The organism is Paraburkholderia sediminicola, assembly GCF_902859805.1.
Classification (GTDB): Bacteria; Pseudomonadota; Gammaproteobacteria; order Burkholderiales; family Burkholderiaceae; genus Paraburkholderia; species Paraburkholderia sediminicola.
The window spans coordinates 1-115,106 of sequence record NZ_CADIKC010000012.1; the positions used below are offsets into that span (position 1 = coordinate 1).

Annotated in this window: 106 protein-coding genes and 1 riboswitch (1 of these 107 running past the window's edge); of the genes, 48 read left to right on the plus strand and 58 right to left on the minus strand. The window is 62.5% G+C overall.

All coding sequences use genetic code 11. The features are described from left to right. Positions 1-502 precede the first annotated feature (502 nt). A complete protein-coding gene (locus tag R8871_RS31245) occupies positions 503-1,771 on the minus strand; it encodes an SGNH/GDSL hydrolase family protein (RefSeq protein WP_175053919.1) in 1,269 nt (422 codons plus the stop codon). Positions 1,772-2,096: 325 nt separating this feature from the next. Beyond that, positions 2,097-3,719 (minus strand): NAD(P)/FAD-dependent oxidoreductase, encoded by a 1,623-nt coding sequence (locus R8871_RS31250; RefSeq protein WP_175053920.1) that lies wholly within the window; start codon positions 3,717-3,719, stop codon positions 2,097-2,099. Between the two features lie 216 nt (positions 3,720-3,935). Here R8871_RS31250 and paaA point away from each other — a divergent pair, with 216 nt between their 5' ends. The 8 genes from paaA (at position 3,936) to R8871_RS31290 (ending at position 10,351) form a co-directional block, all read left to right on the plus strand. Next, complete coding sequence (gene paaA, locus R8871_RS31255) at positions 3,936-4,934, plus strand: 1,2-phenylacetyl-CoA epoxidase subunit PaaA (protein WP_154567288.1); 999 nt, start codon at positions 3,936-3,938, stop codon at positions 4,932-4,934. 143 nt (positions 4,935-5,077) lie between these two features. After that, positions 5,078-5,362 (plus strand): 1,2-phenylacetyl-CoA epoxidase subunit PaaB, encoded by a 285-nt coding sequence (paaB, locus tag R8871_RS31260; protein WP_007179854.1) that lies wholly within the window; start codon positions 5,078-5,080, stop codon positions 5,360-5,362. An 8-nt stretch (positions 5,363-5,370) separates the two neighbouring features. Further along, complete coding sequence (gene paaC, locus R8871_RS31265) at positions 5,371-6,174, plus strand: 1,2-phenylacetyl-CoA epoxidase subunit PaaC (RefSeq protein WP_175053921.1); 804 nt, start codon at positions 5,371-5,373, stop codon at positions 6,172-6,174. A gap of 43 nt (positions 6,175-6,217) precedes the next feature. Next, complete coding sequence (gene paaD / locus R8871_RS31270; protein WP_175053922.1) at positions 6,218-6,760, plus strand: 1,2-phenylacetyl-CoA epoxidase subunit PaaD; 543 nt, start codon at positions 6,218-6,220, stop codon at positions 6,758-6,760. 1 nt (position 6,761) lies between these two features. After that, positions 6,762-7,850, plus strand: a complete 1,089-nt coding sequence (gene paaE / locus R8871_RS31275; RefSeq protein WP_175053923.1) for a 1,2-phenylacetyl-CoA epoxidase subunit PaaE — start codon at positions 6,762-6,764, stop codon at positions 7,848-7,850. Between the two features lie 154 nt (positions 7,851-8,004). Then, positions 8,005-8,817 carry a DUF1835 domain-containing protein gene (locus tag R8871_RS31280; RefSeq protein ID WP_175053924.1) on the plus strand — a complete coding sequence of 271 codons (813 nt, stop codon included), beginning with the start codon at positions 8,005-8,007 and terminating at the stop codon, positions 8,815-8,817. 14 nt (positions 8,818-8,831) lie between these two features. After that, positions 8,832-9,440 (plus strand): TetR/AcrR family transcriptional regulator, encoded by a 609-nt coding sequence (locus R8871_RS31285; RefSeq protein WP_175053925.1) that lies wholly within the window; start codon positions 8,832-8,834, stop codon positions 9,438-9,440. Positions 9,441-9,682: 242 nt separating this feature from the next. After that, the gene (locus R8871_RS31290) at positions 9,683-10,351 is read left to right on the plus strand and encodes a GNAT family N-acetyltransferase (protein WP_175053926.1); all 669 of its coding nucleotides are present in this window, start codon (positions 9,683-9,685) and stop codon (positions 10,349-10,351) included. 71 nt (positions 10,352-10,422) lie between these two features. Here the strand turns inward: R8871_RS31290 and R8871_RS31295 are convergent, their stop codons facing one another. Beyond that, on the minus strand, positions 10,423-10,920 hold the full coding sequence (locus tag R8871_RS31295) for an Lrp/AsnC family transcriptional regulator (RefSeq protein WP_054043236.1): 498 nt from the start codon (positions 10,918-10,920) through the stop codon (positions 10,423-10,425). A 158-nt stretch (positions 10,921-11,078) separates the two neighbouring features. Here R8871_RS31295 and hppD point away from each other — a divergent pair, with 158 nt between their 5' ends. After that, positions 11,079-12,176 (plus strand): 4-hydroxyphenylpyruvate dioxygenase, encoded by a 1,098-nt coding sequence (hppD, locus tag R8871_RS31300; protein WP_175053927.1) that lies wholly within the window; start codon positions 11,079-11,081, stop codon positions 12,174-12,176. 145 nt (positions 12,177-12,321) lie between these two features. On the opposite strand, the gene R8871_RS31305 is transcribed toward hppD, so the two are convergent. Continuing rightward, positions 12,322-12,528 (minus strand): hypothetical protein, encoded by a 207-nt coding sequence (locus R8871_RS31305; protein ID WP_093641101.1) that lies wholly within the window; start codon positions 12,526-12,528, stop codon positions 12,322-12,324. Positions 12,529-12,875: 347 nt separating this feature from the next. Between R8871_RS31305 and R8871_RS31310 the strand changes: the two genes are divergently transcribed. Beyond that, positions 12,876-16,475 (plus strand): indolepyruvate ferredoxin oxidoreductase family protein, encoded by a 3,600-nt coding sequence (locus R8871_RS31310; RefSeq protein ID WP_175053928.1) that lies wholly within the window; start codon positions 12,876-12,878, stop codon positions 16,473-16,475. A gap of 649 nt (positions 16,476-17,124) precedes the next feature. Here R8871_RS31310 and R8871_RS31315 read toward each other — a convergent pair. Both R8871_RS31315 and R8871_RS31320 read right to left on the minus strand, forming a co-directional pair. Beyond that, positions 17,125-19,395, minus strand: coding sequence for an NADP-dependent malic enzyme (locus R8871_RS31315; RefSeq protein WP_175053929.1), 2,271 nt, complete (start codon positions 19,393-19,395; stop codon positions 17,125-17,127). Between the two features lie 335 nt (positions 19,396-19,730). Then, the gene (locus R8871_RS31320) at positions 19,731-20,963 is read right to left on the minus strand and encodes an MFS transporter (RefSeq protein ID WP_175053930.1); all 1,233 of its coding nucleotides are present in this window, start codon (positions 20,961-20,963) and stop codon (positions 19,731-19,733) included. 402 nt (positions 20,964-21,365) lie between these two features. On the opposite strand from R8871_RS31320, the gene R8871_RS31325 reads away from it, so the two are divergent. Then, complete coding sequence (locus R8871_RS31325) at positions 21,366-22,052, plus strand: orotate phosphoribosyltransferase (protein WP_074281967.1); 687 nt, start codon at positions 21,366-21,368, stop codon at positions 22,050-22,052. Between the two features lie 112 nt (positions 22,053-22,164). On the opposite strand, the gene R8871_RS31330 is transcribed toward R8871_RS31325, so the two are convergent. Then, positions 22,165-22,854, minus strand: a complete 690-nt coding sequence (locus R8871_RS31330) for a response regulator (protein WP_175053931.1) — start codon at positions 22,852-22,854, stop codon at positions 22,165-22,167. 264 nt (positions 22,855-23,118) lie between these two features. Between R8871_RS31330 and R8871_RS31335 the strand changes: the two genes are divergently transcribed. The 6 genes from R8871_RS31335 (at position 23,119) to R8871_RS31360 (ending at position 30,087) form a co-directional block, all read left to right on the plus strand. Next, complete coding sequence (locus R8871_RS31335) at positions 23,119-23,721, plus strand: YbhB/YbcL family Raf kinase inhibitor-like protein (protein WP_175053932.1); 603 nt, start codon at positions 23,119-23,121, stop codon at positions 23,719-23,721. A gap of 277 nt (positions 23,722-23,998) precedes the next feature. After that, positions 23,999-24,571: a flavodoxin family protein gene (locus tag R8871_RS31340; protein WP_175053933.1), complete on the plus strand. Its 573-nt coding sequence runs from the start codon at positions 23,999-24,001 to the stop codon at positions 24,569-24,571. Between the two features lie 301 nt (positions 24,572-24,872). Beyond that, entirely contained in the window at positions 24,873-25,820 is a 948-nt protein-coding gene (gene argC, locus R8871_RS31345) for an N-acetyl-gamma-glutamyl-phosphate reductase (protein ID WP_175053934.1), read from the plus strand. 491 nt (positions 25,821-26,311) lie between these two features. After that, on the plus strand, positions 26,312-27,739 hold the full coding sequence (locus R8871_RS31350) for a DUF2957 domain-containing protein (RefSeq protein WP_175053935.1): 1,428 nt from the start codon (positions 26,312-26,314) through the stop codon (positions 27,737-27,739). 100 nt (positions 27,740-27,839) lie between these two features. Beyond that, complete coding sequence (locus R8871_RS31355) at positions 27,840-29,090, plus strand: DUF2957 domain-containing protein (protein WP_175053936.1); 1,251 nt, start codon at positions 27,840-27,842, stop codon at positions 29,088-29,090. Positions 29,091-29,262: 172 nt separating this feature from the next. Next, on the plus strand, positions 29,263-30,087 hold the full coding sequence (locus R8871_RS31360; RefSeq protein ID WP_175053937.1) for an OmpW/AlkL family protein: 825 nt from the start codon (positions 29,263-29,265) through the stop codon (positions 30,085-30,087). Between the two features lie 288 nt (positions 30,088-30,375). On the opposite strand, the gene R8871_RS31365 is transcribed toward R8871_RS31360, so the two are convergent. Both R8871_RS31365 and R8871_RS31370 read right to left on the minus strand, forming a co-directional pair. Next, positions 30,376-31,011, minus strand: a complete 636-nt coding sequence (locus R8871_RS31365; protein ID WP_175053938.1) for a LysE family translocator — start codon at positions 31,009-31,011, stop codon at positions 30,376-30,378. Between the two features lie 158 nt (positions 31,012-31,169). Continuing rightward, entirely contained in the window at positions 31,170-32,039 is an 870-nt protein-coding gene (locus R8871_RS31370; protein ID WP_175053939.1) for an NAD(P)-dependent oxidoreductase, read from the minus strand. Positions 32,040-32,133: 94 nt separating this feature from the next. Here R8871_RS31370 and R8871_RS31375 point away from each other — a divergent pair, with 94 nt between their 5' ends. Both R8871_RS31375 and R8871_RS31380 read left to right on the plus strand, forming a co-directional pair. Continuing rightward, positions 32,134-32,904, plus strand: a complete 771-nt coding sequence (locus tag R8871_RS31375) for a Mut7-C RNAse domain-containing protein (protein ID WP_175053940.1) — start codon at positions 32,134-32,136, stop codon at positions 32,902-32,904. Positions 32,905-33,028: 124 nt separating this feature from the next. After that, on the plus strand, positions 33,029-33,307 hold the full coding sequence (locus R8871_RS31380; RefSeq protein ID WP_091798267.1) for a hypothetical protein: 279 nt from the start codon (positions 33,029-33,031) through the stop codon (positions 33,305-33,307). A gap of 154 nt (positions 33,308-33,461) precedes the next feature. Here the strand turns inward: R8871_RS31380 and R8871_RS31385 are convergent, their stop codons facing one another. The 4 genes from R8871_RS31385 to R8871_RS31400 all read right to left on the minus strand — a co-directional run bounded on the left by R8871_RS31385 (position 33,462) and on the right by R8871_RS31400 (position 36,740). Continuing rightward, complete coding sequence (locus tag R8871_RS31385; RefSeq protein ID WP_054040885.1) at positions 33,462-33,674, minus strand: hypothetical protein; 213 nt, start codon at positions 33,672-33,674, stop codon at positions 33,462-33,464. Between the two features lie 226 nt (positions 33,675-33,900). Next, the gene (locus tag R8871_RS31390; RefSeq protein ID WP_175053941.1) at positions 33,901-34,653 is read right to left on the minus strand and encodes an IclR family transcriptional regulator domain-containing protein; all 753 of its coding nucleotides are present in this window, start codon (positions 34,651-34,653) and stop codon (positions 33,901-33,903) included. A 107-nt stretch (positions 34,654-34,760) separates the two neighbouring features. Next, the gene (locus tag R8871_RS31395; RefSeq protein ID WP_175053942.1) at positions 34,761-35,939 is read right to left on the minus strand and encodes an SDR family oxidoreductase; all 1,179 of its coding nucleotides are present in this window, start codon (positions 35,937-35,939) and stop codon (positions 34,761-34,763) included. Between the two features lie 84 nt (positions 35,940-36,023). Next, complete coding sequence (locus R8871_RS31400) at positions 36,024-36,740, minus strand: MipA/OmpV family protein (RefSeq protein ID WP_175054074.1); 717 nt, start codon at positions 36,738-36,740, stop codon at positions 36,024-36,026. A 256-nt stretch (positions 36,741-36,996) separates the two neighbouring features. On the opposite strand from R8871_RS31400, the gene R8871_RS31405 reads away from it, so the two are divergent. Beyond that, entirely contained in the window at positions 36,997-37,932 is a 936-nt protein-coding gene (locus R8871_RS31405; protein WP_175053943.1) for a DMT family transporter, read from the plus strand. A 36-nt stretch (positions 37,933-37,968) separates the two neighbouring features. On the opposite strand, the gene R8871_RS31410 is transcribed toward R8871_RS31405, so the two are convergent. From R8871_RS31410 to R8871_RS31440, 7 genes are all read right to left on the minus strand, one after another. Beyond that, on the minus strand, positions 37,969-38,220 hold the full coding sequence (locus R8871_RS31410) for a hypothetical protein (protein ID WP_175053944.1): 252 nt from the start codon (positions 38,218-38,220) through the stop codon (positions 37,969-37,971). Continuing rightward, positions 38,217-38,567, minus strand: coding sequence for a hypothetical protein (locus tag R8871_RS38560; protein ID WP_246287894.1), 351 nt, complete (start codon positions 38,565-38,567; stop codon positions 38,217-38,219). Before R8871_RS38560 ends, R8871_RS31410 begins: the two co-directional genes overlap by 4 nt. Positions 38,568-38,984: 417 nt before the next feature. After that, the gene (locus tag R8871_RS31420) at positions 38,985-39,671 is read right to left on the minus strand and encodes a DUF2242 domain-containing protein (RefSeq protein ID WP_175053945.1); all 687 of its coding nucleotides are present in this window, start codon (positions 39,669-39,671) and stop codon (positions 38,985-38,987) included. A gap of 174 nt (positions 39,672-39,845) precedes the next feature. Next, positions 39,846-40,472 carry a lytic transglycosylase domain-containing protein gene (locus R8871_RS31425; RefSeq protein WP_175053946.1) on the minus strand — a complete coding sequence of 209 codons (627 nt, stop codon included), beginning with the start codon at positions 40,470-40,472 and terminating at the stop codon, positions 39,846-39,848. A gap of 114 nt (positions 40,473-40,586) precedes the next feature. After that, a complete protein-coding gene (locus R8871_RS31430) occupies positions 40,587-41,882 on the minus strand; it encodes a cytochrome-c peroxidase (RefSeq protein ID WP_175053947.1) in 1,296 nt (431 codons plus the stop codon). An 8-nt stretch (positions 41,883-41,890) separates the two neighbouring features. Continuing rightward, on the minus strand, positions 41,891-43,120 hold the full coding sequence (locus R8871_RS31435; RefSeq protein ID WP_175053948.1) for an alkaline phosphatase family protein: 1,230 nt from the start codon (positions 43,118-43,120) through the stop codon (positions 41,891-41,893). Positions 43,121-43,269: 149 nt separating this feature from the next. After that, complete coding sequence (locus R8871_RS31440) at positions 43,270-44,253, minus strand: helix-turn-helix transcriptional regulator (protein WP_246287896.1); 984 nt, start codon at positions 44,251-44,253, stop codon at positions 43,270-43,272. A gap of 100 nt (positions 44,254-44,353) precedes the next feature. On the opposite strand from R8871_RS31440, the gene R8871_RS31445 reads away from it, so the two are divergent. From R8871_RS31445 to R8871_RS31455, 3 genes are all read left to right on the plus strand, one after another. Beyond that, positions 44,354-45,001, plus strand: a complete 648-nt coding sequence (locus tag R8871_RS31445; RefSeq protein WP_175053949.1) for a glutathione S-transferase family protein — start codon at positions 44,354-44,356, stop codon at positions 44,999-45,001. Positions 45,002-45,206: 205 nt separating this feature from the next. Next, positions 45,207-45,467 carry a DUF6723 family protein gene (locus tag R8871_RS31450; protein ID WP_175053950.1) on the plus strand — a complete coding sequence of 87 codons (261 nt, stop codon included), beginning with the start codon at positions 45,207-45,209 and terminating at the stop codon, positions 45,465-45,467. A gap of 137 nt (positions 45,468-45,604) precedes the next feature. Beyond that, positions 45,605-46,156, plus strand: a complete 552-nt coding sequence (locus tag R8871_RS31455) for a copper-binding protein (protein WP_246287897.1) — start codon at positions 45,605-45,607, stop codon at positions 46,154-46,156. Positions 46,157-46,246: 90 nt separating this feature from the next. Here R8871_RS31455 and glmS read toward each other — a convergent pair whose 3' ends face one another. The 5 genes from glmS to R8871_RS31480 form a co-directional block, all read right to left on the minus strand. Beyond that, entirely contained in the window at positions 46,247-48,064 is a 1,818-nt protein-coding gene (gene glmS, locus R8871_RS31460; protein WP_175053952.1) for a glutamine--fructose-6-phosphate transaminase (isomerizing), read from the minus strand. Between the two features lie 60 nt (positions 48,065-48,124). Beyond that, entirely contained in the window at positions 48,125-49,486 is a 1,362-nt protein-coding gene (gene glmU / locus R8871_RS31465; RefSeq protein WP_175053953.1) for a bifunctional UDP-N-acetylglucosamine diphosphorylase/glucosamine-1-phosphate N-acetyltransferase GlmU, read from the minus strand. A gap of 152 nt (positions 49,487-49,638) precedes the next feature. Further along, entirely contained in the window at positions 49,639-50,637 is a 999-nt protein-coding gene (ttcA, locus tag R8871_RS31470; protein ID WP_175053954.1) for a tRNA 2-thiocytidine(32) synthetase TtcA, read from the minus strand. 3 nt (positions 50,638-50,640) lie between these two features. Further along, positions 50,641-51,036, minus strand: coding sequence for a dihydroneopterin aldolase (locus R8871_RS31475; protein ID WP_093641011.1), 396 nt, complete (start codon positions 51,034-51,036; stop codon positions 50,641-50,643). 46 nt (positions 51,037-51,082) lie between these two features. Beyond that, on the minus strand, positions 51,083-51,901 hold the full coding sequence (locus tag R8871_RS31480) for an SDR family oxidoreductase (protein ID WP_175053955.1): 819 nt from the start codon (positions 51,899-51,901) through the stop codon (positions 51,083-51,085). Positions 51,902-51,914: 13 nt separating this feature from the next. Between R8871_RS31480 and R8871_RS31485 the strand changes: the two genes are divergently transcribed. Then, positions 51,915-53,105, plus strand: coding sequence for a class I SAM-dependent methyltransferase (locus R8871_RS31485; protein WP_175053956.1), 1,191 nt, complete (start codon positions 51,915-51,917; stop codon positions 53,103-53,105). 22 nt (positions 53,106-53,127) lie between these two features. Then, positions 53,128-53,322: a DUF2905 domain-containing protein gene (locus R8871_RS31490; RefSeq protein ID WP_175053957.1), complete on the plus strand. Its 195-nt coding sequence runs from the start codon at positions 53,128-53,130 to the stop codon at positions 53,320-53,322. A gap of 910 nt (positions 53,323-54,232) precedes the next feature. Here R8871_RS31490 and R8871_RS31495 read toward each other — a convergent pair. The 4 genes from R8871_RS31495 to R8871_RS31510 form a co-directional block, all read right to left on the minus strand. Further along, on the minus strand, positions 54,233-55,465 hold the full coding sequence (locus R8871_RS31495) for a multifunctional CCA addition/repair protein (RefSeq protein ID WP_175053958.1): 1,233 nt from the start codon (positions 55,463-55,465) through the stop codon (positions 54,233-54,235). Then, a complete protein-coding gene (locus R8871_RS31500; protein ID WP_175053959.1) occupies positions 55,462-56,115 on the minus strand; it encodes a glutathione S-transferase family protein in 654 nt (217 codons plus the stop codon). The genes R8871_RS31495 and R8871_RS31500 overlap by 4 nt, the downstream gene beginning before the upstream one ends. Before the next feature lie 45 nt (positions 56,116-56,160). Further along, complete coding sequence (locus tag R8871_RS31505; RefSeq protein ID WP_175053960.1) at positions 56,161-57,114, minus strand: complex I NDUFA9 subunit family protein; 954 nt, start codon at positions 57,112-57,114, stop codon at positions 56,161-56,163. Positions 57,115-57,199: 85 nt separating this feature from the next. Beyond that, a complete protein-coding gene (locus R8871_RS31510) occupies positions 57,200-59,167 on the minus strand; it encodes a lytic transglycosylase domain-containing protein (protein WP_175053961.1) in 1,968 nt (655 codons plus the stop codon). A 77-nt stretch (positions 59,168-59,244) separates the two neighbouring features. On the opposite strand from R8871_RS31510, the gene R8871_RS31515 reads away from it, so the two are divergent. Further along, entirely contained in the window at positions 59,245-59,787 is a 543-nt protein-coding gene (locus tag R8871_RS31515) for a 5-formyltetrahydrofolate cyclo-ligase (protein WP_246287899.1), read from the plus strand. Between the two features lie 58 nt (positions 59,788-59,845). On the opposite strand, the gene R8871_RS31520 is transcribed toward R8871_RS31515, so the two are convergent. Beyond that, the gene (locus R8871_RS31520) at positions 59,846-60,358 is read right to left on the minus strand and encodes a winged helix DNA-binding protein (RefSeq protein ID WP_054040851.1); all 513 of its coding nucleotides are present in this window, start codon (positions 60,356-60,358) and stop codon (positions 59,846-59,848) included. A gap of 207 nt (positions 60,359-60,565) precedes the next feature. On the opposite strand from R8871_RS31520, the gene pxpB reads away from it, so the two are divergent. The 6 genes from pxpB (at position 60,566) to R8871_RS31550 (ending at position 67,083) form a co-directional block, all read left to right on the plus strand. Continuing rightward, positions 60,566-61,219, plus strand: coding sequence for a 5-oxoprolinase subunit PxpB (gene pxpB / locus R8871_RS31525; RefSeq protein ID WP_175053962.1), 654 nt, complete (start codon positions 60,566-60,568; stop codon positions 61,217-61,219). Next, a complete protein-coding gene (locus R8871_RS31530; RefSeq protein WP_175053963.1) occupies positions 61,216-62,268 on the plus strand; it encodes a 5-oxoprolinase subunit C family protein in 1,053 nt (350 codons plus the stop codon). Before pxpB ends, R8871_RS31530 begins: the two co-directional genes overlap by 4 nt. 19 nt (positions 62,269-62,287) lie before the next feature. Further along, on the plus strand, positions 62,288-63,040 hold the full coding sequence (gene pxpA, locus R8871_RS31535) for a 5-oxoprolinase subunit PxpA (RefSeq protein ID WP_175053964.1): 753 nt from the start codon (positions 62,288-62,290) through the stop codon (positions 63,038-63,040). 316 nt (positions 63,041-63,356) lie between these two features. Further along, positions 63,357-64,106, plus strand: a complete 750-nt coding sequence (locus R8871_RS31540; protein WP_175053965.1) for a DUF969 domain-containing protein — start codon at positions 63,357-63,359, stop codon at positions 64,104-64,106. Further along, positions 64,103-65,059, plus strand: a complete 957-nt coding sequence (locus tag R8871_RS31545; RefSeq protein ID WP_175053966.1) for a DUF979 domain-containing protein — start codon at positions 64,103-64,105, stop codon at positions 65,057-65,059. Before R8871_RS31540 ends, R8871_RS31545 begins: the two co-directional genes overlap by 4 nt. A gap of 218 nt (positions 65,060-65,277) precedes the next feature. After that, positions 65,278-67,083 carry a tetratricopeptide repeat protein gene (locus R8871_RS31550; RefSeq protein WP_175053967.1) on the plus strand — a complete coding sequence of 602 codons (1,806 nt, stop codon included), beginning with the start codon at positions 65,278-65,280 and terminating at the stop codon, positions 67,081-67,083. A 110-nt stretch (positions 67,084-67,193) separates the two neighbouring features. Here the strand turns inward: R8871_RS31550 and R8871_RS31555 are convergent, their stop codons facing one another. The 13 genes from R8871_RS31555 to R8871_RS31615 form a co-directional block, all read right to left on the minus strand. Beyond that, complete coding sequence (locus tag R8871_RS31555; protein ID WP_093640970.1) at positions 67,194-67,451, minus strand: BrnA antitoxin family protein; 258 nt, start codon at positions 67,449-67,451, stop codon at positions 67,194-67,196. A 51-nt stretch (positions 67,452-67,502) separates the two neighbouring features. Further along, positions 67,503-67,781 (minus strand): BrnT family toxin, encoded by a 279-nt coding sequence (locus R8871_RS31560; RefSeq protein WP_175053968.1) that lies wholly within the window; start codon positions 67,779-67,781, stop codon positions 67,503-67,505. Positions 67,782-67,983: 202 nt separating this feature from the next. Further along, a complete protein-coding gene (locus R8871_RS31565) occupies positions 67,984-69,135 on the minus strand; it encodes a TraB/GumN family protein (RefSeq protein WP_175053969.1) in 1,152 nt (383 codons plus the stop codon). Further along, positions 69,128-70,147 carry a peptide ABC transporter ATP-binding protein gene (locus tag R8871_RS31570; RefSeq protein ID WP_093640961.1) on the minus strand — a complete coding sequence of 340 codons (1,020 nt, stop codon included), beginning with the start codon at positions 70,145-70,147 and terminating at the stop codon, positions 69,128-69,130. Before R8871_RS31570 ends, R8871_RS31565 begins: the two co-directional genes overlap by 8 nt. Next, complete coding sequence (locus tag R8871_RS31575) at positions 70,144-71,148, minus strand: ABC transporter ATP-binding protein (RefSeq protein ID WP_175053970.1); 1,005 nt, start codon at positions 71,146-71,148, stop codon at positions 70,144-70,146. The genes R8871_RS31570 and R8871_RS31575 overlap by 4 nt, the downstream gene beginning before the upstream one ends. A 1-nt stretch (position 71,149) precedes the next feature. Further along, positions 71,150-72,067 (minus strand): ABC transporter permease subunit, encoded by a 918-nt coding sequence (locus R8871_RS31580; RefSeq protein WP_175053971.1) that lies wholly within the window; start codon positions 72,065-72,067, stop codon positions 71,150-71,152. Between the two features lie 87 nt (positions 72,068-72,154). Further along, positions 72,155-73,165 (minus strand): ABC transporter permease subunit, encoded by a 1,011-nt coding sequence (locus tag R8871_RS31585; RefSeq protein ID WP_175053972.1) that lies wholly within the window; start codon positions 73,163-73,165, stop codon positions 72,155-72,157. 140 nt (positions 73,166-73,305) lie between these two features. Next, positions 73,306-74,934, minus strand: a complete 1,629-nt coding sequence (locus R8871_RS31590) for an ABC transporter substrate-binding protein (RefSeq protein WP_175053973.1) — start codon at positions 74,932-74,934, stop codon at positions 73,306-73,308. Positions 74,935-75,138: 204 nt separating this feature from the next. Further along, positions 75,139-76,782 (minus strand): ABC transporter substrate-binding protein, encoded by a 1,644-nt coding sequence (locus R8871_RS31595; protein WP_175053974.1) that lies wholly within the window; start codon positions 76,780-76,782, stop codon positions 75,139-75,141. Between the two features lie 259 nt (positions 76,783-77,041). Beyond that, positions 77,042-77,872, minus strand: coding sequence for a methylenetetrahydrofolate reductase [NAD(P)H] (gene metF, locus R8871_RS31600; protein WP_175053975.1), 831 nt, complete (start codon positions 77,870-77,872; stop codon positions 77,042-77,044). Between the two features lie 11 nt (positions 77,873-77,883). Next, on the minus strand, positions 77,884-78,237 hold the full coding sequence (locus tag R8871_RS31605) for a phage holin family protein (protein ID WP_054040830.1): 354 nt from the start codon (positions 78,235-78,237) through the stop codon (positions 77,884-77,886). 140 nt (positions 78,238-78,377) lie between these two features. After that, positions 78,378-79,793, minus strand: coding sequence for an adenosylhomocysteinase (gene ahcY, locus R8871_RS31610; protein WP_093640940.1), 1,416 nt, complete (start codon positions 79,791-79,793; stop codon positions 78,378-78,380). Between the two features lie 33 nt (positions 79,794-79,826). Next, positions 79,827-79,961: riboswitch (S-adenosyl-L-homocysteine riboswitch) on the minus strand. A gap of 86 nt (positions 79,962-80,047) precedes the next feature. Beyond that, positions 80,048-80,845 (minus strand): glycosyltransferase family 2 protein, encoded by a 798-nt coding sequence (locus R8871_RS31615; protein ID WP_175053976.1) that lies wholly within the window; start codon positions 80,843-80,845, stop codon positions 80,048-80,050. A 222-nt stretch (positions 80,846-81,067) separates the two neighbouring features. Between R8871_RS31615 and R8871_RS31620 the strand changes: the two genes are divergently transcribed. After that, positions 81,068-82,045 carry a LysR family transcriptional regulator gene (locus tag R8871_RS31620; RefSeq protein ID WP_175053977.1) on the plus strand — a complete coding sequence of 326 codons (978 nt, stop codon included), beginning with the start codon at positions 81,068-81,070 and terminating at the stop codon, positions 82,043-82,045. Between the two features lie 168 nt (positions 82,046-82,213). On the opposite strand, the gene R8871_RS31625 is transcribed toward R8871_RS31620, so the two are convergent. Beyond that, positions 82,214-83,968 carry an OmpA family protein gene (locus tag R8871_RS31625; protein ID WP_175053978.1) on the minus strand — a complete coding sequence of 585 codons (1,755 nt, stop codon included), beginning with the start codon at positions 83,966-83,968 and terminating at the stop codon, positions 82,214-82,216. Between the two features lie 172 nt (positions 83,969-84,140). Continuing rightward, positions 84,141-85,790: a GMC family oxidoreductase gene (locus R8871_RS31630; RefSeq protein WP_175053979.1), complete on the minus strand. Its 1,650-nt coding sequence runs from the start codon at positions 85,788-85,790 to the stop codon at positions 84,141-84,143. A 309-nt stretch (positions 85,791-86,099) separates the two neighbouring features. On the opposite strand from R8871_RS31630, the gene R8871_RS31635 reads away from it, so the two are divergent. Together R8871_RS31635 and R8871_RS31640 are read left to right on the plus strand one after the other, a co-directional pair. Further along, positions 86,100-87,785, plus strand: a complete 1,686-nt coding sequence (locus R8871_RS31635; RefSeq protein WP_175053980.1) for an isovaleryl-CoA dehydrogenase — start codon at positions 86,100-86,102, stop codon at positions 87,783-87,785. 161 nt (positions 87,786-87,946) lie between these two features. Then, complete coding sequence (locus R8871_RS31640) at positions 87,947-89,365, plus strand: coniferyl aldehyde dehydrogenase (RefSeq protein WP_175053981.1); 1,419 nt, start codon at positions 87,947-87,949, stop codon at positions 89,363-89,365. A gap of 175 nt (positions 89,366-89,540) precedes the next feature. Here R8871_RS31640 and R8871_RS31645 read toward each other — a convergent pair whose 3' ends face one another. The 5 genes from R8871_RS31645 to fliE form a co-directional block, all read right to left on the minus strand. Further along, on the minus strand, positions 89,541-89,906 hold the full coding sequence (locus R8871_RS31645) for an EscU/YscU/HrcU family type III secretion system export apparatus switch protein (protein WP_175053982.1): 366 nt from the start codon (positions 89,904-89,906) through the stop codon (positions 89,541-89,543). Further along, entirely contained in the window at positions 89,906-91,345 is a 1,440-nt protein-coding gene (gene fliK / locus R8871_RS31650) for a flagellar hook-length control protein FliK (protein ID WP_175053983.1), read from the minus strand. Before fliK ends, R8871_RS31645 begins: the two co-directional genes overlap by 1 nt. 81 nt (positions 91,346-91,426) lie before the next feature. Further along, on the minus strand, positions 91,427-91,753 hold the full coding sequence (locus R8871_RS31655; RefSeq protein WP_093640916.1) for a flagellar protein FliT: 327 nt from the start codon (positions 91,751-91,753) through the stop codon (positions 91,427-91,429). Further along, entirely contained in the window at positions 91,750-92,184 is a 435-nt protein-coding gene (gene fliS / locus R8871_RS31660) for a flagellar export chaperone FliS (protein ID WP_093640913.1), read from the minus strand. Before fliS ends, R8871_RS31655 begins: the two co-directional genes overlap by 4 nt. Positions 92,185-92,479: 295 nt before the next feature. After that, the gene (gene fliE / locus R8871_RS31665; RefSeq protein ID WP_175053984.1) at positions 92,480-92,815 is read right to left on the minus strand and encodes a flagellar hook-basal body complex protein FliE; all 336 of its coding nucleotides are present in this window, start codon (positions 92,813-92,815) and stop codon (positions 92,480-92,482) included. Between the two features lie 235 nt (positions 92,816-93,050). Here fliE and fliF point away from each other — a divergent pair, with 235 nt between their 5' ends. From fliF to fliR, 13 genes are all read left to right on the plus strand, one after another. After that, positions 93,051-94,850, plus strand: a complete 1,800-nt coding sequence (fliF, locus tag R8871_RS31670) for a flagellar basal-body MS-ring/collar protein FliF (RefSeq protein ID WP_175053985.1) — start codon at positions 93,051-93,053, stop codon at positions 94,848-94,850. Beyond that, positions 94,840-95,835, plus strand: a complete 996-nt coding sequence (gene fliG, locus R8871_RS31675; RefSeq protein ID WP_054040817.1) for a flagellar motor switch protein FliG — start codon at positions 94,840-94,842, stop codon at positions 95,833-95,835. The genes fliF and fliG overlap by 11 nt, the downstream gene beginning before the upstream one ends. After that, the gene (gene fliH / locus R8871_RS31680; protein WP_175053986.1) at positions 95,822-96,505 is read left to right on the plus strand and encodes a flagellar assembly protein FliH; all 684 of its coding nucleotides are present in this window, start codon (positions 95,822-95,824) and stop codon (positions 96,503-96,505) included. The genes fliG and fliH overlap by 14 nt, the downstream gene beginning before the upstream one ends. Beyond that, entirely contained in the window at positions 96,499-98,187 is a 1,689-nt protein-coding gene (gene fliI, locus R8871_RS31685) for a flagellar protein export ATPase FliI (protein WP_175053987.1), read from the plus strand. The genes fliH and fliI overlap by 7 nt, the downstream gene beginning before the upstream one ends. A 2-nt stretch (positions 98,188-98,189) precedes the next feature. Continuing rightward, positions 98,190-98,639, plus strand: coding sequence for a flagellar export protein FliJ (gene fliJ, locus R8871_RS31690; RefSeq protein ID WP_154559838.1), 450 nt, complete (start codon positions 98,190-98,192; stop codon positions 98,637-98,639). 60 nt (positions 98,640-98,699) lie between these two features. Further along, positions 98,700-100,238 (plus strand): flagellar hook-length control protein FliK, encoded by a 1,539-nt coding sequence (locus R8871_RS31695; RefSeq protein WP_175053988.1) that lies wholly within the window; start codon positions 98,700-98,702, stop codon positions 100,236-100,238. 1,121 nt (positions 100,239-101,359) lie between these two features. Beyond that, a complete protein-coding gene (gene fliL, locus R8871_RS31700) occupies positions 101,360-101,866 on the plus strand; it encodes a flagellar basal body-associated protein FliL (RefSeq protein ID WP_175053989.1) in 507 nt (168 codons plus the stop codon). A 65-nt stretch (positions 101,867-101,931) separates the two neighbouring features. Further along, positions 101,932-102,930 carry a flagellar motor switch protein FliM gene (fliM, locus tag R8871_RS31705; protein WP_175053990.1) on the plus strand — a complete coding sequence of 333 codons (999 nt, stop codon included), beginning with the start codon at positions 101,932-101,934 and terminating at the stop codon, positions 102,928-102,930. After that, complete coding sequence (fliN, locus tag R8871_RS31710) at positions 102,923-103,387, plus strand: flagellar motor switch protein FliN (protein ID WP_097390673.1); 465 nt, start codon at positions 102,923-102,925, stop codon at positions 103,385-103,387. The genes fliM and fliN overlap by 8 nt, the downstream gene beginning before the upstream one ends. After that, positions 103,384-104,028 carry a flagellar biosynthetic protein FliO gene (gene fliO / locus R8871_RS31715; RefSeq protein ID WP_175053991.1) on the plus strand — a complete coding sequence of 215 codons (645 nt, stop codon included), beginning with the start codon at positions 103,384-103,386 and terminating at the stop codon, positions 104,026-104,028. Before fliN ends, fliO begins: the two co-directional genes overlap by 4 nt. After that, positions 104,028-104,870: a flagellar type III secretion system pore protein FliP gene (gene fliP, locus R8871_RS31720; protein WP_175053992.1), complete on the plus strand. Its 843-nt coding sequence runs from the start codon at positions 104,028-104,030 to the stop codon at positions 104,868-104,870. The genes fliO and fliP overlap by 1 nt, the downstream gene beginning before the upstream one ends. 38 nt (positions 104,871-104,908) lie before the next feature. Then, positions 104,909-105,178: a flagellar biosynthesis protein FliQ gene (gene fliQ / locus R8871_RS31725; protein WP_175053993.1), complete on the plus strand. Its 270-nt coding sequence runs from the start codon at positions 104,909-104,911 to the stop codon at positions 105,176-105,178. Between the two features lie 46 nt (positions 105,179-105,224). Beyond that, positions 105,225-106,007 (plus strand): flagellar biosynthetic protein FliR, encoded by a 783-nt coding sequence (fliR, locus tag R8871_RS31730; RefSeq protein ID WP_175053994.1) that lies wholly within the window; start codon positions 105,225-105,227, stop codon positions 106,005-106,007. An 81-nt stretch (positions 106,008-106,088) separates the two neighbouring features. On the opposite strand, the gene flgL is transcribed toward fliR, so the two are convergent. The 8 genes from flgL to flgF form a co-directional block, all read right to left on the minus strand. Beyond that, the gene (gene flgL, locus R8871_RS31735) at positions 106,089-107,309 is read right to left on the minus strand and encodes a flagellar hook-associated protein FlgL (protein WP_175053995.1); all 1,221 of its coding nucleotides are present in this window, start codon (positions 107,307-107,309) and stop codon (positions 106,089-106,091) included. A gap of 10 nt (positions 107,310-107,319) precedes the next feature. After that, the gene (gene flgK, locus R8871_RS31740) at positions 107,320-109,302 is read right to left on the minus strand and encodes a flagellar hook-associated protein FlgK (RefSeq protein ID WP_175053996.1); all 1,983 of its coding nucleotides are present in this window, start codon (positions 109,300-109,302) and stop codon (positions 107,320-107,322) included. A gap of 156 nt (positions 109,303-109,458) precedes the next feature. Then, entirely contained in the window at positions 109,459-110,232 is a 774-nt protein-coding gene (locus R8871_RS31745; RefSeq protein ID WP_175053997.1) for a flagellar brake protein, read from the minus strand. Positions 110,233-110,642: 410 nt separating this feature from the next. After that, positions 110,643-111,641: a flagellar assembly peptidoglycan hydrolase FlgJ gene (gene flgJ, locus R8871_RS31750; protein WP_175053998.1), complete on the minus strand. Its 999-nt coding sequence runs from the start codon at positions 111,639-111,641 to the stop codon at positions 110,643-110,645. A gap of 12 nt (positions 111,642-111,653) precedes the next feature. Continuing rightward, the gene (locus tag R8871_RS31755; protein WP_246287901.1) at positions 111,654-112,850 is read right to left on the minus strand and encodes a flagellar basal body P-ring protein FlgI; all 1,197 of its coding nucleotides are present in this window, start codon (positions 112,848-112,850) and stop codon (positions 111,654-111,656) included. Positions 112,851-112,852: 2 nt separating this feature from the next. After that, a complete protein-coding gene (flgH, locus tag R8871_RS31760; protein ID WP_175053999.1) occupies positions 112,853-113,551 on the minus strand; it encodes a flagellar basal body L-ring protein FlgH in 699 nt (232 codons plus the stop codon). Positions 113,552-113,592: 41 nt separating this feature from the next. Next, the gene (flgG, locus tag R8871_RS31765) at positions 113,593-114,381 is read right to left on the minus strand and encodes a flagellar basal-body rod protein FlgG (RefSeq protein ID WP_175054000.1); all 789 of its coding nucleotides are present in this window, start codon (positions 114,379-114,381) and stop codon (positions 113,593-113,595) included. A gap of 59 nt (positions 114,382-114,440) precedes the next feature. Further along, positions 114,441-115,106: the 3' portion of a flagellar basal-body rod protein FlgF gene (flgF, locus tag R8871_RS31770; RefSeq protein WP_175054001.1), read on the minus strand. 93 nt of this gene lie beyond the right edge of the window; 666 of the gene's 759 nt are visible here — the last part of the coding sequence; the start codon falls outside the window, past its right edge; its stop codon occupies positions 114,441-114,443.

A 115,106-nucleotide genomic window follows, 5' to 3' on the forward strand; every position in this document is an offset into this window, starting at 1 on the left:
CAGGATCAAACTCTTCAGTTCAAACCTGTTACTGTTTTTCGGGCTCTTTCGAACCCGGTCGCTCACTCAACGTACTGACGAATGATCATCCTGCCGGCGTGAATCCACCCCGACAGGAAAACCTTCCTTTAATACTAGTGTGAGACTTGATACTTTCGCTTCCGGCAGACCCCGAAGAGTCCACCAGCGCGTCGCGCATCAAGCGCCCACACTTATCGGCTGTTAATTTTTAAAGATCGCTTACGCATTCACTACCGAACCCGCGCCTCACTTCAACCACCCGGCACCGCTTCGTTCTGCGTCGCTGCATCAGCAGCAGAGAAACGAGATTATGAAGGCTCTTTTTCGTTTCGTCAACAACATTTTTTCGCTTTCGCTTAAAACCTTGTTGACGCTACAGCCGCTGGTTTCCGCCGCGGCCCTCGTTCGCAAACGAGGAGGCGAACTATAGGCGAACATCAGTCATGTGACAAGGCTTTGACGAAAATCTTTTTTTGGCGACTCACTTCCGGGTCGAATTCACTACAGCCGCCACCGGAACCGCGTCGGCCATTGCGGTGTACCCTGCGTCGCTGGGATGGATATGGTCACCACTGTCAAAGGCGCGCTGCAAGCGACTCGGTTGCGCCGGGTCGCGTAGCGCAGCGTCAAAATCGACAACACCGTCGAAAGCGTGGCTGCTTCGAATCCACTGATTGACCGCCAGCCGGATACTCTCCCGCGGCGCCGGCAGCGATGCCGGCGTCAACGTTGCGCCGAACACCTTGACGCCACGGCGCCGTGCATCCGCAATCACTCGCTGGTAGCCGGCGATCAGATCGGCGGCTGTCACCGAGGTATGCGGAAAGTCGCAGTCGAGGCCGCTACGCGCCGGCATCTCCGCGAAGTTGATGTCGTTGATTCCGATCAGCAGAATCGCCGTCTTCACGCCCGGGCGCTCCAGCACGTCCCGGTCGAAACGCCGGACAAGCGCGTCGCCGTAGCACGGCGAGTCGCTCAACAAGCGATTGCCGCTGATGCCAAGATTAACGATCGCCGTCGAGTGGTCGCCAGTGCTGGCAAACCGGCGAGCCAGCGCGTCCGGCCAGCGCCGGTTCTGATTCAGGCTCGAACGCATACCGTCGGTGATCGAATCACCGATCGCGGCGACAGCGGCCGACGACGGCGCATCCACCGACAAACCCGTCACCCACACGTATTGCGTGAAACGGCCACGAAACGAGTCAGCGGAAGTATCGGCAGTGTGATTACCCGGTGCAGAAACGTAATTCAGCTGATTCGAGACCCGGTGCCATGCCACGATCCGCTGCTCTGGCCCCATGAACGCACTGATCGCGTAAGGTGCGCCCTCGGCGATGTCGATCACAACAGGATCGCTGTCCAACTCGGCGCCCGGCGGTACGCTCACCGAGCTCTTGCCACCGAACGTCACCCGCGCGTTCCCATTGCCCAGCGCCGCCGCGCCGCCGGCCGAGCGCGCAATGCGCAGCTCGTCGATGACGAGCGCCGTCTTGCCGTATTCGTTGCTGAGATGGACTCGTGCGGTTTTTCCGGACAACGTCGGATAGACGATCTGGCGCGCCGTTCGCCCAGCGACCTCCGGGGCGTGATACAGGGGCGGCAAATCCGACCGTTGGGGAATGGGTTGCAACGCCGTAGCCCATGCGGTAACCCAGTGCGTCGGGGCGTCGGCGGCAAAAACAGTCGGGGAAACGGCGAATTGGCAAAGCAGCGCCGCGCTACATGCGGCAGCCAGAGTGCGAAAGGTCATTCGGGTGGTCAAGTTCGAGGCGAAACGTGCATTGTGCCCGATCGCCATCGCTGTCGCGGCTGACCGCGCAAACTCCTATCGGGCGATCACCCGCGGCTGGTCGCGGGGCTACGTCGTCGAACATACCGCGAGCGGCGGCATGGGTCTCGGCGAACTGCGAGCAACCGTACGTATTCGGCCCGCTCGGCCCAAGAGCTCCCTCACTGGGACTTCAAAAGCGATGTCGGCGAAGCAGTTATTCGCATGACGATGCACAGCGCGCGCTTCGCCCACATGAACCCATCTGCGCAACAGCCATTCAGTGCTTGCGCAGACCTACCGCCCATCAAGCCGCCGGCACTCCAACCATCTTCAACGCAAGCGCTTCGGCCACTTCGATCCCGTCGATGGCCGCCGAGTAGATCCCGCCGGCATAACCTGCGCCCTCACCGGCCGGATACAAGCCCTCGACATTCATGCTCTGATAGTCATCCCTGCGCCGCACGCGAATCGGCGACGACGTTCTCGTCTCAACACCCGTCAACACCGCGTCATGCATGGCAAAACCAGCAATCTTCTTATCCATTTGCGGCAGCGCTTCGCGGATCGCTTCGATCACGTAATCCGGCAGCGCGGTGCTGAGATCCGTGGGATGCACGCCCGGTTTGTAGGACGGCACCACCGAACCCAGCGACGTGGACGGCCGCCCGGCTATAAAGTCGCCGACCAACTGGCCCGGCGCCATATAGTTGCCGCCACCCAACTCGAACGCCCGCTCTTCCCATTTGCGCTGAAACGCAATGCCGGCTAACGGGCCGCCTGGGTAATCGTCCGGCGTGATACCGACGACAATCCCGGCATTGGCATTGCGCTCGGCCCGTGAATACTGGCTCATGCCGTTGGTCACCACGCGGCCCGGCTCGGAAGTCGCAGCGACCACGGTGCCGCCAGGACACATGCAGAAGCTATAAACGGCGCGCCCGTTGCTGCAGTGATGCACGACCTTATAGTCGGCGGCGCCCAGTTGCTTGTGGCCCGCGAACTTGCCGAAACGGCTGCGATCGATCAACCCTTGTGGGTGTTCGATCCGGAAACCGAGCGAAAACGGCTTCGCTTCGATATAGACGCCGCGGTCGTTCAGCATCTGGAAGGTATCGCGCGCGCTATGGCCGACCGCCAGCACCACGTGGTCACAGCGCAGATGCTCGCCCGTCGACAACTTGAGCCCGCGCACCTTGCCCTGCTCGATCTCGATATCGTCGACCCGCGTCTCGAAGCGCACTTCGCCGCCCAGCTCGTGAATGGTCGCGCGCATCTTTTCGACCATGCTGACGAGGCGGAACGTGCCGATATGGGGCCGGCTCAGAAAAAGAATGTCCTCTGGCGCACCCGCGCGGACGAACTCATCGAGCACCTTGCGGCCGTAGTGCTTCGGATCCTTGATCTGACTGTAGAGCTTGCCGTCCGAGAACGTGCCCGCGCCGCCTTCGCCGAACTGCACATTCGATTCAGGATTGAGCACCGACTTGCGCCACAGCCCGAAAGTGTCCTTGGTGCGCTCGCGCACGGCCTTGCCGCGCTCGAGAATGATCGGACGAAAGCCCATCTGGGCAAGGATCAGTCCGGCAAACAGGCCGCACGGCCCCATGCCGATCACGACCGGGCGCGGGGAAGTCGACTGCTCCGGCGCTTTAGCGACAAAACGGTACGTCATGTCCGGCGTCACAGCGCAGTGGGGCACGTCGGCGAGCCGCTTGAGCGCGGCCGCTTCATCCTTCACCTCGACGTCGACGATGTAAGTGAGCTTGATGTCGGCGCGCTTGCGGGCGTCATGCGCGCGACGAAACACGGTGTATCGGATGAGCCCGTCCTCGCCCACGCCGAGTTCAGCGAGACGCGCGCGGACGGCGGCTTCGAGAACGCTTTCGGGGTGATCGAGCGGGAGTTTAATTTCGCTTAGACGTAACATGAGTACCGGGGGATGCATGAAGGCCGCAAATCGCGGCCAATTCGCAATTTTATAGGTTATGTGTCGGCGCGGGGCGGCGACGCTCGTGAAACACCTCGCCGACGAGCCCGAGGTGTCGCTATCGAAAAGAGCCATTCGTCTCAAAAAATTTATTAACCGACCGGTCGGTTGGTTTATACTGCGCACACACAGACAACTTCCGCTGAGAGCGTCCCCATGTACACGCAATCCCTGGATATCCCCGGCAATGTCGCCCCGCTCGACGCGGCAGCGAGTTCGCCCGAGCAGTCGCAATTCGACGCGGTCATGGCCGCCGACGGCAAGATCGAAGCGCAGGACTGGATGCCTGAGGCCTACCGCAAGACGCTGGTGCGGCAAATCTCGCAGCACGCGCATTCTGAGATCGTCGGCATGCTGCCGGAAGGCAACTGGATCTCACGCGCGCCGAGCCTAAAGCGCAAAGCGATCCTGCTGGCCAAAGTGCAGGACGAAGCCGGCCACGGCCTCTATCTATATAGCGCGGCCGAAACGCTCGGCGTGTCGCGCGACCAGTTGATCGCGGCGCTCCACTCAGGCAAAGCCAAATATTCGAGCATCTTCAACTACCCGACGCCTACGTGGGCGGATGTCGGCGTGATCGGCTGGCTGGTGGACGGCGCGGCGATCATGAATCAGATTCCACTGTGCCGCTGCACTTACGGCCCTTATGCCCGCGCAATGATCCGCATCTGCAAGGAAGAGTCGTTCCATCAGCGCCAGGGCTTCGACGCGCTGATGTCGATGATGAGCGGCACGGAAGCGCAGCGCGAGTTGGTCCAGCAAGCTGTGAACCGCTGGTGGTGGCCGGTGCTGATGATGTTCGGCCCGAGCGACAAAGACTCGATCCACAGCAACCAGTCGTCGAAATGGGGCATCAAGCGCATCTCGAACGACGATCTGCGCCAGAAATTCGTCGACGCAACGGTCGACCAGGCCAAGGTGCTCGGCGTCACGCTGCCGGACCCTGATCTGAAGTGGAACGAAGCGCGCGGCCAGCACGACTACGGCGACATCGACTGGGAAGAGTTCTGGCGCGTCGTGAATGGCGACGGCCCGTGCAACCGCGAACGCCTCGCGACCCGCGTGAAAGCACACGACGACGGCGCCTGGGTACGCGAAGCCGCCCTTGCCCATGCCGAAAAGCAGCGTCAGCGCGCGCAACAGCAAGCTGCCTAACCGCGGCGACAAGCCAGGAAGAAACAGCAACCACATTTCATGGGATCGGACTAAGCGCTAAAGCGCTAACTCCGGTCGACCGCTTTGCATGGGACCGGACTAAGCGCTAAAGCGCTAACTCCGGTCGACACAGGAGATCAGCGATGAACAAGGAATGGCCGATTTGGGAAGTCTTCGTGCGCAGCAAGCAGGGACTCGACCATAAACACTGCGGCAGCCTGCATGCCGCCGACGCGCCGATGGCGCTGCGCATGGCGCGCGACGTCTACACGCGCCGCCAGGAAGGCGTGAGCATCTGGGTGGTGCCGTCCTCGGCAATCACGGCGTCCGCGCCGGAAGACAAGGCTGAGCTGTTCGAACCGGCTGGCGACAAGATTTATCGCCACCCGACGTTCTACACGCTCCCCGACGAAGTCAACCACATGTAAGCGCGGCCATGACCATCACGCCCCAACATCTGCAGTACGTGCTGCGCCTCGCGGATACCGCGCTGATCCTCGGTCAGCGCAATGCCGAGTGGTGCGGTCACGGCCCGATCCTCGAAGAGGACATCGCGCTGTCGAACATGAGTCTGGATCTGATCGGCCAGGCGCGCCTGCTGTACACGCACGCCGCGTCGCTGGAACAGCAACTCACCGGCAAAAGCCGCACGGAAGATGACTACGCGTACTTCCGCGCGGAGCGCGAGTTCGCCAACTACACGCTGGCCGAGTTGCCGCATTACGGCCCGCTCGCCGGCACGGCGCAAGCCGAGAAGGACTACGCCGTCACGATCGTGCGCAATTTCCTGTACTCGACGCTGATGGCGCATCTGTGGACTGCCCTTACGACATCGAAGGATGAACAGCTTGCTGCGATCGCCTCGAAATCGATCAAGGAAACCAGCTATCACGTGCACCATGCGAGCGAGTGGCTGATTCGTTTCGGCGACGGCACGGACGAGTCGCATCGCCGCGCGCAAGCCGCATTGGACTATCTGCTGCCGTACACCCGCGAGTTCTTTAGCGCGGACGCCGTGGAAGAAGCCATTGCCGCCGCCGGCATCGGGCCGCTGACGTCGGACCTCGAGGCAGCATGGCTCGAAGACGTCCAGACCACGCTCGACCAGGCCACGCTCAAGCTCCCCGAAGCGGTCAAGCACATCACGGCAGGCAAGCATGGCGAGCACTCGGAGCACATGGGCTTCGTGCTGGCCGAAATGCAAAGCCTCGCGCGCCAGCATCCCGGCGCCACCTGGTAAGCACGCACCCGAGCGCTCAACCGGAACCCAACGGAACTTTACGATGACGACCTCGACTGCCATGCCCACCGCCGACGCCACGCTCGAGCGCGCCTGGGCCGTGCTCGAAACGGTGCCCGATCCGGAAATCCCGGTGGTATCGATTCGTGAACTCGGCATTCTGCGCGACGTGCGCCGCGCCGCCGATGGCACGCTCGAAGTCGTGATCACGCCGACCTATTCCGGTTGCCCGGCGATGTCGCAGATCGCCGAAGACGTCGCGCATGCGCTCGATGTCGCTGAACTGAAACCGTATCGGATCGCCACTGTGCTGGCGCCAGCCTGGACCACCGACTGGATGACCGCCGACGCCCGCGAAAAATTGCGCGCCTATGGCATCGCGCCGCCCACGGGCAATTGTGGTTCAGCCGCGCCGGCGCAGGAAAAAGTGCTGCGTTTCATGCCGCGCGCGCTGCCGGCACCGTCGTGCCCCCGTTGCGGCTCGGCCCACACCGAACGCCTCGCGCAATTCGGCTCGACGGCCTGCAAGGCCTTGTACCGCTGCATCGATTGCCGCGAACCCTTCGACTACTTCAAACCATACTGATATGGCTACCCCGCAATTTCATCCGCTGCGTATCCGCGAAGTGCGGCCCGAAACCGCCGACGCGGTCTCGGTCGCCTTCGAAGTCCCTGTCGAACTGCGCGACCACTATCGCTTCACGCAGGGCCAGTTCGTCACGCTGAAAACGCACATCGACGGCGAGGAAACGCGCCGTTCGTATTCAATCTGCGTCGGCGTCACCGATTACGATCGCGACGGCGAACTGCGCATCGGCATCAAGCGTGTGCGCGGCGGGCGTTTCTCGAACTTCGCGTTCGACACGCTGCAACCCGGCCATACCATCGACGTGATGACGCCGGACGGCCGCTTCTTCACGCATCTCAACGCGGACCAGGGCCAGCAGTACATCGCGTTCTCCGGCGGCTCGGGCATCACGCCGGTGCTCGCGATCATCAAAACCACGCTGGAAATCGAGCCGCGCAGCACCTTCACACTGGTGTACGGCAACCGCAGCGTCGATCAGATCATGTTCGCGGAAGAGCTCGAAGATCTGAAGAACCGCTTCATGAACCGCTTCGTGCTCTATCACGTGCTGTCCGACGATCTGCAGGACGTCGAGCTGTTCAACGGCGTGCTCGACCAGGAGAAGTGTGCCGCCTTCATCGACAACCTGCTGCCGGCCGACGCCATCGACGAAGCCTTCATCTGCGGTCCCGGCCCGATGATGGATGCAGCCGAGGCCGCGCTGAAAGCCGCCGGCGTGCCTTCGGAGAAAGTGCATGTGGAGCGCTTCGGTTCGCCGCTGCCGCAAGCGGGCGTGCCGCCGGTCGAAATCACCGACGACACCCCGGCCGCCGACCTCGAAATCGTCCTCGACGGGAAACGGCGCAAGCTGCGCCTGCCGTATCAGGGCGTGAGCGTGCTCGACGTCGGCCTGCGTGCCGGCCTCGCGCTGCCTTATGCGTGCAAGGGCGGCGTCTGCTGCACCTGCCGCGCGAAGGTGCTCGAAGGTGAGGTGAAGATGGAAAAGAACTACACCCTGGAAGAACACGAAATCCGCGACGGTTTCGTGCTGACCTGCCAATGCCATCCGATCAGCGATCGCGTGGTGGTGAGTTACGACGAGCGTTGAATCGAGCGCAGCGGGTGGCCATGCGACGCCCGCAACGCTTTCAGCAGGTCCGCGATGCGCTTACACTAGGGGCCGCTCGCGATCGGACATCTGTCCCGATCGATGAGCGGCCCCTTTCGTCATTTGCGTTTTTTGCCAGCCCAAGCCACTGCCGATGAGCACCATCCACCTCACCAACGGCGATGTCGCCGCTGAATCACTGCGCGCCGCCCTAGCCGAGGCGAACCGCGACGATCGCGTGCAAGCACTGCGCGACGATCTGGCGGTCGGTCCATTACGCGGCATCGACGACGGACCCGACGTGCGAGCAGAGTTCTGGGACCGGGTCAGCCCGGACACAAAGCGCGATTTTCTTCGAGAATTTCGCGAGCAGGCAGCGGCGCTGGAGAACATCGCGCGGGGCGACGCGAATCTGGTGGTCTGGCACGGCGAAAGTGCGGCCGATCAATTGATGCTGCGCCGCGTGTGCTACTACCTGCGCAACAGCCCACAACGGCTGAATGAAGTGCGTCTGTCGATTCGCGACCTCACCGATCCGGGCGCCTGGGCGCACAGCCGCAAAGATCGCGCGACGTCCGTTGGCATGTTCGCGCCGACTGTCCTGCAAGGGCGTCTGCACGACGCGGCGCCGATTTCGGTTCTGCGCATCAGCCGGCTCGCGCTCGAATGGCAGGAAGCCAAGCACGCGAACGGCGAGACGCGCCGCTGGCGCGACAACACTTTCACGAGCGGCAACTTCGCCGATCTGGACGCGTTGATTCTCGAGCACGCCACGGGCGACTGGCAGCCCGCCGCGCGCGTGGCAGCTGAACTGATGACCGCCGAACTCTGTTATCTGGTGAGCGACAGCATCGTGCTGTGGCGCTTGCGCGAACTGGCCGCGACCCGTCGTATCAAGCTGCGTGGCGACGCGAGCACATGGCGCACGCTGGAGCTGTCTGCGGCGCTCGCCCCCTGTCCACACTAATAAAATAGACGACCATGGCCCGCACCCGAGCCCCCGACCACGAAACCCAACGCGACCAGATTCTCGAACTCGCCGCGGAGAAATTCGCCCAGACCAGCTACCCGAGCACCTCGATGGCCGATCTCGCGGCGGCGAGCGGCACCTCGAAAGCGCGCCTGTATCACTATTACGCGAGCAAGGAAGCAATCCTGTTCGATCTGCTGGACCGCTACACAAAGCGGCTGATGCTGATCATCGCGGAGGTGGAAGGCGCGAGCCAACGCCGCGGGCTATCCGAGCGGGACACTTTCGCCGAGCTGATCCGGGCGTTTCTATCCGAGTATGAGACGTCGCACAGTCGGCACGTCGCGCTCCTGAACGACGTGAAGTATCTGGTCGATACCCAGCGCGAGGTCATCCTCAACCGCCAGCGCGACGTTGTCGCCGCATTTGCGCGGCAACTGGCGCGCGCCTACCCGGAACGCGCCACACGCGAAAACCAGACCGCGCTAACGATGATGGTGTTCGGCATGATCAACTGGACGTTCACCTGGCTCAAGCCCGACGGCCGGATGGGCTACCGGGAATTCGCCGAGCAGGTGGTCGATATGGTGGATCACGGACTGCGTTCCGCCCAAGGCTGATTGCGCAGGGCAGCATTGTTCAGAGGAAACAATTGCCACGAGTTGTCCAGGCGCGACAACTTGCCACGAACGCTCGTTCAATTTATTTTTCTTTAATAATCAATGCATTAAAAATAGGGCGCTAACTTTCTAGACACTGCCCTCAGTTTTTGATACGGGTTTTCCCTAGTGCGGAATCAGCATATCCGCTAAAATCGTTTTTGCGGTGCACCATGCCGCTCGATTAAAAGGAGAACCCGACCATGAACTTGATTACACCCCGCGCCGCTGAGCCGATCATTGCACACGATCGTCCGTTGCAGCCAGGCGGTCGTGCGCCTGCTCTGGTCCGTGAGCTCACCACCATCGATCGCGAACGACTGCTGACCCACTTCCTCGCGCTCGGCGAAGACGACCGCCTTCTGCGCTTCGGCCAGGTCGTACCGAACCACGTCATCGAAAACTACGTCCGCGCGATCGATTTCACGCGCGACACGGTCTTTGGCGTGTTCGACAGTCAATTGCAACTCACCGGCGTCGGCCATCTGGCGTATCTGCCGGCCGAAGGCGACAAGCGCACCGCTGAATTCGGCGTGTCCGTGCTGGAAAGCGTCCGCGGGCAAGGTATTGGCTCAAAGCTCTTCGAGCGCGCCGCCATCCGCAGCCGCAATACGCATGTCACCACGCTTTACATGCATTGCCTGTCGCGCAATTCGACGATGATGCACATCGCGAAGAAGGCCGGCATGAAGATCGAATACGCGTACGGCGAAGCAGATGCCTATCTAACCCTGTCGCCAGCGGACCAGACGAGCATCATCGCCGAGATGTTGCAGGAGCAAGCCGCGGTGTTCGACTACGCACTCAAGCGCCAGGCACGTCAGGCGTCGAAGTTGTTTGAATCGTTTATGCCGGCAGCAGAGGCCGCCTAAGCGGTTTGCGCTTCGGAGAAGAACAAAGGGCGGCCTTCTGGCCGCCCTTTTTGTTTGTCCCGGCCCGGCGTTCACAAAATCGGCAACGCCGTTGTCTCCTTGAACTTCTCTAGCGAAAAGCTCGTCTTGACGTCGATGACAGAGGGATGGTGCAGCAACTGGTCTTGCACGAAGCGTGAAAAATGCGCCATATCCTCGACCTGCACACGCAGCAGGTAATCCATGTCCCCCGTCATCGCGTGACATGCGACCACTTCCGGCCACGTCTGCACTGCCGCGCGAAACAGATCGGCATGCGTCGTGTCGCCACGCGGACTGAGCCCTGGCCCGCTGCGCTTCTCCAGCCGCACGTTGACATAGGCGAGCAGATCGAGCCCAAGCTTTTGCGCATCGAGTAACGCGACATAGCCGCGAATCACCCCACTCTCTTCCAGCCGACGGATACGCCGTAGGCACGGGCTCGGCGACAGGTTGATCCGCTCGGCGATCTCCTGATTCGACAGCCTGCCATTCTCCTGAAGGATCGCCAGAATGCGCCTGTCGATGGCGTCTATCTCTATTTTGGCCATTTTCTGCCGTCCATTTTATAAATTGAGCTAGAAAATAGCCCAAGCGTATCGGTGCGCGATTAAGTTCGCAAGTTTTCGTCGCCAACCGGCCTTTACACTTGCGTCATTCAGTCGCGCTAACTCGCACACCCTGCGCCGGCGCTCAATGGAGACAGACAATGCAGGTTTCAACTTGGGAAAACCCGGTCGGCACGGACGGCTTCGAATTCATCGAATACACCGCACCGGATCCGAAGGCGCTCGGCAAGCTGTTCGAGCAGATGGGCTTCACCGCCGTCGCCCGGCATCGTCACAAAGACGTGACGCTGTATCGCCAGGGTGAAATCAACTTCATCGTGAACGGGGAACAGGATTCGTTCGCCCAACGTTTCACGCGGCTGCATGGCCCGTCGATCTGCGCGATCGCATTCCGTGTGCAGGACGCGGCGAAGGCTTATCAGCAGGCGCTGGAAAAAGGCGCCTGGGGTTTCGACAACAAGACCGGCCCGATGGAGCTGAACATCCCGGCGATCAAGGGCATCGGCGACTCGCTGATCTATTTCGTCGACCGCTGGCGCGGCAAGAACGGTGCTGAGCCGGGTACGATCGGCAACATCGATATTTACGACGTCGACTTCGAACCGATTCCGGGCGCGAATCCGAACCCTGTCGGCCACGGTCTGACCTACATCGATCACCTGACGCACAACGTCCATCGCGGCCGCATGCAGGAATGGGCGGAGTTCTACGAGCGTCTGTTCAATTTCCGGGAAGTGCGTTACTTCGACATCGAAGGCAAAGTGACCGGCGTGAAGTCGAAGGCGATGACCTCGCCGTGCGGCAAAATCCGCATTCCGATCAATGAGGAAGGGTCAGACGTAGCCGGCCAGATCCAGGAATATCTGGACCAGTACCACGGCGAAGGCATCCAGCACATCGCGCTGGGCAGCAACGACATCTACCGCACGGTGGACGGTTTGCGCGCGGCGAACATCTCGCTGCTCGATACGATCGACACATACTATGAACTGGTCGATCGCCGCGTACCGAACCACGGCGAGCCGCTCGACGAATTGCGTAAGCGCAAGATCCTGATCGACGGCGCACCCGAGGACTTGCTGCTGCAGATCTTCACCGAAAACCAGATCGGACCGATCTTCTTCGAGATCATCCAGCGCAAGGGCAATCAGGGATTCGGCGAGGGCAACTTCAAGGCGCTGTTCGAATCGATCGAGCTGGATCAGATCCGCCGTGGCGTGGTTCAGGACAAGGCCTGACATCTAACGGCTCACGGTCCACGCGGAATCTGGGAGACATAAAAAAGGGCGAAGATCTTGCGATCCTCGCCCTTCGTCGTTTATGCCGTTCTCCGATGCCCGGACAACGGCCGATTTTCAACCGATGCGCCGCTTCAGCGATGCATCACGAATTCTGGTCTTCCTCGTCGGCCTTCGTGGATCGTGCAATGCGCTCCACCGCAATGCGTGCCGGCGCGACCTGCGCCGTGCTGGTGATCGCGTTCGACAGCGTCCCTGCGCTGTTCGAGCCTGTACTCGAGCGCACCGGCGCGCTCATGGCGAAGAATGCGGCCGAAACCATCAGGAAGGTCTGGATGTTTCTAGTGTTCATGCGTACTCCTTTTCTAACTGCCCTGCTGTCCTGAAGCTCCACCGAATGCGGAGCGTTGCGCAGACATTGCTCGCAGGTGGGGTGTTAGACAGACATTTCAACTACGGTTCCTCAGATTTGTAGTTTTTACAGCTTGTTACAGGAGGATTGCGCCGCAGGAAGTCGCCCGGCACCCAGCACAAGTCGAGCGCTGCAATGCCGCATTTCTGGCGCGCTGCGGCGGGTTTTCACCAGTGCTACCATCACTTAAAACACGTCAATATGGCGACCCCGGCCCCAAGCGTTCACAAGATGCCGCGGCCAAAAAAAGTTTTGGTGATCCCAAACTGGTTGGAGGAGTACACATAATGAATGCCCCGCTAGACGCAGGTCAGCGAGCCTCGCTCGAAGCCGCGCTATCTTCCGTCACGCTCGACGACAAATACACCCTCGAACGCGGCCGCGCGTATATGAGCGGCATCCAGGCGCTGGTCCGTCTGCCGATGCTGCAGCAGGAACGCGACCGGGCGGCCGGACTCAACACCGCCGGCTTCATCTCCGGTTACCGCGGATCGCCACTCGGCGGACTCGACCAATCCCTGTGGAAAGCGAAGCAGCATCTCGCCGCGCACCAGGTCGTGTTCCAGCCCGGCGTCAACGAAGATCTTGCAGCGACCTCCGTGTGGGGTTCACAGCAGGTCAATCTGTACCCGAGCGCCAAATACGATGGCGTGTTCTCGATGTGGTACGGCAAGGGCCCGGGCGTCGACCGCTCCGGTGACGTCTTCAAGCACGGCAATTCGGCCGGCTCGGCGCAACACGGCGGCGTTCTCGTGCTCGCAGGCGACGACCACGCCGCCAAATCCTCAACCCTCGCGCACCAGTCGGAACACATCTTCAAGGCCTGTGGCCTGCCGGTGCTGTTTCCGTCGAACGTGCAGGAATATCTGGACTTCGGCCTGCACGGCTGGGCGATGAGCCGCTATTCCGGACTGTGGGTCGCGATGAAGTGCGTGACCGACGTGGTCGAATCGTCGGCTTCGGTCGATATCGATCCGCACCGCACGAAAATGATTCTGCCGGACGACTTCGCCATGCCCGAGGGCGGCCTGAACATCCGCTGGCCGGATCCGCCGCTGGTGCAGGAAGCGCGTCTGCTCGACTACAAGTGGTACGCGGCGCTCGCCTATGTACGCGCGAACAAACTGGACCGCGTCGAGATCGATTCGCCGCATGCCCGTTTCGGCATCATGACCGGAGGCAAGGCGTACCTCGACGTACGTCAGGCGCTGACCGATCTCGGTCTCGACGACGAGACCTGCTCGCGTATCGGCATCCGTCTGTACAAGGTCGGCTGTGTATGGCCGCTCGAGGCGCAAGGTGCGCAAGCCTTCGCACGCGGTCTCGATGAAATTCTGGTGGTGGAAGAAAAGCGCCAGATTCTCGAATACGCGATCAAGGAAGAACTGTACAACTGGCCCGATGCGCAGCGTCCGCGCGTGTTCGGCAAGTTCGACGAAAAAGACGGCGCGGGTGGCGAATGGTCGGTGCCGATGGGCAACTGGCTACTGCCGGCGCACTACGAACTCTCGCCGGCGATCATCGCCAAGGCGATCGCCACGCGGCTCGACAAATTTGACCTACCGTCCGACGTGCGTGCGCGCATTGCGGCGCGCATCGCGGTCATCGAAGCGAAGGAAAAAGCCCTGGCGCGGCCGCGCGTCGAAGCCGAGCGCAAGCCGTGGTTCTGCTCGGGTTGCCCGCACAACACGTCGACGAACGTGCCGGAAGGTTCGCGCGCGATGGCCGGCATCGGCTGTCACTACATGACCGTATGGATGGACCGCAGCACCAGCACCTTCAGCCAGATGGGCGGCGAAGGCGTCGCGTGGATCGGCCAGGCGCCGTTCACCAACGACAAGCACGTATTCGCCAACCTCGGTGACGGCACCTACTTCCACTCGGGCCTGCTCGCAATTCGCGCGGCAATCGCGTCGAAGGCGAACATCACCTACAAGATCCTCTATAACGACGCGGTCGCGATGACAGGCGGCCAGCCGGTCGACGGCGTGCTCACCGTGCCGCAGATCACGCATCAACTCGCCGCTGAAGGCGCGACGAAGATCGTGATCATCACCGATGAACCGGAGAAGTACAACGCGAACGTCGGTCTCGCACCCGGCATCGACATTCACCATCGCGACAAACTCGATGAAGTTCAGCGCCAGCTCCGCGAGATTTCCGGCACCACGATCCTGATCTACGACCAGACCTGCGCGACGGAGAAACGCCGCCGCAGGAAACGCGGCACGTATCCGGATCCGGCGCGGCGTGTCGTGATCAACGAAGCCGTGTGCGAAGGCTGCGGCGATTGCTCGGTGAAGTCGAATTGCCTGTCGGTCGAACCGCTCGATACCGAATACGGCACCAAACGCCAGATCAATCAGTCGACCTGCAACAAGGACTTCTCGTGCGTGAACGGGTTCTGCCCGAGCTTCGTATCCGTCGAAGGGGGTCAGTTGCGCAAGCCGAAGGCGGCTTCCGGTATTGTCGGCGACGCGATGCCGCCGGTGCCGGAACCCGAACTGCCGTCGATCGCGCGCCCTTATGGGGTGCTGGTAACGGGCGTCGGCGGGACGGGTGTTGTAACGATCGGTGCCCTGCTCGGCATGGCCGCGCACCTGGAAAACAAGGGCGTCACGGTACTCGACGTCACCGGCCTCGCGCAAAAGGGCGGCGCCGTGATGAGCCACGTGCAGATCGCCCAGAACCCGGGTGACATTCACGCGACCCGCATCGCAATGGGCGAAGCCAGTCTCGTGATCGGCTGCGACGCAATCGTCACCGCCAGCGACGAATGCGTCTCGCGGATGCAGGTGGGCCGCACCCGTGTCGTGCTCAACAGCGCGCACACGCCGACGGCTGAGCTGATCAAGAACCCGAACTGGCGCTTCCCGGGCAGCAGCACCGAGGCGGACGTGCGTGCCGGTGCGGGCGACGACGGCGTCGATATGGTCGATGCGAATCACTTCGCCGTCGCGCTGCTCGGCGACGCGATCTACACGAATCCGTTCGTGCTCGGCTACGCGTGGCAACGCGGCTGGGTGCCGCTGACGTATCAATCACTGATGCGCGCAATCGAGCTGAACAACGTGCAGATCGAGAAGAACCGTGCGGCATTCGAATGGGGCCGCCGCGCCGCGCACGATCTGGCGTCGGTGCGACAACTCGCGCAGTCGCAAGGACGCGGTGCCGCGGCGGAAACGGCAAGCAGCAAGATCATCTCGCTGCACACGCCGAAGGCACTCGACACGCTGATCGACAAGCGTGCCGACTATCTTTCAGCATGGCAAAACGCCGCGTACGCCGACCGTTATCGCGCATTGGTGTCGCAAGTGCGCGTGGCGGAATCGGCGCTCGATTCGATCGACGGCCAGTTGCCGCTGACCGAAGCGGTCGCGAAGAATCTGCACAAGCTGATGGCCTACAAGGACGAGTACGAAGTCGCACGGCTTTACAGCGACCCCGCGTTCATCGAAAAACTGAAGGCGAATTTCGAAGGCGACTGGAAGCTGCACATTCACCTCGCGCCGCCGACGTTCTCGAAGAAAGACGCACAAGGTCATCTGGTGAAGAAGAAGTACGGACCTTGGGTGTTCAGCGCCATGCACGTACTCGCAAAACTCAAGTTCCTGCGTGGAACGGCGCTCGACGTGTTCGGCAAGACGGAAGAGCGTCGCACGGAGCGTGCCCTGATCGTCGAGTATGAAGCACTGGTACGCGAGCTGATTAGCGGTCTGACCGTGCAGAAGCGTGAACTGGCAGTCGAACTGGCGAATCTGCCGGACGGCATCCGCGGCTACGGGCACGTGAAAGAAAACAATCTGAAGGGCGTGCGCGTCAAGTGGAACGATTTGCTGACGCGCTGGCGCTCGACGGAAACGGGAAAGACGCAGCACGCTGCATGATCTTGCCGGGTTGACCGGCTGGTATTGGCCTGAAATGGAAAAGGCGGCTGTCCTCACGGACAGTCGCCTTTTTTTTTGCCTGTTTCGACACGTGATGCGTATGTACAAGAACAAGCGGTACTGCTCCTTCCAACAACACAACAACAACCGACCAAAAACAAACAACTACTACAACTACGAACTGCTACTGCAACTACTCACTGCTACTTCAACCACCAACTTCAACTGCCACATCAATCACCAACTACAACAACACACACTTACTACCAGTACTGCAACCCATTGGTACTACTGTCTTCACCATCAGAACTACTGTTACTGCCACTTCAAACTTCTCAACACCAGAGAGGAAACGCAGCGCCAGACTCGATGCAAAGGATTGACCAGCCGACTGTTCCGTTGCCACCGCTTAGTGCCGCGCTTCAGAAGTAACTTTACAAAAGTGTCACAGCGAATCGAATAAGAGCATTCTTAAAGATCACATTACCCAGTAAGAATTTCTCAGACCAACGGCCATCAGCATAAGAATGCACGCATAAAAAAACGCCACGGAATCAACTTCCGTGGCGTTCTCACTTGCTTGCCGCAAACGCCACAATCCGTGCGGCGCCGCTTCAACCATCAAACATCTATCCGTACTACTCCGCGCTCAACCCTTGCGTGCGTTTGCCGAAGCCACCGCCGTCATGTTGATGATCCGGCGCACGGTCGCAGCCGGCGTCAGGATGTGCACCGGCTTCTCAGCGCCCAGCAGGAACGGACCAACCGTCACGCCTTCGCCGCCGATCATCTTCAACAGGTTGTACGTGATGTTTGCCGCTTCCACGTTCGGCATGATCAGCAGGTTTGCTTCGCCGGTCAGCGTCGTGCCCGGGAACGCAGCCTTGCGGACTGCTTCCGACAACGCCGCGTCGCCGTGCATCTCACCGTCGATCTCGAGCGAAGGCGCACGCTCAGCGATCAGCTTGCGAGCTGCCGCCATACGTTGCGACGACGACGACGGCGCGCTGCCGAAATTCGAATTCGACAGCAACGCAACCTTCGGCGTGATGCCAAACTTTTCGATTTCGCGCGAAGCCAGCATCGTCATGTCGGCGAGCTGTTCGGCGGTCGGCGTTTCGTTCACGTACGTATCGCAGATAAACAGATTGCGGCCCGGCAACATCAGCAGGTTCATGGCAGCGAAGTTCTGCACGTTGTCTGCTTTACCGAGCACCTGTTCAATGAACTTCAGATGCGCGTGGTACTGGCCGATCATCCCGCAGATCATGCCGTCGGCCTGGCCGAGGCGCACAAGGATCGCACCGATCAGCGTGTTGAACTTGCGCATCGCGGCCTTCGCGACGTCCGGCGTGACGCCTTCGCGCGCGCCGAGTTCGTGATACGCCTGCCAGCATTGCTGATAGCGCGGATCGTCTTCCGGATCGACAACCTCGAAGTCTTCACCGCACTTCAGCTTCGAGCCCATCTTCTTCAGACGCATCTCGATCACGGACGGACGGCCGACCAGAATCGGCTTGGCAATCTTTTCCAGCAGCACGAATTGCGCGGCGCGCAGCACGCGCTCGTCTTCACCTTCGGCGAACACGATACGAGCCGGCTCCGACTTCGCCGCAGCAAACACCGGACGCATCACCATGCCGGTGCGGTACACGGTCGTGCCGAGTTCTTCGCGATACGCGTCCATGTCCTTGATCGGACGGGTTGCGACGCCCGAATCCATCGCGGCTTGCGCGACAGCCGGCGCAATCTTGATGATCAGACGCGGATCGAACGGCTTCGGAATCAGGTATTCCGGGCCGAATTCGAGCGAGTGGCCTTCGTACGCCTTGGCCACTTCATCGCCCTGATCGGTTTCTTCCGCCAATTCTGCAATCGCGCGCACACACGCGAGCTTCATTTCTTCCGTGATCGTGGTGGCGCCGACATCCAGCGCGCCGCGGAAGATGAACGGGAAGCACAGCACGTTGTTGACCTGGTTCGGGTAGTCCGAACGGCCCGTTGCGATGATGCAGTCAGGGCGCACCTTCTTCGCTTCTTCCGGGCGGATTTCCGGTTCCGGATTCGCCAGCGCCAGAATCAGCGGCTGGGTGCCCATTTCGACGACCATTTCCGGCTTCAGCACGCCGGCGCTCGAGCAGCCGAGGAACACGTCAGCGCCGCGAATCGCGTCAGCCAGCGTGCGCGCTTCGGTGTTCGCCGCGTAACGTTCCTTCGACGGATCCAGATTGCCGCGGCCTTCGTAGATCACGCCCTTCGAGTCGGTGACCAGCACGTTCTTTTTCGACAGGCCCAGATTCACCAGCAGATCCAGACACGCGATTGCCGCAGCGCCCGCGCCCGAACACACCAGCTTCACTTCGTCGAGTTTCTTGCCGACCACTTTCAGGCCGTTCAGGATCGCCGCCGAAGCGATGATCGCGGTGCCGTGCTGATCGTCGTGGAAGACCGGAATCTTCATGCGCTCGCGCAGCTTCTTCTCGATGTAGAAGCATTCCGGCGCCTTGATGTCTTCCAGGTTGATGCCGCCCAGCGTGGGCTCGAGCATCGCGATCGCTTCAACCAGCTTGTCCGGGTCGGATTCGCTCAGTTCGATGTCGAACACGTCAATGCCGGCGAACTTCTTGAACAGGCAACCCTTGCCTTCCATCACCGGCTTCGCGGCGAGCGGGCCGATATTGCCGAGACCGAGCACGGCCGTACCGTTCGTGATCACGCCGACCAGGTTGCCGCGCGAGGTGTACTTCTGCGCGTCGAGCGGGTCTTCGTAGATCGCCATGCAGGCCGCGGCGACGCCCGGCGAGTACGCGAGCGACAAGTCGAGCTGGTTCGACAGTGGCTTGGTGGGCGTGACCGAAATCTTGCCGGGCTTCGGAAACTGGTGGTAGGCGAGAGCGCTTTGCTTAAGTTGTTCGTCCATTTTTTAGCCTGCGAGACGTAAGTAATTGGGCCCGGCACACTGCACCGTTGGCGTCGCGTACGTCTATCGAATGGATAATCGACTGCGGCGGTTTTCGCATGCGCCGGTTGGGCGCGGCGTCGAACCTCGGCGAAGGGCAAGACGGTGCGGAGTGCTACGCGGGTCGGTTAGTGTACACCCCGAATGCGTCGATGCACTGAGTGGTTAACATGGCTCGCCATCGGCGAAACAGCCGCCAGCAATGCTGCAGCGCCGCATCCGGCGATCATTGAGCGTGTGACCGCGCGTGCCGTATGGCCAGGTCGAGCATGGGTCAGGCGTGAGTCACCCGCATGTCATTCGAGCTCGGCGCCGCGTCGTTCGGGGATCAGAAAAAGCGTCGCGAAGACGTCGAGCAGATAGATCGACGCGAGCAACGCGAGTGCGGCGCCGAACGAATAGCGCGCGGCCAACGCGCCTACGACCACCGGTCCGAAACCGCCAACCGCCCGGCCGACGTTGAACAGCACGTTCTGCGCGGTGGCGCGCGCATCGGTCGGATAAAGCTCGGAAATCAGCGCGCCATAGCCGCCAATCATCCCGTTGACGAACACGCCCATCGCCGCGCCGCCGATCAGCAGTGCCACCGGCGTGCTCAGATGAGCGTAGACGAATACCATCACCACCGCGCCCACCTGGTAGAACAGGAACGTCGGCTTGCGGCCGAAACGATCGGCGGCCACGCCGAACAGCCAGATGCCGCACGCCATGCCGAGCACCGTCACGGCGGTCCACACGCCGGACTTGGTCAGCGAATAGCCGAATGTTTTCGACAGATAGCTCGGAAGCCAGATCATCAGACCGTAATAGCCGAAGTTCTGCGCTGAACAGAGAATCGCAACGCCGATGCTGGCGCGCGTCGTGCGTCCGTCGGCCACCAGCAATTTCAGCGGCAGCTTGCGCATTCCACGTGCGACGCGCTCCGTGAAAAGCGCCGGCTCCTCGACGCTGCGCCGCACGAAAAACGACACCACGGCAGGCAGCAATCCAAGCGCGAACATCCCGCGCCAACCGATTACAGGAAGCAGCAAAGGCGTCAGCAACGCCGCCGCCAGCACCCCGAGTTGCCACCCCAGCCCGACATAGGAGGACACGCGCGCCCGCTGCGACGCTGGCCACGCCTCGGCCACCAGCGTCATGCCGATGCCGAACTCGCCGCCGAGGCCAATGCCTGCAATGGTCCGATAAGCCAGCAGGTCGGTATAACCCTGCGCCAGCGCGCACAGTCCGGTGAAGACGGCGAAGATCAGAATCGTCCACGTCAGCATTCGCACGCGGCCGAAATAGTCGCTCAACACGCCGAAAATCAGGCCGCCCGCTACCGCGCCGATCAGCGTCCATGTCACGAGCGAACCGGCTTGCGCGGAACTCAGATGCAGATCAGCGGCAATCACCGGCAGCATGAAACCGAGGATCAGCAGATCGAAGCCATCCATCGCGTAACCGAGCACCGAAGCGATCAGCGCGCGGCCGGCATAGCCGCTCCTGGCAGGTTCACGGGTCTCGGTGGCAGAAGAGGCGACAGTCATTGAAAGCATTCCGTAGGACATGGAGGCGGCAACCCGGCAAGGCCGCCCAGCAAATTCGCGTGAGTGTAAAGGCGCGCCTGGCGGCTCACAAGCGGGCCAAAAAGCAGTCCAAAAAACAGCCCGGAAAGCACCAGCAATACGGCTCCCGACGACGCGCGCACATCCCGTTCAGTGCGGCCGTTATGACCGCCATTCGCTGCCGACACGCACGACAGCCTCCTCGGGAGAGCCCGTTTCGGGTAAAATGTCGGGCTACGCGCGCAGCAAAAACTGGCCTGCACTCCACTGACCAGTTGCGTATTTGCCTATCAAGGCGCCGCCCATCATGGCGCGGTATACCCAACTTGCTGCGCCACCGGGCCTCGCGCCCGCTTCTCCTCGCTCACACCCAAGGATCCGCCCATGACAGGCTTCGATCGCCAGACGATCTCCGACACGACCGCCAAGATGCTGCTGGAAGTGCAAGCAGTGCACTTCAACGCGGAGAAACCGTACATTTTCACGTCCGGCTGGGCGAGCCCGGTTTATATCGACTGCCGCAAGCTGATCTCGTATCCGCGCGTGCGCCGTGGCCTGATGGAAATGGCCGAAGCCACTATTCTGCGCGACGTCGGCTATGAGCAGATCGACGCGGTGGCCGGTGGCGAAACCGCCGGCATCCCGTTCGCCGCATGGCTGTCCGACCGCCTGATGGTGCCGATGCAATACGTGCGCAAGAAGCCGAAGGGTTTCGGCCGCAACGCTCAGATCGAAGGTCTGCTGACCGAAGGTCAACGCGTCCTTCTGGTCGAAGACTTGACCACGGACAGCCGCAGCAAGATCAACTTCATCAACGCGCTGCGCACTGCCGGCGCGACAGTGAACCATTGCTTCGTGCTGTTCCACTACAACATCTTCAAGGAAAGCGTGTCGGTGCTGAAAGACATCGACGTCGATCTGCACGCGCTTGCCACGTGGTGGGACGTCTTGCGGGTTGCCAAGGCTAACAACTACTTCGATACCAAGACGCTCGACGAAGTGGAAAAATTCCTGCACGCACCGGCCGAATGGTCCGCAGCACACGGCGGCGCCAACGCGACGCCGCAGTAAGCGCAACTGCTTGACCCGGATGGAATGAAAAGGCCGCCTGTCGATGAGACAGGCGGCCTTTTTTCATTGATCTCGCATCATCTCGCCCAGGCGGGCGAAGGGTTGAGCGCGACTAGGATGCACTCCCGGTATCGTCGACCGAATGCGACGAGAGATTCAGCAAGCCGTTACTCTGCGCGTACTGGAACAACTCCGAATCGCGCTCGATGCCGAGCTTGCGCATTGCCGTGTTCTTCTGCGTGCTGATCGTCTTGATGCTTCGATTGAGTTGCTCCGCAATCTCCTTGATCGTCATGCCGGACACGAACAGGCGCACCACCTCGAGTTCGCGCCGCGACAGCATCACATCTTCGTTCTTGCCGCCGGCATTCATGCGCAGCGTATCGAGCGACGCCTTGACCGACGGGCTCATGTATTCCAGGTTGCGGCTGACGTGCTGCACCGCGAGCCCAATGTGGCTTAGGTCGTCCGATTTGTTGACGACCGATGTCACGCCGAGCTCGCTCAAGCGTTTGAGCAACGCGGCGTTTTCCAGCATCGTCAGCACAACGATGGGAAGGTTGGGAAAATTGCGGCGCAGATAGCCGATCAACGGCAAACCGTCACCGTATTGGCCGCCTGGCATGGCTAGATCCGTGACGAGCACATCGCACGCAATGGTTTGCAGCAGTTTCACCAGTTCGGTTGACTGTCGCGCGCGCGCGACGACTTGCAGGCCTGGAAACTTGAGCAAAGCTTGTTCGGCGCCGAACAGAATCACCGGATGGTCGTCGGCGACCACGACCCTGACTGGATCTTGCATTGCCCTCCCCTCGACAGATAAACCACTCTCCAAAACTTCTGACATGCCTTTCTATTCTTGGTACTTGAACTGATCGGGCACGCGCCTATATTCGCGCGAATATTTCCTCCGACTATAGCCGATTTCGCATCCGCCAAGCCCGCCGGCAGCAACAATGATCCGTCGCAAAGCGAATGTTAGACTTGATTCGACCCTGGGGCACAAAATAGGGACAATAATCCTCGCGAGGACAACCGCCTCGCGCCCTGACAGGAGAACCGGCACATGCGCTCGCGTTGCCTGGTTGTTTCGCTTGCTTCGCCATTCCGTCGTATGCCGTTCCTCATCTGCGCGATGCTGGGTCTCGCGCTATTCGTGGCGCATTGTCCAGGCGCATTCGCCGAGGGTGTGTTCACGCTGACCAGCGCCAGCTTCCGCGCGGGCGGTACCGTGGATGCGGCTCAGGTTTTCGATCAGGACGACTGCAAAGGCGGCAATCGCTCGCCGCAATTGACCTGGCACAACGCGCCGGCTGGTACGCGCAGCTTTGCGGTCACGGTATTCGACCCGGATGCACCCGGCCGCGGCTGGTGGCACTGGGCAGTGGCTGCGATTCCGGCCACTGCCGACAGCTTGCCGGAAAACGCCAGTTCGTCGGGCTTCCTGAAGAAACTCGGCGCGGTCGAAGCACGCAACGACTTCGAGATCGACGGCTATGGTGGACCCTGTCCACCACCAGGCAAGCCTCATCGCTATATCGTCACCGTTTATGCCCTGAGCACCGCGGACCTGCGCCTCGCTCAAGGACGCCCGGCGCTCATGTTCGATCACGAGATCGGCACTGCCACGCTTGGCAGCGCGCGGATGGTGGTGAACTACGGACGGTAGCTGCCGCCGTCTGCATCCGACTCAAACTGCATCGCCTGCGAGCCGAAACGCGGCTCACACCGCGCCGGGTGCCGAGCACAGACAAGTCGCGCCCTGGTTCGACACAGTGATGGGCGCTCGGCTCGCATCGCATTACCGCCGCGGCGGAATTTCTGTCATCCGCGCACGCTAATGTGCAGCAGGGCGGCGCAGGCGATGCTTGTCGCTGCCGCGCCGCTACATTCGCGTGCACCGTTGCCGTACTTACCTCTGCTTTTTCATCTTGCCGGAGAGTGTTATGTCGAAAATCGTCATCGTTTATCACAGCGGCTACGGCCACACGAAGAAAGTCGCCGAAGCCGTGCTGGCCGGTACGCTCGAAGCCGGCGCGGACGCGAAACTCATGCCGGTCGGCGAGATCGACGACACGGCCTGGACAGAACTGGCGGCCGCCGACGCCATCATCTTCGGCGCGCCGACCTACATGGGCGGCCCGTCCGCCGACTTCAAGAAATTCGCCGACGCGAGTTCGAAACCGTGGTTCGGCCAGACGTGGAAGGACAAGATCGCGGCCGGCTTCACCAACTCGGCGACCATGAACGGCGACAAGTTTTCGACGATCCAGTACTTCGTCACGCTGGCGATGCAACACAGCATGATCTGGGCGGGCACCGGCATGATGCCGTCGAACACCAAGGCGGCGACACGCAACGACCTGAACTACGTGGGCGGCTTTACCGGCCTGCTGGCGCAGTCTCCTGCGGATGCCTCGCCGGAAGAAGCGCCGCCTCCCGGCGATCTGGAAACTGCCCGCATGTTCGGCAAGCGCATTGCCGACGTGACGGCGCGGTGGAACGCTGGGGCACGGTAACGCAGCGTACGAAGGCTTGGGCCGGGAGGCAGCGGCCAGGCCGCACCACTCAAGTTGGGCGCGGCGCTCGACAGAACGCGTGCCGCGCGCCTCCCAACAAGCGCCGTCAATCTGCCTTGAACCCACTCGCATCGGCTGGCATCTGTCGTGTAACCGGTCACGCCGATGTCATTTTCGGCGCGCATCGTCGTTTTTTCACCCCGTTTTTTCACCCCGGTTCGCACACCCACCGCTATCAGGTCTTAAAATAGCGTTCCGGCGCGGTGTCGCGCCCCGTTTCCAGCAAGCCAGTGAGATCGAGATGAGCACGAAAGTTTTTGTCGACGGACAGGAAGGCACGACCGGCCTGAAGATTTTCGAATACCTGTCGCAACGCGCCGACGTAGAGATCCTGCGTATCGAAGAAGCGAAGCGCAAAGACCTCGAAGAGCGCCGTCGTCTCATCAACGCCTCGGACGTCACGTTCCTGTGCCTGCCGGATGTCGCCTCACGCGAGTCGGCCTCGCTGGTCGATAACGAGCACACCGTGCTGATCGATGCCAGCACGGCTTTCCGCACATCGGCGGATTGGGCCTACGGCCTGCCCGAACTGGCCCACTCGCAACGCGAGCGTCTGCGCACCGCGAAGCGCATCGCTGTGCCGGGCTGCCATGCATCGGCCTTCGTGCTGGCCATGCGTCCGCTCGTCGAAGCAGGCGTCGTGGCGCCGGAGTTCGCTGCGCACGCTTACTCGATCACCGGTTACAGCGGCGGCGGCAAGAAAATGATCGCCGACTACGAAGCCGGCGGTAACGACAAGCTCAAGAGCCCGCGCCCTTACGCACTCGGCCTCACGCACAAGCATCTGCCGGAAATGGCTGCACATACGGGCCTGAAGTCGGCTCCGGTGTTCACGCCGATCGTCGGCGACTTCTACAAGGGCCTCGCGGTCACCACGTTCTTTTCGCCGAACCAGTTGGCCAAGAAGGCCACGCCGCAAGACGTCCAGACGCTGTTCGCCGAGTACTACGCGGGTGAGGCATTCGTGAACGTTGCGCCGTTCGACGCGGAAGCGAACCTCGACGGCGGCTTCTTCGATGTGCAAGCGAACAACGACACCAACCGTGTCGACCTGTTCGTGTTCGGCAATGAAGAGCGCTTCGTGACGGTCGCGCGCCTCGATAACCTGGGCAAGGGTGCATCGGGCGCGGCAATCCAGTGCATGAACCTCGCGATCGGCGCCGATGAAGAAGCCGGCTTGAAACGCTAAACAGGTTTGAGACAACGACGGCAATTCGCCGTTTACCCACAAAAAAAGCCGGTCTTAACAGACCGGCTTTTTTGTTTTAAAAACCTGCCTTCAGAATCCCTCTTTTTAAAGTTAATCAGTAGTAGCCCGCATTACTTTAAAAAGAAAAATCGGACTGCTCACCAACTGCCGGTAATTCATTCCCCGAATTGACCCGCCCAGCATAGTTTGCCGCATAGGGAAACTCCGGATTTTTTGGCGAACGGTCGTTCGAAGATCATAGAGCCATTTTGCTGCAACGCTTGCCTGGCAAGGGTGTGCCGCGAAGCAACGATGTCGCTGCTGAACCCAAAAATCCTTTTTTGTTTAAAAGGGCTGCCAAGCCCCACATGGCATGCACCCGGCAAACATTTCGCTGTTTGAATCGATCTTTTTAGACGGCTCATTCAATTGACAGGCATTAATCGCGCAGCGAAATTAGTTCGCACAATTACAGGAAGGGAGACAGCAGTATGTCGCACGCCATTACTCGAGGCCTGGCGATGGCCATTGCCACGGCCCCATTTCTTATCGCCTGCGGCGGTGGCAAGGCCGACAATCCCGGCACGATCAGCGCACCGCAATGCTCGGGCTCGAGCTGCGGCGTGCAAGGTCCGCCGACTTCGAACGCTGGTACGACCGCGTTATGTCCGGCCACTGCTGACATCGTGAAGACCACGTTCCTGGGTGGCGCGGGTAGCGGCGAGGTGGTGCAGGTGAACATCGATGCGACGGCGATGACGTACACGCTGAAGTGGCTCGAGTCGCCGATTCCGTTGCGCACGGGTCAAGTCACACCGACACGCGCGGGTACGCAGATCAAGGGCGCGGTGATCCACCCGCCGACCGGCGCACTGCCGACCGCTGAACAGACGCGCTGCGCTTTCATCCTCGGCGCGGGTACTGGCACCGGCGTCGGCGATGGTCAGCCCTATACGACACCCGATTTCACCAACAACCCCAATCCGCCGATGATCCTCGTCGGCCTGGGCGTGGCCGGCGGCGGAATCCCTGGCGCGAACGTCGAGTACGACGGCCTGACTATTGCCCCGCTGCCCGGCCTGGAAAACATCGGCGCCGTTCCCGCACGGCATTTCGATTTCTATCCGTTCCTCGGTTTTGCTGCCACGACGACGGACATCACGAAGTTGCCCGGCACCTACAACGGCCTTCTCTACCATCTCGTGCCGTCGGGCTCTTATGCGGCAACGGCCACCAACACAGTTGAGACTTTCGACGCGAGCGGCAACTGCACCGGCTCCAATGCGGCCAACGCAGCGTTTCATCCGAGTGCAAGTGGCTGCCTGACGACTGGTACTGCCTGGACCCTCAACAGCAGCGGGTACTTCGACAGTCAAAACACGCCGCAGATCGGGACTCAACTGACGCTGCCAACTGCGACTAGCGGTTCCGTCGCTCCCGCGCACATGATCCTCGGCCAGATCAACGGCGCAACGGTGCCGCTCGTTGTCCGCACGGGTCTCGTGAATCTCGGCACGGCGCCGCTGCATCTCGATGCCAAGGTCGACGACGAATCCGGCATCGCCATGCTCGCCGCAGCCACGCCGCTCGCATCCGGCGGTTTCAACGGCGGCTACGTCGGCGCGGATTCGAACTTCAAGTCCACCGCGACGTTGATTCAGGGTGGCGTGGGCACCTTCATCAATCCGTCGACTTCCGCAGCAGAAGACGGCTTCGGCCTGGGCTACGGTCTGCCGAGCCCCGGATTGGTCGGCGTCCAGCAGGCAAACGGGCAAACCGGCCTCGCGATCGCCTCTGGTGGACTGTACGCAATCGAGATTCAAGGCACGGTGAACGGCGGCGTAGCGCCGACATCGCAACTCAGCAGCACTGCCTCCAGCGCCCCCTACTTCGGCATCGGAGCCCAAATCAGCAAGTAACGAACGAAGGACCGGTAGTTCGCAACACGAGGCATAAATAGAGCAATAGGTGGCTGGACTGGGAGCCGGCCACACACAACGAGAAAATTCTGGAGGCGGTATGAAATGGAGAATCCTTTCGGTGCTCGCTCTTGCAGCACCGTTGCTGGGGGCGTGCAGTGGTGGCGGCGGCGGTAATGGAGACGGACCGGTGACGGAAGTTCGTCTGTGTCCTTCTTCGCTCGATTACGGCACGGTGTTCACGGGCGGCGGCGGTGACGGCGAACTGGTCAAGCTGCAGATGGACACGACCAAGATGACCTGGCAGATCAGCTACATCGAGTCGCCGATTCCAGCGACCACCGGCACGGTCGCACCGACGCGCGCCGGCCAGACGGCAAGCGGCACGCTGACCCAGGAAACCCTGCTGCCGACGCAGAAGCTCAACCAGTGCGCCTTCCGCCTGAACGGCGCCAGTCTCGACCCGAATCGTCCGGCGCGTATTTTCGTTGGCGAAGGCGTGGCAGGCGGCACGATCCCGGGCGCGGAGATTTCGTTCGGTGGGATTCTCGGCGTAGGCGCGGTACCCGACACTACGTTCCCGTACTACCCGTTCATCGGTTTCTCGTCGATTGAAACGAACCTTGCGAACGTGGTCGGCACGTACAACCAGCTCGGCTATCACCAGGTTCCGTCGCAGAACTTCGCGCCGGTCGCGGTCGATACGAAGATCACGATCAATGCGGACGGCACGTGGACCGAGTGCGACAACTCCGGTGTCAACGCGGGCCCGTGCCAGCAACCGGGTACGAACTTCGTGCAGTCGTCGGACGGCAGCGGCGCGTTCGAAACCGACAAGTTCCTGGGCCAGGCCAAACCGACGCTCGCCACCACGCCGAAGGCGCGCGGCTACATGATCGTCGGCAAGCTGCGCAACCAGGTGGTACCGATCCTGGTGCGCACCGGCGCGGCGAACTCGTCGGTGACGACGCCGGTGAATGGCGAACTCGGTCCGTACGCAGACGACGAATCGGGTATCTCGATTCTGTCGCCGCAAACGTCGGTCGCGGTGAACTCGCAAAACGGTGAGTACATCGGTGTGGATAGCCAGTTCGACTATCGCACCACCGCGCTCGAAGGCACCGAGGCCACGCTGCTCGATCCGTTCAATGCATCGCAGGCATCGCTTGCGACGGCGCTGAACCTGGCCTTCACGCAGACCGTGCCGGGCGTCGTGACGACGACGCAGGTGGGCGCCTCGACGGGCACCACGCCGACCGGAAAGATGATCTTCACGGGTGGCGTGTTCGGCTACCTCGATCTGACCAACGCGGCCTCGCCGTACTTCACGATCGGCGCCTTCGTCCAGTAATGGACGCAGCACGCGCCGCCGGCACGCAGCGAGGCGTTCGCGTCCCGGCTGCTGCGCACAGTAATAGCGCGGCAGCCGGCGTCCATCCAGTATCCAGCGCACCGGTTGGGCCGCCAGGCCGCCGTCGCTCGCCGCGCGCGACGAACGCAACGCGCGCCTCAGGAGGAACAACATGAAAAAAATCTATTTCGCGCTACTGGCCATCTGCCTGTCGGCCAGTGCGCACGCGCAACACGCAGGCGACAACGTCGCCGTGCTCGGCTGGTTCCACGTCATGCCACAGGATTCGAGCACGCCGCTGACCACGAACGTCGCCCCGACGCCGATCAATACGCCGCTGCGTCTGCCGAGCTCGTTTACGTCCGCCGGCACGGGACTGTCGACCAGTAGCGCCAATACCGTCGGCCTTGTGTTCAGCCACTACCTCACCGATCACATCGCCGTGTCGACAGTGGCAGGCGTACCGCCGGTTTTCAAGCTCTACGGGCACGGCACCGTCAAGCCGCCGGGACCGGCAGGCGCACTCGGTCAGCAGGATCTGGGCGATCCGCAGGCCAATCCGATCGTGAAGAGTGTGCGCCAGTGGAGCCCGGCGCTGCTGTTCCAGTACTACTTCAATGCGCCGGAGGCCCATTTCAGGCCGTTCGTGGGTATCGGCGTGTCGTATAACTGGTTCTCCGACGTTCAGCTGAGCCCGAACTTCGTGACCGCGACGCAGAACAATCTCGGCTCGGTGCTGGCAGCCGGCGCGGGCAAGCCCGGACAGACGCAGGTATCGGCAAAGGCGTCCTCGTCCTGGCAGCCGGTGTTCAATGCGGGGCTCTCGTACAACATCACCGACCACTGGGGTCTCGTGGCATCGGTCACGTACATTCCGCTGAAGACCACTTCGTCGGTCATCATCAAGGCGGCGGACGGCACGGAATTGGGTGTCTCGAAGGCGGAACTGAAAGCCGATCCGATCATTTCGTTCCTGGCCGTCTCCTACAAGTTCTGAGCTCGGCGCAGATACGACAAAGCCGGCGGCCCCGCGGAGGGGTCAGCCGGCTTTGTCTTTTCTGGAGATCGCTGGAAATTCTGGGCAAAAAAAAAGCCCGCCTAAGCCGGCGGGCTGAATCCATATCAGAGGAGACATGGAGGAGACAAGACAAACTATAGCAAATGATTTGGTGCGTCGCAACATACAAATTAGGGTTGACCCTCGGCGTTGTATAGGTGCAACAATCCTTACAGCGCTTGGCGCGCGAGCGGCGTTGAATGCCGCGCACCTGCCGTGGTCGCTCGCCTAATGCCGCACCAGCGCCATCATCGCGCCGAAGCCGACAAACACGCCACCCGTCAGACGATTGAACATCCTTGCAACGCTGCGGCTCTTCAGTCTGGCCCCAATCCGCGTGCCAAAACCGGCGTACACCAGGTACCAGCTCACCTCGATCACCGCGAAAGTTGCGACCAGCACACCGAACTGCGGCAACTTGGGCTGCGCAGCGTCAATGAATTGCGGCAGCAGCGCGGCGGCGAACAGGATGGCTTTCGGGTTGCTGCTCGCCACGAGGAAGCCGTTGCGAAACAGCGCGAGGCGCGAACGCGCGGGTTTGGCGGAAAGTTCGTCGACCACGCCGGCAGCGCCTTCGTCAGCCGGCGCCCGCCACGCCTTGATGCCCAGATAGACGAGGTAGGCCGCACCGATCATCCGCAGTGCGTTGAACATTGTCGGCCACGCCGCGAGAAAGACACCGAGGCCCGCCGCCGACACCGCCAGCATCAGCACCAGCGCCGACAGGCAGCCAGCCATGGTCGCGCTGGAACGGCGCAGCCCATGCTGGGCGCCGTGCGTCATCACAAGCAGCATGTTCGGACCGGGGATGGCGGAGACGACGAAAACAGTGGCGGCGAATAGCCACCAAGTATGCAGACTCATTGGGATCGAGGCGAATAGGAATCGGACGGCTATTATGCCCGTCCGTGCGAATCCGCGACGAAGCGCGCTCGGCCCAGCCGCCGAGCGGCCGAGGCCAGGCTTCGGTTCCGCTACGAAAGCCGGAGCGCGCCGTCAAGCGCACGCCCGCAAGTACCCGCTCAGCGCCCTGCCCGCCGTGCCGCCACCTGGCCCAGCACCGCGAAGTCCTTCTCTCCGTCGCCATGCGCTACCGCTTCGATCAGGCTGTCACGCACGACACTCGCAATCGGCAGCGGCGTGTTGACCGCGTCCGCGGCCGCCAGCGCAAGGCGCAGGTCCTTCAGTCCGAGGCGCGCCTTGAACAGCGCCGGCTCGAAACGCTGCTCCGCAATCAACTTGCCGTAGCCCGAATAGACCGGTCCCGGGAACAGGCCGCTCGTGATCACGTCGAGGAAATCCTGCATCGCGAGGCCGTGGCCGGTTACGAGCGTGGCCGCCTCGCCGAGCGTCTCAACAGCCGCGCCCAGCATGAAGTTAGCCGCAAGTTTCATCACGTTCGCCTGTTGCGGCAGCGAACCGATGCGCCAGGTTTTCTGGCCGATGGCGTCGAAAATCGGCTGCACGCGGTCGATCGACTCGGCCGGGCCGCCAGCCACGATCGTCAGCTTGCCCGCCGCCGCGACGTCGGGCCGCCCCATCACCGGTGCCGCGACGTAATGGACGCCGCGCGACGCGTGCGCCGTCGCCAGTTCCTCGGCCAGTGCCACCGAGATCGTCGCCATGTTCACGTGGATCAGCCCGCGCGGGGCGTGTTCCAGCAGCGACGCGGTGATGACTTCGCGCAGCGCGGCATCGTCGGCGAGCATCGAGAACACGGCGTCGCCCGCAAACGCTTCAGCCGGCGTCGCGACGATCCGCGCACCTGCGTCGGCGAGCGGTTGCGCGCGTTCCGGCGAGCGGTTCCACACGCGCACCTGATGCCCAGCTTTCAAAATGTTTGCAACCATCGCGGCGCCCATCTCGCCGAGACCGATAAAACCGATGTCCATCTGTCGCTCCGTCTTCTAAAGAACTGGAAGTAAAGCACACCCATGCGACAAGTGCAGGACAGCGCGCAATTAAACCCGGTGCGATACTGCTGTCATGGTCACCGCGACATTCCGCTTCTATGAGGAGCTGAACGATTTTCTCGCCCGGCCCCTGCGCCGGCGCACGTTCAGTTGCGCCTGCGCGCGCGGCGCGACCGCGAAACATATGATCGAAGTGCTCGGCGTGCCGCATACCGAGGTCGAACTGATTCTGGTGAACGGTGAGTCGGTCGGTTTCAATCATCCACTCGCCGACGGCGATCGCATCGCCGTTTATCCGAAGTTTGAAGCGCTCGACATCCAGCCGCTATTGCGCGTGCGCGAACATCCGCTGCGCGTGGTGCGCTTCATTGCCGATGCGCATCTGGGCGGTCTCGCCCCGCTGCTGCGGCTCGCCGGCTTCGACACGCTGTACGACAACCACTATCCCGACGCCGATATCGAAGCGCTTGCCGCAGCACAACAGCGCATCGTCCTGACGCGCGATCGGGAGCTATTAAAACGCCGCGCCATCACGCATGGCTGCTATGTACGCACGCTGCGGCCGCGTGAACAATTGCGTGAAGTGTTTGAACGGCTCGATCTGGCCGGCAGCGCGCAGCCGTTCCGTTTGTGCCTGATGTGCAATGCGCCGCTGCGGCGTATCGCCAAAGATGAAGTCGGCGATCGGGCGCCAGATGGCGTGCTGGAACGGCATAACCAGTTCGTCACCTGCGACGTATGCCGGCGCGTGTTCTGGGAGGGCACGCACTGGCAACGCATGCGGGCGCTGATGGACAGCGTGGCCGGCGCGCCGGAGCGGCCCGATCTGAACGCCGCTCCATGAGCTCAGACTCCACAACGCCTGAACACCGCGCCAACGCCGCTCGGGTGCGGAATCGGCGCCGCTCGCTCGGCGCGCGGCGCGATGCGTACAATGCGGGATTACTTATCTGGCAGAGGCCTTCCGTATGGCGATGAAAAAGACCGACCTTGAAAAGAACAAGGCACTCAAGCTGAACAACGCAATGAAACTGTCGACCGCCGACCGCTTCGGCAAAGCCGCTGCCGCCGAGCCGAAGCTCGACCGCCGCGAACAGCGCAAGCTGGATCAGGCACAAGGCCTCGTCGCGTTCGCCTGCAAGCTGAATGGCGACCTGGTCACAGAACTGAAAGAGCGCGCCGCCACGCATCCAGAAGGCATGAGCGGGCTGCTGAACGAGGTCATCAAGCGCGGCCTCGCTGGCTAAACGCCGCGCAAAACCGCCGTCCAATACAAAAAGGCCAGAGCAGAAGCTCTGGCCTTTTTGCTGGCGACATTTAACCGGCACTGCGCAGCACTCGCCGGCAAGCGGCGCGAACAGGAGAACCGGCAGGGTTCGCCCGACTAAACCAAGCGTGAGCTTAGTTTGCCGCGCCCTTGTCGTTCGTGCCGGCTGCCGAAGCTGCTGCCGAAACCGGAGCGCGCTTGCCGTGCGTCTTCAGCTTCTTGATGTGGTGCTTCTTCGGCGCGCTAGCTGCAGCGGCCGGCGCTGCTGCGTCCGATGCCTGTGCGAAAGCTTGAACGGAGACCAGCGCGATCGATGCGGCTGCGAGCGAGACGATGAATTTTTTCATGTGTTGTTCCCCAAACCTGGACGACTGAGTCAATGTGAATGAAATAGCAGAACGGTGAAGCAGACAAGGCTTAAGGTGCCTTACCGCTCCCCGCGGGAGAGTATTACGCAGCGTAGGCGGTTTGTCATGCGCAAAACTCGATATGTATTTTCCGCGAGACAGCTTGCTTTCGATATGCTTTCACTCATTAAGCATGCCGTATTAGGGAGATTACCTAGACGTGTTTCTAGACCAGATTCCGCAGCAAACTGGCGGTCTCCTGAAGGGTCGGCAGCACCCGATGCAGCGCGGCATTCGCCGACTCCTGACCAATCGGCATGCTCACGCTGATCGCCGCCACAACCGAGCCATGCCGGTCGCGCAACGGCACCGCAACGCCGCGCATGCCCAACTCCAGTTGTTGATCGGTGATGACATAGCCATCGCGGCGGATTTCGCCCAGCACTTCGCGCAAGCGCTCCGTGGTCGAATACGTATGCGGCGTGAACACCTTGATCGGATAGGACGCCAGCCACTGTTCGATACTTTCCGGCGGCTGGAAGGCCAGCAGGATCAAACCCGCCGACGAGAGCGGCGCACTCGCCCGCGAGCCGAGCACGAAGCCGACCGCCATCGCCCGGTTCACGCCGTTGCGCGCAACGTAGACCACGTCGTGCTCGTCGAGAATCGCGACCAGCGCGGTTTCCTGCACCGTCGCGGTGATGCGCTGAAGAAACGGCTGCACGGTGCGCGGCAAGCGCGCTGAATCCAGATACGACTGGCCGAGCCGCAACACGCGCGGCGCGAGCCAGAACAGCTTGCCGTCGGTATCCACGTAGCCCAGTTCGCGCAGCGTCAACAGATAGCGGCGCGCCGCCGTGCGCGAGAGTCCGGCGCGGGCGGCCACCATGGTCGGTGTCATGCGCGCGTGCTCTTCGTCGAATGCTTCGATGATCGCCAGTGCCTTCGCGGCGCCGGCGATCCAGTCTTTCTCGTCCATTGCGTCTGCCTGAAAGTCGGCCTGCCCGGCTGATCAGTGATAGTTTGAGCCGTCCGGCCGTTGCGCGATTATCGCGCGACTCGCTCGTCGTGCGACCGGCTGAAGTTTCATTTGAAGTCCCAGCGCATCTGCTCGGCGATCCCCACCCCGCGCGAGGTCCGCACACATTCGCTCACGTAGTCCGTGAAGGGCAGCGGCTCGAAACCGATCTCGTCCCGCAGACGGCGGTTGTCGAATGCATAGTCCAACTCCGCGAAGCCGGCGTACAAACGCAGCGCGTGCTCGATCAGGCGGCCGCTGCCGCAGCGGTCGCGACCCACCACCTCGCGTGCGATCTTGCCGAAGTCGCGCACGCGGCACATCGAATAGCGGCTGCCCGAGGTGCCGGTGGCTTCGTCCATCGCGCTGATGATCTGACCGATGGTTGGCGCCTCCGAACCCGCCGACACGTGATACGTATCGAACGCCAGCGACGGCTTCACCGCCAGCAGCGCGAGCGCACGCGCGCAGTCGTCGGCGGATACCACGTCGATGCGGTTCATCGCTCGCGCCGTGAAGCGCCGCGCGCCGTGCACCACGCGAAACACCCAGAACAGGCTCGCCGACGGCAACGTACCGAGCACCGTGTGGCCGACCACACTCGACGGTCGCACCACCACCAACGGCAAACGTGGATACGTGCTGCGCAACAGACGTTCGACTTCGCGTTTGCTTTGCGTGTAAGGCACGAGGTGGCGCGTCTCGCCATAGCCGAATGGCGATTCCTGCACGTTCGCACCGCACTGCGTGCCGCACGCCATCGCCGTGCTCACGTGCAGAAAACGCCGCAGCGATTTGCTGCCGACAAAACGCGACGCAAAGCGCAACGTATCGTGCACATTTGTATCGAGTACCTGCGGATGCGTCGAAAATGAAGCAAGCCCCGCACAGTTGATCACGTGCGATGCCTTGCCGAGCCGCGCCAGATCGATTTCCGAAAACGCGCTGCCGAGCTCGCCGACCATCACGTTCGAATTCGTGATTCGCTGCGCGCGAGCATGCGGCAGCCCGCAGCGCACCGCCGAAGCGCGCAGTCGCGCGAGCGCGTCGGCCACACTGACGCCACGCATCAGACACACCATGCGCTCGACCAGGCCGGCGTTGATCAGAGTCACCAGCAAATTACCGCCGATGAAGCCAGTCGCACCGGTCAGCAGCACACTGTCGACGCCCATCGCCTGCGCGCGCGCCGACGATACCAGGCTGTCCTGCCAGGCGTTGGACAAAGGGGTTTGCCATGCAAACATCGTGAGCTCCTTGCGGGAACGCCAGATCGTCAAAGCATCGATCCGGACAACCAATCAACAACAACGGGCGCATCGGCAAGCGCATCAATATCGATACGTCAGCGCCGAGATCGCGAAGTAGTTGTTCTTCGACTGCACGATCGGGCTGTTCGCCGACGCACCGAGCAGCCGCGTCACGCCGCCCTCCGTATGCACCGACCAGCGAGGCGAAAACATGTACGTCCAACCCACCGACACCTTCGCGCTGTCGAATCCACCTTTCACCGCATACGGCTGAAAACGGCTCGCGGCCGCCTGCGCATCGGTGACTCCGAAGAAGGTCTGCGTGTAGCGGCCGCTGCCGGCATGCACGCTGCCTTTGATACTGATTTCGTTGTCGACGCTTTGCAGTACCGGCACGGTCAGATCGACATGCCCGCTGGTGCCGTGACTCGTGTTCGTCACCGGCTGGTCCAGCGTGATGCTGATGGTCGACGGACCGAACAGATGCGCCCCGACTTGCACGGACAGCATCACCGAACCGGGAATCCGGCCCATGCCCTTCAGGTAATCGGAGCCGGGCAAGTCGGCACGATTGCGATCGGTGCGGCCGAAGTCGTAGCTCAGCGCCGCCGAGGCGAACATGCCATTAGCAAAGCTGCGTTTGTAGCCGAGGCCATCCATCGCGCTCAGAAAGATGCCGTTGCTGAACTCGGCCGCGATGAGCGGCGCGACGAACGGACGATAGTCGCGACTGCCCTGATAGCGCGGCGCCACGCCGCCGGCCAGCGAAAACATATAGAAATTCTCGGCGTAGGCCATCGACGAGCAGGTCAGGCCGAACAGCGGAACACACAGATAAGCAAAGCGTTTGCGCACGATCAGGACTTTTTTTGGGACGGAAGCCGCAGTCTAGGGACGCTGTCTCGCCGCGTCTGTCCTGAAGTTGGGGGAATGTGTGCGCAATTGTGTTCGAGTGTTCGTGAATGTTCGCGGCGTATCCCGCACGCGTGCGCCCGGATAGAATCGGTGCCTGAAACAACGCCTTGTTAGAACAACCGAATTCGAAAAATCGCCTTTGAAAACTGACACACGCCAACACCTTCGCGCGAATCTGCTGATGCTGATCGCGGCGATGATCTGGGGCTCCGCATTCGTCGCGCAACGCCTGAGCCTCGATGCGATCGGACCATTTCTGTTTACCGGACTGCGTTTCCTGCTAGGCGCGCTGGTCGTGTTGACGATGATCCTCTGCGTGCGGCGCTCCGCACTAGCTGAGCTAACAAAGCGCGAACCCGGCGGCGCACCTGAGTTGCTCGGTGCCGGCGTGCTGCTTGGCGTGGTGCTGTCGGCATCGATTTCGTTGCAGCAGATCGGCTTGCAATACACGAAGGTCGCCAACGCCGGCTTCATCAGTTCGTTGTATGTGGTGCTCGTGCCGCTGCTGGGCGTGCTGTTTCGTCATCGGACGGGATTCGGTACATGGCTCGGTGCGACGCTCGCGGCGATCGGCATGTACTTTCTCAGCGTCAACGAGCACTTCTCGATCCTGTACGGCGACTGGTATCAGCTTGCCGGCGCGTTGATCATTTCCGTACAGATGATGCTGGTCGGCCGCTTCGCGTTGCGGCACGACACGCTTATGCTGGCGCTCGTGCAGTTCGTGACTTGCGGGCTCGTGTGTCTGGCCATCGGTCTCGTGATCGAGCCAGTCAATCTCGCTGTGATCGAGCGCGCCGCGCCGACGATTCTGTACGGCGGTGCGCTCTCGGTAGGCGTCGCCTATACGATTCAGGTGGTGGCGCAGAAGTACGCGGCGCCGTCGCACGCTGCAGTGATATTTAGTATGGAGGGGGTGTTCGCAGCGCTCGCCGGGTGGCTCGTGCTCGGCGAAACGCTGACGACGCGCGCGCTATTTGGATGCGCGCTGATGCTCGCCGGTTTGATCGTGTGTCAGGTTGGGCCAGCCTCGCGACGCGAAAGTGAACGCGATCGATTGCCTCATGAGGCGTGAGGGTTGGGCCACGCGGGAGCGTGACCACCTCGGCCGCTACGCAGCGCGCGGCAACGCGAAGAATTTAGGTGCATCAGCAGTGGGTGGAAACACACACCAGCAGCCATCGTCGTGTCGAAAGAAAAAGAGGCCGCGCGTTCCACCTTCCTGAGAAGTCTCGACCCGCACATACCGCCTGCCGCCCAGACGGGTGCGGCTGAATTCGGTCACGTGAACCGGCACCGAAGGCCCCGGCGCCAGCCATTTCTCGACCAGAAAACGTAGTGATTGTTCGCTTGCGGCTCTCATGATCCGCTCCGGGCCGGCTTGTCGTGGCTCGCCTCGCGTGTGGCGTCGTTGCTTTCGTCGTTTTCAGCGCCTTCCTCATCATGCTCGGAGGATGCGAGTGATATGGCCCGATTGGTGGCCGCCGCCCGCAGCGTCGTGCAGTGGCTGGCATGCCTGATGTCCGAGAGAAGACGGACTAATTGTCGTGCTGTTCTGCGTTTCATTGCACACCCCCGCACTGCACCAATAACTTCAGAAAACACTTTAACTCTATGCCTGGATAGGGCGTTGCTGAAATGATTTTGACTAAATAGCAACAGTTGCGCTTGCAAAAACATAGACGCAATCTTTGTACCTTCCAGCTTCAATGTGCGCGTTCGGGGAGACGCGGTCTGTACGCTGGCGAGCGGATGGCATTGACGAAAAAACCCGGGCCGGCACCCGGCGGCGTAGGCCCGGATCAGCAAGTTATCCACAATTGGCTATGAATAACTTCGGGATAGCGCATCGGACAGCCTGTGTGCGAAATCTTGATAAGACGCGCCGCCGGGCAAGCCCTGTCAAAGTTATCCCAGCTTTGTAGTTTTTCTACAGTCTTGTTCCGCAGGGTTATGGGTTTCGCATGACGTTGATGTGACGAGGGATTTGATAGTTATCCACAGACGGGGTTAACCCTTGTTAACTATTACTACATATATATACGTATGAAGTAAAAGACATAGGATAAGTACCGCTGCGTGATGAGATCAAAGGCTGATCAGTTCCTGATCGGCCGCTCCCCTACATCAAGGCGCTACGCTCGGTCCGCTTGCAGGTTGCACGGCAGCAGCCTTGTCGATCGCATCAGGCATGTCGGGAAGCGGCGCGGGAACCGTTGCTTCGACCGGTACCGGCAACAGGCGCGTTTCGATCCGGTTGTTCACAACCGGCTGCGTGCGCACCACCGTTTGCAGATAGTGATCGACGAGGCCGAAGAAACGATCGTAAAACTTGCCCGACGGGATGGTCTCGCTTGAAATCTTGACCATCGCATCGTTGTTCGAGCGGATCGGCAGCGACAGCGAACCCAGCACGCTCAACCCGACGCTCGCCGACGTATCGCTTTTCTTCAGCGCAAAGCCGTTCTGCACAGCATTGACGTAGACGATGCTCGTATCGCTCGCCTCTTCACCCGGCGTACACACCACGTGAAACTCGACGACGATGTGCGTATCGCCGGTCGGCTGGAAATTTTTCGTTCCGTCGACGGTATCGGTGCGCGTCAGCGTCGTCAGATAGCCCTGACTCAGTAGTGCGCGACGTGCGGCCTCACAGGTATCCGTGACGCTCGAATTGAAATTCCGGGCGTAAGGGCTGGCGCCCGTTTCGAACAATTCCTGCTGGAATTTCGGTTGCGGGGTGCTGCTGCAAGCGGCAAGTGTCAACAGGCCTAGAAGCGCGGCGGCAGTGGCTTTGGAAAACGAGGAGAACATGATCGATCGGAAGAGGCGCAGCGTGAGCTCGAATGGGAATGCATTGTAGAGCGGTTGCCAAGGTGTGCGTAAAAAGTACGCAGCGCTGCGCCGCCTGACACAGCGTGACGGCTCAATTCCACGCCTTCAGGCGCGGGAGTATGTCAAAGAGGAAAAGTACGACGGAGCTGCCGCTCAGTGCGGCATGACGGGCGATGCGCCTGGCAGCGCCACTGCGGCGTTGTCCGCCGGTATCGTAAAAGCGTCGGCCCAATTGTCCGGCGTCGGGCAACGGTCGGCTTCGCACATGCTGGCTTGTGCGCCCGCATGCGACGCGATGTTCTGCGCTCCGGCGACGTCGGCGAAATCTTCGACGCGCAAGCTCACCTTCTTCGCGTACGCCTGCGATCCGCCGTAACTCTTGAGCGCGGCGTTCATGTCGCCGTTGGCCGAACGCATGTAGCCGTACAGGATCGCCGATCCCACTTCGATGTTGGTGGTCGGCTCGGTGAGGTCCTTGACGTTCCTCAGCATCCCCCGATGGGCGCCCGGCACCACTTGCATCAGCCCGGTCGCGCCGTTGGCGCCCTTGGCTTTTTCCTTGAAGCGGGATTCGATCGAGATGATCGCCAGCAGCAGTGCCGGCGGCAGGGAGTATTTCGAAGCGGCGGACTGCACCGCGTCCGAAATCTTTTGAGCCTTTTCCTTTGCCAGACCGAATTTCTGCGTCAGATACGCGGACATGCGGTCATTGTTTTCGTCGGCCGTTGCGGTTTGCATCAGGCCGAGCGAAAGCACGATCAGGCAAAGTAACCGGCTCATAACGGAGGACGGAAAAGAAAGGGGATTTGCGCATTATAGCTCTGCCCCCAAAAGAGGCACCAAACGGCCAAAATTCGTCTGACGAAATGTCGCCTGCTGGTGCGTTCGCCCCTGCTACTTCGACTGCTTCGGTTTGAGTACGTAGTCGTCGTTCAGCGTCGCGAGGAAAGCGGCGACGTCGTCGATATCCCGTTCTGACCACACGGGGCGCTCGCCGGTTTTGCGCGTGAGCGGCTCGTCGGTCGTGTCGACGTTCACGCGCAAAGCAACCGGCAGGTCGTCGAATTTATCGACCTTGCCGTGCGCGTCTTTCGGATACCACTTCGCAGGATTCGTATCGCGCTGCACGTAGAAACGCAGCGCGTCCTTCAGCGTGTGGAAGCGGCCGTTGTGGAAGAACACGTGCCGCGTCGCCGTGTTACGCAGCGAGACCGATTTGAAAAGTCCACAGTTGCTCCTGTCGCTCGACTGATCGGTGCGTAGCGGCCCACATAAACCCATATCGAAGTACTTGGGGTCGGCGTTCGCACGCAGCTCCGGATTACGCGGCACGCCGAGCGCCTGGAAGTTGAAGTCGGTGAAAAGCGGATGAGAGCCGTCGGCACCCGATTGATCGATGTGGCAGGAGGCGCAATTGCCCCCCGTCGGATTGTCGAACAGTTTTTTGCCTCTCAACTCCTGATCCGTTAGTTGCAATTTGCCATCTAGGTAGTAATCGAACTTGCTGGTGTACGGGTGAAAGCTTGGGTCTTCGAGTTCGAAGCGCTCGATGGCATACATCGCCTGCGCGAACGCCTTGGTGGGGTCGAGGAAAATGTTCTGACCGAACACTTCCTTGAAGCGCGCCGCATAGGGTGCGTGCTCCAGCTTTGCCAGCATCGCCGCCGGATCCTTGTTGGCCATCTCGTCCGGATTGAACAGCGGGAAACTCGCCTGATCCTGCAGACGGTTAAAGCGCCCGTCCCAACCGAAGCCGCCCACCGGCGCGTTATCCGTCTCGCTCAGGCGCTCGGACATGCTGGCCGCCTGCGCATGACTCCACATCGGCGTGCGGTTCAGCACGTAGCGCAGACTCGGCACGGCGCGCGTGCCTTGCGAGCGCATGTCGGGCCCACCCAGTTGCGCGGCCAGCCCGTTGGGCGGGCCGTACGCGTGCGACGGGCTGTGACAGCTCGCGCAGGACATCTTGCCCGACGCCGACAACGACGCATCGAAGAACATCAGCTTGCCGAGCGCCGCGGCGTCGCTGTAGACGGGCTTCGTATCGTTCGGCGTTGCCGCCGCGGATGCCGCGGCGGCCGCAGACGCCGCCGCTGCCCCAAACGGCAGCAATGCGGCACCGGCCAGCGCAACGAGCGCCGCCAATCGCGCGGCAGTGCGCACGGTGAATCGCGTTGCAAAAGACAGCATCGAGTCGCTTACAGGTTCGTGAAGATGTCGTTGCCGAACCCGACCAGACCGGCCTGCCCCGCGTAGCCCAGATGATCCAGCTGGAAGATGTCTTCAATGCTCTTGAGCATCGAGTAGTGGTTGTACTGCACCGTCGACACCGTGCCCGGTTTGATGAACTTCGAGATCATCACCGCGCCGGTCTGGTCGCCGCCGAAACTCTGCTTGGTCAGGTTGATCGTCAAGCCCTTATACGTCAGTGACGAGGTCTGCGGGAACGCCGGCAGATTCGGGCCTGGTTGCTGGCTGCAGCAGGTCGCGCCGGAGAAGATCAGATCCTCGCCCGATGCTGATTGTGTCACTGTCGCGTAGCTGCTTTCGTCGAAGTTGATGATCAACAGACCGTCCTTCTGGAACGCCGGCGAGGCGGTGATAATCGGCACCCACTTCTGCAGGAACGTGTTAGCGCTCGTCAGTCCGCCCGGCTGGCCGTTCACGCACGGCGCGTCGTGACCGTCGTCGCACAGGTTCGGCGTAATCAGGTTGAAGTTGGCGGTGGTCGAGATCGATTGCAGATCGGTCGTCAACCTGTTCAGGTTCACGACGTTCTGGCCGCAGTCCGACGAATCGATGATCGAGTGAAAGTACATGAACGGGTTGTGACGCGTCGCGTACTGATCGCCCAGCGGCACGGCCGCGCTCGGCGCTTCGGCCGATTGGGTCAGGTCGGTCGTATTGAGCGTCGGATGGCCGCATGTGGCGGCTTCACGCGTCGGGTCGTTGCCCATGTCGCCTTCGTAGCCCTTCCAGGTGAAGCCAGCGGCCTTCAACTGGTCCGGCAGCGTCTTGATACTGGCCGGATACACGCAGCCCGAACCGATCGCCTGACCGTCTGACGTCGTGCCGGTGAGCTTGTAGTCCTGGTAGGTGATGCAGTCGTTGTCCGTTTCCGGCGTCGGCGCCTGGCCGCTGATCATCGAGATGTAGTTGTCGAGGCTCACGTGCCCCGTGCCGTAGTACTGCTGCACCATCGCGCCTTGCGATGCCAGCGTCTGAGACAGATACGGCGCCTTGCTGTTCGCGCCGAAGGTGGTCGCGTAGTTTTCGTTTTCAAGCGTGATGACGAAGACGTGACGGATCTGTTGCTGCCCGCTCACATTGAGCGACGAGGATGACGAGCCGCACGCGGCGACGATAACGCCAATTAAGGCCGCACAAACGGCCATGAAGAAAGCACGCAACCAGCTGCGTTGTGACATGTTTTGCCCTTGGGGATTGGAGTTTTATTCGCGGGCAAACTTTAGGCAGCACGTATGACGGCGACGTGAATCACGCCACACGTTTGCAATATGTCGGTCATCTAACGCCACGTATAAACGTCGCTATGCCGGCTGTGAATCGAAGCGCTTCATTGCGCGTAGCGGCGGTGCAAAGCTGCCGCCACCTCCGCGAAACGGGCACGCAATTCCGGCGGCGCCAGTACGTCGGCCTCGGCGCCGAAGCGCAGCAACTCCGCACATGCCTGTCTTATCGAACCGACCGGCAACGTGACCGTGCACCAGCCGTCGGACGGGTCCGGCTCGCCGATCTTCGCGGCTGAGCGTGCGAACGGCGACGTGAAGGCTTCGAGCATCTGCATGCCCCATGGCGACAGGCGCAACGTTGCCTCGCTCGCATGCATCTCTTCGGACAGACGTTGTGTGCTGTCTTGCCAGTAGGTTGCCAAATCGAAGGCGGGTGGCCGTTCGAAAGTCTCGTCCAGCATGCTTAATTCGAGAATGCGCGAAATGCGGTAGATGCGAGTGTCTGCGCCGACCCGACCAACGACGTACCACGCGCCGCTTTTCAGCACGATGCCGAGCGGTTCGATCCGTCGGAATTTTTCGGCCTTCCAGCTCTGATAGCGAATCTGCAGCGGATGCTGTTCCCACACTGCGCTCGCGATCAACGGCAAATTCACCGGCTGGTCCGCATCGGAAAACCAGCCCGGAGCGTCGAGGTGAAAACGCGAGCGCATGCGCTCCGCGGTCGAACGCAATTCGACCGGCAACGCGGCGAGCAACTTGGTTTGCGCGCCGGCCATGACGGCGCCGAGCCCAAGTGCCTGCACCGGCCCCGGCAAGCCGGCGAGGAACAATGCCTCCGCTTCCTGCGACGACAGCCCGTTCAGACGCGTGCGGTATCCGTCAAGCAGACGATAGCCACCTTCCGCACCCCGTTCGCTCTGGACGGGGACGCCTGCGGCGCTCAAGGCGTCGATGTCGCGATAGATCGTGCGCAGGGAGACCGCGCATTCGTCGGCAAGCGACTGCGCGGTCACGCGTCCGCGCGCTTGCAAGGTCATCAGGATGGAAAGGAGGCGGCTGGCTCGCATACCGACAAGTGTAGTCATACCTGACACAAACTGACAGGTATGGGCGCTTAGGATGAAGACATCCGGCGCCCGATGGACGCTGGCTTTCCAACGAGACGCTCACCCAGAAGGCTCCGCCATGACCACCGACCGCACGATCACGCTGTTCCACTCACCGCAATGCCGCTCCGTCAGCGCACTCACGCTGCTTGAGGAACTCGGCGCGCCGTATCAGCTGAAGGTGCTGAACATGAAGGCCGGCGAGCAGCGCAAGGCACCGTATCTCGCGATCAATCCGCTCGGCAAAGTGCCGGCGATTCTTCACGGCGATGCGCTGATCACCGAACAGGTCGCCATCTTTATCTATCTGGCCGATCTGTTTCCCGAAGCGGGTCTTGCGCCGGCGCTCGACGATCCGTCGCGCGGGCCGTATCTGCGCTGGCTGGTGTACTACGCGGCCTGCTACGAACCGGGGTTGGTCGACAAGGCGATGAAGCGCGAACCGGCGCCGCTCGCCACGTCGCCCTACGGCGATTTCGATTCGATGCTCGGGACTGTGACGAGCCAGCTCCAGGCGTCGCCCTATTTGCTCGGGGACAAGATGTCGGCCGCTGATATTTTGTGGGGCATCGCGCTGCATTGGGGGATGATGTTCAAGCTGGTGCCCGAGACGCCGGTCGTGCTCGAGTACACCCAGCGCATCTGCTCGCGGCCGAGCTTCGTGAAGGTGAGCGAGCGGGATGTTGCGCTGGCGGCCGAGCATGAGGCGGCGGTCAAAGGGGCTTGATGTTGCGGGCGGGCTGCCGGGGTGGTTGCGGTGATCAGCGACGCTGGCGCCTGACCGGCTGAGCGGCCTGCCGATCCGGCATCCGGCTCGATGCGCCGGGATTTGAGACAATGAAGGCCGCCGGTGAATGTCTTCCCGGGACAACCGGGCGCGCCTTGACCTTTTCAGCAGGCGTCGGCCCATTGAACAAGAGATGTTTTCAGGTATGAGCAAGACCGTATTCATTCCCAGCGTCCCCGCGACGTCGGAGGACGATTTCGAAGTGTCGGCGACGTCGAAACTCGCTGGCTACCGGCGTTTTTTCGGCGTGTTGAAAGTGGTTCGAACCACCGACGGCCGCGTGCTGTTCCCGTTCGACGGCGCGCCGGAACTCGGGCCTTACGCGACCAAGCTGGAAGCCGTCGCGGCGGCGCAGGTGTATGGCGAGCACATCGTGACTAGCGACCTGGCACATCCGGAGTTGTAAGCGCGGGCGCGTGGGGGTTGGGCGTTGGTCCGTTAGACGAGTTGCTTGGGTTAGTCACACGGGATCGCCAATTGAGGTGATCACTTCGGGAGCAACGGATGCCTCGTCTGCGCAAAATCGGCTCACCGGCTGCGGTCATGAGAAGTGCGGTTGTGCTGATGGCCGTTTTCTGTCAATCCGGCTTCGCTCAGACATCAGACGCCGATGCCGGTCAGACCGCGTTAGGGAAAGCTGAGGTCGTTCATGCCCAGGTTCGTGTCGTAGCGATCTATCCGGCCACCAACAGCGTCACGCTGCGCGGCCGGCACGGCAATCTTGCGGATGTCGACGTCAATCCCCGCGTGGCCGACGTCAGGAAACTGCGGGTCGGCGACAAGCTGAACGTTGCGTACCAGCAGGCGCTGCTGCTTCAAGTCGACAAGGTGACGACCAAAGGCGTGCGTGAACGCATTGAGACGACGGTGGCGATACCGGCTTCAGCGGGGTACGCATCGTCGGCGCATAGAGTGCAGGTTGTCGCGACGGTAATGAAGATCGACCGCAAAAGCCGGCTGGTGACGCTGCGTGGGCCGAAGCATCAGCAGGTACTGAGGGCGGCGGAGAGTATCCCGCTCGATCAGTTGAAAGTCGGGGACAGTGTGCGTGCGGAGTTTGTGTCGGCGGCTGCGGTGGAGGTGGTGAGGAAGTGAGATGCGCTGTTGTGGCAAAAAAAAGGCCGCCCTCAGGCGGCCATTTTTTAGCGTTTCCGCGTGAATCTGGTGATAGCTAGCCTATCACCCTCACTCCACCGTCACCGACTTCGCCAGGTTCCGCGGCTTATCCACATCCGTGCCTCGCGCACAAGCCGTGTGATACGCCAGCAACTGCAACGGCACCACGTGCAGAATCGGTGACAGCAAGCCATAGTGCTCCGGCATCCGGATCACGTGCAGGCCTTCGTCATTGACGATTTTCGTATCCGCATCCGCGAACACATAAAGCTCGCCACCCCGCGCACGCACTTCCTGGATGTTCGACTTCAGCTTCTCCAGCAACGCGTCATTCGGCGCCACCGTCACCACCGGCATCGCTTCAGTCACGAGTGCCAGCGGCCCGTGCTTCAGTTCGCCGGCCGGATACGCTTCCGCGTGGATATAGGAAATCTCCTTGAGCTTCAGCGCACCTTCGAGCGCGATCGGGTAATGCAGGCCGCGCCCGAGGAACAACGCATGTTCCTTGCGCGAAAACTCTTCCGACCACGCGATGATCTGCGGCTCCAGCGCCAGCACGCTATTCAACGCCGCAGGCAAGTGGCGCAACTGCTTCAGATACACGGCTTCCTGTTCCGCACTCACCTGCCCACGCAGCTTCCCAAGCGTCGCGGCGAGCACGAACAGCGCAACCAGTTGCGTCGTGAAGGCCTTGGTCGACGCCACACCGATCTCGCGACCCGCGTGGGTCAGGAACGACAATTCGGTCTGGCGCACCATCGCGCTCGTGCCGACATTGCACACCGCCAGCGTATGTTTATGCCCCAGCGACTGCGCGTGCTTGAGCGCCGCCAGCGTATCGGCCGTTTCGCCCGACTGCGAGATCACCACCACCAGCGACTTCGGATTCGGCACCGACTCGCGATAGCGATACTCGCTGGCAATCTCGACCTGAGTCGGGATCTTCGCGACCGACTCGAGCCAGTACTTCGCGGTCAAACCCGAATAGTAGCTCGTGCCGCACGCGAGAATCAGCAGATTGTCGATGTCGGCGAACACCTTGCCGGCGCCCTCGCCGAATAGTGCCGCGTCGAACGAATCGCCTTGGGGAATCGTGTCTGTAATCGCACGCGGCTGCTCGAAAATTTCCTTCTGCATGAAGTGGCGATACGGGCCGAGTTCGACCGCGCCGCCATACGCCGCGACCTGGCGCACTTCGCGCTGCGCGTCATAACCGTCACGATCGGTGATACGCACGCCCTCGAGCGACAGTTCGCAGACGTCCCCTTCCTCGAGGAAGATGAAACGTTCGGTGCTGCCGGCAAGCGCCAGCGCATCCGAAGCGAGGAAGTTCTCACCGTTGCCGAGCCCCACCACCAGCGGCGAACCCTGCCGCGCGCCGACCACCGTATGCGGCTGATCCTTGTGCAGCACCGCGATCGCGTACGCGCCGTGCAATTGCCCGACCGCTTCGCGCACCGCGGCAAACAGATCGCCGCGATACAGGCTATGAATCAGGTGAGCGATAACCTCTGTGTCAGTCTGCGAGACAAACACATAACCCTTGCCCCGCAGCATTTCACGCAGCGACTCGTAGTTCTCGATGATGCCGTTGTGTACCAACGCAAGCGCGTCTTTCGAGAAGATCGGGTGGGCGTTGTCGGTCACCGGCGCGCCGTGTGTCGCCCAGCGCGTATGCGCGATACCCGTGATGCCTTCGAGGTGGCTCTCCTTCACCTGCTCGTCCAGATCCGCCACGCGCGCGACGCTGCGCGCACGACGCGGTCCGTCATTACCGAGTACCGCGACGCCGCACGAATCGTAGCCGCGATACTCGAGACGACGCAGTCCTTCAATCAGGACGGGAACGATGTTTCGTTGCGCAACTGCGCCGACAATGCCACACATGGCTTATTCCTTTTCAGTGCTGGGTTTCAGGGAGCGCGCTTCAAGCGCGCGTCACGCCCATCAACTTTTCTTCTTGGTCGGGCGTACATAGCCCGGCTTGCTTGTTTGAGTCTTATCGTTCAGGACCAGCATGTCTTCCTCGACATCCTTCCAGACCGTGGTGCCCGCCGCGATCGTCACGCCGCGCTTTACACGCACGGGCGCAACGAGTTGCGTGTCCGAACCGACGAACACGTCGTCTTCAATGATCGTGCGGAATTTGTTCGCGCCGTCGTAGTTACAGGTGATGGTACCCGCGCCGATATTCACGCGCGCCCCGACATCCGCATCGCCGATATAGGTCAGATGGTTCGCCTTCGAGCCATGACCGAGCACCGAGTTCTTCACCTCGACGAAGTTGCCGACGTGCGACTCATCCTGCAACGATGTGCCCGGACGCAGCCGCGCATAAGGGCCAAGCACGACGTTTGCACCGACTTCGGCGCCTTCGATATGCGTGAACGCGTCGACGCGCGTACCGGCGCCGATCGTCGCATTGCGAATCACGCAGTTCGGCCCGACCGTGACGTTGTCCGCCAGCGTGACGCGGCCTTCGAATACGCAGTTCACGTCGATCGAGACGTCGCGGCCGCATTCCAGCGTGCCGCGCACGTCGATTCGAGCCGGATCGGCAAGCGTCACGCCGGCCACCAGCAACGTCTCGGCAACATTGTGCTGATGAATCCGTTCGAGTTCGGCAAGCTGCTGCTTGCTATTCACGCCGAGCGTTTCCCATTCTTCGTCAGGCTGGGTGGTGACGACTTCGAGTCCGGCTTCGATCGCCATCTCGACCGCGTCGGTCAGGTAGAACTCGCCTTGCGCGTTGTCGTTTTTCAACGCAGCGAGCCAGCCGCCCAGGCGCTCGGTCGGCGCGACGATGATGCCGGTGTTGATCTCGGCAATCTTGAGCTGCTCGGGCGTTGCGTCTTTCTGTTCGACGATGCGCGACACCTTGCCGTGCTGATCGCGCACGATGCGGCCGTAACCACTGGGGTCGTCGAGCGTGACGGTGAGAACGCCGTAGCCGCCTCGGCCCGCGCGATCGGTCAGCGCCTGCAGCGTGCTGGCGCGCGTGAGCGGCACGTCGCCGTACAGCACCAATGTGGGTTCGGACGGATCGAGCAGCGGCAGCGCCTGTTGCACCGCGTGGCCCGTGCCGAGTTGCTGCTCCTGAGCGGCGAACTGGACATCCGGTGCGGCGACCGCCTGGCGCACGGCTTCGGCGCCATGACCGACCACCACGACCAGATGCGTGGGCTTGAGCGCACGAGCAGTGTCGATGACATGAGCGAGGAGCGGCCGGCCGGCCAGGGGATGGAGCACCTTGGGAAGCGCGGACCGCATGCGCTTACCGGTGCCTGCCGCCAAAATCACGATGTTCATGGCGTCGGCAATCAGACAAGTTTGGAGCCGACGATTCTAACATGCAGGCCATAACGAATAAGGCCGCTCACGCGGCCTTACAACGGGCAGAAGTGCGCGAAATCGCACGCTTCCCGTAGGTTTTCCGCACGTTTTTCGCGTATTTCCGCCGCTTACATATCGTCGAACTGAACGATCGAGATCGGCTTCGATCCGTTGAAGGTTGCGCCCTCGCCGGAATCGGTCGAACACGGTTCTTCGTCGAACGCGATATCGCCTTGCGGATCGGCCTCGCCACTTGCGCGCAGGCCTGCAAACGGGAACAGCTTGTGATCCATCAGGTGCGACGGCACGATGTTCGACAACGCGTTGAACATGTTCTCAATGCGGCCCGGGAAGCGCTTCTCCCAATCGCGGATCAGCGCCTTCATTTCCGCGCGTTTCAGGTTCGGCTGACTGCCGCACAGGTTGCACGGAATGATCGGGAATTCGCGCAGCTCCGCGTACTTTTCCAGATCGGTTTCCTTCACGTAGGCGAGCGGGCGGATCACGATATTCTTGCCGTCGTCCGATTGCAGCTTGGGCGGCATGCCCTTCAGCTTGCCGCCGTAGAACATGTTCAGCAGCAGCGTTTGCAGAATGTCGTCGCGATGATGGCCGAGCGCGATCTTGGTCGCACCGAGCTCGCCCGCCACGCGATACAGAATGCCGCGACGCAGGCGCGAACACAGCGAGCAGGTGGTTTTGCCTTCCGGCACCAGCCGCTTGACGATGCTATAGGTGTCCTGGTTCTCGATGTGAAACGGAATGTCGAGCTGCTTCAGGTATTCGGGGAGCACGTGCTCCGGAAAGCCCGGCTGCTTCTGGTCGAGATTCACGGCCACGATGTCGAAGTTGATCGGCGCGCGTTCGCGCAGCCGCATCAGGATTTCGAGCATCGCGTAGCTGTCCTTGCCGCCCGACAGGCACACCATCACCTTGTCGCCTTCCTCGATCATGTTGAAGTCGCCGATCGCTTCACCGACCTGGCGCGCGAGCCGCTTGAACAGCTTGTTGTTCTCGTAGGCTTCTTTCTGCTCGCGGCGCGTCAGCGGCGCTTTGACCGCTGAGGCCTGCGCAGCTTGTGCGGCCCCTGCGGCCGCGGTGTCGTTCAGGATTTCCTGAGCATTCATGGCTCAATCCTCTTTGATACGGAAGACTTCGACGCCCACAGCGTCACAGTCGGGATAAACGTCCGGCTTTTCGGTCGACACGCACACGGCGCGCACCTGCGGATGATCGAGGAGCGCCTTGACGAGGTCATCGCAGAGCGTTTCCTGCAGGTGGATGTGACCTTGGTCGACGCGGCGCGCGATGGTCGAGCGCATGAAATCGTAATCGACGACTTCGTTCAATTTGTCCTGAACCGGCGTGGACAGCGCGAGCGGCACGAACAGTTCGACGTTGATCACGACGCGCTGTTCGCCGCGCTTTTCGAAGTCGTGCACGCCGATGTTGATGTGCACTTCGTAGTTGCGCAGAAAGAGCCGGCGGCAATCGGCGAGCCGGGGATGCGAAAGAGCGGCAAACATGTTCGTTCCAGTCGAAAAAAGAGTGCGAAGCACTCAAGTGGGCGCTTCAGGCACCCGTCAAAAACATAACGTCGCGCGGCAGCGGCACGAGGTGCTGCCCGCCGTCGACCACCAGCGTCGTTCCGGTGACGCCCGCTGCATCGGCGAGATACAGCGCGGCGGCGACAATATCCTCCGGCCGCGACGCGCGGCCCAAAGGCGTGGCTCGGTGAGCTTCTTCAAAACCGGCCGGCGTTTGATCGCCGGATTGCATCGTCAGACCAGGGGCAAGCCCGACCACGCGCACTTTCGGCGCCAGGGCCTGCGCCAGCGCAACCGTCGCTGTCTGCAACGCTGCCTTCGACAGCGTGTAGGACAGGTAGTCCGGATTCATGTTGTACAGCTTCTGGTCCAGCACATTGATGACCACGCCGCGCTGGCTTTCATCAGTGCGCGCGGCTTCCGGCGTGGCCTCGAACAGCATACGCGCCAGCACGAGCGGCGCGCCGAGATTCATCGCGGTCAGCTTCAGCAGAAGGTCATAACCGACGTTCTGAGCTGTGTCTTCCTCGAAGCGCGAGGCATTGTTGACAATACACGACGGGCGCCCCAGCGCGGCCATACAGGCGGGCAGAAGCTGCGCAACTTGAGCTTCGTCGCCCAATTCCGCGTGCAAAGCCACCGCCCGGCGGCCCAGGGCGACGATTTCCGCAACCACTTCGTCAGCCTGCTCCCGCGACGCGCCGTAGTGGACCGCCACGTCCCAGCCACGCGCGGCGAAGCCGAGTGCGAGCGAGCGCCCGATGCGGCGGGCGGCGCCGGTAATCAGCACGATGCGCGGCGTTTCAGGCGCGCGGGCGGCGGCGTTGTCCATAGGGGCGGTCATTTACAATGCGGGGATGAATCCGAAAGCTCACCAACCCGATAGTTTACCTGCTCCCGGCCCGAGCGCGCTTGCGCAGTCCGAAGCGCTGGTCGCACAGGCCCGCGCGGAGCTCGAAGCGGCAGGCGGCTGGCTGCCATTCGACCGCTACATGGAGCGCGCGCTTTACGCGCCGGGACTCGGCTATTACAGCGGCGGCGCCCGCAAATTCGGCCTGCGCGGCGACGACGGCAGCGACTTCGTCACGGCGCCGGAAATGTCGCCCCTCTTCGCCGCGACGCTGGCGCGCCCGCTCGCCGAGGCCCTGGAGGCGAGCGGCACGCGCGATCTGATGGAATTCGGCGCCGGCACGGGCAAACTGGCCGCCGGCTTGCTGAATGCGCTCGACGCGCTGGGCGTCGAATTCGACAGCTACTCGATCGTGGACTTGTCGGGTGAGTTGCGCGAACGCCAACGCGAGACCATCGAAGCCGCCGCACCGGCGCTGGCCGCGAAGGTGCGCTGGCTGGACGCGTTGCCGGAGCAATTCGAAGGCGTGGTGATCGGCAACGAGGTATTGGACGCGATGCCGGTGCGGCTGTTCGCGTATACCGGTGGCGCCTGGCACGAACGCGGCGTGACGTGGCGCGACGAGGCCTTTGCGTTCGATGACCGTCTGGTATCGGAGGCTGCGGACATTGCGCTTCTGGCTGAGATCGAAACTGCCGGCGACGACTACGTCACCGAAACGCACGACGCCGCCCGTGCATTCACGCGGACCATTTGCACGATGCTTGCGCGTGGCGCGGCGTTCTTCATCGATTATGGTTTTCCGCGCCACGAGTACTACCATGAGCAGCGAGCGCAGGGCACGTTGATGTGCCATTACCGGCACCGGGCGCATGGTGATCCGTTCGTTTATCCGGGATTGCAGGACATTACTGCGCACGTGGAATTTACCGGCATCGCCGAAGCCGGTGTCGAGGCTGGCGCGGATTTGTTGGGGTTCACTTCGCAAGCGCGCTTCCTGTTGAACGCGGGGATTACCGAGACGTTATCGGCGCTCGATCCTTCGGACACGGCGAAGTTTTTGCCTGCGGCGAATGCGGTCCAGAAGTTGTTGTCCGAGGCGGAGATGGGTGAACTGTTCAAGGTGATCGCGTTTTCGCGCGGGCTGGATGACACGCTGCAGGCGTTTTCGAGCGGTGACCGGTCACATACGTTGTGATTTTTTGCCTTAGGGATTTGCGATGATCCGCTGGCTGTTGACTACGTTTGTTGCGGTGGCGGTGTTGTCGGCCTGCTGGCCGTGGCTTAGGAAAGTTGGGATTGGGCGGATGCCTGGGGATGTTACTTTGCGCCTCTTTGGGCGGGAGTATCCGTTTCCGTTTATGTCTACGTTGGTGTTGTCGATTGTTTTGTCGCTGATCGCGAGGGTTTTGTAGTTTTTGTGCGTTTCCTTGTTCTGGCTTTTGTGCCTTTCCTTGATTTGTTAGTGGTCTATTAGCGTTGCCCCTGTGCGGGGCGGCACTTACTTTCTTTGCCGCCGCAAAGAAAGATAAGCAAAGAAAGCGGCTCAAACCGCTAATGCTAAGTGGGCTCCGCGGTCTGCTGCGGGTAGTGGTGCATCTGGAGTCCGTGTTCTCGCGCATTCCGCGCTAGTGACAAAGGACTCGTCAGCTCCCACTCCGCACTACGTGCGTCGCGGACGGGTCTGCATGGGAAACCACGGGCTTCGGTTTTGGTTTGTGGGGCCGTCGGCTTCGCCTCGGCGACGCGCCTCTGCACTCCCCCGGGAAACCCGCCTCAAACGATATGTCGGTGTGCTGAATCACCGCCCCTCCTCGCTTCACCCCGCCCCAATCACAGCCACGGTCGCGTTCGCATCTGCCGTCACCATTGCGGTTGCGGTTGCGGTTGCGGTTGCCGTTGCCGTTGCCGTTGCCGTTGCCGTTGGCGTTGGCGTTGGCGTTGCAATCGGAATCGAGATGGTGATCGTGATGCAATGACGAGCCACGCCCCGTCGGCGAAGCGTAGGAATTGAAACGTAGAGGGAGGTTTTAAGAAGTACTCTTCGGCGCGCGCAGCGCCGCCGGAAGAATGACGCCCTTGTCACAAGCGCATGCAGATGCACGAACCCAGATTCCAGTCGCACCACTACCCGCAGCAGACCACGGTGCCCACTTAGCAGGAGTGGTGTGAGCTGCTTTCTTTTGCCTACTTTTCTTTGCAGCAGGCAAAGAAAAGTAGGTGCCGCCCCGCACAGGGGCAACGCTAATAGACCACTAACAAAACAAGGAAAGGCCAACGCCCCAGGAACACGGCCAAACAACCGCCGAACAGGCAAAAAAAACCTCAAGCAAGAACCAATTCAACAGCGCGAACGCGCTCCCGATGCACTGCATCCTTAATCCCCGCCGGCGAGTCAACGAGCCGCTTAGCCACAGCACCAGCATCCACGCCCCGCGCAGCAACAAGCGCAATCCGCAGCCGCTCAGCCTGCGGATAATCCCGCGTCTCAAACCCCAGCCGCCCACGCGCATCCGCCTCGCAAGCCTGCAAGGCTTCGGCAAACCGTGCAGGTTTGCGAATCGCATCGCTGCGCTCGAGCAGCCTCACCAACGCGGCTGCCCCCATCTCCATCACGCGATGAATATTCCCATGCTCCCGCGCGACCAGCAGCGCCAGATCGCGGCATTCATTCGGCACCCGCAGCCGCTCGCATAAAGGCTTCAGCAAATCCACGCTGCGCCCCTCATGCCCGATATGCCGCGGCAATACGTCGTCCGGCGTCGTCGCTTTGCCCAGATCATGCGTGAGCGCCGCGAACCGAACCGGCAACGCGTAACCCTGCTGCGCGGCATGGTCGACCACCATCATCACGTGTACGCCCGTATCCACCTCGGGATGATAGTCAGCCCGCTGCGGCACGCCGAACAACGCATCGATTTCCGGCAGAATCCGCGCCAGCGCGCCGCATTCCCGCAGCACCTCGAACATGCGGGACGGCTTCTTCTCCATCAATCCGCGCGACACTTCCTGCCACACGCGTTCGGCGACCAGCGCATCGACCTCACCGTCGGCCACCATCTTGCGCATCAGCGCCATCGTCTCCGGCGCCACCGTGAAATCGACGAAGCGCGCCGCAAACCGCGCAATCCGCAAAATCCGCACAGGGTCTTCCAGAAACGCATCGCTCACGTGACGAAACAGCCGCGCCTGCAAATCGCCCCGGCCGTTGAACGGGTCGATCACCGGACCGGTCAGTTCGCCGTCCGGGCGCACTTCGCGCGCCATCGCGTTGATTGTCAGGTCGCGGCGAGCGAGATCCTCTTCGAGGGTGACGTTCGGCGCGTAGAAGAACTGGAAGCCGTGATAGCCCGCGGCCGTCTTGCGCTCGGTGCGTGCAAGCGCGTATTCCTCGTGCGTCTGCGGATGCAGAAACACCGGGAAATCCTTGCCCACCGGACGATAGCCTTGCGCCACCATCTGCTCGGGCGTCGCGCCAACCACGACGTAGTCCCGGTCCTGCACGGGTACGCCCAGCAACTCGTCGCGGATCGCACCGCCGACTGCATAGATATTCATGGGCATACGTCTTGGTACGGAATGGCGTGCGTTTCACGCAGCGCGTCGTCGATCCATGCCTTCACCGCCGGCAACGCCGTCACGCGACGAACATAAGCCGCGGCAGCTTCAGAGAGCGCCGGTTGCCACGTGTTGAAGCGCATCACGACGGGCGCGTACATCGCGTCGGCAATGCTGAACTCGCCGAACAGGAATGGACCGCCGTACGTATCGAGACACCGGCTCCATATCGCGTCGACACGCGCAATGTCGGCCAGTGCACCCGGTGTGGCGTTCTTACCCGGAAACGACGCGCGAATGTTCATCCACATGTTCGAGCGCAATTCGCCGAAGCCCGAATGCATCTCGGCGCTGATGCTGCGCGCGTGGCTGCGCGCCGCCGGGTCGCGCGGCCACAGCGCATGCTGCGGGAAACGCTCAGCCAGCGTCTCGGCGATCGCCAGCGAATCCCAGGTCGCCGATCCGTCTTCGCCGATCAGGCACGGCAGCTTGCCCGGCCCCGTCGGCGCGTAAGTCAGAATCGCGGACTTCGTACCTGATTCATTCAAATGAATCAGCACCTCTTCAAATGGGATGCCGAATTGTTTGAGCAGCAACCACGGACGCATCGACCATGACGAGTAGTTCTTGTCACCGATAAGCAGTTTCATGCCGGATATGAAAGGAAGGGATCAAAAGGTTTAACGCCGAAAGGTTCAACGCCCCGCGCTCGCGCGAAACGTGTCGAAGCGGGAACGCGACGACGCGCCGGTCAGATACACGGGCGCGATTGTTTCGATGCTGGCGGGTTCGATGCCGAGTTCCGGCGCAAGCGGTCCGCTCAACACGTTGTCGACTTTCATCGAATCGAGATTGTCGCGCGAAATCACCGGTTCGCCGGGCGCCATTTCAAACGTCAGCGCCTGCAAGCGCGCCAACGCCTCCGGCAGGCGAATGATTCGCGCATGCCGGCCGATCACGTCGCCGCAATACTTGACGAGGTCCTCGAGTGTATAGACAGTCGGCCCGCCCAGCTCGTAGGTATGGCCGCTCGCCGCGTCGAGATCGAGCACGTTGCAGATCGCTTTTGCCACGTCGCCCACGTACACCGGCTGGAATTTCGCGTCCGGCATCGCAAGCGGAATCACCGGAAACATCCGCTGCAGGAACGCGAACTTGTTGAGCAGCTGGTCTTCAGGACCGAACACCACGGAGGGGCGGAAAACCGTCCACGCCAGGTTCGCCGCATGCACGGCTTTTTCGCCGTCACCCTTCGAGCGCGAATACATGCTCGGGCCGTTCGAGTCGGCGCCGAGCGAGCTGATATGAATCAGCCGATGCACGCCCTTGCCTTCGCAAGCCGCAACGATTTTGGTCGGCAATTCGACGTGCGCGCGGGCGAACTCCGGACCATAGGGCGTGCCACGTTTGCCATGCAGCGTGGCAACGAGGTTGATCACGCAATCGGCGCCTTCGACGAAACGCGCGAGCTGCACCGGATCGAACACGTCGGCTTCGATCACGTCGATGGGGAGCAGGGTGAGATGGCGGGCGTTATAGCGCCGCCGGGTGGCGATGCGCACGTCTTTGCCCATTTCAACGAGAGCATTGACGAGATGGCTACCGATAAAACCGGAACCGCCGATGACCGCAACGGCTTGATGTCGCATTTTCGACTCCCTGGTGGAAGCCGCGGCAACAGCTGGCGTGGCGCACCGCCGCATCAGAAGACATGACGCGGCGGCGGCACGGCGCTTACGGTGCGATATAACCCAGACGCGCCTTCAGCGATTGCGGACGGCCTTCGAACAATGCCGCGTAGTAGACCGTGTTGGACAACACATTCTTGACGTAGTCGCGCGTTTCCTGGAACGGAATCGCTTCGGCGAAGATCGCGCCTTCAACCGGATGCTGCAACGATTGCCGCCAGTTGCGCGGACGGCCGGGACCGGCGTTATACCCGGCGGTGGCCAGCACAGCAGACCCGTCGAACTGATTGTAGATCATGGACAGGTAGTTCGTGCCGAGCAGGATGTTGGTGTTGATATCGTTCATCTGCTCGCGCGAAATCGGGCCGAGACCGATTTTCTTCGCCACCAGTTGCGCGGTGCCCGGCATCAGTTGCATCAACCCGCTCGCGCCGACTTCCGAGCGCGCGTTCATGATGAAGCGCGATTCCTGGCGAATCAGCCCGTAGGCCCATTCGACGTCGAGCCCATTCGACTGCGCATCGCGCTCGACGATATCCTTGAACGGCGACAGATAACGCAGCGAGAAATCGTGCTCGCTCTTCGTGCGGTCCGCCGTGTTCACGGTGCGGTCATACAACTCGATGCGGCGCGCGTATTCGGCCACGGCGATCAGTTGCCGATCGCTCATATTGCGAAGCGGCCAGTTCCATTCGCGATTGCCCTCGAGCCGCAGATTCAACGCGTAGAAACGCTGCGCCAGATCCAAGCCCGGCGTGTTGCCGGCCTGCTGGATTTCGGCGTCGGTCACGGTGGTTTTCGGCGGCACGGTGATCTTCTGGCCGAGCTCTTCCGAAGCCAGTTGGCCGTAGAAGTTGAAGCCCTGCGAGATCGACTCGAATTCCTGGTTGGCCGTGGTTGTGTCGCCGGCCTGCTTGAGCGCACGGGCATGCCAGTAAACCCACGACGGCTGATTGCGCAGCGCCGCCGGCATCTGCTCGATCGACCAGCGCACCATCGTCCAGTCGCCGGCGAGCAGCGCGGTGCGGGTGCGCCATTCGTACGCCGGGTTCGACAGCGGCGCATTCACCGACAGGCGGTACCAATCCACCGCGCTCGGCATCTGCTTGGCGGCGGCCTGATACGCAATCGTGCCCCAACCGATTGCGCGCTCAGGCGAGCTCAAAGACGGCGCCACCGAAGCGAACGTGGCCGCGGCCATGGCCGGGTCGTTGCGCGCCATGCGTGTGATCGCGAGCAACGCAAGTTGGTGCGATTGCGTGTCCGGACCGACGCCGCGCGCCAGCAACAACGGCGGCGTACTCGTGGCCTGGCCGAACAGCACCGGATCGGGCGGCTGGTTGCTGAGCGCATCGACGAGCTTGCTGCCCGTGCTCGTGTAGTTCTGTTCGTAAGCGAGGCGAATCTGTTGCCACACGTCGTCGGAACTGAATTGCTGATTGACCGCGAGCGCGGTGACCAGATCGACGCAGCCGTCGCCGTACCATTTCGGATCGACCAGCAGCGCGCGCGCCTCAGCGGCGACGTCTTCACCGCGCGCGGCACGCGACTCGAGCGCGTAGCACTTCACCTGCGTATCGTCGTTCAGCACGAAACGCGCGTATTGCTGATCGAAGTTGCGCCAGTCGTGACGCGCGCCGAGCACCGTAAGGTAGTCGTTGCGCATGCGGTCGGCGATGGCTTGGCCGTCGTACTTCTGCAGGAACGACAGCACCGGCGCATCCGGCGCGTCAATACGCGCATGGCCGCTGGAATCGAACAATTGCGGCTTGAGCTGGAAGTACTCCAGATACGAAGGCGCTGGATAGTTCGGGATCATGCTCGCCAGTTGCGCTGCGCGCGCCGCGTCATTATTGCGGGCGGCTTCGCGAAGCTGGACGAAGGTCTGGTCGTCGTTCGTGAGTTGTGAAAGGGGAATGGGCTTGACGGCGGAGGCCGTGCTGCACGCGACGAGTGCCGCAGCGGCAAGCGCCAGACCGGCCGCGCGATATACTCGATAGAGGCGTTTTGACATCGTTGTTTCTGGAGCGCGAATTGAACCCAAGCATAGCATGCAACCCTGTCGCAGAATCGAAAAAGGCGCTGCGTCGAATGCTATTGGAAGCAAGGCTACAAGCGGCTTCCGAGCCGGCGCACAACGCCGCGCTCAACCGTCGCGTTCTCGATGCGTTGAAGCACTACGGCGTGAGCAGTGTGGGGTTCTACTGGCCGCTGGCGGGCGAATTCGACGCGCGCGCCGCGATTGCGATCTGGCTCGCGGCCGACTCGCACCGCGAGGCGGGTTTGCCGATCGTCAAGGAACGCGGCGTGCCGCTCGAATTTCACGCATGGGCACCGGATACGGCGATGAAGATCGGCCATCACAAGATCGCCGAGCCCACTTCGGGGCGCGTGGTGGTTCCCGATCTGCTGTTTGTGCCGTGCGTAGGTTTCGACGCCGACGGCTTCCGGCTCGGTTACGGCGGTGGCTACTACGATCGCACGCTGGCCGCATGGCCGGGGTCGAAGAAGCCGGTCACGGTCGGCATTGCCTATGAAGCGTGCCGCACGAACGCATTGCAGCGCGAGGCTCACGACATCCCGCTCGATCTGATCGTGACAGAAGCCGGACTCTATCCACAGCCGGCGGATTGAGCGTTTGAAGAGCGCCGTGCGAGGCGCTTGCGCCAGCCACTGCCGGGACCGAACCTGGTTATAAAGACGCCGCCGCCCGCGCGGCCGTGTCGTACAGCCCGGACGCATTGCGCATCAATTGCGCCGCCTCGCCAATCTGCTCGTTGGTCAGGCCGCTTTCCTTCAGCGTCGAAATCAGGCAGCTCTCGCGCACTTCGCGGTATTTCAGACAGAGCTCGCGGCCCGCATCCGTCGCCGAGAAGAACACTTCCTTGCCGGTCTTTTCGCTTTTTACATACCCTCTAGCTACGAGCTTCTTCAACGCGTAAGTGGCGACGTGCGTGTCTTCGATGTTCAGCACGAAGCAGATATCCGCCAGCTTCTTGCGCCGCTCGCGATGGCTGACGTGGTGCAGCAACGAGACTTCGATCGCGGTCATGTCCTTTTCGCCGGCCGCCGACATGCAGCGCACCATCCATCGGTTGAATGCGTTGCCCGCCATGATGAGTGCGTACTCCAGTTCGGACAGCTCCGCACTGGTGTCGGACACGAGATGTTCCGAGGAAACGATCTTGGTGGGGTGGCGCGACATGGTGAAGATTCTCGAGAAACAGGATGGGAAGGTGTCGGGAGTGTACGACGAGCCACTCATTCCGGGGAGCCTGGCGAAAACGCTTATAGATAAATTGTTGATATTTTATTGATAATGTACGCTCCAGACATCGCGGACCCGATACCGATAAATAGGTATAGGGTCCGATATGCTCGACATTTCCGACTCAACCTGGGCCATTAAGCGATGAGCCAACCAAGAATCTTCCCGCTCGGCGATGCCGCGCTTGTCTGCGAGGCGCCGCCGCCTGCCACGCTGGACTGCCAGCGGCGCGTGTGGGCTGCCGCCGAGGCCGCGCGCGACTGGCCGCACGTGCTGGAGGTTGTGCCGGGCATGAACAATCTGACGCTTGTGTTCGATTCGCTCGAAGCCGATCGCGAAGCGCTGGTGGGCCTTCTGCAAGCCGCCTGGAACGCGGCGAGCGAGGTGCCGGCAGCCGGCCGTGAAGTCGAAATCCCGGTGCAATACGGCGGCGAGTTCGGCCCCGACCTGCAAACGGTCGCCAATCACACCGGCCTGAGCGTGCGCGAGGTCGTGCAACGTCACGCGGATGGCGAGTACGTGGTGTTTTTTCTCGGCTTTCAGCCGGGCTTCGCTTATATGGGTGGCCTCGACACAGCACTGCACACGCCGCGCCGTTCGTCGCCACGGCTGGAAGTGCCGGCCGGTTCGGTCGGCATCGGCGGTGAGCAGACCGGCATTTATCCGGCGACCTCCCCCGGCGGCTGGCAGTTGATCGGCCGCACCGAACTGCCGCTGTTCGATCCGTCTCGCCGTCCACCCACGCTATTGCAACCTGGCGACAGGGTGCGCTTTACCGTCGCGGGGATACACGCATGATCGATGTGATTCGCGCGGGTCTGTTGACCACGATTCAGGATCTCGGCCGCCATGGCTACCGGCACCTCGGTGTCGCGATGGGTGGCGCGCTCGACCGTCTATCGCTCGAAGTCGGCAACCGGCTGGTGGGCAACCGGCCCGATGCGGCCGGCCTGGAAATTACCTTCGGACCAACCGTACTGCGCTTTCTGCGCGCCACACGCGTGGCCATCACTGGCACCGAATTCGGCGCGACGCTCGACGGCAAGCCGGTCTATTCATGGTGGAGCCTGCCGGTGCAGGCCGGCCAGGAGCTGGTTCTGCAAGCGGCCAAACGCGGCATGCGCGGCTATGTCTGCATCGCGGGCGGCATCGACGTTTTGCCGATGCTCGGTTCGCGCAGCACCGATCTCGCCGGCCATTTCGGCGGACTCGGCGGCCGGGCCTTGCGCGACGGCGACCGTCTGCCGGTCGGCGCGCCGCCGCAACGCGGCCACCTCGGTTTTACCCCCGAAGCGCCGGAGTTCGGCGTAAAGGCCCCCGCCTGGTGCAAGTTCGTGCTGGTTCACGAACCGCTGCGGCGCGGCCGGCATCCGTCCGGTGTGCCGTGGGCTGTGCCGATCCGCGTGCTGCAAGGCCCGGAATACGATAGCTTCACTGAAGAAGCGCACGAATCCTTCTGGTCCGACGAATGGCTGGTCACACCGAACAGCAATCGCATGGGCTACCGCCTCGCCGGTACGGAACTGAAGCGCACCCGGAAGAGCGATCTGCTCTCGCACGCGGTGTTGCCCGGCACGATTCAGGTCCCGCCGAACGGCCAGCCGATCGTGCTGATGAGCGATGCGCAGACCACCGGCGGCTATCCGAAGATCGGCGCCGTGATCCAGGCCGATCTATGGAAGCTCGCGCAGGTTCGCCTGAACGCCGCCATCCGTTTCATCCCGACGACGCCCTTTGAGGCACGCCAGGCTTTGCTGGAAGAACGCACGTATTTGCGGCAGATCGACGCCGCGATTGCCATGCACGAAGAACGTTGCGCGCGCCAGCCGGCGGTCGCAGCGCTGTAACACTAAGTAGGGGAACACCATGGAAATCGATTTGAACGCCGATCTCGGCGAAGGCTGCGGTTCCGACGAGGCGCTGCTCGACCTCGTCAGCTCGGCCAACATCGCGTGCGGCTGGCACGCGGGCGGCGCCAACGCCATGCGCGACTGCGTGCGCTGGGCGGTGCAAAAAGGCGTGTCGATCGGCGCACATCCGAGCTTTAACGATCCTGAGAATTTTGGCCGCAAGGAAATGGATCTGCCGGCCAACGATATCTACGCAGGCGTGCTGTATCAGCTCGGCGCCCTGTCGGCGATTGCGCAGGCCGAGGGCGGCCGCATCGCGCACGTCAAGCCGCACGGTGCGCTGTACAACCAGGCAGCGCGCGACGCGAAGATTGCCGACGCGATTGTCTCGGCGGTTCACGATTTCGACCCGTCGGTAGCGGTGTTCGCGCTCGCCAACAGCGGGCTCGTGACGGCTGCCCGGGCAGCCGGCCTGACTGCCATCGAAGAAGTATTCGCCGACCGCGGTTATCGCGCCGACGGCTCGCTCGTGCCGCGCAAGGAGCCGGGCGCGCTGCTCGACGACGAAGACATGGTGCTGGAGCGCACGCTCGCCATGGTGCGCGAGCGCCGCGTGCAGGCAGTCGACGGACATTGGGTGCCGCTCAACGCCCAAACCATCTGTCTGCACGGCGACGGTCCGCACGCACTGGCGTTCGCGCGGCGTATCCGCAGCGCGCTAGAAGACGCGGGCATTGATGTTCACGCGGCCGGCGCCGCGCGCGTCTGATCCGCGCGTCGATCAGCGCGAGCCAGACAGCGCGATCCAACCGTTGCTCAACCCTGAACGCCCCGCTCCGTGCGGGGCGTTTGCCAGGTACACGACGACGCATCGCAGTACCCGCAGATGATTAGCAAATGAGCAGCAGATAAGCGGCAAACGAGCAGCAAGCAGGCAGCAAACAAGCAGCAGATGCAGGTGCAGGTGTAGTCGAAGCAACGCGGCCATCAAGAGCCGTGGCAGCAAGACGGCGCGTGGATCACCAGGCGCCGGCCCACGTTAGCCGCCACAAGCGGCGAGGTTGAAACCCTGTTTGGAGATCCAGATGCAGACAACAGTCAGTCTATGGCCGCTCATTGGCGTGGCCGTCATCATCGTCGGCTTTTTATTACGGTTCAATCCGATGCTGATCGTGGCGGTGGCCGCGATCATCACCGGTCTGGCCGCGCATTTCCCGCCTGAAAAGATCCTCGCTGAAATCGGCACCGGCTTCATCAAGACCCGCAATATCCCGCTGATCATCCTGCTGCCGCTGGCCGTAATCGGCCTGCTGGAACGACATGGCTTGCGTGAGCGTGCGCAAGCGTGGATCGGCGGCATCAAGGCCGCGACCGCAGGGCGTTTGCTGATCGTCTATCTGCTGGTGCGCGAACTGACCGCCGCTGTCGGCCTGACCGGTCTCGGCGGCCATCCGCAAATGGTGCGTCCGTTGATCGCACCGATGGCCGAAGGCGCGACTGAAACGCGCTTCGGCAAGATCAGCGACGCAGTTCGCTTCAAGCTGCGTGCCTTCTCCGCCGCGACCGACAACGTCGGCCTGTTTTTCGGTGAAGACATCTTCGTCGCGTTCGGCGCAATTGTGCTGATGACGACCTTCCTGAAAGAAGCCGGCATCGTCGTCGAGCCGATTCACGTGGCCGTCTGGGGCATCCCGACCGCGATCTGCGCGTTCATCATTCATGGCTTCCGCCTCTATCTGCTCGACCGCAGGCTCGAACGCGAACTGCGCGGCAATGCCGCAACGAACACCGCCTCCGTTTCGCCGACGCAACCCGCCGCAGGAGACAAAGCATGACGTTCACGATTACCTATCTGTTCTGGCTGCTCGGCGTCGTGCTGCTCGTCATCGGCGGCATGATCGTCACGGATAAGGAGCACCCGCGCCGTTTCACGGCCGGCGGTTTCTGGATTCTTTACGCACTGATCTTCCTGATCGGCGACAAGCTGCCGCCCTCCGTGGTCGGCGTGCTGGTCATCGTGATGGCGCTGGCCGCGGGCTTCGGCGGTGTGACCGCGGCCAAGCCGAAACTGCTGTCGCTTGAAGCGCGCAAGGCTAGCGCCGCGCGTCTGGGCAACAAGCTGTTCGTGCCCGCGCTGACGATTCCGGTTGTCACCGTGATCATTACGCTGTCGGCCAGCCATCTGATCTTCGGCGGCATGCCGCTGATCGAGAAAGCGAACGTGACGTTGATCGGCTTCGGCATCGGCTGCGTGATCGCACTTGCGATTGCCTGCGTACTGACACGCGATACCGTCGGGCAGTCGATGAAAGAAGCACGCCGCCTGGTCGATGCGTTGTCATGGGCCGCGGTACTGCCGCAGATGCTCGGTATGCTCGGCCTCGTGTTCTCGGACGCCGGCGTCGGCAAGGCGGTCGCTCACGTGACCACGGCCTACATCAGCCTCGACTACCGCTTTATCGCGGTGGCCGTGTACTGCATCGGCATGGCGCTCTTCACCATGGTGATGGGTAACGGCTTCGCCGCGTTCCCGGTGATGACAGGCGGAGTCGGCGTGCCGATCCTGGTCGGCGTGTTTCACGGCAACCCGGCGGTGATGGTCGCGATCGGCATGTTCTCGGGCTACTGCGGCACGCTGATGACGCCGATGGCCGCGAACTTCAACATGGTGCCGGCCGCGCTGCTCGAACTGCCGGATAAGAATGCGGTGATCAAGGTGCAGGTGCCCACTGCGCTGAGCTTACTGGTTGTGAACATCTTCCTGTTGAATTTCCTGATGTTCCTGTAGGGCCGTTGGCCGAGCCGCGTGGCAAACGCCAACATCGCGTAGGACTTTCGCTCTGACGGATGCATGCGCGTGAGTCCGCGGCAAATGGACGCCGCCGAATTCGGAGGCGTCCGATCGTCTGGCAAGGGGCCTGAACATAAGCTGGTGGATGCTCTTCCATCCACATGCGCTGGCGACGCGCGCAATGCACGCCGTCAGCGCTTTCCAGCAGGTCCCTCATGGAACACCAATCCCACCCCGACAGCGCGTCCACCAACGCGCCGTCCTCCGCTTATCTTGCTTCTCTGATCGAGGCCGCGCTCGAAGCACACCAGGCCGGGCGCCTAGATGCCGCCGAGCCTTTTTACCGCGAAGCCCTCGCACTCGACCCAACGCATTCCAAAACGTTGCATTACTTCGGCGTGCTGCAGCATCAGCGCGGCAACCATGCTTTCGCCGCCGAGTTGATGAGCGACGCGCTCAAACTCGATCGCACCGACGCCGCCTGCTGGAGCAACCGTGGCCTCGTCGCCGCTGCGCTCGGTCATCGCAAAGAAGCGATGATCTGCTATGACCAGGCGCTGCAGTTGCAACCGGATTTCGCAGACGCGCGCAACAACTTCGGTGTCGCGCTACAAGCGCAAGGCTCGTTCGAGGTAGCGATCGAGCAGTATCGGCTGGCGTTGGCGGTAAATCCCTCGCTGATCGACGCACATCTGAACCTCGGCACGGCGCTGAACAAGCTCGGCCGCTACGAGGAGGCGCTGGCCTGCTATCAGAACGCGCTGTCGCTCAATCCCCACTCGGCGGAAGCGCATTTCTATGCTGGCAATGCGCACAACGCACAAGGCGATCACGCCGCAGCCATCGCCAGTTTCGAACGGGCACTGGCACTGCGCGGCGACTATGCCGAGGCCCACATCAACCTGGGCAGCCTGATCGGCAAGCTCGGTAACTACGCCGGCGCAGAATCGCAGTATCGGCGCGCGGTCGCACTCAAGCCGAACCCGACAAACCTGGTTTGCCTCGGCGGCTCGCTCGGCGCGCAGGGCCGCCTGGATGAAGAAGAAGGCTTCTACCGCCATGCACTGGCGCTCGATCCCAACTACGCGGATGCACATCAGGGCCTTGCGTGGCTGCTGCTCAAGCGCGGCGATTACAAGCAGGGCTGGGCGGAATTTGCGAAGCGCTGGCGCAAAAGCGAGTACGAGGCGATCGCCGTGCCGGGCGTTGCCGAGTGGCATGGCGAGCCGCTCGACGGGCGCCGTCTGTTGCTGGTTGGCGAACAGGGTTTCGGCGACCATTTCCAGTTTTTGCGCTATGCACGCGTGCTCGAGCAACTCGGCGCCACGGTCGACCTCTGTGTGCGCGAGCCGCTTCAGCCGCTGGTCGAACGCATCCCAGGCGTGCATCGCGCGTTCAGCGGGAAGCCTGAAGGTCAGTACGATTTCTGGGTGCCGATGATGAGCGTGCCGTCGTGTGTCGGCACCGAACTGTCGACCATTCCCGTGGATGTGCCGTATATGTTCGCCGACCAGGCAAAGATCAAAATATGGCGCAAGCGGGCAGACTCAGCCGGCAAAGCGAAACGCAAAGTGGGCCTGGTGTGGTCCGGCAGCCCGACGTTCGGCAACGATCGTTATCGCTCGATGGCATTGGTAGCCCTGAGTCCGCTAAGTGAGCTGAATGACGTCGCGTGGTACGCGCTGCAAAAGGGCGCTGCGCACGCTCAGTTGGCTGATGCGCCTGAAGCTTTCCGCGCCCACGATTTCACCGCAGATCTGAACAGCTTCGACGACACCGCCGCGCTCATCATGGCTCTCGACCTTGTGATCGCCGTGGACACCGGCGTGGCGCATCTGGCGGCCGCACTGGGCAAGCCGGTGTGGGTGCTGCTGCCGGCCAACTCGGACTGGCGCTGGCTCGAAGAGCGCAGCGATTCGCCGTGGTATCCGGCGATGAAGTTGTTCCGGCAGACCACGTTGGGCGATTGGGCGCCGGTGGTCGAACGCGTATCGGAAGAACTACGCGGTGGCAGTCTATAAAACCTACGCTGCGCGGATTCCAGGCGTTTCTGCGCAGCGCTTTCTCAGTCCCTTCATACGCAACTTAGTACGCACCTACGTACGCAGACAGAATGCCGCAACGCCGCGCCTTAAGAACGGCGGCGCTGCTGCGCCAGCATGTAAGCGCGCAACAACTTGTTGATGCGCGTTTGATACCCGGCTCCCTGTTCTTTGAACCAGCTCAGTACGTCTGCGTCCAGGCGCATGGTCACAGCCTGTTTCGGCGGAACGTGCAGCTCGGCACGGTCAAAAAAATCGTCACCCAATTCGGGGACGTCGCTCGTGTCGATTTGCGCGTCGCCTGCTTTTGCAAGTCGCTTCCAGTCGGTTCCTGATGCTTTACCCATGATTTCGCCTCTGCTCCTTTTCAGCCATTCGCACGCCACCTACGGTGCCAGTCAATTCCAGACGCTGTACTTGTAACGGTTGACCTCGTGCTTCGTCGCTTTGCGAGCCGAAATGATTCGGATCACATCGGCATTGCGTTCGACGTACACCACCACGCCTACGATGGCGGCCATCCAGCCAAGCGCTACCCAGCGCTCCTCACCATAGTCTTCCCGCTGGTCTATCGCCGTCAGCACGGGATGATCGAATACGTCGACAGCGTCCCTGAAATCGATGCCATGCTTACGAATGTTGATTTGATTCTTGAGTTCGTCCCATTCAAACCGCACACAGCACCTGTATTGACGTCTGTACATACATCATAACACGCACACGTGGCTATGTCCGCGTGAGCCGCGAGCAGTTTGCGACACACGTCAGCGTCGGACTGGCTGTGAAATTACCGGTTCCTGATCTGGCCGAACGGCCTACCCCGGTTAAGACTGTGATCAACCACGCCGCAGATTTCGCAGCGTAAGGCCGTGACGACTCTCACCCCGCATCCACCACGAACCCGTGCTGGCGCAAAAGCTGTAGCACGCCCTTGCGGCCACCCAGATGCAATGCGCCGATCGCCACGAACACCGGCTTGTTCGGCCCGGCGATTAGCAGCATCCGCGATACGAAGCGCCGATTGCGCTCGTACACGATCCGGTTGTCGATCGAATCGGAGATCCGCTTGTCGCGCGCCAGCTTTTCGGACTTGGCGGCCTGCCACGCCGCAATCGCATCGGCATCGCCCACGCGCCACAGCCGATGCAACGTCTTCACATCGTCGACGTTTTCCGCGGGTGTCTGCACCAGGTCCTGCGCGAGCATTTCGCGTTGCTGCGCAAGCGTGAGTCCGGTGAACGCACGCATTTGCTGTGGCAAGGTCTCGAGGCCGACGATCTTGCCGCGCGTCCTGATATACACGTTCTGCAATTGCGCTTCCGTGCCGTACTCGGTCTGCAAACCGGCACTCAACGAATCGTAGGTTTCAACCACCAGGGACGCGAGCCACGGCCGCATCTTCTTGATTTCATCCTGCGCCGCGGGATTGCCGCGCAGGCGCAAGGCGAGCTTGCGCCACAAAGGCTCCGGCAGCAGACCCGGCAGACAGTCGCGACGGCATACGCCGTACTTCGACACATCGTCTTGTGAAACCAGCAGTTCGTCGGGTGAAAGTTCGAGCGCCAGCGTCGGCGAGGCCGCGAGAGCGCCGAGGATCGGCGCGCGGAACGGTTGTCCGGCTGGATAGTCGGCCGGGTCGCCGACATGCAACGTGCCGAGCACGTAAATAGTCGTGGTACCGCGTGTCGCGACGTAGAACGGCATGCGCGCCGGTTGCGCGCGCACCGGACCGCTCGCCGTGGTGCCAGGCATAGCGGGCGGCGGATTGAAGCCCGGCAAGGTGGCACGCGGCGGCGCCGGCAGACTGGGCACCGGCACCGCCGGCCGCCCCGCCTGGGCGGGCGTATTGGCGGCCGCCCCAGCAGCATGCGCGAGGCCGATCGGCCCTGCGCTCAAGTGAAAAGCAGAACATACGCCGAGGAGCGCGGCACCGGTCAGTGCAAACGCTCCCCAGCGCCGCGCGAAAGCAGCGTGGCGGCCACCATCACGCGAGCGGCGCGCAAGACGACGCGCCGCCACTGCATCAGGCATCCATGTCCCCCACCTCCTCGGCGCGGTGACACGACACCTGACGGCCATCCACTTCACGCAACTTCGGTTCTTCGCTGCGGCATCGGTCGATCGCGTACGGGCAGCGCTGATGGAACGTGCAGCCCGACGGCGGATTCAGCGGCGACGGCATTTCACCTTGCAGCTTGATCTTGATCGTGCGATCCGCTTCGAAGATCGAAGGCGTGGCCGACATCAGCGCACGCGTGTACGGATGACGCGGATTCGAGAAAATCCGCTTCTTGTCGCCAAGCTCCGCCACGCCGCCGAAGTACATCACCATCACATCGTCGGCGATATGCTCCACCACCGAAAGATTGTGCGAGATGAACACGTAGCTGGTCTTGAACTGCTCCTGCAGATCCATGAACAGATTGAGAATCTGCGCCTGGATCGAGACGTCGAGCGCGGACACCGGTTCATCGGCGACCACGATCTGCGGATCGAGGATCATCGCACGCGCAATAGCCACGCGCTGCCGCTGGCCGCCCGAGAACATATGCGGATAGCGCTTGGCATGCTCCGGACGCAGGCCGACCGTGCGCATCATCTGCGCGATCCGTTCGGCGCGTTCGGTCGTGCTCAGTTGCGTATTGATCGCGAGCGGTTCGCTAAGCGTCTGCTCGACTGTCTTGCGCGGGTTCAGCGAGGCAAACGGATTCTGGAACACCATCTGCACGCGCCGCCGCAACGCCGCGATCTTCGCGTGATCGGCGCCCGCCACGTCTTCACCGTCGATCAACAGACGGCCCGCGCTGGGCTTTTCGATCATGGTCAGTTGACGTGCGAGCGTGGATTTTCCGCAACCGGATTCACCCACCACCGCCAGGGTCTTGCCGCGTTCGAGCGCAAACGACACGCCGTTCAAAGCCTTGACCGTGCCCTGGCTGAACATGCTGCGCTTCACCGAGTAGTAACGCGCCAGCTTGTCGGCAACCAGGACGTGATCGCCCGCATGGTCCGACTGGCGCCGCGGTTCAAGTACTGCGTTCATCGTGCGCCTCCATGGGTGTGAACGTTGGCGTCGCCGCTCAGGTTCAGGGGTTTGATGCAGCGCACGCGCGCCACTTCGGCGTGACCTTGTATCGGTGTCAATGCAGGTCGCGCCTTCATGCAGTCGTCGACCACATATTTGCAGCGCGGTGCGAACAGACACCCTTTCGGACGATCGTCACGCCCCGGCACCATGCCTGGCAGCGCGGCGAGCCGCACCGCGCCGACATTGTGCTCGGGAATCGCCGCCAGCAACGCTTCCGTGTACGGATGATGCGGCGCCGCGAAAATATCCGGCACGCGGTTCGTTTCGATCACTTCTCCAGCGTACATGACCGCGACGCGCTGTGCGACCTCGGACACCACCGCCAGATCGTGCGAGATCAGCACGAGCGCCATGCCGCGTTCCTTCTGCAGCTTGATCAGCAGCTCCATGATCTGCGCCTGGATCGTCACGTCGAGCGCGGTGGTCGGTTCGTCGGCGATCAGCAGCTTCGGGTTGCAGGCAATCGCCATTGCGATCATCACGCGCTGGTTCATGCCGCCCGACATCTGATGCGGAAATGAACCGATGCGGCCTTTCGGGTCAGGAATGCCGACCTGGTCGAGCAACTCCAGCGCGCGTTTATCCAACGCGCTGCCGTGCAGGCCTTCGTGCAGCTTCAGCACTTCCTTGATCTGATAGCCGACCGTGTAGCTCGGATTCAGACTGGTGAGCGCGTCCTGGAACACCATCGCGATGTCTTTGCCGATGATCTTGCGGCGCTCTTTGGCCGACGCCTTCAGCAGATTCTTGCCGTTGAAGGTGATTTCGTCGGCGGTGACTTTGCCGGGCGCGTCGATCAGGCCCATCAGCGCCATCATCGTCACGCTCTTGCCCGAGCCCGATTCGCCGACTACGCCGACCACTTCGCCGGGCGCAACATCGAGGTTGATCCGATCGACGGCGGGCAGTCCGTTGAAATTCACCGCCAGATTGCGGATGGTCAATAAATTATCCATGTCATGCCATCCGTTTCAGTTTGGGATCGAGTGCGTCGCGCAGCCCGTCGCCGAGCAGATTGATCGCGAGCACCGAGATCAGGATGGAAAGACCCGGCATCGTGACGATCCACCAGGCGCTGTCGATATAGTCGCGCGCCGAAGCCAGCATCGCGCCCCACTCCGCCGACGGCGGTTGCACGCCGAGGCCGAGGAAGCCGAGCGCCGCGGCATCGAGAATCGCCGACGAAAAGCCCAGCGTAGCCTGCACGATCAACGGTGCGGTGCAGTTCGGCAGCACTTGCGAGAACATCAGACGCAAGGTGCCGGCGCCCGCGACGCGCGAAGCCGTCACATATTCCTTCTGCAATTCGCCCTGTGCCGACGCACGCGTCAAACGCACATAGCCCGGCAGCGCGACGATCGCAATCGCCAGCATCGTGTTGACGAGACCCGGGCCAATGATCGCGACCACCGCAACGGCCAGCAGCAGCGACGGCAATGCGAGCAGCACGTCCATGATGCGCATGATCGGCGTATCGGCCCATTTCTCGAAGAACGCCGCGATCAAGCCGAGCACAATGCCCGGAATCAGCGCGAGCACGACCGAGACGAAGCCGATCCAGAACGACAGCCGCGCGCCATACATCAGACGCGAGAGGATGTCGCGGCCTGCTTCGTCGGTGCCGAGAATGAACTTCCAGTTGCCGCCATCGAGCCAGGCGGGCGGGATCTTCACGGAGTCGCGATACTGCTCGATCGGGCTATGCGGCGCGATCAAGGGCGCGAAGATCGCGATGAAGATCAACACCAGCACGATGATGCCGGCGGCGACCGCACCACGGTTACGCGAGAAATTCGCCCAGAATTCGCGGGCGGCTATAGCGCGGCCACTAGGTGGAGTGACCGCGGTGGGGACTGTATTTTGAATGTCTGCCATTTTCATGCCTCCCGCCGAGCCGCCTCAAGGGAGGCATGCGCCCCCTCGGGGGGCAGCGAACGCAAGTTTGCGTGGGGGTTCATATTCTTACCTCGTATGGCGAATGCGCGGGTTCAACACGCCGTACAGCAAATCGACGACGAGGTTCACAACGATCACCAGCGTGGCGATCATCAGAATACCGCCCTGCACCACCGGATAGTCGCGCCGGCCGATCGCGTCGATCAGCCACTTGCCGATACCCGGCCACGAAAACAGCGTCTCCGTCAGCACAGCGCCTGCGAGCAGCGTGCCGACCTGCAAGCCGATCACGGTCACGACCGGAATCAGCGCATTACGCAATGCATGCACAACAATCACGCGGCCTGGCGACAAACCCTTCGCACGCGCAGTGCGAATGTAGTCTTCGCGCAGGACTTCGAGCATCGACGAACGCGTCATCCGCGCGACGACCGCCAGCGGAATCGTGCCGAGCACAATGGCCGGCAAAATCAGATGACTGACCGCGGATTTGAACGCGCCTTCGTCGGTGGACATCAACGCGTCGATCAGCATGAAGCCGGTCACGTGCGGAATGTCGTATTCGACCGCGATGCGGCCTGACACCGGCGTCCAGCCGAGGTCGACTGAAAAAAACATGATGAGGATCAAACCCCACCAGAAGATCGGCATCGAATAGCCGGTGAGCGCCGTGCCCATCACGCCGTGATCGACCACCGTGCCGCGCCTGAGCGCCGCGAACACGCCCGAGGGCAAGCCGACGATCAACGCGAAAAACATCGCGCAGATCGACAGTTCGACGGTAGCGGGAAAACGTGCGAGGAATTCGCCCATCACGCTGGTATTGGTGATGATCGAGGTGCCGAGGTCGCCGTGCATGGCGCGGCCGATGTAATGAACGTATTGCATCGGCAAGGACTCGTCGAGCCCGAGGCGGTGCATCGCGGCGGCATGCATGGCGGGATCGACGCCGCGCTCGCCCATCATCACTTCGATGGGGTCGCCCGGTATCAGGTGAATCAGCGCAAACGCGAGGATCGTGATGCCGATGAAGGTCGGTATCACCATGCCGATGCGGCGCAAAACAAAGCGGAACATGGTTCGTCCCTATGGTCTTGATGAAGAAAAAACGCAACCGGCGACGAGGGCTTGTGACCCCGGCCGCCGGACCATTTCGACCAGTTTTCTAACCGTGCGAAAAGCTACTGCGTAAGCTTGACTGTATGACTATTTGACTATTACTTGACGCTGACGCCGTCGAAGCGCGCATAACCGAGCGGCTCGATACGCATATCGACCACCTTCTTGCTGACAGGCTGGTACACGGTCGAGTGAGCGATCGGCGAGAACGGCAGTTGCTGCGCGAAGATCTGCTGCGCCTGCATGTATGCCGTCGTGCGCGCGCCCTGATCGGACGACACGCGCCCCTTCTGGATCAGATCGTCGAACGGCTTGTAGCACCACTTCGAGAAGTTGCTGCCGTTGATCGCTTCGCAGCCGAGCAGCGTGCCGAGCCAGTTGTCCGGATCGCCGTTGTCGCCGGTCCAGCCGATCAGCATCGTGTCGTCTTCACCTGCGTGCGCGCGCTTGATGTACTCGCCCCATTCATACGTGACGATCTTCGCCTTCACGCCGATCTTGGCCCAGTCGGCCTGGATCATTTCCGCCATCAGACGGGCGTTCGGGTTGTACGCGCGTTGCACCGGCATCGCCCACAGCGTGATGTCGAAGCCGTTCGGAAAACCGGCCTTGGCCAGCAAAGCCTTAGCCTTGTCCGTATCGTACGCGGCGCTCTTCAGGTTCTTGTCGTACGACCATTGGGTCGGCGGCATCGGATTCGTCGCGGCCTGGCCTGCACCTTGATACACCGACTCGATGATCGCCTTCTTGTTGATCGCCATGTCGAGTGCCTGACGCACTTCGACCTTGTCGACCGGCTTGTGCGTCACGTTGTACGCGAGGTAGCCAAGGTTGAAGCCCGGCTGCGACGGCATCGCGATGTTCGCTTCAGCCTTCAGCGGCGCGATGTCGGCCGGACGCGGATAGCTCATCACCTGGCATTCGTCGCGCTTGATCTTCTGCACGCGCACGCCGACGTCCGGCGTGATCGAGAAAATCAGCTTCGAGATCTTTACTGCGTTCGGCTTCCAGTAATCCGGATTGCCGTCGAAGCGGATCGTCGCGTCCTTCGTGTAGTTGCGGAAGATGAACGGGCCCGTGCCGACCGGGTACTGGTTGATGTCGGCCGCCTTGCCGGCCTTCAGCAGCTGGTCCGCGTATTCACCCGAGAGGATCGACGCGTATTCCATCGCCAGATTCTGGATGAACGGCGCGTTGACCTCCTTCAGCGTGAACTTGACCGTATACGGGTCGACCTTCTCGACGCTGGTGATCAGCTTGTCGAGGCCCATGTCCGTGAAATACGGGAACTGGACCGGGTACGCCTTACGGAACGGCTGGTTCGTGTCCAGCATGCGCTGGAACGTGAACACGACGTCGTCCGCGTTGAATTCGCGCGTCGGCTTGAAGAACGAGGTGGTCTGGAACTTCACGCCGTGACGCAGATGGAACGTGTAGGTCTTGCCGTCCGCCGAGACATCCCACTTTTCTGCCAGGCCCGGCTCGACTTTGGTGCCGCCGCGTTCGAACTCGACGAGGCGGTTATAAACGGTGAACGTGTTGGCCGTGAAGTCGACACCAGTGGTGTACTGGGCCGGATCGAAACCCGCAGGGCTGCCTTCTGAGCAGTAGACGAGTGTTTTGTTCGGAATCTCGGCATGCGCGCTCGTAGCGCCCAGCATCGATGCCGCTGCAGCTGCGACGAGCGTCGTAACACGCGCGGCGCGCAACAGGTTGTTTTGCTTCATGTTTCCTCCAGGTTCGGGGCCGGCTTCCGCCAGCGTAGCGCGATCTTACTTGAGCTTGGCTCACAGCAACAAGCGGAGGAAAATACCCCTGTTGACGATCGGAAACCAATCAGGCATAAGGGCGGCCGCACGCCGGCGCTGGCCGGAGCGTGCGGCTGTCGCAGGGCGGGCCCGGCCTGAACACCGCCCCGCCTGTTCTTATTTTTATTTCAGGCCGACGTTCATGAATTGCGTCGGGCCGAACGGGTCGATCTTGAAGCCCGTAACATCTTTGCTGATTGGCTGATACACCGTGGAGTGGGCGATTGGCGTGAACGGCACCTGCTGTTTGAAGATTTCCTGTGCTTCTTTGTACGCCTTGGTTCGCTCGGCGAGATCGGTGGTGCCACGACCCTTCCTGATCAGGTCGTCGAAAGGTTTGTAGCACCATTTGGAAAAATTGCTGCCTTTCACCGCATCGCAGCCCAGCAACACGCCAAGCCAATTGTCAGGATCGCCGTAGTCTCCCGTCCAGCCAATCAGGATCGCTTCGTGTTCGCCGGCATGGGCGCGGCGGATGTACTCACCCCACTCGTACGTGGCGATCGTCACCTTCACACCGATCTTCGCCCAGTCGGCCTGCAGCATTTCGGCCATCAGACGGGCGTTCGGGTTGTAGGGCCGCTGGACCGGCATGGCCCACAGGGTCAGGTCGAAGCCGTCCGGGTAGCCGGCCTCCTTCAGCAACGCCTTGGCTTTGTCGACGTCGTAAGGCGCGTCTTTCAGATTCTTGTCGTAGCCCCATTGGGTGGGCGGCATCGGGTTGGTCGCGATCTGCCCGGCGCCCTGGTACACCGACTCGATGATCGCTTTCTTGTTGACCGACATATCCAGCGCGCGCCGCACCAGCACGTTGTCGAGCGGTTTTTTCGTCGTGTTGTACCCAAGAATGCCCAGATTGAAGCCAACCTGGCTCGGCAGAGCCAGCGACGCCTCGGTCTTGATCTGCGGAATATCCGCCGGACGCGGGTAGCTCATCACCTGACATTCGCCGCGCTTCAGCTTCTGCAACCGCACCGCGGGATCGGTGGTGATCGCGAAGATGAGCTTGCCGACCTTCACAACGCCCGGCTTCCAGTAGTCGGGATTCCCGTCAAAGCGGATCGTGTCGTCCTTCGTATAACTGCGGAAAATGAACGGCCCGGTGCCGACCGGGTACTGGTTGATATCGGAAGCCTTGCCGGCTTTCAGCAATTGGTCCGTGTACTCAGCCGACAGAATCGACGCGAACGGCATCGCGATCTGCTGCAGGAACGGAGCATCGACCTCCTTCAGCGTGAAGCGCACCGTATACGGATCCAGCTTCTCGACCTTGGCGATGTTCTTTGCCATGCCGAGATCGACGAAGTAGGGAAACGGCACCGCGTACGCCTTACGGAACGGCTGGTCGGGATCCAGCATCCGCTGGTAAGTGAAGACGACGTCGTCGGCATTGAACTCGCGGGTCGGCTTGAAGAACGAGGTGGTCTGAAACTTCACACCGTGCCGCAGATAGAACGTGTACTGCAGGCCGTCCTGCGACACATCCCACTTCTCGGCGAGGCCTGGCTCGATATCGGTGCTGCCGTGGGCAAACTCGACCAGGCGGTTATAGACCGTGTACGAGGCGGCGCTGAATTCGACGCTGGTGGTGTACTGCGCGGAATCGAAGCCCGCCGGACTGCCCTCGGAGCAGAACACGAGGGTTTTGTCAGGCAGGGTGGCCGCGCCGGCTACGGCGGGCGCAAGGCCGGCAGCCAGCACCGCACAGGCGCTCAAGACTGGCAGACAGGTATGGCGAACTGCAAACAGCAATCGGGATACTGTCATCACGTTCTCCGCACAGCAGCCAAGTCAGCTGCGCTTTGATCATAGACAGCGCAAAAATCGGGTTCAATGCGGGCTTACACGCCGACGCGAAATACCTGGCGGCTCACGTCTGTTGCGACGCAGCAACGGCTTGAAGTGCGGAATGCCCGGGCTGATACCTAAATGCCAGACCTTCGGCATAAAAAAAACCGCGCGGCCGGATAAGCCGCGCGGTTTCTGGACAACGGCGCCGAAAAACGGTGCCTAAAGTTTAAGCGGTTTAAGCGCCCAGCCGTTCGCAGATCGCCTTGGTCGCCGCAGCGCCATTGAGCGTGTAGAAGTGCAGCCCCGGCACCTTCGCCTCGATGAGGCGCCCGCACAGGTCCGTCACCACGTCCAGCCCAAACGCGCGAATCGATTCGCGGTCATCGCCGAAGCTTTCCAGACGACGCGCGATCCAGCGCGGCACTTCCGCGCCGCACATCTCGGAGAAGCGCATCAGCTGCGAGAAGTTCGTGATCGGCATGATGCCCGGCACGATCGGCACGTCGACGCCGAGTTTTCGCGCGTCGTCGACAAAACGGAAGTACGCGTCGGCGTTGAAGAAATACTGCGTGATCGCCGAGTTAGCGCCGGCCTTCACCTTGTGGGCGAAGTTTTCCAGATCGTGACGCGGCGAGCGCGATTGCGGGTGGTACTCCGGATAGCCGGCCACCTCGATCCAGAACCAGTCGCCGAATTCGGCGCGGATAAAGCTCACCAGCTCCGACGCGTAACGCAGTTCGCCGACTTCGCCCATGCCGGACGGCAGATCGCCGCGCAGCGCGACGATGTGGCGGATGCCATGCGCGCGGTACTCGTTGAGGATCGCGCGCAGGCTCTCTTTCGAGGAGCCGATGCACGAGACGTGGGGCGCCGCTTCGAGCCCTTCCTTCGCCATATCGACGACGGTGTCGAGCGTGCCCTGTTGCGTCGAGCCGCCGGCACCGAACGTGACGGACACGAACTTGGGCTTGAGCGACGCAAGCTGCCCGCGAGTGGCGCGCAGCTTGTCGACGCCTTCCTGCGTTTTCGGCGGGAAGAATTCGAATGAAAGTTCGATCGGGTTCATGATTCAGTAGATCAACCGAGACTGCGGTTGCCGAAAATAAGCGCGGACAGCAGCCACGAAACGATGCTGTACAGAATCGAGCCGAAGAACGCCGACCAGAAACCCGAGACTTCAAATCCCTTCAGCAGCGACGCGCACAGCCAGAAGCACAGCGCATTGACCACCAGAATGAAGAGTCCGAGAGTGACGATCGTGACGGGCAGCGTCAACAGAATCAGCACCGGACGCAGGATCGTATTGATCAATCCGAGCACCACCGCGACGATCAGGGCGGTGCCGAAACTGCGGATGTGAATCGACGGTACGAGGTAGGTGATGATCAGGAGCGCAAGCGCGTTGATCAGCCAGGTCAGCAGCACGGTCATGTAGAGCTCCTTTCAGGCAGGATGTCCGATAACGGGAACAAGCGCGAAAACGGACGGCCATGGCGAACAAGGCGGCGCATTGCGCGCCGCCTTGTCGTCAAACTGTCATGCTTTAAAACCGCCCGCGCACTTAATGCGACTTAGTAGCGGTAGTGGTTCGGCTTGAACGGACCGTTCTTGTCGACGCTGATATAGCTCGCCTGATAGTCCGACAGCACCGTCAGTTCCGCGCCAATACGACCCAGATGCAGACGCGCCACCTTTTCATCAAGGTGCTTCGGCAACACGTAGACCTTGTTTTCGTACTTGTCGCCGTGCACGAACAGTTCGATCTGCGCGATCGTCTGGTTCGTGAACGATGCCGACATCACGAACGACGGGTGGCCCGTTGCGCAACCCAGATTCACCAGACGCCCTTCAGCCAGCAGGATGACGCGCTTGCCGTCCGGGAAAATGATGTGGTCGACTTGCGGCTTGATGTTTTCCCACTGGTACTTGCGCGTCGAGGCAACGTCGATTTCCGAATCGAAGTGACCGATATTGCAGACAATCGCGTTGTTGCGCATGGCAGCCATATGATCGTGGCCGATCACGTGGAAGTTGCCCGTTGCCGTCACGAAGATGTCGGCCTTATCCGCCGCGTATTCCATCGTCACGACGCGATAGCCTTCCATCGCTGCCTGCAACGCGCAGATCGGATCGATTTCCGTGACCCACACCGTCGCGCCCAGACCGCGCAGCGATTGCGCGCAGCCCTTGCCCACGTCGCCGTAACCCGCCACGACCGCGATCTTGCCTGCGATCATCACGTCGGTTGCGCGCTTGATACCGTCGACCAGCGACTCGCGGCAGCCATACAGGTTGTCGAACTTCGACTTCGTGACCGAGTCGTTCACATTGATCGCCGGGAACGGCAGGCGCCCTTCCTTTTCCATCTGATACAGACGGTGCACGCCGGTCGTGGTTTCTTCGGTCACGCCCTTGATGTGCGCGAGACGCGTGGAGTACCACACCGGATCGGCGTCGAGGTGCTTGGCGATCGACTTGTACAGCGCGACTTCTTCCTCGTTTTCCGGCTTCGAGATCACCGAACGGTCTTTCTCAGCCTTCGAGCCGAGGATCAGCAGCAACGTGGCGTCGCCGCCGTCGTCGAGGATCATGTTGGCGAATTCGCCATTCGGCCATTCGAAAATGCGGTGCGAGAATTCCCAGTATTCGTCGAGCGATTCGCCCTTGAATGCGAACACCGGCACGCCGCCTTGTGCAATCGCGGCGGCTGCATGATCCTGCGTCGAGAAGATATTGCACGATGCCCAGCGAACGTCCGCGCCGAGTGCCGTCAAGGTTTCGATCAGCACGCCGGTTTGAATCGTCATGTGCAGCGAACCCGCGATACGCGCGCCCTTCAGCGGCTGCGAGCTCTTGTATTCCTCGCGCGTCTGCATGAGGCCAGGCATTTCGGTTTCAGCGATATTCAGTTCCTTGCGGCCCCAGGCTGCAAGCGACATATCGGCGACGAGGAAATCTTGCTTTGAATCGAGAACTGCGGCGTTCATCACGCCCTCCTTTCTAAAAAATTGACTAGAAATTTGACGTGAGCGCGGTTCGATGCGGTGGATGGGAGCGCAATGCGCATCCTGGCCCTCCGATTGAAGCCTCCGAGCCTGGCGGGCGGCCGGCGAATATACTGATTCGCGGTACCCGTCGCAACGCTCCTCGAAGACGAACGGCGATTGTAGCAAATCAAGATGGCTTCGGGGTGGTGCCGCGTTGGTGCCGCGTCGGTGCCTGATTGGTACCGGGTTGGTAATTACGCGGCGTGATTCGGGAGGGCAGAGACGGCCGGCACGGCAGCGACGCTTGCCGTGCGCAGTTGCTCGATGCCCACTCGGGCGGTTTCGAGGAACTGCCTCGAAAAGCGGAACGCGTCGGCCGTATCGGCGGGATCCGGCGTCTGCATGCCAAGCGCGATGCGGAAATAGCGTTCCGCGTGAATGCCCGCGTGATAGTGCATGCGCACGCGTTTCGCGTCATCCAGACGCCGGTTGCCGAAAATGTCGCGCAGAGCCCATGAAAACGCGCCGTCTTCGCCACCGATGCGACGGAACGCGTCGTCCATCGGAAAGCCGCCGAGCGCGGCATACACCGCGCGGCGAATGATCAGACTGCTCGGTACCGTATTACTAAGCGTCGCCGCGTGCCGGGCGAAGTCACCATGACAGGTGAGCTCCGCCGGAAAATCCGTGTACTCGACATCGAGTCGCACGGACACTTCATTCGGATTCTGCATGAGAAACGCGCTCGCGGCGGCCAGCGCGCCGGGCAAGTATTCGTCGTCGGCGTCGAGGAAAGCGAGTAGAGGGTGAGCCGCATGCATCGCGCCCCAGTTGCGCGCCCGAGCCGGGCCGCCGTTGTACGGCATCTGCAGCAGGCACACGCGCGGGTCGAGACGCCCGTAGTGTGCGACCAGGTCGGTGGATGCGTCGGTCGAGCCGTCGTCCACCACGACGATCTGCGCGGCTTCCGGCTGAATCAGGCAACTTTGGAGCGCACGGGCGAGTGTCGCCGCGCCGTTGTAGCAGGGAATGATGATCGAGATAGGCGTCATGGACTGAAACGGGCACTGCGGGCCAAACGGTAGAGAACCGTGGATGGTAGCCCGCTTCCCGTCAGGTCCATCCCGGAAAAGCGACGTGCGCGACCGCGTCGACCAACACATTGCGCGCAACGACGCCGACACGACGTGCGCCATTCGCATGCCCCTCAACATAAATACGATGACTTACAATCGCCCGAATCATTCCAAATTGGAATTCTGGAGCCTGAGATCGTGGAACTACGAGCGCTGCGGTATTTCGTCGAAGTGGTCCGTCAACAGAGCTTCACCGTTGCCGCCGAGCAGATGTTCGTCACGCAGCCGACCATCAGCAAGATGGTCAAGTCGCTGGAAGACGAAATCGGCTCGCCGCTACTGCTACGCGACGGGCGCCAGATGGTGCTCACCGACGCCGGCCGGATCGTCTATCAGCGTGGCCAGGACGTTTTGGCGGCGCACGCGCAGTTGCAGGCCGAGCTGAACGATCTCGACACGCTCGGCCGCGGCGAGTTGACTATCGGCATTCCGCCGATGGGTGGCTCGCTGTTCACGCCGGCCATCGCCGCCTTCCGCCAGCGCTACCCAAAAATCGAACTGAAGCTGTTCGAGCAGGGTTCGCGCGCGATCGAGACCGCGCTGATCCACGGCGAGCTGGAGTTAGGTGGCGTGTTACAACCGGTCGACCCGGAAAACATCGAGGTGCTGCCGATGACGCGGCAATTGCTGTGGCTCGTCGCGCGCACCGGCTCGCGCTGGGACGATCTGCACGAAGTGCCGCTCGTCGAGCTCGCCAATGAGCCGTTCGTGTTCTACGGCGAGAGCCTCGCGCTCAACGACGTCGTGCTGAACGCGTGTCGCACCGCGGGCTTTGCGCCGACTATCGTCGGGCGCAGCGGGCACTGGGATTTCATGGCAGCGCTGGTGCTGGCCGGTGTCGGTATCGCACTGTTGCCGGCGCCGTATTGTCGACGGCTCGACACGGCGCAGTTCACCTGCCGCCCCGTAGTGGAACCGGAAATTCCGTGGGAGATGGCAATCGGATGGCGCCGCAATGGCTATCTGTCGCACGCGGCGCGCGCGTGGCTGGAGGTAGCGCGCGAAACGCTGCCGGGCCAGGCCGGCGACGATTTCATGCTGGGGCCGGGCATCGGCATGACCGGCATCACGGCGCCCGTTCAGACGCCGGCGCCGGAAACGCGGCCCGTTAAGTGACAACATACGGTCCGGTGCAGACCGGGCCGTACGCTTTCCTGGCTGAGCCGGCCTTGATGGCTTGGCTCAAAAGGCCGCCTCGAAAGCCTGTTGCGAAGGCGCATGTCAGAGACTCATTTCCAAGGCTCACTTTCAGGACTCATCTCCAAGACTTACCAAGCGCCGTCATTACTGTTGCGCAACAAACTCGATGCGGCGGTTGGCAAAGCGGCCGCTCACCGTGTCGTTGCTCGCGACCGGATTCGCATCGCCATGACCTTGCGCGACCAGCGAATCCGCCGGCACACCCGCCTTCACGAGATACGCACGAACCGCTTCGGCGCGCTTCTTCGACAGTTGCAGATTGGCTTGCGCATCGCCGACGTTGTCCGAATAGCCGGCCACTTCGAGTTTGGCAGTCTTGCCGTTACGCGCGCAGGCATTCAACGCTTGCGCCGACTGGTTCAGATCTTCCTGCGCCGAGGCCGGCACGCGAGCACCGGCGCTTGCGAAGTTGATCACCTGCAGGTTCAGCACCTTGATCACGTCTGCTGTCACGCACGAGCTGTCCGGCGCGAGGAGGCTTTTGACTGCGCCGCGGAAGTTTTCCGTTGCGTCGGCGACCGCCTGTTCGACGTTGAACGAACCGATCTGATACGAGGCGCCGAACAGCGATTTGAGTTTGTCGAGCCAGCCGAGCTTCGCGTTTGCCGCGCTGCCGCTCAGTTCGACGTGCGAGCTATCCACTTTCACCTCGGCGCCCGGCAATGCCATCAACGGCAGCAGGCCATCCAGACGAGCGAGCCAGTCGGCCGGCTTGATGTCCTGATCGACGGTGACGTTCGCGACGAAATGGTCAGCCCCGAAGCGCTTCGTCAGCGCATCGATCAGCTGGGTCTTTTCGGCTTCGCTTCCCACCGTGGCGGTGAGCGTCGGTCTGCCGGCGCGGTCGACCGTGAAGCTGAGCTGGCTGCCCTGGGTCGGCGCGGGCGCGGCGGCGGGTTGCTGCACTTCGCTGGCAGAGCTTGCTGCTACAGCGGCGGGCGTAGAAGCCGCAACATCGGCGGACGCGGGCATGGCAGTCGCAGCTGCTGAGGCCTCAGCCGGTGCGGACGCGGGCTGTACAGCTGTCGCGGCTTGCGCGCTGCTGCGCTCGCGGCCTGGTTCGCCTCGTTGCTCGCTATGGCAACCGCGTAGGAACAGGAAAGCCAGCACAGCGGCAATCGCCGCGAGCACCCACCACAGCCACTTGCGCGGACGGCGCTCTTCGCGCACCACCGCGTCGGCCGGCACGCGGATGTTCGACAGGGCTTCGGCCACGGGTTTGGCGGCAGGCGTCGGATGATCGATGTGCGCCGAGACCGCTTTCAACTGCGACAGAATATTGCCGGTGAACGCGCCGAGTCCGCTCAGGCCAAGGCCGGCCATCAGACGGTCGTTCAGGTACGGCGCAATGGCCGGCAGTTGATGGCCTAGCAGCGTCGGCAACTGGCCGACATTGCCTTGGCCTTCGAGAAAATGCCGTTTCAGCAAGCCCAGCAGCGTGGCGCCGACGATGCCGGTCATGGCGTGCGTAGCATGCGCCGGCACGCCGGTTTGGGTGGCGACCTCATCGCTGAGCGTATCGACGCGGCGATCGAATGCGCGTTCCAGCAATTGCCGCCCTATGCCTTCCAGCTGGCTCACGCCCGTAGTGGTGCCGAGCAGTTGCGGCAACTGCTCGGCGATGTGCCCGTTCACCTCAGGCGAGAGGATCGTTGCGAACAGCGAACGCGCGCCGTCGAGCGTCGCGCCCTTCTGCATCAGACCGGCAACCAGCGCCGGGCCGGTTGTTGCAAGCACCTTCCGGGTCGCGTCCGGCGGCAACCCGAAGCGGGCCGCCATCTGTCGCACGACACCGTCCGTCAACGCGGACTGAATCAGCTGGATCACATTGATACTCATCGCTTCGCTTCCTTGATTTCCCGAACGCATCACCTGACGCGCTCTTTTTCGCGGCGCGATTATAGGTTTGGGGAAATCTCATAAACGAAACGACACAATTTATGACGAATTGACCGACGTTCGCCTAAGTATTCTTATATTTGCGACCTAGATTAAGAAAATTGATGTCCGGTCAAGCCGCCACGCCAGCGATGCCCGTCGACTTCACCGCCGGCACCGTTTGCCCTTCACGCCGGCTCGCCGCGATCAGTTCGGCCGCGCGCTCGCCGATCATCACGGTCGGCGAATTCGTATTGCCGCCGATCAGCGTCGGCATCACGGAGGCATCGACAATCCGCAACCCCGTCACGCCGCGCACCCGCAATTGCGGGTCGACTACCGATTGCGCATCGCCGCCCATCCGGCACGTTGCCACCGGGTGATAGATCGTGTCGGCATGCTCGGCGATGGTCCGGCGCAATTCCTCCTCGGTCTGGCCGATATGTGTGTACAGCTCCTTGCCGCCATGCAGCGCGAGCGACGGCGCGTCGAGAATGCGCCGCGCCATCTGCGCGCCTTCCACCAGCAGATCGAGATCGCGCGAGTCGCTGAAAAAACGCGGATCGATCACGGGCGCGGTGCGCGCGTCGGCGCTCGCCAGCGTCACCGTGCCGCGGCTATGCGGCCGCAGCACGCACACGTGCAGCGAATAACCGTGCCCCCAATGCATATGGCGGTTGTGGTCGTCGACGATCGCGGCGCAGAAATGCAGTTGCAGGTCCGGGCGATCGAGCGTCGGCCGGCTCTTCAGAAAGCCGCCCGCTTCGGCGACGTTGCTCGACAGCATGCCCGTCCCATGTCGCATGAAGGTCACGAACTGCGGCAGCATCCGCGCAATGCCGCGAATCGAAAAGCCGGTCGGCTCGATCGACGACACCCGTTTGTTGATCGTGAAGTCGACGTGATCGATCAGGTTCTGGCCGACCTCGGGCGCGTCGTGCAGCACGGCGATGCCGAGCGACTGCAGATGCGCCGCCGGTCCGATCCCCGAGCACATCAGCAGCTGCGGTGAATTGAACGCGCCCGCGGCCAGCACCACTTCAGCACGCGCTTCCAGCGTTTCGGTACGGCCGCCGCGCACGATCTCGACGCCGCTCGCGCGCTTGCCGTCGAAGGTCACACGCAGCACCGTCGCATCGGCGATCGTATGCAGATTGGGGCGCTCGCGATCGTAGATATAGGCGCGCGCAACACTGCAGCGCCGTCCGTCGCGCTGCGTCACCTGATAGAAGCCGATGCCTTCCTGGTCCGCGCCGTTAAAGTCGCTGTTCGATTTGTAGCCGGCTTCGGCTGCGGCTTGCACGAAGCGCTTCGAAAACGGATTGCGATAGCGCAGATCCGACACTGTCAGCGGGCCGTTCGCGCCATGCCATGCATCGGCGCCGCGCTCGTTGCCTTCCGCGCGGCGGAAATACGGCAGCACGTCGGCCCACGACCAGCCTTCGCAGCCGAGTTGCGCCCATTCGTCGTAATCGAGCGGATGGCCGCGCGTGTAGACCATCGCGTTGATCGCGCTCGAACCACCGAAGCCGCGTCCGCGCGGCTGATAGCCCTGGCGTCCGGCGAGCCCCGGCTGGGGTGTCGTCAGATAGCCGTAGTTGGTTTTGAGTTTGTGCGGCACGACGGCCGCCACGCCCACCGGCATGTTCACGAACAGATTGCGGTCCGTATGCGGACCGGCTTCGATCAGGGCGATCGTTGCGTCCGGACAGCTATCGGCCAGACGGCTCGCGAGCGAGCAACCGCCTGAGCCCGCACCGACGATGATGTAGTCGTATTGCATCCGCTCCTCCAATTGGGGCCGCGTTGCTCGCGGACCTTGTCTCGTACACACTTGTCTACGTGTGTTTCATCGGCATTGTAGGGAGCGTTCGGTTGCGACGGCGGGTTCGTGTCAGAGCGATCCCTCTAAACGAAAGCCCGCCCGCGACCCTATGATGAAAGACGCGCACGCGCCCGTCAGGCCGCCGCGCACGGCATTCAAACACGGCGCCTGGTGCGCCGTCCTCAAAGCGTGCGGTACGACACGCCACGATAAAACAGCACACCGTCGATCAACGATCGGCGTACATCCGGCGAACGGAGACAGCAGATGGAACCGCACAGCTTCGGCCACACCCACGACGTAACCAATCAGGCGCCTCCGCTCGCGGACTACAACCTGTTTGCGAGCGACGTGGCGTTGTCCGCCGCCCTCGAACGCGAAGGGGCCGCGTGGCATCGCGAGGCGCTACTGCGGCACGGCGCGGCACTCACCACGCCGGAGACACTCGCGCTTGCCGAACTGGCGAACCGCCACACGCCCGAACTTGTCACGCACAGCCCGCGCGGCGAACGCATCGACGCGCTGGAGTTTCACCCTTCGTGGCATACGCTGCTGTCGCTGTTGCGCGGCGAAGGCCTGCATGCGTTGCCGTTTTCGGACCCGCAGCGCGGCGCCATGGTCGCGCGCTGCGCCGGCTACTTCCTGCACGCGCAACTCGAATCCGGCTCCCTCTGCCCGCTGACGATGACCTTCGCGAGCATCCCGGTGCTGCAACGCGAACCGGCGTTGTTCGAGACGCTGCGCGACAAGCTTTACGACCGCGAACACGATCCACGCGACGTGCCGCTCACGCAAAAACACTCGGCAATGATCGGCATGGGCATGACCGAGAAGCAAGGCGGCTCGGACGTGCGCAGCAACCAGACCCGTGCCTATGCCACACGCGGCAGCGGCCGTGGCGCTGAATACCGCCTTGTCGGCCACAAGTGGTTTTTTTCCGCGCCGCAATGCGACGCGCATCTCGTGCTCGCGCGCACCGACGATCACGAAGGCCTGTCGTGCTTCTACGTGCCGCGTTTCGCGCCGGACGGCAGCAAGAACGCCGTGCAGATCCAGCGTCTGAAAGACAAGCTCGGCAACCGCTCGAACGCCAGCAGCGAAGTCGAATTCTTCGACGCTTTCGGCATCATGATCGGCGACGAAGGCCGCGGTGTGCCGACCATCATCGAAATGGCGAACTACACGCGGCTCGATTGCGTGATCGGCAGCGCGGCCCTGATGCGTGCGGCGCTGGTGCAGGCGATCCACCATGCACGGCATCGCAGCGCCTTCGGCCGGCAACTGGCCGATCAGCCGCTGATGCGCAATGTGCTCGCCGACCTGGCGCTGGAATCGGAAGCTGCGACGGTACTGTTCATGCGACTCGCGCGCGCATTCGAAGCGTCCGCGGATGCGTCGTCGGCTGCGCCCGCCGAGCGCGCGTGGCGCCGGATCGTGACGCCGGCCGCGAAGTACTGGGTCTGCAAGCGCGCCCTGGAATTCACCGGCGAGGCGATGGAAGTGTGGGGCGGCAACGGTTACGTCGAAACCGGTCCGATGGCGCGCTTCTATCGTGAAGCGCCGGTCAATTCGATCTGGGAAGGCTCGGGCAACGTGATGTGCCTCGACGTGCTGCGCGCCATGGAGCGCGAGCCCGAAGCGGCGCAGGCTCTCTTCGCCGCCTGGCAAGCGGATGCGCACGGGCACCCGGCGTTGAGCGCCGCGCTCGGCAAGCTCGCCGCCTCGCTCAACGGGCCCGCCGAACATCGCGAAGCCTCCGCGCGACGCATCGCGCAGCAGATCGTGCTGATCGCGCAAGCCACCTTGCTGGTGAAGCACGCGCCGCCAGAAATTGCCGATGCCTTTATCACAACGCGTCTCGCCGACGGCTGCGGCGAGAGCGGCCGGGTGTACGGCACGCTGCCGGCGACCTTTGACCACGCCGCAATCATCGAACGGGCATTTCCAGCGTGAAACCAGGCAGACGGATCGACCGGGATTCCGCCTTTCCAGGTTGAAGCGGACGAACCGGTCCGCGCTTTGACCCATGCATTTCGCAAGACCGTCGCACAACAGACAAAACACCGATAAGCGCGATTCAACGCGTACCGTTATCCATCAGGGAGTGGACACACATGAAGAACGATTTGCCAGAAGTCGTCGCGCTCGAAGCGCTGCTGCGCGATCAACGCCATGCGTATTTGCGCGCGCCGTATCCGTCATGGGAAGCACGTGCCGACCATCTGAAGGCACTGCGCAAAGTCATGCTCGACAACCGCGACGCACTCGCCGACGCGATGAACGCCGACTTCGGCAATCGCGCGAAACAGGAAGTGCTGCTCGCCGAATTCCTGCTGATCAAGGGTGAGATCGACGCCGCGCTCAGGCACGGCAAACGCTGGATGAAAGCGCAGCGCCGCAGCACCAACAAATGGCTGATGCCGGCGCGCGCGAAAGTGGTGCCGCAGCCGCTCGGCGTGGTCGGCATCATCGTGCCGTGGAATTATCCGGTGCTGCTTGCAGTCGGCCCGCTGATCAGCGCGCTGACGGCCGGCAACCGCGCCATCATCAAGATGTCGGAACTGACGCCGCGCACCTCGGCGCTATTCGAGCAGCTGATCGCCCAGACCTTCTCGCGCGACCACGTCGCCGTAGTAAACGGCGATGCTGCGTTGGCTGCCGCGTTCAGCGCGCAACCGTTCGACCATCTGCTGTTCACCGGCTCGACCAAGGTCGGCCATGAGGTGATGCGCGCCGCCGCCGAACATCTGACGCCGGTTACGCTCGAACTGGGCGGCAAGTCGCCGGCCATCATTGGTCAGCACGCGCGATTCGACAACGCGGTGGATAACCTCGTCGCCGGCAAGACGCTCAATGCGGGGCAGACCTGCGTCGCGCCGGACTACGTGCTGGTGCCGCGCGGCAAGGAGCAGGCGTTCATCGAACGGGCCCGCGCGCGGATGGCGACGATGTACCCCGATTTTGCGCGCAATCTCGACTACACATCGATCATCTCGGAGCGGCATTTCGCTCGGCTGCAACGTCTCGCCGACGAAGCGCAGGCCGCCGGCGCGCAACTGCACACGCTCACCGACAGCACGCCCGACGAGGCAAGCCGCCGCTTTCCGCTGATCGCGGTCACGAATGCGCCGGATGAAAGCGCGCTGATGCAGGAGGAAATCTTCGGTCCGTTGCTGCCGATCGTCCCCTACGACACGCTCGACGACGCGATCACATGGATCAACACGCGTCCCCGCCCGCTCGCGCTGTATCTGTATGCCGACGACAGCGCGACCATCGACCGCGTCACACGCGACACCATCGCGGGCGGCATGGCGATCAACGAAACGCTGATGCATCTGGCGTGCGAAAGCCTGCCGTTCGGCGGCGTCGGTGCGAGCGGGATGGGCGCGTATCACGGCTACGAAGGCTTCGTGACCTTCTCGAAGATGAAGCCGGTGCTGACGCAGGCCCGGTTGAACGCGCGCGGATGGATCTCACCGCCGTACGGCAAGCGGGTGAATGCGTTGCTGAAGCTGATGATGAGGTTTTGACGGGGCGGCCATCCGTGGGGCGGCCATCCGTGGAACGGCCATCCGTGGGGCGGTCGTCCGTGGAGCGATCGTCCGTGCGACGGGCTACCGGGGGCGGCCGCCCGTAAGCCAGGCGACTCGCGCAAGACGCCGCACCGCAACGACAACCCCGAAGCAAGCGGCCCGCGTTCAGCACTCAGCGCCTGGGCGCCCCACCCGAAGCGTCCGCAATATCCGTAGCGACCACATCCGTGACGTCCTGCGCGGCGGCCACGCCGCTTTCGGGCGCATGCTCGGCCCCACTTTCCAGCCGATGCAGCCACGCGAGCAACTCGGCCACAGCCTGATAAAGCTGCGGCGGAATCCGCGTGTCGAGGTCGACCTGCATCAGCAACGAGACCATTTCCGGCGCCTCGTGCACATACAGGCCGGCTTCCTTGGCGCGCTGCACGATCATCTCAGCCAGCATGCCGTAGCCTTTGGCAATCACGCGTGGCGCGGGATCGTTGCCTTGTGCGTCGTAGACGAGCGCGGCCGCACTGCGGCGATGTTTGCGGCTCATCACATATCCCAATCGAAATCGTCGACCGGCACGGCTCCCGGGCGGGCGGCACGCGCCGTGCGGCGCCCCGCCGACACGTTGTCGGTCGCTGCCGCCGCCGCGGCAGCCGACGCCGAACGCGCATACGCCGACGCCGCTGCCTGCCCGGCCGCCGACGCGCCAGCAGCACCCGCCGCGGTCGCCGGTATCCCGCCGCCGATCTCGCGAATCGTCAGTCCGTTCAGCTCGATGCCCGCTGCCGCAAGCCGCTGCCGAAAGTTTTCACCCTGCGCCGCCAATCGCGCCGCGCCGGCCGGACTCGCCTGCACGCGCGCAACCAGCCGCATGCCGGTCAACGTCAAGTCCGCATCCACAGTGCCGAGCGTGGGCAGCGACAGCGTCAGCCGCGTGCGCCACGGCTGACCGTCCTCGCTCGCCGTGCCGCCGCCACTGCGGTCCCATTCATCGCCTTCCTGCTCGATGGTCCAGTCGAGCTTGGCGCCAGGCCACGCTTCGCCGGTCCAGCGAAACTGCCCGGTAGCAAGCAGATCGAGCTGCTGACGCACCAAAGGAACCGTCGCCGGATGAACCGCGGCTGCCATCGATTGCGAGTTTTGCGACGACCCGTCGTCGGCAAGTTGCGCCGCGGCACCGTGCACGCTCGAGTGCGCCGGCTGGCCGTTCAGGTCGGAAAGAGAACTCGCCAGCACCTCGCCGGCGACGAAGCGCGCAGCCTGCGCGGTCTGGATCGACGGCATCGCGCGGGCTGCCGCGTTGCCTTCCGGTGAGCCGTTGGCCGAACCGTTGGGCGCGGCGCCGGTACCCTGCCGGGTTGTCGTATTCGAGGAAGAAGCCTGATCGGCATCGCTCGCCCAGTCGAGCGGCAATTGCGCAGCGGCAGCCACCAGCTTGTTCTGCGCTTCGCTGGCGAGGGCTGCAGGCGGCCGCTGCCCGGCCAGCCATTGCGCGAGATGGGATTCGTAAAACAGGCCGCTATCGCCCACCGTCTGTTCGAGCGCGGCCGCGAGCGCCGCGACCGGCACCTGAGCGGCCGCCACATTGGCGGTGGCCGCGGCACCGGCTGTACTGGTGGCAGCGCCTGTATTCGGATTGGCAGATGAAGCAGCAGGCGTGGCCGTCGTATCGAAGAGCGGCAAGCCGCCGCCCTCGACGTCGAGCGCCGGAGCAGCCGGCCAGATCGGCAACTGGCCGAGCACCGCCGGGGTCGCTTCACCGCCGGAGTTCACGATCGCATTGAGTGTCAGCGCAACGGCGGACAGCGCGGTTTGCGCGGAAGCCGGCGCTGGCGCGGGGGGCGCAACGGGGGTGGTATTGAGAATCTCGGTATCGACGCCCGCCGCACCGGTCTGCGAGGCGGTCGCACTACCCGGCGCGAGATTGAGCAGACTGTCGACCCGGTTCGCGAGCAGCGAAGTGACGACCGCGTCGATTCCGTTCATACCGATTCCTTGGTCACATTGGCAGCAACGCGCTCAAATCCAGTCAGGCGGACTCAAGCAGCGCCTTGCTCGCGGGCAAACTCAGCGCGCCCCGTACAGTTCCTTGAGCACGCGAGTCGGCCGTCCGGCGAACAGCGCCGACAGATTGGCCATACGCGGATTCGCCAGATCGCGGATCGCAGCGTCGTCGGCCAGGATCTGACGGATCAGCGCGTATTTGCGCAGGCGTTCCGCATCGTCCAGTCTGACGCCGGCTTCCGCGTCTTTCAACGCGTCCACCAGATTCCGATATTCCTCCTGCAAGTGGACCAGATCATTCCACAGGGCTCGCCGGGCAGCCGTCAGCATGCGGCGGGAAATCGCTGCAATCGCCTCGTAGCGGGCGAAATATTCTGCGTTCGATGTCATCTCATGCTTTCCGCGGCCGGCTGGGCTGCCATCCGCGCGATCTCCGGGGCAATCCCGATCCATGCCTCTTCGAGCGTCGCCAGCAGGCCGTCGACTTCGACCAGCATCGCCTCGCTCTGTTTTATATTGGCTTCGAGCAGCCGGCGCGACATATAGCTATATAGCGCGTCCAACCGCTCTGCAATCTCGCCGCCCACCTCAAGGTTCAGCGACAGTTGCAGCCCGCTTTCGACGATCTGAATCGCCTTGCCGATCGCCTCACCACGCGCCGACACATTGCCTTGCTGCACATGCATGCGCGCTTGCGCGATCGCCTGCCGGGCGCCCTGATACAACATCACGATCAGACGATGCGGACTCGCGCCCATCACCCCTGTCTCGACGCCGACGCGCGCGTACGCATTGGCTCCAGAGTGTCCTGGGGAAAACATCGGCGCTCCTCCTCTCTTGCACTGCGGTTGGTCGCGGCACCCCATCCGTGCACGTTGCCGCACCCGGATTTCTGCCTGTATCTGGTTATCGGATAGGCAGCGGGAAAGCTTTAGGCCGTTGTAAGGGGGATTAAGGGGCCGAAAGGGGCGATAACGCGCTGAGCGTGGCAAGGCCGCCTGCCGCGAAGCGCCTCGAGGGCGCGCCGCACGGGCTGTCCTGCCTTGAAACCACACAGCGTTGCATCTGGGCGCATGCGTTCGGGCGGGCGGAACAGCCCTGCCGCCCGAGTCGCACTTACACCGACATCTGCATGATGTCGTTGTAGGCCGCCACCAGTTTGTTGCGCACCTGCAGGCCGAACTGGAAGCCGATGTTGGCCTTCTGCCCGTCGACCATCACGTCGTTCAGCGAAACGTTCGACGCGCCGAGCTCGAACGCCTGCGATTCGCCGGCCGCCTTCATCTGATCGCCGCTGATCTTGTCCAACGAGGCCTTCAGCGCCGAGGCGAAACCGCCGGCCGTCGCCGCGCCGGACTGCTCGGCCACCGGGGTGTTGCCGCCGGCCGCTTGCGCCGCCATCGACTGCATCTGTTGCAGCGCCGACGAGAGCGCGTTCACGGGCAAAGTCATGTTCTCTCCAGGGATTGACGACCGGCATGCCAGAAACCGTGCCGATCTGAACGAAAGCATAGCAGTGGGTCATCCGGGAAAGCCCCGAAACTAGGGGGGAAACCCGGCTCTATTCAAGCAATCGGGTTGGGCCGCGCTGCGGATAATTTCAATGGTGAAAGTCTCTGTCCGCACGCCCGCCGACCCTCGGCGCTCAAGCGGCAGAACGCAAAGGCATCCCGGAGATACCCGACGCATGGATTCGTCAGCCAACTCTTTGATCAACCCCGACGCCCGCATGGGCCTCGCCGGCGCGCAGCCGGGCGCCGGCACTGCCGGCACCGGCCAGGCCGGCGGTGCCGCGGACCTCGGCGGCCTTGGGGGCAACCTGGGCGGCAACTTCGGCCAGCGTCTGTCAGGCCTCGCGCAAATGCGCGGCAACCCGCGCGCCCCGCTGATTTTCGCGGTCGCGCTGCTGGTGGCCATCGTCGCGGGTCTGTTCCTGTGGTCGCGCGCACCGGACTACAAGGTGCTCTACAGCAACCTGTCGGATCGCGACGGCGGCGCCATCATCACCGCGCTGCAGGCGGCCAATATTCCCTATAAGTTCTCCGACGCCGGTGGCGCGATCCTCGTGCCGGCCGAACAGGTGCATGAGATGCGTCTGCGTCTGGCTTCGCAAGGCCTGCCCAAGAGCGGCTCGGTCGGCTTCGAACTGATGGACAACCAGAAGTTCGGCATCAGCCAGTTCGCCGAGCAGATCAATTACCAGCGCTCGCTGGAAGGTGAACTGGAACGCACGATCGAGTCGATTTCCTCGGTGAAGTCGGCGCGCGTGCATCTGGCCATTCCGAAGCCTTCCGTGTTCGTGCGCGACAAGGAAGCGCCGTCTGCTTCCGTGCTGGTCAACCTCTTCCCGGGCCGCGCACTCGACGAAGGCCAGGTGCTGGCCATCACCCATATGGTGTCCTCGGCGGTGCCGGATATGCCGGTGAAGGGCGTGACCATCCTCGACCAGGACGGCAACCTGCTCACGCAGCCGTCCACCGGCAGCGGCCTGGACGCCTCGCAACTCAAGTATCGCCAGCAGATCGAGCGCAACACCCAGCAACGCATCGACGCGATCCTGTCGCCCCTGTTCGGCTCCGGCAACGCGCACTCGCAGGTCAGCGCCGACATCGACTTCTCGCACACCGAGCAGACGTCGGAAAACTACGGCCCGAACGGCAACCCGCAGCAGTCGGCGATCCGCAGCCAGCAAACGAGCACCGCCACCGAAATGTCGCAAGCCGGGGCCTCGGGCGTGCCGGGCGCGCTGTCGAACCAGCCGCCGCAACCGGCCTCCGCGCCGATCACGGCCAGCAACGGCGCGAGCGGCGTGACCACCACGCCGGTCAGCGACCGCAAGGATTCGACTACCAACTACGAACTGAACAAGACTGTGCAGCATCTGGAGCAGCCGATGGGCGGCATCAAGCGTCTGTCGGTAGCCGTGGTGGTCAACTATCTGCGGGTGGTCGACGCCAAGGGCCACGCGACGATGCAACCGGTCACCGCCGACAAGCTCGCGCAGGTCAATCAGCTGGTCAAGGACGCGATGGGCTTCGATCAGGCGCGCGGCGACTCGGTCAACGTGGTCAACAGCCCGTTCACCGCCGACGTCGACCCGGACGCCGACCTGCCGTGGTGGCGCACGCCGGACATGATCGCGCTCGCCAAGCAGATCGCAACCTACCTCGGGATCGGCGCAGTCGCCCTGTTCCTCTACTTCGTGATGGTGAAGCCGGCGCTGCGCCGCGCTTTCCCGCCGCCCGAGCCGGTCGCCGCTGCGGCACTGCCCTCGCCGGACGAGCCGGTGCTGCTGGACGGCATCCCCGCCGCCGAGCGGGCAGGTGCGCCGACGGTCGCCGAACTGGAAAGCGACAACGAATTGCTCGCGCTGGAAAACTCGAAACACAAATACGAACGGAATCTGGAATTCGCGCGCAACATCGCGCGCCAGGATCCGAAGATTGTTGCAACCGTCGTGAAAAACTGGGTGTCCGATGAGCGCTGAAGGCGTAATGAAGAGCGCGCTCCTGCTGATGTCGATCGGCGAGGAAGAAGCCGCGCAGGTGTTCAAATTCCTCGGGCCGCGTGAGGTCCAGAAGATCGGCGTGGCAATGGCCGCGCTGAAGAACATCACGCGCGAGCAGATCGACGAGGTCCTGCAGGAGTTCGTGCGCGAGGCTGAGAAGCACACCGCGCTCTCGCTCGATTCGAGCGACTACATCCGCTCGGTGCTGACCAAGGCGCTCGGCGACGACAAGGCCGGCGCGATCATCGACCGGATTCTGCAGGGCAGCGATACCAGCGGTATCGAAGGCCTCAAGTGGATGGACTCCGCGGCGGTGGCCGAGCTCATCAAGAACGAGCACCCGCAGATCATCGCGACCATCCTCGTTCACCTGGACCGCGATCAGGCTTCGGAAATCGTCGCCTGCTTCACCGAGCGGCTGCGTAACGACGTGCTGCTGCGGATCGCCACGCTCGACGGCATCCAGCCGGCCGCGCTGCGCGAACTCGACGACGTGCTGACGGGCCTCCTGTCCGGCAGCGACAACCTGAAGCGCAGCCCGATGGGCGGCATCCGCACGGCGGCCGAAATTCTCAACTTCATGTCGAGCAACCATGAAGAAGGCGTCATCGAGAATGTTCGTCAATACGACGCGGAACTCGCGCAGAAGATCATTGATCAGATGTTTGTGTTCGAGAACCTGCTCGATCTGGAAGACCGCGCGATCCAGCTGTTGCTGAAGGAAGTCGAGTCCGAGGCGTTGATCATCTCGCTGAAGGGCGCGCCGCCCGCGCTGCGCCAGAAGTTCCTGTCGAACATGTCGCAGCGTGCTGCCGAACTGCTCGCCGAAGACCTCGATGCGCGCGGCCCGGTCCGCGTCTCCGAAGTCGAGACGCAGCAACGCCGCATCCTGCAGATCGTGCGCAATCTGGCGGAAAGCGGCCAGATCGTTCTAGGCGGCAAGGCGGAAGATGCATATGTCTGATCAGAACTCCGCAGCGAAGGAGCGCCTCTCGGCCTACCAGCGCTGGGAGATGGCCTCGTTCGATCCGGTGCCGCCGGCGCCGCCCGCACCCGAAGTCGACGACGGCGCGTTCGAAGCCGAACTCGAACGTCTGCGCGACGCCGCGCATGCGCAGGGCATCGCGACGGGTCACGTGGCCGGGCAGGCGCTGGGTTATCAGGCCGGTTACGAGCAAGGCCATGCACAGGGTTTCGAGCAGGGTCAAAGCGAAGCACGTGAAGAAGCGGCACGCCTCGCCGCGCTCGCCGAAACCTTCAAGGCAGCGCTCGACGGCACGCAAGGCGCGATCTCGGAAACGCTGGTCGCATTGGCGCTCGATATCGCCCAACAGGTGGTGCGCCAGCATGTGCAGCATGATCCGACCGCGCTGATTGCCGCCGCCCGCGAGGTGCTGGCCAACGAACCGGCGCTGGTCGGTGCGCCGGCGCTGATCGTCAGCCCTGCCGACCTGCCGGTCGTCGAAGCCTATCTGATGGAAGAACTGCAAACGCGCGGCTGGACCGTGCGTACCGATCCGTCGGTCGAACGCGGCGGCTGCCGCGCGCAAGCCGGCACCGGTGAAGTAGACGCCGGCATCGACACGCGCTGGGAGCGCGTCGCCGCCGCACTCGGCAAGGTGAGCACATGGTGAAGCCGACACTCGAAGAGATCCGCGCGAGCGATCTGACGCCGCTCGAACGCGAGCTTGCGCTGGCGTCGTTCGGCGCCGAAGCGCTGGCGGACGTGCCGGCCGCGGTGACGCCCGCTGCGGCTGCTGTCGCGGCCATCGACGCCGCGCTGCGCGATCCCGCTCACGGGCTTCCGGACGCCGCGCACCCAACGAAGGGCGCGGCGGCGAGCCGCGAATCCGCCGCTGCGAGCCGTGAGTCTGCCGTTTCTTCGAGTCCCGCTTCACCGCCTCCCGCCCCTGCCCCTTACGATCCCGCGCTCGACAGCAATCCGCACATGCAGGCCTGGCGCAGCCGGCTCGACGCGCTGCGCGCCCGCAACGCAATCGCCAAGCCGATGCGCGCCTGCGGACGTTTGACGCGCGCCGCCGGTCTGGTGCTCGAAGCGGTCGGCCTGCGCCTGTCGGTGGGCGCCGAAGTGATGATCGAACTGCCGTTCGGCAGTTCGCTCGCGATGGCCGAAGCCGAAGTGGTCGGTTTCTCCGGCGACAAACTGTTTCTGATGCCGACCACCGAAGTGATCGGCCTCTTGCCTGGCGCGCGCGTGTACCCGCTCGAAAGCGCGCCGATCGCCGATCCGATGGCGGGTGCGAAGCGCCTGCCGGTCGGCTGGGAATTGCTCGGCCGCGTGCTGGACGCGTCCGGCCGCCCGCTCGACGGGCTCGGCCCGCTCGGCGCGCATGCCGATGCGCCGCTCTCCTCGCCGGTCATCAACCCGCTGAACCGCGAACCGATCCACAAGGTGCTCGACGTGGGCGTGCGCGCGATCAACGCGCTCCTGACCGTGGGCCGCGGCCAGCGCATGGGCCTGTTCGCCGGTTCGGGCGTCGGTAAATCGGTGCTGCTCGGCACGATGGCGCGCTACACCAGCGCCGAGGTGATCGTGATCGGCCTGATCGGCGAACGCGGCCGCGAAGTGAAGGAGTTCATCGAACAGATTCTCGGCGAGGAGGGCCTCGCGCGCTCGGTGGTGATCGCGGCGCCCGCTGACGTCTCCCCGCTCCTGCGGATGCAGGCCGCGTCGTACTCGACCTCGCTCGCCGAATATTTCCGCGACCAGGGCAAGCACGTGCTGCTGCTGATGGATTCGCTCACCCGTTACGCGATGGCGCAACGCGAAATCGCGCTCGCCGTGGGCGAGCCGCCCGCTACCAAGGGTTATCCGCCTTCGGTGTTCGCCAAACTGCCGGCGCTCGTCGAGCGGACCGGCAACGGCCCGGCGGGCGGCGGTTCGATCACCGCGTTCTACACCGTGCTGACCGAAGGCGACGACCAGCAGGACCCGATCGCCGACTCCGCGCGCGCGATTCTCGACGGCCACATCGTGCTGTCGCGCTCGCTTGCCGAGGCCGGCCACTATCCGGCGATCGACATCGAAGCGTCGATTAGCCGGGCAATGACCTCGCTGATCGACGATAACCATCTCGAGAAGACGCGTATGTTCAAGCAGATGCTGTCGCGCTATCAGCGCAACCGCGATCTGATCAACGTCGGCGCCTATTCGAGCGGGCGCGACGCGCTGCTCGACCGGGCGATTGCGCTGTATCCGCGGATGGAAGCGTTTTTGCAGCAGGGTTTTCGCGAATGCGCGAACTTTGAACCAAGTCTCGAGATGCTGGACGCTCTGTTTGCCCAAGGAGGCTGACGATGGCGAAACACTTTCCGATCAAGACGCTCATCGGCCTGGCCCAGGACGATGTGGACGCCGCCGCTCAACGTCTGGGCCGCGCGCAGCGCGAGCGCAACGACGTGCAGTCGCAGCTCGACTCGCTGGTGCAGTACCGCGACGAATATCACGCGCGTTTCACGGCGACCGCTCAGACTGGCATGCCCGCCGGAAACATGCGCAATTTTCAGGCATTCATCGACACGCTCGACGCCGCCATCGAACAGCAGCGCAATCTGCTGGTGACGGCCAATGCGCGCGTCGAGGCGGCCAAGCCCGACTGGCAACGCCAGAAGCAGAAGCTCGGCTCGTATGAAGTGCTGCAGGCGCGCGGCGTTGCCGCCGAAGCGAAAACCATGGCGCGGCGCGACCAGCGCGATTCCGACGAACACGCCGCCCGCATTCTGAGGATGCGTGTCGAGGGCGTCTGACGCGCCCGGGCACCGCCTCGATTGACCGAACACCCCGTTTGACGGATTGACAGGATCCCTATGTCGCTTCTTTCACAGATCGGCTCACTGCTCGGCTCGGCCAGCAGCGCATCCACCAACGCGGCGATGGCCGCTGCGGCGAACGCCAAGCCGTTCTCGCAAACCCTGCAGCAGAGCATCGACCTGCAAAACAGCGCGGCCACCCAGAGCGCGAGCAAGCCGCCGGCTCCGTCGTTCTCTCCGTCTGCGTCCGATTCGTCGTCCTCGGCAGCTACGTCGAGCGTGCATGACGCACCGCCGCCGCCCGATCCTTCGACGAAGAGCCAGGACGCCGCGAGCAGCAACACGGACAACAGCAATTCGACGAGCGCGTCCTCATCCAACTCGTCGTCGGCCTCGTCATCTACGTCGTCTGCCAATACGCAGCAAGCCTCGACCGACCAGACCAACACGACGCCGGCAAAGTCCAGCGGCACGACCACGCAGACCAACGCTGCCACGGCAGCAGCGGCTGCCGCTGCCCAGGCGCAGGCGCAGGCTCAAGCGCAGGCCAACGCGAATAGCGCGGCCGACCCGACGACCGCGGATCCCGCCGCAGCGCTGACCGACGCCGCGACCACGCTGCCCGGCACGGGCACGGACTCGACGACGGGCACTACCACGGGCAAAAAGACGAGCGCGACCGATTCGAAGTCGGCGCAGGACGCCTTGCAGGCGGCGCTTGCCGCGCTGGCGAGCGGCCAGGGCGTGGTTCCGCAGCAGGCACTGGCGAGCGGCGCGGCGGCGAATGCGGCAACGGCGGCGAACGGTTTGGGTGCTGACGCGAACAACGGACTCAACGGAACGGCGGATGGCAAGACACTGGCGGCCGGCTTGTTCGGCGACGGCAAGGGATCGAACGCAGGCAAGACCGCGTTGACGGCGGCGGCCACGACCGTGGCGGATCCGTCGATGGCGGCAAAGGCAGCGGCTGACGCGCTAACCGCGACAGCGGCGGCCGGCGGTGCGCAGGCTGACGATCTGGCGTCGTTCAAGAGTGCGGCCGATGCCGCGACGGCAGCGCTGGCGGCTGGCCAGGCTGCGGCGAGCGCCGCGAGTACGACGGCGGCCGTGCAGACGACGGGTAGTGCCGGTGCTGCCGAAGTGGCGAATACGTTGTCGCCGCAGGTGGGCACGACGGATTGGGAAGACGCATTGAGTCAGAAGGTGGTGTTTTTGTCGAATGCGCATTCGCAGAGCGCCGAGCTGACTTTGAATCCGAAGGATCTGGGACCGCTACAGGTTGTGTTGCAGGTTGCCGATAACCATGCACATGCGTTGTTTGTTTCGCAGCACCAGCAGGTTCGGGAGGCTGTCGAGGCGGCGTTGCCGAAGCTTCGCGAGGCGATGGAGTCCAACGGTATTGGGCTTGGGAGCGCTAGTGTTAGCGATGGGTTTGCCCGGCAGGGCGGGCAGCAGCAGAGTGCAGGTTCGGGGCGCTCTGGGGGGCGTGGTGCAGGGGGGTTTGCCGGCGGCGCTGCTGGTTCTGATTCTGATGCCTCTAGTGTTGCTAATGTTGCCGTTCGGCGGACTGTTGGGTTGGTTGATACGTTTGCTTAGTGGTTGGTTTTTTGCCCGTTCGGGCGTGGGGGTTGCCTGCGCGGCGCTGGTTTTAGGTTTTTTGCCTGTTCGGCGCTTGATTGTCCGTGTTCCTGGGGTTTTGGCCTTTCCTTTTCTGGCTTTCGTGCCTTTCCTTGTTCTGGCTTTGGTGCCTTTCCTTGTTCTGGCTTTGGTGCCTTTCCTTGATTTGTTAGTGGTCTATTAGCGTTGCCCCTGTGCGGGGCGGCACCTACTTTTCTTTGCCGGCTGCAAAGAAAAGTAGGCAAAAGAAAGCAGCTCAAACCGCTAATGCTAAGTGGGCACCGGAGTTTGCTTGAGGTAGTGGTGCGACTGGAATCCGTGCTCTCGCGCATTCCGCGCTGGTGACAAAGGACTCGTCAGCTCCCACTCCGCACTACGTGCGTCGCGGACGGGGCTGCAGGGGAAACCGCCAGCTTCGGTTGAGGTAGCCGGGGCCGTCGGCTTCGCCTCGGCGACGCGCCCTGCACTCAGCCGGGAACCCCGACCTCAAATGATTTGTCGGTGCCCCGCAAGCACGGTCCTGCTCTTGCTCTCGGTCTCGGCTGTCGTGGCGGTGGCGGTGGCGGTGGCAGGTGGCGGAGCAAGGACGAGCCACGGCCCGCTGGCGAGCGGTGAGCGTCAAAACGCAGCGGGTGGTTTTATGAACTGCTCTTCGGCGCGCGCAGCGCCGCCGGAAGTATGACGCCCTTGTCACAAGTGCATGCAGGGCACGAGCACAGATTCCAGATGCACCACTACCCGCAGCAGACCACGGGCCCCACTTAGCATTAGCGGTTTGAGCCGCTTTCTTTTGCCTACTTTTCTTTGCGGCAAGCAAAGAAAAGTAGGTGCCGCCCCGCACAGGGGCAACGCTAATAGACCACTAACAAAACAAGGAAAGGCACCAAAGCCAGAACAAGGAAAGGCCAACGCCCCAAGAACGCGGACAATCAAGCGCCGCGTAGACAAACAAAACCAAAACCCATGCCGCAAGGCACCCTCCGCCTGAAAGGCAAAAACAAGAGATAGCCCTCAATAACCCTTCTTTTCGACCCATCGCGCCGCAGGCAAATAAACAACAATCACCATCACCAGCACTAAAGGCAAGCAAAGCAAACCTCATGGCAACCACGACCGCAAACCAGCAAGCCGCGCCCGCTTCCCCGGGCCCCTTGAAGCGCATCATCCTGATCGTCCTCATCGCGATCATCGCCGCAGGCGCTGCCGGCGCGGGTGTGTGGTTCTACATGTCCAAACGCAGCCCGGCCCCGGCATCAGCGGCAACCGCCGCCGCACCGGCACCGCTCGCCGTGCCGCTCTTCTTCCCGCTCGAATCGATGACAGTCAATCTGCAATCGGACGACGGCCAGCAACACTTCCTGCGGATCGGCCTGACGCTCAAGCTCAACGACCCGAAAACCCAGCAGGAACTCTCCGACCATATGCCGGAAGTGCGTAGCCGCATCCTCCTCGCACTGTCGAACAAGCATCCGGAAGAACTCGCGCCGCTCGAAGGCAAACGCGCGCTCGCCACCGAACTTCAGACGCTGATCGAACAGCCGACCGATAAGGGCGCCGCGCCGATCCACGTCCAGGACGTGCTGTTCACCGAATTCGTCGTGCAGTGACGTTCTCAGTGACCTTATCAAGCGCTGCCATCATTAACCGCTTCGGGACGCACGAGGAATAAGGAATGGGCCACGAAGAGTTCATGTCCCAGGAGGAGGTCGATGCCCTCCTCAAGGGCGTCACCGGCGAGTCCGACTCGGAAACCGAGCAGACCGACCGTGCGGGTGTACGCCCGTACAACATCGCAACGCAGGAACGCATCGTCCGCGGCCGGATGCCCGGCCTCGAAATCATCAACGACCGCTTCGCGCGTCTGTTGCGCGTGGGCATCTTCAACTTCATGCGGCGTTCGGCGGAAATTTCCGTCGGTCCGGTGAAGGTGCAGAAGTACAGCGAGTTCACCCGCAACCTGCCGATCCCGACCAACCTGAACCTGGTCCATGTGAAGCCGTTGCGCGGCACGTCGCTGTTCGTGTTCGACCCGAACCTGGTGTTCTTCGTGGTCGACAACCTGTTCGGCGGCGACGGGCGCTTCCATACCCGCGTCGAAGGCCGCGATTTCACGGCAACCGAGCAGCGCATCATCATGAAGCTGCTCAACCTCACGTTCGAGCACTACGCAGCGTCGTGGAAAAGCGTGCGTCCGCTGCAGTTCGAATTCGTGCGCTCGGAAATGCATACGCAATTCGCCAACGTGGCGACGCCGAACGAAATCGTCATCGTCACGCAGTTCTCGATCGAGTTCGGCACGACCGGCGGCACGCTGCACATCTGCATGCCGTATTCGATGATCGAGCCGATCCGCGACATTCTCTCGTCGCCGATCCAGGGCGAGGCGCTCGAAGTCGACCGCCGCTGGGTTCGCGTGTTGTCGCAACAGGTGCAGGCAGCAGAAGTGGAACTGACCGCCGACCTGTCCCAGGTACCGGTCACGTTCGAACAGATCCTGAACATGCGCAAAGGCGATGTTCTGCCGATCAACATCCCCGAGCACATCACGGCGAAAGTCGATGGCGTGCCGGTGATGGAATGCGGCTACGGAATTTTCAATGGTCAGTACGCGTTGCGGGTCCAGAAAATGATCAGCGCAGCCGACACGATGAAGGATGGTGGATATGAGTGACCTGAACGCAAAGACTGAGGCCGAACTGGCCGCTGGCGAGCCGCAACTGGCCGCCGACGCAACCAGCGCCGAAGACGACGCGGCGATGGCCGACTGGGCCAGCGCGCTGGCCGAGCAGAACGACAACACGGAAGTCAGCGCGACCACGGCCGGCGTGTTCCAGCCGCTTTCGAAGGTCGAACCGACCTCGACGCGCAACGACATCGACATGATCCTGGACATTCCTGTCCAGATGACCGTCGAACTCGGCCGCACCAAGATCGCGATCCGCAACCTGCTGCAACTCGCACAGGGCTCGGTCGTGGAACTGGACGGCATGGCGGGTGAACCGATGGACGTGCTGGTCAACGGCTGCCTGATCGCCCAGGGCGAAGTGGTGGTCGTCAACGACAAGTTCGGTATCCGTCTGACCGACATCATCACGCCGTCCGAACGTATCCGGAAACTGAATCGATGAAACGCGTTGCCGGTCGCGCCATGCTGCATGCGTCGCGCAATGTTCTCAATCGCGCTGTGCTCGCAGCAATGGCAACGACGGCAGCGGCCACCCCGGCGCTGATGTTCGCAGTGACCTCGGTGGCGGCACTCGCCCCCTCAGCTGCGCACGCGGCCGACATGAACGCGGTCAACAACGCCGCCAAAATCGCGTCGGGTGTGGGTGCAGGCACCGCCGTTCCGGCGCTCGGCGTCGGCGCGGTGCTGCAAACCATCGTCGGTCTGCTGGTGGTGATCGGTCTGGTGTTTGCCTGTGCATGGCTCGCGCGCCGCTTCGGCCTCCAGCCGGCCAATCGCGGCGGCCTCGTGAAGACGATCGGCGGCGCCTCGCTCGGCGGCAAGGAGCGGGTCGCGGTGGTGGAGATCGGCGATACGTGGCTCGTGCTCGGCACGGCGCCCGGCAATGTGCGCCTGCTGCACACGATGCCCGCCGGTTCGGCCGCGCTCGATCCGGTCGCAGGCACGCAATCGGCAAACCCCGGCGCATCGGGCGCATCGAGTAAAGGCGCCGCGTTGCCCGGCACCTTCGGCCAACGCTTTCGCGATGCTTTAAAAGGCGAAGTGGGCAAACGTTTCAATGGGCAAGGCAGCGGGGATCGGTAATGCAGTTCAGTCTTCTATCAGCGCACCCCGTGCAATCAGCACATCAAACGCACGCCACGCGCATGTCCCGCGCCGCCTCGAAAGTCATTCCTATCCTGCGCCGCGTCGCGCCAGTCGTGTTGCCGGCGCTGATGTTCGCGCTGCCAACGCTGTCGTTCGCGCAAACCGCCGGCTTGCCGGCCTTCAATACGAGCCCGGGCCCGAACGGCGGCACGACGTATTCGCTGAGCGTGCAGACGATGCTGCTGCTCACGATGCTGTCGTTCTTGCCGGCGATGGTGCTGATGATGACGAGCTTCACGCGCATCATCATCGTGTTGTCGCTGCTACGTCAGGCGCTCGGCACCACCACCACGCCGCCGAACCAGGTGCTGGTCGGTCTCGCGCTGTTTCTCACGCTGTTCGTGATGTCTCCCGTGCTCGACAAAGCCTATAACGACGGCTACAAACCGTTCTCCGAAGGCTCGATGCCGATGGAGACTGCAGTCAGCCGTGGCTTGGCGCCGTTCAAGACCTTCATGCTGCGCCAGACCCGCGAAAGCGATCTCGCGCTGTTCGCCCGCATCTCACACGCCGCGCCCATGCAGGGTCCGGAAGACGTGCCGCTGTCGCTGCTGGTGCCGTCGTTCGTGACGAGCGAACTGAAAACGGGCTTCCAGATCGGCTTCACGATTTTCATCCCGTTCCTCATCATCGACATGGTGGTGGCGAGCGTGCTGATGTCGATGGGGATGATGATGGTGTCGCCCGCCACCATCTCGCTGCCGTTCAAGCTGATGCTGTTCGTTCTGGTCGACGGCTGGCAACTGCTGCTCGGCTCGCTCGCGCAGAGCTTTGTTTAACGGGCTCACTCAATTCTTCACGCTTCCGGTACTACGCCATGAATCAGGAATCCGTCATGACGCTCGCGCACCAGGCCATGTATGTCGGCCTGTTGCTTGCCGCGCCGTTGCTGCTGGTCGCGCTGGTGGTCGGTCTGGTGGTGAGCCTGTTCCAGGCCGCCACGCAGATCAACGAAACCACGCTGTCGTTCATTCCGAAGCTGCTCGCGATCGCCGTCACGATGGTGATCGCCGGTCCATGGATGTTGACGACCATGATCGACTACCTGCGCCAGACGCTCACCAACATCCCGTCGCTCGTCAACTGAGCGCGGCCCCGGCCTCAGCTCTGCGCTTGCACCCTTCCCCACCGCCATGTTTTCCGTCACCTACGCCCAACTGAACGTCTGGCTCACGGCGTTCCTGTGGCCGTTCGTGCGGATTCTCGCGCTGGTGGCGACCGCGCCGGTGCTCGGCAACCGCTCGCTGCCGACGCGCGTGAAGATCGGTCTCGCGGCCTTCATCACGATCATCGTCGCGCCCACGCTCGGCGCGCTGCCGCAGGTCACGGTGTTTTCCGCCGAAGGCGTGTGGATCATCGTCAACCAGTTCCTGATCGGCATCGCGCTCGGCATGACGATGCAGATCGTGTTCCAGGCGATCAGCGCCACCGGCGATTTCGTCGGCCTCGGCATGGGCCTCGGTTTCGCGACATTTTTTGACGCGCAGGCCAGCAGTTCAAGCCAGGTGCTGTCGAGCTACATGAACACCATTGCAATGCTGGTGTTTCTGGTGATTGACGGGCATCTGCAGATGATCAGCGCGCTGCTGACCACATTTCAGTCCGTGCCGGTGTCGGCGAACATTCTGGGCGCGCCCGGCTGGCGCACGCTGGCGAATTTCGGCAGCACGGTGTTTTCGGCGGGCCTGTTGCTGTCGCTGCCGGTGGTCGTCGCGCTCCTGATCACCAATATCTCGCTCGGCATCCTGAACCGCGCCGCGCCGCAGATCGGCGTATTCCAGATCGGTTTTCCGCTGACGATGCTGATCGGCATGCTGCTCCTGCAACTGATGATCCCGAACATGATTCCGTTCTTCATGCGCCTGTTCGACGTCGGCCTCGATCAGATGGGGCGCGTGGCAGCAGGGTTCAAATAGCGCGGCTCCACCCCAAAACAAAGAAGGGCGGAACCGGCTCACGCCGGCTTCCGCCCTTCTTCGTTTCAGCAGACTGCTTGCTTAATTCAGGTACTGGAACAGCGAAACGCTCTGAATCTTCACAAACGCCTGCTGCGCAGCCTGCAGCGCGTTTTGCGTCATCGTGTACTGGCCGATCGTCTTGGCCATGTCGGTTTGCGTCAGATCCGCGAGGTTGCTCGACGTCTGCAACGTGTTGGTTTGCGTGACCGTCTGCAATGCCTGCACTTCCTGCTCGCGGCCACCCACTGCCGCCTGCGCGGTCACGACGTTGTTCATCGTGTTTTCGAGCTGGGTCATGCTGGTGGTCAGCGCGCTCTGGTAGCTGGCCGTCGAAGCGCCGCCCGACACCGGCGTTTGCAACGTGGTGATCAACTGGCTCAGGTTGGCGAACACATCGGTGCTGCCTTGCGTGGCCGGCGTCACCGAGAAGCTGTCGCCCGCGTTCGGCGCGCCGGTGATGTTCACCGTCTGGCCGCCGAGCGTGATTGCCGAGCCGGCCGTGAACGGTTGCGGCCCACTCGTGGTCGGCGCGCCGCTCGGCGGGGTTTGGGTCACCGTGTACGTAGTCGCCGACGTGAAGTTGATCTTGTACGTATCCGCATTGGCGGGATTGGTCGGGTTCGTCAGGCTCACCGTGCTGATCACGCCGGTGCCCGTATTGCCGGTCGTCGCCGCCGGCACGGAGCTGGTGCCGATCGCCGCCACGCTGCCGAAGATCGCGATCCCGTTGTCACCCGTCTGAATGGTGTGCGAAGACGTGATCTGCATGCTCGGCGTGCCGGTATCGCCCGAATAGGTCACGACGCCGGCCGAGTTCGTGGTGTACGGCTGCGCGGTGCTTTGATAACCGCCGAACAGGGCGTTGCCCTGCGGGTCGGTTGCATTGGCGAGCGTCATCAGCTGACTGCGCAAACTCTGCAATTGCGTCGCGATCGAGCCACGGTCGCCGTCGTTCAGCGAACCGTCGCCGGCACGCAGCACCAGTGTGTGAATGCTCTGCAACACGGTGTTGACGCTGCCGAGCGTCGAATCTTCCTGCTGCAGCGACGCGAGCGCCGTGCTCTGGTTGGTCGTGTACTGCGACAGCGTCGTCGCCGTCGAGCTCAGCAGCACTGCCTGCGCCGCGCCGAGCGGATTGTCCGACGGCGTGGAGAGGCTCACGCCGCTCGAGATCTCTTGATACAACTGCGACAACTGAGCTTGCTGATCGCTCATCGTCGCCACGTTCATATTGAAGTACTGCGTACTGGAGATGCGCATGTTCAACGCCTCACTGGAAGATGCCGAGTATCGTCTGGAACAGGGTCTGCGCAGTCTGGATGACCTTGCTGTTCGCCTGATAGAGCTGCTGATACTGAAGCAGGTTGGCTGCTTCTTCGTTGATGTTCACGCCGGAAACCGACTGCTGCGCGGTAGTGATCTGCGTCACCAGCGAAGTCTGCGCCGTGCTCGAGGTCTGAATCTGGTTGGTCTGGTTGCCGACCTGGTTGACGTAGTTCGCATACGCGCCCGTCAGCGTGACCGTGCCGCCGGCCAGCGCCTTCGCCGAGGACAGGTTCGACAGCGCCAGCGCATTGCGGCCGTCGTTGTTCGCGCCGGTGTTCGGCCCGATGGTGAACGTGTCGCCGCTAGCCGGTGCGCCGCTGATCGTCACCGTGACGCCGTTCATGCTGCCGGCTGTCGCGTTGTTGATCGTCAGCGTGGCGCCGGTGGTCGCCGAATACGGAATGACGGGCGTCGTAGTGGTGTTGTACGTGGTGGTGGTCGGCGGCGTGCCGGCTGTCAGCGTCACCGTCGAGTTCGCCGGGAAACCGGTCAGGCCCGTGCCGTTGTACGACAGCGTAGTGGTCGCATTCGGCATCGTGTAGCCGGCCGTCACCGTGCCTTGCGTGATCGTAGCAGTGCCGGTATTGCTCGCCGTTGCGGAACCGAGTACCGGTGCGGCAGCAGCGATCGCCGACGGGTCCGCGGTCGCGGTGTTGAAGCTGTTCAGCGCGCCACGGGTCGGTTCCACCGTGAACGAATCGCCGGGGTTCATCGTGCCGGTGGTCGAGAAGTTCAGGCCGTTGATCGGCTGGGTCAGATTGGTCGCCGAGCCCACCACCGCGCCGCTCGAATTGTCGGTCAGCGTGTAGGTGGTGCCGTTAAAGGCCAGCGTGTAATCGCCGGTGGTCGGCTGCGCGGAATTCGCGAACGAGACGCTCAGCGATGCGTTGCCGGTATTCTGCGTGTTCGCGTAGACGGTCGGGCTGCCCACCGAGAACAGCGCGCCGCCCTGGGCGCCTGCAAGCGTGATGCCGAGGCTGTTCTGCGCGTTGACCTGCGAAGCGAAGCTCACCGCAATCGCGCCGAGTTGCGCTTCGGCCGGATCGAGCGTCTGGCTGCGGAATGCGAGAAGGCCACCGAGCGTGCCGCCCGTAACCTTGCTGTCCGGCAGGTTTTGCGGCGCGGCGGCCGGGTTCGCGCCGGCCAGGCCGAGATACTGCACCGACAGTTCGCTGGTGTCGCCCGTCGAAGGCGCCGTACCCAGGTTGTAGCTGTTGGTGGACGACACGAGCGGCTGGCCGTTGCCCATGAACACGCTGTAGCTGCCGTTGCTGTTCACGACGTTCACGCCGATCAGTTGCGACAGGTTCGACACAGCCTGATCGCGTTGATCCATCAGCTGGTTCGGCGGCTGACCTTGCGAGCTGGCCGCGGAGATCTGCCCGTTCAGCTGGGCGATCTGCTGCGTGTAGCTGTTGATCTGCGAAACGGTGTTGCTGAGCTGCGTGTTGACGCTCTGGCGCAGCGAGTCGTATTGCTGACCCGCGGCATTGATCTGGTTCGCGAGCGTCTGCGCGCCGCTCATCGCGGTCTGGCGGGTGGCCAGACTCGAGGCGTTGTTCGAGACGTTCTGCAGACCGGTGAAATAGCTGGTGATCGCGCTCGCAATGCCGGCGGTCGGGCTGCCGATCAGATTGTTGAGCTGCGAGATCATCGTGTTGTACGCCGACAGCGAGCTGCCCGAGCTCTGCGCGTTGTTCAGCTCAGTGGTCAGATACTGGCTGTACTGGCGCGTCACGGTAACCGTCGAAACGCCCTGCGGCAAAAAGCCGGAACCCGTGTATTGGCCACCGGCTTCCGCATAGACCGGCGTTTCGATCGTGTAGCCCGGCGTCGACGCGTTGCTGATGTTCTGGCCGGTCGTCGTAAGACCCCACTGGGCTGCGTTCAGTCCACTGAGTCCGAGATTGATGAGGTTGCTCGACATGCGTCATCCTGAAGGGCGACACCAACCACTTGCCGCCGCGTTACTTGAACATCCTGTTTAACGGCCCCCGCGAAGAAAAATTGAGGGCCATTCCGATGCTTCTCCGACGTTTGTTTCAACGTTTGCGAGGCGCGTGCAGCAAGGATCTTTCGCCGTTCAGCGCACCAGTGAGCGGCGCTTCATTTCGAGTTGCGTAATCAGGCGTTGCAGCGTGTTTTCGGCGCTGCCCGGCAGCGTCAGAAAACGGAAGCCGAGTTGATAGCGCTGCGTGCCGTTCGGCAACGCGGTGGAGCGGTGCGACACCAGTTGCAGATCGAGCGAAAGGCGGCCGAGCGAGCCCAGCGACAGTTCGCAATCCTGCAGCCGCGTGCCCATCGGCAACTCGGCCACGCGTTCATCCGCGGTGCGCATGCCGACGCCGCCAAGCGACAGATCGTGCACTTCGAAGCGGAACGTATCGCCTTCGGGCAAACGGCCGGTGCACATATACGGATCGAGAATCGGCGCATCGACGCGGAAATACTCGCGGCGCTGCACGTAGAACAGCACTTCGGGGAAGTCGGACTCGAATGCGGGCAGTCCTTCGTAGCGGGTTTCGCGCGGAGTGCCGGTGGCGAACTCGACGCGCACGCCGTCAGGCGAGGCGTGGAACTGGCAGCGCGGCGCACCTAACAAGCCTTTGTTCTGTTCGGAGAGCGCGCCCCAATCGAAAGTGAAGGTGCGCCCGCGCACGTCGACATCGAGCAGGCGTGTCACGAGCTGACCGCCCGCATATTCGACGGTGAGGAAATCGCCGCGATTGACGAGGTTGCGTAACTGAACGCCAATCTCCAGCGGATTGCGGCGGCCGAAATCGGGAGCGCTTTCGTCTAGCGTGGCGTGCGACTGGCCGGGTGCGTCGGTCTGGCCGTGCGACTGGGTAGTATCCATGGGCTTGCCGGTATGCATGTTCTTGCGGGCGCGTGCCAGGGCTCCTGCCGGGGCTTTCGCGCGGTCTTCATCGAAGCCGCAGCACGCGCATTCAACCGGACATTAAACGCTTTCCGGTATCGGGTCTAACTGATTAGCGGCAGCATTCAGCCAAAATTTAGGGGCGTGTAATGAAATATTTGCCGCAAACGTTAAACGCCGATATTCCGGCAGTCGAATCCGTGTGCATTGAATACCGGCAATCATCACGCCGGTTATGCGGGTGGACCGGCCGCCCGCAGGCGGCCGGCCTCGTCCGTCTTGTTATGCACCTGGCCCCGTCGCGTGCATACATTATTCGAAAAAATCAGACTGCATAAACTGACCGGCTGCGCAGTCGAATGCAACTGCGCACCTGCATTAACGGCAGGTCAGCCCATTTTCTGCATGATGGACATCAGCTTTTTCGCGTAATGCGGATCGGTCGCGTAACCCGCGCGCTGCATACCGTTCGCAAAACCGTTCACGTCATGCGCGGAATTGATCACCTGCGCATAACGCGGGTTGCCCTTGAGCATGCTCGCGTAGTCCGTCATCGCTTCCTGGTACGAGTCGTACGCACGGAATTTTTCGACGCTGCGCTGCGGCTTGCCGTTCACATACTCAGTCGTGACCGTCGAAACGGTCTTGCCGGTCCAGTCCTTGGTCGCCTTGATGCCGAACACGTTGTGGCTGGTCGTGCCGTCCGACTTCCTGATCTCGCTCTTGCCCCAGCCCGATTCGAGCGCGGCCTGGCCGATGATGAAGCGCGCCGGAATGCCGGTTGCCGCGCTGGCCGCTTGCGCCGACTCGGCGAGCTTGTCGACGAAGGCATCGACCTTCGGCGAGCTGCCGTCGCCTTTGATCGGCGGAGTCAACGCGCTGTTGGCCGAGTAGCCCTTGCCCATTGCCAGTTGGCCGTTGGCTTGCGCGTTGCCGTAAGCCTTCGCGAGCGCATTCAGCGCCGCGGTCTGGCCTTCGTCGCCGCCGCTGCCGCCACCGAGCGCATTGGCCATGCCGGCGAGGCCGCCGCCTGCGCCGCTCGCGCCGCCGACCTGCATGCCCTGATTGCGCATCATCTGCTTGAGCATCGCGTCAGCGACACCAATGCCCTTCTGCGACAGCTGTTGCGACAACTGCTGATCCATCATCGACGTGAAGGTGGCGCTGTCATGCGAATCGAACGGACCATCCTGTGGCGTCGCATCGCGCATGCTCTTCAGCATCATCTGGGTGAACACCGCGTCGAACTGTTGTGCCGCCATCTTCATGCCGGCTTGCGGCGAAGCCTTGGCCTGCGCGCTCAGCTTGCCGAAGCCCTGCACGTCGAGCGCGAAGCGCTGGGTCAGGTCGTTCGCCGCATTGGCGGAGTTGGTCGTATCCGAATTCATCTGTTGTCTTCCTTAGATGATTTCCAGGTCGGCGCGCAAAGAGCCCGCCGCTTTCATGGCCTGCAGGATCGACATCAGATCCGCAGGCGTCGCACCCAGTGCGTTGAGCGCCTTCACCACATCGGCGAGGTTGGCGCCGGCGGTCACCATCTTCAGTGCGCCGTTGTCCTGCTTCAACTGAATCTGCGACTGCTTGGCCGCCACGGTCTGGCCGTTCGAGAACGCGCCCGGCTGGCTCACTACCGGCTGCGTATTGATCACCACCGAGAGGTTGCCGTGCGCCACCGCGCAGCTCTGCAGCGTGACCATCTGGTTCATCACGATCGAGCCGGTGCGCGCGTTCAGGATCACCTTAGCCGCCGCTTGCGCCGGCTTGACGTCGAGGTTCTGCAATTGCGCCATGAAAGCGACCTGCTGCTCCGGATCGGACGGCGCGTGCAGTTGAATCGTGCGGCCGTCGAGCGCCATGGCGGTGCCGCTGCCGAACGCGTTGTTCACCGCGGCCACGACACGCTGCGTGGTGTCGTAGTCCATGTCGTTCAGGTCGAGCTGCATCGTGCCCGCTTGCGATACCGAGGTCGGCACCGCGCGTTCGACGATCGCGCCGCCGGCGATGCGGCCTGCGGCCAGCGTATTCACCTGCACCTTGCTGCCGTTCGCGCTCGCGCCGGCGCCGCCCACCGCGAGGTTGCCCTGGCCGAGCGCATATACCTGGCCATCGGCGCCCTTGAGCGGCGTGAGCAGCAGCGTGCCGCCGCGCAGGCTCTTCGCGTTACCGAGCGAGGAGACCGTCACGTCGATCGCTTCGCCGGGACGCGCGAACGGCGGCAGCACCGCCGTCACCATCACCGCGGCGACGTTTTTCAACTGGATGTTCGACAGCGACGACTGCTGGTTGGTCGAGCCCGCCGCCTGGTTGTTGATCGAGATGCCGAGGTTCGCCAGCATGTTGGCGAGCGTCTGCGTGGTGAACGGCGTCTGCGTGGTCTGGTCGCCCGTACCGTCGAGACCGACGACGAGGCCGTAGCCGATCAGCGGGTTGTCGCGCACGCCCTGGATCTGCACGAGGTCCTTCAGGCGTTCGGCGTGCGCAGGCGTCGCCACCGGCAGCGCGGCGCAGGCGAGCGCGAAGAACGCCACAGCACGGCCGAGCTGAACGAGTCGTGTGAAGCGGCTGAAGCGGCCGGAGCGGAAGAAGACGGTACGCATGATCACCACGGCGACACGTTGAGGAAGAACCGCTGCAACCAGCCCATGTTCTCGGCTTCGTTGAGATAGCCCTTCGCGGAGTATTCGATCTTTGCGTCGGCCACCTGGGTCGAGTAGACGGCGTTCAGGTTGGAGATCGTGTTCGGATTCACCACGCCGGAGAAGCGCACGAATTCATCGCCCTGGTTGATCAGCATCTGCTTTTCGCCGCTCACCATCAGGTTGCCGTTCGGCAGCACGCCCGTCACCGTCACGGTGATGGTGCCGTTGAAGGTGTTCGATGCGTTCGCGCCGCCGGTGCCCTGGAACGCGTTGCCGCCGGTCGCAGCCAGGTTGGTCTTGCCGAACAAGCCGCCGAGGAAGCCCGCGGTCGGCACGTTGAAGTTGGTGTTGCCCGAACGATTCGCGTTGGCGCCCGACGACTTGGTCGCGTTGACGTTTTCCTGAATCACGATCGTCAGGATGTCGCCCACATTGCGCGGCCGCTGATCTTCGAACAGCGGCCGGCCCGCGTAACCCGGGTTGAAGATCGAACCCGGCGACTGCGCTTGCGGCGGCATCGGCGGAACGGCCGTCATCGGCTGCTGGGTGATCGGCTGCTTCGGCACGAGGCCGCAGCCACCCAGTGCCGTGAGCAGCGTGAGCTGCACGAGCGCCTGAGCGGTGCGCGAATGAACCGGATTACGAGTGAAGTGCGACATCTTGATTACCGCCTGATCTTAATTCCCCAGTCCCTTAAGCCTTAAACCTGCATCTGGCTGAGGGTCTGCAGCATCTGGTCGGAAGTCGTCACGGCCTTGCTGTTGATTTCGTAAGCGCGCTGCGTCTGGATCATGTTCACCAGTTCCTGCACCACGTTCACGTTCGATGCTTCCACGTAACCCTGATTCAGCGTGCCGGCGCCGTTCAGGCCAGGTTGCGCGACGTTCGGCGCACCCGACGAAGCCGTCTCTGAGAACAGGTTTTCACCCTTCGCATCCAGACCGGTAGGGTTGATGAAGGTGGCGATCTGCATCGAGCCGAGTTGCTGGCTGTTGGTCGAGCCGGCGACGGTGATCGACACCACGCCGTCGCTGCCGATGGTCAGCGAAGTCGCGTTGGTCGGGATCGTGATCGCCGGAATCACCTGGTAGCCGCTCGACGTAACGAGCTGGCCTTGCGCGTTGGTCTGGAACGAACCGTCACGCGTATAGGCGGTCGTGCCGTCGGGCATCTGCACCTGGAAAAAGCCCTGACCGTTGATGGCGACGTCTTTCGAGTTGCCGGTCTGCTGCAGGTTGCCCTGCGTATAGAGACGTTCGGTCGCGACCTGTTGCACACCCGTGCCGAGCTGGATACCGGACGGCAGTTCGGTGTTTTGCGTCGAGTTCGCACCCGGCTGACGGATGGTCTGATACAGCAGATCCTCGAACACCGCGCGCGAGCCCTTGAAGCCGTTGGTGCTGACGTTCGCGAGGTTGTTCGAAATCACGTCCATCTGCGCCTGTTGCGCATTCATGCCGGTGGCGGCGATGTAGAGCGAGCGATTCACTATTCTTCTCCTATGTGGACCGGAGTTAGCGCTTTGGCGCTTAGTCCGGTCCCATCCCGTTAACTAAAACTGAGCAGCTGATTGGCGGACTGATCGTTCTTGTCCGCGTTTTCCAGCAGCTTGGTCTGCATCTGGAACTGGCGGGCGTTGGTGATCATCGCAACCATCGCGCTGACCGGATTCACGTTGCTGCCTTCAAGCGATGCCGGCGCCAGCGTGACGGCCGGATCGGCGTCGGCGGCATTGCCGTCGGCGGTGCGAAAGAGGCCGTCGTCGCCGCGCGTCATGGTTTGCGGATCCGGATTCACCAGCTTCAGCTGATCGACCGTTACGACTGCCGTCGGCGGGTCGCCCGGCGTCAGCGCGGACACCGTGCCGTCCTTGCCGATGGTGATTTCCGCACCCGGCGGCACCGATACCGGGCCGCCGTTGCCGAGCACCGTCTGGTTCATGGCGTTCACCAGTTGACCGTTCTCGTCGACGTGCAGATTGCCGGCACGCGTATAGGCCTCGTTGCCGTCGGCGGTTTGCACCGCCAGCCAGCCCGGACCCTGAATCGCCACGTCGAGCGGGTTGCCCGTCTGCTGGATCGGCCCCGGCGTGTAGTCGGCGCCCGGCGTCGACGACAGCACGAAGGTACGCGTGGTGTCGTCGTTGACCGAACTGCCGTCGCCGAACGACATCGGCACGGCGCGGAACGTCGCAAGCTGCGCGCGAAAGCCGGT

Bases quoted from the DNA above. Each gene is read 5' to 3' on its own strand.
- R8871_RS31245 (WP_175053919.1), bottom strand. From the start codon at position 1,771: ATGACCTTTCGCACTCTGGCTGCCGCATGTAGCGCGGCGCTGCTTTGC.
- R8871_RS31250 (WP_175053920.1), bottom strand. From the start codon at position 3,719: ATGTTACGTCTAAGCGAAATTAAACTCCCGCTCGATCACCCCGAAAGC.
- paaA (WP_154567288.1), top strand. From the start codon at position 3,936: ATGTACACGCAATCCCTGGATATCCCCGGCAATGTCGCCCCGCTCGAC.
- paaB (WP_007179854.1), top strand. From the start codon at position 5,078: ATGAACAAGGAATGGCCGATTTGGGAAGTCTTCGTGCGCAGCAAGCAG.
- paaC (WP_175053921.1), top strand. From the start codon at position 5,371: ATGACCATCACGCCCCAACATCTGCAGTACGTGCTGCGCCTCGCGGAT.
- paaD (WP_175053922.1), top strand. From the start codon at position 6,218: ATGACGACCTCGACTGCCATGCCCACCGCCGACGCCACGCTCGAGCGC.
- paaE (WP_175053923.1), top strand. From the start codon at position 6,762: ATGGCTACCCCGCAATTTCATCCGCTGCGTATCCGCGAAGTGCGGCCC.
- R8871_RS31280 (WP_175053924.1), top strand. From the start codon at position 8,005: ATGAGCACCATCCACCTCACCAACGGCGATGTCGCCGCTGAATCACTG.
- R8871_RS31285 (WP_175053925.1), top strand. From the start codon at position 8,832: ATGGCCCGCACCCGAGCCCCCGACCACGAAACCCAACGCGACCAGATT.
- R8871_RS31290 (WP_175053926.1), top strand. From the start codon at position 9,683: ATGAACTTGATTACACCCCGCGCCGCTGAGCCGATCATTGCACACGAT.
- R8871_RS31295 (WP_054043236.1), bottom strand. From the start codon at position 10,920: ATGGCCAAAATAGAGATAGACGCCATCGACAGGCGCATTCTGGCGATC.
- hppD (WP_175053927.1), top strand. From the start codon at position 11,079: ATGCAGGTTTCAACTTGGGAAAACCCGGTCGGCACGGACGGCTTCGAA.
- R8871_RS31305 (WP_093641101.1), bottom strand. From the start codon at position 12,528: ATGAACACTAGAAACATCCAGACCTTCCTGATGGTTTCGGCCGCATTC.
- R8871_RS31310 (WP_175053928.1), top strand. From the start codon at position 12,876: ATGAATGCCCCGCTAGACGCAGGTCAGCGAGCCTCGCTCGAAGCCGCG.
- R8871_RS31315 (WP_175053929.1), bottom strand. From the start codon at position 19,395: ATGGACGAACAACTTAAGCAAAGCGCTCTCGCCTACCACCAGTTTCCG.
- R8871_RS31320 (WP_175053930.1), bottom strand. From the start codon at position 20,963: ATGACTGTCGCCTCTTCTGCCACCGAGACCCGTGAACCTGCCAGGAGC.
- R8871_RS31325 (WP_074281967.1), top strand. From the start codon at position 21,366: ATGACAGGCTTCGATCGCCAGACGATCTCCGACACGACCGCCAAGATG.
- R8871_RS31330 (WP_175053931.1), bottom strand. From the start codon at position 22,854: ATGCAAGATCCAGTCAGGGTCGTGGTCGCCGACGACCATCCGGTGATT.
- R8871_RS31335 (WP_175053932.1), top strand. From the start codon at position 23,119: ATGCGCTCGCGTTGCCTGGTTGTTTCGCTTGCTTCGCCATTCCGTCGT.
- R8871_RS31340 (WP_175053933.1), top strand. From the start codon at position 23,999: ATGTCGAAAATCGTCATCGTTTATCACAGCGGCTACGGCCACACGAAG.
- argC (WP_175053934.1), top strand. From the start codon at position 24,873: ATGAGCACGAAAGTTTTTGTCGACGGACAGGAAGGCACGACCGGCCTG.
- R8871_RS31350 (WP_175053935.1), top strand. From the start codon at position 26,312: ATGTCGCACGCCATTACTCGAGGCCTGGCGATGGCCATTGCCACGGCC.
- R8871_RS31355 (WP_175053936.1), top strand. From the start codon at position 27,840: ATGAAATGGAGAATCCTTTCGGTGCTCGCTCTTGCAGCACCGTTGCTG.
- R8871_RS31360 (WP_175053937.1), top strand. From the start codon at position 29,263: ATGAAAAAAATCTATTTCGCGCTACTGGCCATCTGCCTGTCGGCCAGT.
- R8871_RS31365 (WP_175053938.1), bottom strand. From the start codon at position 31,011: ATGAGTCTGCATACTTGGTGGCTATTCGCCGCCACTGTTTTCGTCGTC.
- R8871_RS31370 (WP_175053939.1), bottom strand. From the start codon at position 32,039: ATGGACATCGGTTTTATCGGTCTCGGCGAGATGGGCGCCGCGATGGTT.
- R8871_RS31375 (WP_175053940.1), top strand. From the start codon at position 32,134: ATGGTCACCGCGACATTCCGCTTCTATGAGGAGCTGAACGATTTTCTC.
- R8871_RS31380 (WP_091798267.1), top strand. From the start codon at position 33,029: ATGGCGATGAAAAAGACCGACCTTGAAAAGAACAAGGCACTCAAGCTG.
- R8871_RS31385 (WP_054040885.1), bottom strand. From the start codon at position 33,674: ATGAAAAAATTCATCGTCTCGCTCGCAGCCGCATCGATCGCGCTGGTC.
- R8871_RS31390 (WP_175053941.1), bottom strand. From the start codon at position 34,653: ATGGACGAGAAAGACTGGATCGCCGGCGCCGCGAAGGCACTGGCGATC.
- R8871_RS31395 (WP_175053942.1), bottom strand. From the start codon at position 35,939: ATGTTTGCATGGCAAACCCCTTTGTCCAACGCCTGGCAGGACAGCCTG.
- R8871_RS31400 (WP_175054074.1), bottom strand. From the start codon at position 36,740: ATGGCCTACGCCGAGAATTTCTATATGTTTTCGCTGGCCGGCGGCGTG.
- R8871_RS31410 (WP_175053944.1), bottom strand. From the start codon at position 38,220: ATGAGAGCCGCAAGCGAACAATCACTACGTTTTCTGGTCGAGAAATGG.
- R8871_RS31420 (WP_175053945.1), bottom strand. From the start codon at position 39,671: ATGTTCTCCTCGTTTTCCAAAGCCACTGCCGCCGCGCTTCTAGGCCTG.
- R8871_RS31425 (WP_175053946.1), bottom strand. From the start codon at position 40,472: ATGAGCCGGTTACTTTGCCTGATCGTGCTTTCGCTCGGCCTGATGCAA.
- R8871_RS31430 (WP_175053947.1), bottom strand. From the start codon at position 41,882: ATGCTGTCTTTTGCAACGCGATTCACCGTGCGCACTGCCGCGCGATTG.
- R8871_RS31435 (WP_175053948.1), bottom strand. From the start codon at position 43,120: ATGTCACAACGCAGCTGGTTGCGTGCTTTCTTCATGGCCGTTTGTGCG.
- R8871_RS31440 (WP_246287896.1), bottom strand. From the start codon at position 44,253: ATGACTACACTTGTCGGTATGCGAGCCAGCCGCCTCCTTTCCATCCTG.
- R8871_RS31445 (WP_175053949.1), top strand. From the start codon at position 44,354: ATGACCACCGACCGCACGATCACGCTGTTCCACTCACCGCAATGCCGC.
- R8871_RS31450 (WP_175053950.1), top strand. From the start codon at position 45,207: ATGAGCAAGACCGTATTCATTCCCAGCGTCCCCGCGACGTCGGAGGAC.
- R8871_RS31455 (WP_246287897.1), top strand. From the start codon at position 45,605: ATGAGAAGTGCGGTTGTGCTGATGGCCGTTTTCTGTCAATCCGGCTTC.
- glmS (WP_175053952.1), bottom strand. From the start codon at position 48,064: ATGTGTGGCATTGTCGGCGCAGTTGCGCAACGAAACATCGTTCCCGTC.
- glmU (WP_175053953.1), bottom strand. From the start codon at position 49,486: ATGAACATCGTGATTTTGGCGGCAGGCACCGGTAAGCGCATGCGGTCC.
- ttcA (WP_175053954.1), bottom strand. From the start codon at position 50,637: ATGAATGCTCAGGAAATCCTGAACGACACCGCGGCCGCAGGGGCCGCA.
- R8871_RS31475 (WP_093641011.1), bottom strand. From the start codon at position 51,036: ATGTTTGCCGCTCTTTCGCATCCCCGGCTCGCCGATTGCCGCCGGCTC.
- R8871_RS31480 (WP_175053955.1), bottom strand. From the start codon at position 51,901: ATGACCGCCCCTATGGACAACGCCGCCGCCCGCGCGCCTGAAACGCCG.
- R8871_RS31485 (WP_175053956.1), top strand. From the start codon at position 51,915: ATGAATCCGAAAGCTCACCAACCCGATAGTTTACCTGCTCCCGGCCCG.
- R8871_RS31490 (WP_175053957.1), top strand. From the start codon at position 53,128: ATGATCCGCTGGCTGTTGACTACGTTTGTTGCGGTGGCGGTGTTGTCG.
- R8871_RS31495 (WP_175053958.1), bottom strand. From the start codon at position 55,465: ATGAATATCTATGCAGTCGGCGGTGCGATCCGCGACGAGTTGCTGGGC.
- R8871_RS31500 (WP_175053959.1), bottom strand. From the start codon at position 56,115: ATGAAACTGCTTATCGGTGACAAGAACTACTCGTCATGGTCGATGCGT.
- R8871_RS31505 (WP_175053960.1), bottom strand. From the start codon at position 57,114: ATGCGACATCAAGCCGTTGCGGTCATCGGCGGTTCCGGTTTTATCGGT.
- R8871_RS31510 (WP_175053961.1), bottom strand. From the start codon at position 59,167: ATGTCAAAACGCCTCTATCGAGTATATCGCGCGGCCGGTCTGGCGCTT.
- R8871_RS31515 (WP_246287899.1), top strand. From the start codon at position 59,245: ATGCTATTGGAAGCAAGGCTACAAGCGGCTTCCGAGCCGGCGCACAAC.
- R8871_RS31520 (WP_054040851.1), bottom strand. From the start codon at position 60,358: ATGTCGCGCCACCCCACCAAGATCGTTTCCTCGGAACATCTCGTGTCC.
- pxpB (WP_175053962.1), top strand. From the start codon at position 60,566: ATGAGCCAACCAAGAATCTTCCCGCTCGGCGATGCCGCGCTTGTCTGC.
- R8871_RS31530 (WP_175053963.1), top strand. From the start codon at position 61,216: ATGATCGATGTGATTCGCGCGGGTCTGTTGACCACGATTCAGGATCTC.
- pxpA (WP_175053964.1), top strand. From the start codon at position 62,288: ATGGAAATCGATTTGAACGCCGATCTCGGCGAAGGCTGCGGTTCCGAC.
- R8871_RS31540 (WP_175053965.1), top strand. From the start codon at position 63,357: ATGCAGACAACAGTCAGTCTATGGCCGCTCATTGGCGTGGCCGTCATC.
- R8871_RS31545 (WP_175053966.1), top strand. From the start codon at position 64,103: ATGACGTTCACGATTACCTATCTGTTCTGGCTGCTCGGCGTCGTGCTG.
- R8871_RS31550 (WP_175053967.1), top strand. From the start codon at position 65,278: ATGGAACACCAATCCCACCCCGACAGCGCGTCCACCAACGCGCCGTCC.
- R8871_RS31555 (WP_093640970.1), bottom strand. From the start codon at position 67,451: ATGGGTAAAGCATCAGGAACCGACTGGAAGCGACTTGCAAAAGCAGGC.
- R8871_RS31565 (WP_175053969.1), bottom strand. From the start codon at position 69,135: ATGCCTGATGCAGTGGCGGCGCGTCGTCTTGCGCGCCGCTCGCGTGAT.
- R8871_RS31570 (WP_093640961.1), bottom strand. From the start codon at position 70,147: ATGAACGCAGTACTTGAACCGCGGCGCCAGTCGGACCATGCGGGCGAT.
- R8871_RS31575 (WP_175053970.1), bottom strand. From the start codon at position 71,148: ATGGATAATTTATTGACCATCCGCAATCTGGCGGTGAATTTCAACGGA.
- R8871_RS31580 (WP_175053971.1), bottom strand. From the start codon at position 72,067: ATGGCAGACATTCAAAATACAGTCCCCACCGCGGTCACTCCACCTAGT.
- R8871_RS31585 (WP_175053972.1), bottom strand. From the start codon at position 73,165: ATGTTCCGCTTTGTTTTGCGCCGCATCGGCATGGTGATACCGACCTTC.
- R8871_RS31590 (WP_175053973.1), bottom strand. From the start codon at position 74,934: ATGAAGCAAAACAACCTGTTGCGCGCCGCGCGTGTTACGACGCTCGTC.
- R8871_RS31595 (WP_175053974.1), bottom strand. From the start codon at position 76,782: ATGACAGTATCCCGATTGCTGTTTGCAGTTCGCCATACCTGTCTGCCA.
- metF (WP_175053975.1), bottom strand. From the start codon at position 77,872: ATGAACCCGATCGAACTTTCATTCGAATTCTTCCCGCCGAAAACGCAG.
- R8871_RS31605 (WP_054040830.1), bottom strand. From the start codon at position 78,237: ATGACCGTGCTGCTGACCTGGCTGATCAACGCGCTTGCGCTCCTGATC.
- ahcY (WP_093640940.1), bottom strand. From the start codon at position 79,793: ATGAACGCCGCAGTTCTCGATTCAAAGCAAGATTTCCTCGTCGCCGAT.
- R8871_RS31615 (WP_175053976.1), bottom strand. From the start codon at position 80,845: ATGACGCCTATCTCGATCATCATTCCCTGCTACAACGGCGCGGCGACA.
- R8871_RS31625 (WP_175053978.1), bottom strand. From the start codon at position 83,968: ATGAGTATCAATGTGATCCAGCTGATTCAGTCCGCGTTGACGGACGGT.
- R8871_RS31630 (WP_175053979.1), bottom strand. From the start codon at position 85,790: ATGCAATACGACTACATCATCGTCGGTGCGGGCTCAGGCGGTTGCTCG.
- R8871_RS31635 (WP_175053980.1), top strand. From the start codon at position 86,100: ATGGAACCGCACAGCTTCGGCCACACCCACGACGTAACCAATCAGGCG.
- R8871_RS31640 (WP_175053981.1), top strand. From the start codon at position 87,947: ATGAAGAACGATTTGCCAGAAGTCGTCGCGCTCGAAGCGCTGCTGCGC.
- R8871_RS31645 (WP_175053982.1), bottom strand. From the start codon at position 89,906: ATGAGCCGCAAACATCGCCGCAGTGCGGCCGCGCTCGTCTACGACGCA.
- fliK (WP_175053983.1), bottom strand. From the start codon at position 91,345: ATGAACGGAATCGACGCGGTCGTCACTTCGCTGCTCGCGAACCGGGTC.
- R8871_RS31655 (WP_093640916.1), bottom strand. From the start codon at position 91,753: ATGACATCGAACGCAGAATATTTCGCCCGCTACGAGGCGATTGCAGCG.
- fliS (WP_093640913.1), bottom strand. From the start codon at position 92,184: ATGTTTTCCCCAGGACACTCTGGAGCCAATGCGTACGCGCGCGTCGGC.
- fliE (WP_175053984.1), bottom strand. From the start codon at position 92,815: ATGACTTTGCCCGTGAACGCGCTCTCGTCGGCGCTGCAACAGATGCAG.
- fliF (WP_175053985.1), top strand. From the start codon at position 93,051: ATGGATTCGTCAGCCAACTCTTTGATCAACCCCGACGCCCGCATGGGC.
- fliG (WP_054040817.1), top strand. From the start codon at position 94,840: ATGAGCGCTGAAGGCGTAATGAAGAGCGCGCTCCTGCTGATGTCGATC.
- fliH (WP_175053986.1), top strand. From the start codon at position 95,822: ATGCATATGTCTGATCAGAACTCCGCAGCGAAGGAGCGCCTCTCGGCC.
- fliI (WP_175053987.1), top strand. From the start codon at position 96,499: ATGGTGAAGCCGACACTCGAAGAGATCCGCGCGAGCGATCTGACGCCG.
- fliJ (WP_154559838.1), top strand. From the start codon at position 98,190: ATGGCGAAACACTTTCCGATCAAGACGCTCATCGGCCTGGCCCAGGAC.
- R8871_RS31695 (WP_175053988.1), top strand. From the start codon at position 98,700: ATGTCGCTTCTTTCACAGATCGGCTCACTGCTCGGCTCGGCCAGCAGC.
- fliL (WP_175053989.1), top strand. From the start codon at position 101,360: ATGGCAACCACGACCGCAAACCAGCAAGCCGCGCCCGCTTCCCCGGGC.
- fliM (WP_175053990.1), top strand. From the start codon at position 101,932: ATGGGCCACGAAGAGTTCATGTCCCAGGAGGAGGTCGATGCCCTCCTC.
- fliN (WP_097390673.1), top strand. From the start codon at position 102,923: ATGAGTGACCTGAACGCAAAGACTGAGGCCGAACTGGCCGCTGGCGAG.
- fliO (WP_175053991.1), top strand. From the start codon at position 103,384: ATGAAACGCGTTGCCGGTCGCGCCATGCTGCATGCGTCGCGCAATGTT.
- fliP (WP_175053992.1), top strand. From the start codon at position 104,028: ATGCAGTTCAGTCTTCTATCAGCGCACCCCGTGCAATCAGCACATCAA.
- fliQ (WP_175053993.1), top strand. From the start codon at position 104,909: ATGAATCAGGAATCCGTCATGACGCTCGCGCACCAGGCCATGTATGTC.
- fliR (WP_175053994.1), top strand. From the start codon at position 105,225: ATGTTTTCCGTCACCTACGCCCAACTGAACGTCTGGCTCACGGCGTTC.
- flgL (WP_175053995.1), bottom strand. From the start codon at position 107,309: ATGCGCATCTCCAGTACGCAGTACTTCAATATGAACGTGGCGACGATG.
- flgK (WP_175053996.1), bottom strand. From the start codon at position 109,302: ATGTCGAGCAACCTCATCAATCTCGGACTCAGTGGACTGAACGCAGCC.
- R8871_RS31745 (WP_175053997.1), bottom strand. From the start codon at position 110,232: ATGGATACTACCCAGTCGCACGGCCAGACCGACGCACCCGGCCAGTCG.
- flgJ (WP_175053998.1), bottom strand. From the start codon at position 111,641: ATGAATTCGGATACGACCAACTCCGCCAATGCGGCGAACGACCTGACC.
- R8871_RS31755 (WP_246287901.1), bottom strand. From the start codon at position 112,850: ATGCGTACCGTCTTCTTCCGCTCCGGCCGCTTCAGCCGCTTCACACGA.
- flgH (WP_175053999.1), bottom strand. From the start codon at position 113,551: ATGTCGCACTTCACTCGTAATCCGGTTCATTCGCGCACCGCTCAGGCG.